This is a genomic window from Glutamicibacter halophytocola (assembly GCF_001302565.1).
Taxonomy (GTDB): domain Bacteria; phylum Actinomycetota; class Actinomycetes; order Actinomycetales; family Micrococcaceae; genus Glutamicibacter; species Glutamicibacter halophytocola.
This window is the reverse complement of the sequence record NZ_CP012750.1, coordinates 3030850-3143196: the sequence shown is the minus strand read 5'-3', so window position 1 is coordinate 3143196 and position 112347 is coordinate 3030850. Positions and strand designations below refer to the sequence as shown.

The 112347-nt window shown below is 61.0% G+C and carries 113 protein-coding genes, 1 tRNA gene and 1 riboswitch (2 of these 115 cut by a window edge); of the genes, 72 read left to right on the top strand and 42 right to left on the bottom strand.

The genetic code is table 11. From position 1 onward, the window contains the following. Together AOZ07_RS14565 and AOZ07_RS14560 are read right to left on the bottom strand one after the other, a co-directional pair. Positions 1-134: the 5' end (the start) of a GTP-binding protein gene (locus AOZ07_RS14565; protein ID WP_060702635.1), read on the bottom strand. The gene continues 943 nt to the left of window position 1, outside the view; only the first 134 of its 1077 coding nucleotides appear in the window; it begins with the start codon at positions 132-134; its stop codon lies off the left edge, out of view. Between the two features lie 103 nt (positions 135-237). Beyond that, positions 238-1095 carry a fumarylacetoacetate hydrolase family protein gene (locus AOZ07_RS14560; protein WP_060702634.1) on the bottom strand — a complete coding sequence of 286 codons (858 nt, stop codon included), beginning with the start codon at positions 1093-1095 and terminating at the stop codon, positions 238-240. A 215-nt stretch (positions 1096-1310) separates the two neighbouring features. On the opposite strand from AOZ07_RS14560, the gene AOZ07_RS14555 reads away from it, so the two are divergent. The 5 genes from AOZ07_RS14555 (at position 1311) to AOZ07_RS14535 (ending at position 5824) form a co-directional block, all read left to right on the top strand. Further along, a complete protein-coding gene (locus AOZ07_RS14555) occupies positions 1311-1952 on the top strand; it encodes an ABC transporter permease (RefSeq protein ID WP_060702633.1) in 642 nt (213 codons plus the stop codon). Between the two features lie 19 nt (positions 1953-1971). Then, positions 1972-3207, top strand: a complete 1236-nt coding sequence (locus AOZ07_RS14550; protein ID WP_060703495.1) for an ABC transporter ATP-binding protein — start codon at positions 1972-1974, stop codon at positions 3205-3207. Further along, positions 3204-3932 carry an ABC transporter permease gene (locus AOZ07_RS14545; protein ID WP_060702632.1) on the top strand — a complete coding sequence of 243 codons (729 nt, stop codon included), beginning with the start codon at positions 3204-3206 and terminating at the stop codon, positions 3930-3932. The genes AOZ07_RS14550 and AOZ07_RS14545 overlap by 4 nt, the downstream gene beginning before the upstream one ends. Next, entirely contained in the window at positions 3929-4906 is a 978-nt protein-coding gene (locus AOZ07_RS14540) for a glycine betaine ABC transporter substrate-binding protein (protein ID WP_060702631.1), read from the top strand. The genes AOZ07_RS14545 and AOZ07_RS14540 overlap by 4 nt, the downstream gene beginning before the upstream one ends. A gap of 369 nt (positions 4907-5275) precedes the next feature. Beyond that, positions 5276-5824 (top strand): YceI family protein, encoded by a 549-nt coding sequence (locus AOZ07_RS14535; protein ID WP_060702630.1) that lies wholly within the window; start codon positions 5276-5278, stop codon positions 5822-5824. Positions 5825-5937: 113 nt separating this feature from the next. Here the strand turns inward: AOZ07_RS14535 and AOZ07_RS14530 are convergent, their stop codons facing one another. Next, positions 5938-6390 (bottom strand): DUF4190 domain-containing protein, encoded by a 453-nt coding sequence (locus AOZ07_RS14530; RefSeq protein ID WP_060702629.1) that lies wholly within the window; start codon positions 6388-6390, stop codon positions 5938-5940. A 194-nt stretch (positions 6391-6584) separates the two neighbouring features. Between AOZ07_RS14530 and AOZ07_RS14525 the strand changes: the two genes are divergently transcribed. Continuing rightward, the gene (locus tag AOZ07_RS14525; RefSeq protein WP_075972511.1) at positions 6585-7238 is read left to right on the top strand and encodes a LysE family translocator; all 654 of its coding nucleotides are present in this window, start codon (positions 6585-6587) and stop codon (positions 7236-7238) included. Between the two features lie 68 nt (positions 7239-7306). Here the strand turns inward: AOZ07_RS14525 and AOZ07_RS14520 are convergent, their stop codons facing one another. Further along, a complete protein-coding gene (locus AOZ07_RS14520; RefSeq protein ID WP_060702627.1) occupies positions 7307-8476 on the bottom strand; it encodes an MFS transporter in 1170 nt (389 codons plus the stop codon). A 462-nt stretch (positions 8477-8938) separates the two neighbouring features. On the opposite strand from AOZ07_RS14520, the gene AOZ07_RS14515 reads away from it, so the two are divergent. Beyond that, positions 8939-9379 carry a helix-turn-helix domain-containing protein gene (locus AOZ07_RS14515; protein ID WP_060702626.1) on the top strand — a complete coding sequence of 147 codons (441 nt, stop codon included), beginning with the start codon at positions 8939-8941 and terminating at the stop codon, positions 9377-9379. A 46-nt stretch (positions 9380-9425) separates the two neighbouring features. Beyond that, complete coding sequence (locus AOZ07_RS14510; protein WP_060702625.1) at positions 9426-9992, top strand: PIN domain-containing protein; 567 nt, start codon at positions 9426-9428, stop codon at positions 9990-9992. An 81-nt stretch (positions 9993-10073) separates the two neighbouring features. Here the strand turns inward: AOZ07_RS14510 and AOZ07_RS14505 are convergent, their stop codons facing one another. Genes AOZ07_RS14505 through AOZ07_RS14495 form a run of 3 tightly spaced genes read right to left on the bottom strand, consistent with a single transcriptional unit; the run spans position 10074 to position 12936 of the window. Then, positions 10074-10706 (bottom strand): LutC/YkgG family protein, encoded by a 633-nt coding sequence (locus AOZ07_RS14505; RefSeq protein WP_060702624.1) that lies wholly within the window; start codon positions 10704-10706, stop codon positions 10074-10076. Beyond that, the gene (locus AOZ07_RS14500) at positions 10703-12154 is read right to left on the bottom strand and encodes a LutB/LldF family L-lactate oxidation iron-sulfur protein (protein WP_084793431.1); all 1452 of its coding nucleotides are present in this window, start codon (positions 12152-12154) and stop codon (positions 10703-10705) included. Before AOZ07_RS14500 ends, AOZ07_RS14505 begins: the two co-directional genes overlap by 4 nt. 17 nt (positions 12155-12171) lie before the next feature. Then, entirely contained in the window at positions 12172-12936 is a 765-nt protein-coding gene (locus AOZ07_RS14495; RefSeq protein WP_060702622.1) for a (Fe-S)-binding protein, read from the bottom strand. Positions 12937-13084: 148 nt separating this feature from the next. Here AOZ07_RS14495 and AOZ07_RS14490 point away from each other — a divergent pair, with 148 nt between their 5' ends. The 4 genes from AOZ07_RS14490 (at position 13085) to AOZ07_RS14475 (ending at position 17482) form a co-directional block, all read left to right on the top strand. Then, positions 13085-14761, top strand: coding sequence for an L-lactate permease (locus AOZ07_RS14490; RefSeq protein ID WP_060702621.1), 1677 nt, complete (start codon positions 13085-13087; stop codon positions 14759-14761). A 26-nt stretch (positions 14762-14787) separates the two neighbouring features. Next, complete coding sequence (locus AOZ07_RS14485) at positions 14788-15495, top strand: FadR/GntR family transcriptional regulator (RefSeq protein ID WP_060702620.1); 708 nt, start codon at positions 14788-14790, stop codon at positions 15493-15495. Positions 15496-15666: 171 nt separating this feature from the next. Continuing rightward, a complete protein-coding gene (locus AOZ07_RS14480; RefSeq protein WP_060702619.1) occupies positions 15667-16437 on the top strand; it encodes an SDR family oxidoreductase in 771 nt (256 codons plus the stop codon). Then, positions 16427-17482: an L-idonate 5-dehydrogenase gene (locus AOZ07_RS14475; RefSeq protein WP_060702618.1), complete on the top strand. Its 1056-nt coding sequence runs from the start codon at positions 16427-16429 to the stop codon at positions 17480-17482. Before AOZ07_RS14480 ends, AOZ07_RS14475 begins: the two co-directional genes overlap by 11 nt. Positions 17483-17558: 76 nt before the next feature. On the opposite strand, the gene AOZ07_RS14470 is transcribed toward AOZ07_RS14475, so the two are convergent. Then, the gene (locus AOZ07_RS14470) at positions 17559-18110 is read right to left on the bottom strand and encodes an OsmC family protein (RefSeq protein ID WP_084793283.1); all 552 of its coding nucleotides are present in this window, start codon (positions 18108-18110) and stop codon (positions 17559-17561) included. 29 nt (positions 18111-18139) lie between these two features. After that, positions 18140-18260: riboswitch (SAM riboswitch) on the bottom strand. A gap of 165 nt (positions 18261-18425) precedes the next feature. On the opposite strand from AOZ07_RS14470, the gene AOZ07_RS14465 reads away from it, so the two are divergent. After that, positions 18426-21614, top strand: coding sequence for a DEAD/DEAH box helicase (locus tag AOZ07_RS14465; protein WP_194943686.1), 3189 nt, complete (start codon positions 18426-18428; stop codon positions 21612-21614). 12 nt (positions 21615-21626) lie between these two features. On the opposite strand, the gene AOZ07_RS14460 is transcribed toward AOZ07_RS14465, so the two are convergent. From AOZ07_RS14460 to AOZ07_RS14450, 3 genes are all read right to left on the bottom strand, one after another. Next, positions 21627-22070: a MarR family winged helix-turn-helix transcriptional regulator gene (locus tag AOZ07_RS14460; protein WP_060702616.1), complete on the bottom strand. Its 444-nt coding sequence runs from the start codon at positions 22068-22070 to the stop codon at positions 21627-21629. A gap of 80 nt (positions 22071-22150) precedes the next feature. Continuing rightward, a complete protein-coding gene (locus tag AOZ07_RS14455) occupies positions 22151-23098 on the bottom strand; it encodes a 2-hydroxyacid dehydrogenase (protein WP_194943685.1) in 948 nt (315 codons plus the stop codon). A gap of 17 nt (positions 23099-23115) precedes the next feature. Beyond that, the gene (locus AOZ07_RS14450; RefSeq protein WP_060702615.1) at positions 23116-24393 is read right to left on the bottom strand and encodes an enolase C-terminal domain-like protein; all 1278 of its coding nucleotides are present in this window, start codon (positions 24391-24393) and stop codon (positions 23116-23118) included. Between the two features lie 103 nt (positions 24394-24496). On the opposite strand from AOZ07_RS14450, the gene AOZ07_RS14445 reads away from it, so the two are divergent. Beyond that, positions 24497-25432, top strand: coding sequence for a LysR family transcriptional regulator (locus AOZ07_RS14445; protein ID WP_060702614.1), 936 nt, complete (start codon positions 24497-24499; stop codon positions 25430-25432). A 378-nt stretch (positions 25433-25810) separates the two neighbouring features. Here AOZ07_RS14445 and AOZ07_RS14440 read toward each other — a convergent pair whose 3' ends face one another. The 6 genes from AOZ07_RS14440 to AOZ07_RS14415 form a co-directional block, all read right to left on the bottom strand. Continuing rightward, positions 25811-26746 carry an AEC family transporter gene (locus AOZ07_RS14440; RefSeq protein WP_060702613.1) on the bottom strand — a complete coding sequence of 312 codons (936 nt, stop codon included), beginning with the start codon at positions 26744-26746 and terminating at the stop codon, positions 25811-25813. Positions 26747-26833: 87 nt separating this feature from the next. Next, complete coding sequence (locus AOZ07_RS14435) at positions 26834-27772, bottom strand: AEC family transporter (RefSeq protein ID WP_060702612.1); 939 nt, start codon at positions 27770-27772, stop codon at positions 26834-26836. A 138-nt stretch (positions 27773-27910) separates the two neighbouring features. Next, the gene (locus tag AOZ07_RS14430; protein ID WP_060702611.1) at positions 27911-29236 is read right to left on the bottom strand and encodes an enolase C-terminal domain-like protein; all 1326 of its coding nucleotides are present in this window, start codon (positions 29234-29236) and stop codon (positions 27911-27913) included. Positions 29237-29240: 4 nt separating this feature from the next. Continuing rightward, complete coding sequence (locus tag AOZ07_RS14425) at positions 29241-30839, bottom strand: aldehyde dehydrogenase (NADP(+)) (RefSeq protein WP_060702610.1); 1599 nt, start codon at positions 30837-30839, stop codon at positions 29241-29243. A gap of 48 nt (positions 30840-30887) precedes the next feature. Next, entirely contained in the window at positions 30888-31826 is a 939-nt protein-coding gene (gene kdgD / locus AOZ07_RS14420) for a 5-dehydro-4-deoxyglucarate dehydratase (RefSeq protein ID WP_060702609.1), read from the bottom strand. Positions 31827-32030: 204 nt separating this feature from the next. Then, the gene (locus tag AOZ07_RS14415) at positions 32031-32918 is read right to left on the bottom strand and encodes a LysR family transcriptional regulator (protein ID WP_060702608.1); all 888 of its coding nucleotides are present in this window, start codon (positions 32916-32918) and stop codon (positions 32031-32033) included. A gap of 153 nt (positions 32919-33071) precedes the next feature. Here AOZ07_RS14415 and AOZ07_RS14410 point away from each other — a divergent pair, with 153 nt between their 5' ends. The 12 genes from AOZ07_RS14410 to AOZ07_RS14355 all read left to right on the top strand — a co-directional run bounded on the left by AOZ07_RS14410 (position 33072) and on the right by AOZ07_RS14355 (position 45343). Continuing rightward, the gene (locus tag AOZ07_RS14410; protein ID WP_060702607.1) at positions 33072-34073 is read left to right on the top strand and encodes a Bug family tripartite tricarboxylate transporter substrate binding protein; all 1002 of its coding nucleotides are present in this window, start codon (positions 33072-33074) and stop codon (positions 34071-34073) included. A gap of 51 nt (positions 34074-34124) precedes the next feature. After that, positions 34125-34676 (top strand): tripartite tricarboxylate transporter TctB family protein, encoded by a 552-nt coding sequence (locus AOZ07_RS14405; protein WP_060702606.1) that lies wholly within the window; start codon positions 34125-34127, stop codon positions 34674-34676. A gap of 23 nt (positions 34677-34699) precedes the next feature. After that, positions 34700-36229 (top strand): tripartite tricarboxylate transporter permease, encoded by a 1530-nt coding sequence (locus AOZ07_RS14400; RefSeq protein ID WP_060702605.1) that lies wholly within the window; start codon positions 34700-34702, stop codon positions 36227-36229. After that, positions 36226-36621 carry a universal stress protein gene (locus AOZ07_RS14395; protein WP_060702604.1) on the top strand — a complete coding sequence of 132 codons (396 nt, stop codon included), beginning with the start codon at positions 36226-36228 and terminating at the stop codon, positions 36619-36621. The genes AOZ07_RS14400 and AOZ07_RS14395 overlap by 4 nt, the downstream gene beginning before the upstream one ends. A gap of 472 nt (positions 36622-37093) precedes the next feature. Next, positions 37094-38455 carry a gluconate:H+ symporter gene (locus tag AOZ07_RS14390; RefSeq protein WP_060702603.1) on the top strand — a complete coding sequence of 454 codons (1362 nt, stop codon included), beginning with the start codon at positions 37094-37096 and terminating at the stop codon, positions 38453-38455. Positions 38456-38811: 356 nt separating this feature from the next. Further along, on the top strand, positions 38812-39483 hold the full coding sequence (locus tag AOZ07_RS14385; RefSeq protein WP_060702602.1) for a TetR/AcrR family transcriptional regulator: 672 nt from the start codon (positions 38812-38814) through the stop codon (positions 39481-39483). 13 nt (positions 39484-39496) lie between these two features. Further along, complete coding sequence (locus tag AOZ07_RS14380) at positions 39497-40240, top strand: SDR family oxidoreductase (RefSeq protein WP_060702601.1); 744 nt, start codon at positions 39497-39499, stop codon at positions 40238-40240. Positions 40241-40271: 31 nt separating this feature from the next. After that, the gene (locus AOZ07_RS14375) at positions 40272-41174 is read left to right on the top strand and encodes an SDR family oxidoreductase (protein ID WP_060702600.1); all 903 of its coding nucleotides are present in this window, start codon (positions 40272-40274) and stop codon (positions 41172-41174) included. A 67-nt stretch (positions 41175-41241) separates the two neighbouring features. Beyond that, positions 41242-41595 (top strand): nuclear transport factor 2 family protein, encoded by a 354-nt coding sequence (locus AOZ07_RS14370; protein WP_236995198.1) that lies wholly within the window; start codon positions 41242-41244, stop codon positions 41593-41595. Positions 41596-41893: 298 nt separating this feature from the next. Then, positions 41894-43027 (top strand): L-talarate/galactarate dehydratase, encoded by a 1134-nt coding sequence (locus AOZ07_RS14365; protein ID WP_060702599.1) that lies wholly within the window; start codon positions 41894-41896, stop codon positions 43025-43027. Between the two features lie 89 nt (positions 43028-43116). Beyond that, positions 43117-43836 carry a FadR/GntR family transcriptional regulator gene (locus AOZ07_RS14360; RefSeq protein WP_060702598.1) on the top strand — a complete coding sequence of 240 codons (720 nt, stop codon included), beginning with the start codon at positions 43117-43119 and terminating at the stop codon, positions 43834-43836. A gap of 34 nt (positions 43837-43870) precedes the next feature. After that, positions 43871-45343: a malate:quinone oxidoreductase gene (locus AOZ07_RS14355; RefSeq protein WP_060702597.1), complete on the top strand. Its 1473-nt coding sequence runs from the start codon at positions 43871-43873 to the stop codon at positions 45341-45343. 91 nt (positions 45344-45434) lie between these two features. Here the strand turns inward: AOZ07_RS14355 and AOZ07_RS14350 are convergent, their stop codons facing one another. Beyond that, the gene (locus AOZ07_RS14350; RefSeq protein ID WP_098945516.1) at positions 45435-46397 is read right to left on the bottom strand and encodes a 2-hydroxyacid dehydrogenase; all 963 of its coding nucleotides are present in this window, start codon (positions 46395-46397) and stop codon (positions 45435-45437) included. 275 nt (positions 46398-46672) lie between these two features. On the opposite strand from AOZ07_RS14350, the gene AOZ07_RS14345 reads away from it, so the two are divergent. From AOZ07_RS14345 to AOZ07_RS14275, 15 genes are all read left to right on the top strand, one after another. Further along, complete coding sequence (locus tag AOZ07_RS14345; RefSeq protein WP_060702596.1) at positions 46673-48259, top strand: ABC transporter substrate-binding protein; 1587 nt, start codon at positions 46673-46675, stop codon at positions 48257-48259. Between the two features lie 56 nt (positions 48260-48315). After that, complete coding sequence (locus AOZ07_RS14340; RefSeq protein WP_084793279.1) at positions 48316-49341, top strand: ABC transporter permease; 1026 nt, start codon at positions 48316-48318, stop codon at positions 49339-49341. 20 nt (positions 49342-49361) lie between these two features. Next, a complete protein-coding gene (locus AOZ07_RS14335; protein ID WP_084793278.1) occupies positions 49362-50363 on the top strand; it encodes an ABC transporter permease in 1002 nt (333 codons plus the stop codon). Further along, entirely contained in the window at positions 50360-51409 is a 1050-nt protein-coding gene (locus AOZ07_RS14330) for an ABC transporter ATP-binding protein (RefSeq protein ID WP_060702595.1), read from the top strand. The genes AOZ07_RS14335 and AOZ07_RS14330 overlap by 4 nt, the downstream gene beginning before the upstream one ends. Before the next feature lie 6 nt (positions 51410-51415). Then, positions 51416-52489, top strand: coding sequence for an ABC transporter ATP-binding protein (locus AOZ07_RS14325; RefSeq protein ID WP_060702594.1), 1074 nt, complete (start codon positions 51416-51418; stop codon positions 52487-52489). Position 52490: 1 nt separating this feature from the next. Next, complete coding sequence (locus tag AOZ07_RS14320; protein ID WP_060702593.1) at positions 52491-53210, top strand: sulfite exporter TauE/SafE family protein; 720 nt, start codon at positions 52491-52493, stop codon at positions 53208-53210. Between the two features lie 87 nt (positions 53211-53297). Next, the gene (locus AOZ07_RS14315; RefSeq protein ID WP_060702592.1) at positions 53298-54215 is read left to right on the top strand and encodes an N-acetylglucosamine kinase; all 918 of its coding nucleotides are present in this window, start codon (positions 53298-53300) and stop codon (positions 54213-54215) included. A 68-nt stretch (positions 54216-54283) separates the two neighbouring features. After that, the gene (locus AOZ07_RS14310) at positions 54284-54601 is read left to right on the top strand and encodes a non-heme iron oxygenase ferredoxin subunit (protein WP_060702591.1); all 318 of its coding nucleotides are present in this window, start codon (positions 54284-54286) and stop codon (positions 54599-54601) included. After that, positions 54602-55744 carry an NAD(P)/FAD-dependent oxidoreductase gene (locus AOZ07_RS14305; RefSeq protein ID WP_060702590.1) on the top strand — a complete coding sequence of 381 codons (1143 nt, stop codon included), beginning with the start codon at positions 54602-54604 and terminating at the stop codon, positions 55742-55744. Continuing rightward, entirely contained in the window at positions 55741-56997 is a 1257-nt protein-coding gene (locus AOZ07_RS14300) for an MFS transporter (protein ID WP_060702589.1), read from the top strand. Before AOZ07_RS14305 ends, AOZ07_RS14300 begins: the two co-directional genes overlap by 4 nt. A gap of 2 nt (positions 56998-56999) precedes the next feature. Beyond that, the gene (locus AOZ07_RS14295; RefSeq protein WP_060702588.1) at positions 57000-57512 is read left to right on the top strand and encodes a DedA family protein; all 513 of its coding nucleotides are present in this window, start codon (positions 57000-57002) and stop codon (positions 57510-57512) included. 54 nt (positions 57513-57566) lie between these two features. Continuing rightward, positions 57567-58055, top strand: coding sequence for an Lrp/AsnC family transcriptional regulator (locus AOZ07_RS14290; RefSeq protein WP_060702587.1), 489 nt, complete (start codon positions 57567-57569; stop codon positions 58053-58055). 201 nt (positions 58056-58256) lie between these two features. Further along, on the top strand, positions 58257-58502 hold the full coding sequence (locus AOZ07_RS14285; protein WP_060702586.1) for a hypothetical protein: 246 nt from the start codon (positions 58257-58259) through the stop codon (positions 58500-58502). Between the two features lie 266 nt (positions 58503-58768). After that, complete coding sequence (locus tag AOZ07_RS14280; RefSeq protein ID WP_060702585.1) at positions 58769-59140, top strand: hypothetical protein; 372 nt, start codon at positions 58769-58771, stop codon at positions 59138-59140. Positions 59141-59305: 165 nt separating this feature from the next. Then, positions 59306-59494, top strand: a complete 189-nt coding sequence (locus AOZ07_RS14275) for a hypothetical protein (RefSeq protein ID WP_060702584.1) — start codon at positions 59306-59308, stop codon at positions 59492-59494. On the opposite strand, the gene AOZ07_RS14270 is transcribed toward AOZ07_RS14275, so the two are convergent. Together AOZ07_RS14270 and AOZ07_RS14265 are read right to left on the bottom strand one after the other, a co-directional pair. Beyond that, positions 59491-59712, bottom strand: coding sequence for a LapA family protein (locus AOZ07_RS14270; RefSeq protein WP_060702583.1), 222 nt, complete (start codon positions 59710-59712; stop codon positions 59491-59493). The two genes, AOZ07_RS14275 and AOZ07_RS14270, sit on opposite strands and share 4 nt — an antisense overlap. Then, positions 59709-60362 (bottom strand): TetR/AcrR family transcriptional regulator, encoded by a 654-nt coding sequence (locus tag AOZ07_RS14265; protein ID WP_060702582.1) that lies wholly within the window; start codon positions 60360-60362, stop codon positions 59709-59711. Before AOZ07_RS14265 ends, AOZ07_RS14270 begins: the two co-directional genes overlap by 4 nt. A 106-nt stretch (positions 60363-60468) precedes the next feature. On the opposite strand from AOZ07_RS14265, the gene AOZ07_RS14260 reads away from it, so the two are divergent. The 5 genes from AOZ07_RS14260 (at position 60469) to AOZ07_RS14240 (ending at position 66031) form a co-directional block, all read left to right on the top strand. Further along, positions 60469-61890: a flavin monoamine oxidase family protein gene (locus tag AOZ07_RS14260; RefSeq protein ID WP_060702581.1), complete on the top strand. Its 1422-nt coding sequence runs from the start codon at positions 60469-60471 to the stop codon at positions 61888-61890. Positions 61891-61893: 3 nt separating this feature from the next. Beyond that, entirely contained in the window at positions 61894-62766 is an 873-nt protein-coding gene (locus AOZ07_RS14255; RefSeq protein WP_060702580.1) for a universal stress protein, read from the top strand. A 71-nt stretch (positions 62767-62837) separates the two neighbouring features. Next, positions 62838-64361 (top strand): APC family permease, encoded by a 1524-nt coding sequence (locus AOZ07_RS14250; RefSeq protein WP_060702579.1) that lies wholly within the window; start codon positions 62838-62840, stop codon positions 64359-64361. Between the two features lie 63 nt (positions 64362-64424). Next, positions 64425-64829 carry an arsenate-mycothiol transferase ArsC gene (locus tag AOZ07_RS14245; RefSeq protein ID WP_060702578.1) on the top strand — a complete coding sequence of 135 codons (405 nt, stop codon included), beginning with the start codon at positions 64425-64427 and terminating at the stop codon, positions 64827-64829. A gap of 62 nt (positions 64830-64891) precedes the next feature. Then, entirely contained in the window at positions 64892-66031 is a 1140-nt protein-coding gene (locus AOZ07_RS14240) for an MFS transporter (protein WP_236995336.1), read from the top strand. A gap of 14 nt (positions 66032-66045) precedes the next feature. Here AOZ07_RS14240 and AOZ07_RS14235 read toward each other — a convergent pair whose 3' ends face one another. Then, positions 66046-66534: an Lrp/AsnC family transcriptional regulator gene (locus AOZ07_RS14235; protein WP_060702576.1), complete on the bottom strand. Its 489-nt coding sequence runs from the start codon at positions 66532-66534 to the stop codon at positions 66046-66048. A gap of 226 nt (positions 66535-66760) precedes the next feature. Here AOZ07_RS14235 and AOZ07_RS14230 point away from each other — a divergent pair, with 226 nt between their 5' ends. Beyond that, entirely contained in the window at positions 66761-66967 is a 207-nt protein-coding gene (locus AOZ07_RS14230; protein ID WP_060702575.1) for a helix-turn-helix domain-containing protein, read from the top strand. Here AOZ07_RS14230 and AOZ07_RS14225 read toward each other — a convergent pair. Then, entirely contained in the window at positions 66964-67752 is a 789-nt protein-coding gene (locus tag AOZ07_RS14225) for a MerR family transcriptional regulator (protein WP_060702574.1), read from the bottom strand. The two genes, AOZ07_RS14230 and AOZ07_RS14225, sit on opposite strands and share 4 nt — an antisense overlap. Positions 67753-68240: 488 nt before the next feature. Between AOZ07_RS14225 and AOZ07_RS14220 the strand changes: the two genes are divergently transcribed. The 6 genes from AOZ07_RS14220 (at position 68241) to AOZ07_RS14195 (ending at position 73528) form a co-directional block, all read left to right on the top strand. Next, entirely contained in the window at positions 68241-69059 is an 819-nt protein-coding gene (locus AOZ07_RS14220; protein ID WP_194943684.1) for a hypothetical protein, read from the top strand. A 69-nt stretch (positions 69060-69128) separates the two neighbouring features. Continuing rightward, on the top strand, positions 69129-69782 hold the full coding sequence (locus AOZ07_RS14215) for a peptidyl-tRNA hydrolase (RefSeq protein WP_060702572.1): 654 nt from the start codon (positions 69129-69131) through the stop codon (positions 69780-69782). A gap of 102 nt (positions 69783-69884) precedes the next feature. Next, on the top strand, positions 69885-70826 hold the full coding sequence (gene hutG, locus AOZ07_RS14210) for a formimidoylglutamase (RefSeq protein ID WP_060703489.1): 942 nt from the start codon (positions 69885-69887) through the stop codon (positions 70824-70826). 133 nt (positions 70827-70959) lie between these two features. Beyond that, positions 70960-71904 (top strand): metal ABC transporter substrate-binding protein, encoded by a 945-nt coding sequence (locus AOZ07_RS14205; RefSeq protein ID WP_060702571.1) that lies wholly within the window; start codon positions 70960-70962, stop codon positions 71902-71904. Next, complete coding sequence (locus AOZ07_RS14200; RefSeq protein ID WP_060702570.1) at positions 71901-72656, top strand: metal ABC transporter ATP-binding protein; 756 nt, start codon at positions 71901-71903, stop codon at positions 72654-72656. Before AOZ07_RS14205 ends, AOZ07_RS14200 begins: the two co-directional genes overlap by 4 nt. After that, entirely contained in the window at positions 72653-73528 is an 876-nt protein-coding gene (locus AOZ07_RS14195; RefSeq protein WP_060702569.1) for a metal ABC transporter permease, read from the top strand. The genes AOZ07_RS14200 and AOZ07_RS14195 overlap by 4 nt, the downstream gene beginning before the upstream one ends. 89 nt (positions 73529-73617) lie before the next feature. Here AOZ07_RS14195 and AOZ07_RS14190 read toward each other — a convergent pair whose 3' ends face one another. Together AOZ07_RS14190 and AOZ07_RS14185 are read right to left on the bottom strand one after the other, a co-directional pair. After that, the gene (locus tag AOZ07_RS14190; RefSeq protein WP_060702568.1) at positions 73618-74568 is read right to left on the bottom strand and encodes an HNH endonuclease family protein; all 951 of its coding nucleotides are present in this window, start codon (positions 74566-74568) and stop codon (positions 73618-73620) included. Positions 74569-74787: 219 nt separating this feature from the next. Then, positions 74788-75465: a metal-dependent transcriptional regulator gene (locus tag AOZ07_RS14185; RefSeq protein ID WP_060703488.1), complete on the bottom strand. Its 678-nt coding sequence runs from the start codon at positions 75463-75465 to the stop codon at positions 74788-74790. A gap of 264 nt (positions 75466-75729) precedes the next feature. Between AOZ07_RS14185 and AOZ07_RS14180 the strand changes: the two genes are divergently transcribed. The 6 genes from AOZ07_RS14180 (at position 75730) to rbsD (ending at position 81663) form a co-directional block, all read left to right on the top strand. Next, entirely contained in the window at positions 75730-76764 is a 1035-nt protein-coding gene (locus AOZ07_RS14180; protein ID WP_060702567.1) for a LacI family DNA-binding transcriptional regulator, read from the top strand. Positions 76765-76782: 18 nt separating this feature from the next. Next, positions 76783-78297 (top strand): sugar ABC transporter ATP-binding protein, encoded by a 1515-nt coding sequence (locus AOZ07_RS14175; RefSeq protein WP_084793276.1) that lies wholly within the window; start codon positions 76783-76785, stop codon positions 78295-78297. Beyond that, positions 78298-79266, top strand: a complete 969-nt coding sequence (locus AOZ07_RS14170; RefSeq protein WP_060702566.1) for an ABC transporter permease — start codon at positions 78298-78300, stop codon at positions 79264-79266. Between the two features lie 40 nt (positions 79267-79306). Further along, positions 79307-80245, top strand: coding sequence for a substrate-binding domain-containing protein (locus tag AOZ07_RS14165; RefSeq protein WP_060702565.1), 939 nt, complete (start codon positions 79307-79309; stop codon positions 80243-80245). A gap of 75 nt (positions 80246-80320) precedes the next feature. Then, positions 80321-81244 (top strand): ribokinase, encoded by a 924-nt coding sequence (locus AOZ07_RS14160; RefSeq protein ID WP_060702564.1) that lies wholly within the window; start codon positions 80321-80323, stop codon positions 81242-81244. Between the two features lie 35 nt (positions 81245-81279). Continuing rightward, complete coding sequence (gene rbsD, locus AOZ07_RS14155) at positions 81280-81663, top strand: D-ribose pyranase (RefSeq protein WP_060702563.1); 384 nt, start codon at positions 81280-81282, stop codon at positions 81661-81663. Here rbsD and AOZ07_RS14150 read toward each other — a convergent pair. The 4 genes from AOZ07_RS14150 to AOZ07_RS14135 form a co-directional block, all read right to left on the bottom strand. Further along, complete coding sequence (locus AOZ07_RS14150; RefSeq protein ID WP_075972507.1) at positions 81596-82612, bottom strand: carbohydrate kinase family protein; 1017 nt, start codon at positions 82610-82612, stop codon at positions 81596-81598. The two genes, rbsD and AOZ07_RS14150, sit on opposite strands and share 68 nt — an antisense overlap. Positions 82613-82731: 119 nt before the next feature. After that, entirely contained in the window at positions 82732-83526 is a 795-nt protein-coding gene (locus AOZ07_RS14145) for an ATP-binding cassette domain-containing protein (RefSeq protein WP_060702562.1), read from the bottom strand. Then, positions 83523-84569: an ABC transporter permease gene (locus AOZ07_RS14140; RefSeq protein ID WP_060702561.1), complete on the bottom strand. Its 1047-nt coding sequence runs from the start codon at positions 84567-84569 to the stop codon at positions 83523-83525. The genes AOZ07_RS14145 and AOZ07_RS14140 overlap by 4 nt, the downstream gene beginning before the upstream one ends. Before the next feature lie 39 nt (positions 84570-84608). Continuing rightward, the gene (locus AOZ07_RS14135; protein ID WP_060702560.1) at positions 84609-85715 is read right to left on the bottom strand and encodes a substrate-binding domain-containing protein; all 1107 of its coding nucleotides are present in this window, start codon (positions 85713-85715) and stop codon (positions 84609-84611) included. A 156-nt stretch (positions 85716-85871) separates the two neighbouring features. Here AOZ07_RS14135 and AOZ07_RS14130 point away from each other — a divergent pair, with 156 nt between their 5' ends. From AOZ07_RS14130 to AOZ07_RS14115, 4 genes are all read left to right on the top strand, one after another. Further along, positions 85872-86870, top strand: a complete 999-nt coding sequence (locus tag AOZ07_RS14130) for a LacI family DNA-binding transcriptional regulator (protein WP_060703486.1) — start codon at positions 85872-85874, stop codon at positions 86868-86870. Between the two features lie 29 nt (positions 86871-86899). After that, positions 86900-87196: a putative quinol monooxygenase gene (locus AOZ07_RS14125; RefSeq protein WP_257720410.1), complete on the top strand. Its 297-nt coding sequence runs from the start codon at positions 86900-86902 to the stop codon at positions 87194-87196. 190 nt (positions 87197-87386) lie between these two features. Further along, on the top strand, positions 87387-90002 hold the full coding sequence (locus AOZ07_RS14120; RefSeq protein WP_075972506.1) for a GH32 C-terminal domain-containing protein: 2616 nt from the start codon (positions 87387-87389) through the stop codon (positions 90000-90002). Positions 90003-90112: 110 nt separating this feature from the next. Continuing rightward, positions 90113-90931 (top strand): oxygenase MpaB family protein, encoded by an 819-nt coding sequence (locus AOZ07_RS14115; protein ID WP_060702558.1) that lies wholly within the window; start codon positions 90113-90115, stop codon positions 90929-90931. On the opposite strand, the gene AOZ07_RS14110 is transcribed toward AOZ07_RS14115, so the two are convergent. After that, positions 90932-91411: a DUF6328 family protein gene (locus tag AOZ07_RS14110; RefSeq protein ID WP_060702557.1), complete on the bottom strand. Its 480-nt coding sequence runs from the start codon at positions 91409-91411 to the stop codon at positions 90932-90934. Between the two features lie 248 nt (positions 91412-91659). Here AOZ07_RS14110 and AOZ07_RS14105 point away from each other — a divergent pair, with 248 nt between their 5' ends. After that, positions 91660-91974: a hypothetical protein gene (locus AOZ07_RS14105; protein ID WP_194943683.1), complete on the top strand. Its 315-nt coding sequence runs from the start codon at positions 91660-91662 to the stop codon at positions 91972-91974. Between the two features lie 87 nt (positions 91975-92061). On the opposite strand, the gene panD is transcribed toward AOZ07_RS14105, so the two are convergent. The 3 genes from panD to AOZ07_RS18470 all read right to left on the bottom strand — a co-directional run bounded on the left by panD (position 92062) and on the right by AOZ07_RS18470 (position 94871). Continuing rightward, positions 92062-92484, bottom strand: a complete 423-nt coding sequence (panD, locus tag AOZ07_RS14100) for an aspartate 1-decarboxylase (protein ID WP_060702555.1) — start codon at positions 92482-92484, stop codon at positions 92062-92064. 213 nt (positions 92485-92697) lie between these two features. Then, the gene (gene hutH / locus AOZ07_RS14095; RefSeq protein WP_075972618.1) at positions 92698-94239 is read right to left on the bottom strand and encodes a histidine ammonia-lyase; all 1542 of its coding nucleotides are present in this window, start codon (positions 94237-94239) and stop codon (positions 92698-92700) included. 125 nt (positions 94240-94364) lie between these two features. Continuing rightward, entirely contained in the window at positions 94365-94871 is a 507-nt protein-coding gene (locus tag AOZ07_RS18470; protein WP_194943682.1) for a DUF3060 domain-containing protein, read from the bottom strand. Positions 94872-95286: 415 nt separating this feature from the next. On the opposite strand from AOZ07_RS18470, the gene AOZ07_RS14085 reads away from it, so the two are divergent. Together AOZ07_RS14085 and AOZ07_RS14080 are read left to right on the top strand one after the other, a co-directional pair. Further along, positions 95287-95514: a hypothetical protein gene (locus AOZ07_RS14085; RefSeq protein ID WP_060702553.1), complete on the top strand. Its 228-nt coding sequence runs from the start codon at positions 95287-95289 to the stop codon at positions 95512-95514. A 188-nt stretch (positions 95515-95702) separates the two neighbouring features. Continuing rightward, positions 95703-96212: a Dps family protein gene (locus tag AOZ07_RS14080; RefSeq protein ID WP_060702552.1), complete on the top strand. Its 510-nt coding sequence runs from the start codon at positions 95703-95705 to the stop codon at positions 96210-96212. A gap of 171 nt (positions 96213-96383) precedes the next feature. On the opposite strand, the gene AOZ07_RS14075 is transcribed toward AOZ07_RS14080, so the two are convergent. The 6 genes from AOZ07_RS14075 to cobA form a co-directional block, all read right to left on the bottom strand. After that, on the bottom strand, positions 96384-96770 hold the full coding sequence (locus AOZ07_RS14075) for a hypothetical protein (protein WP_060702551.1): 387 nt from the start codon (positions 96768-96770) through the stop codon (positions 96384-96386). A gap of 229 nt (positions 96771-96999) precedes the next feature. After that, a complete protein-coding gene (hutU, locus tag AOZ07_RS14070) occupies positions 97000-98670 on the bottom strand; it encodes a urocanate hydratase (protein WP_060702550.1) in 1671 nt (556 codons plus the stop codon). Between the two features lie 217 nt (positions 98671-98887). Further along, positions 98888-99679 carry an IclR family transcriptional regulator gene (locus AOZ07_RS14065; protein ID WP_060702549.1) on the bottom strand — a complete coding sequence of 264 codons (792 nt, stop codon included), beginning with the start codon at positions 99677-99679 and terminating at the stop codon, positions 98888-98890. Between the two features lie 43 nt (positions 99680-99722). After that, entirely contained in the window at positions 99723-100631 is a 909-nt protein-coding gene (locus AOZ07_RS14060) for a carbohydrate kinase family protein (RefSeq protein WP_060702548.1), read from the bottom strand. Positions 100632-100668: 37 nt separating this feature from the next. Next, a complete protein-coding gene (locus tag AOZ07_RS14055) occupies positions 100669-101769 on the bottom strand; it encodes a uroporphyrinogen-III synthase (protein WP_060702547.1) in 1101 nt (366 codons plus the stop codon). Next, the gene (gene cobA, locus AOZ07_RS14050) at positions 101769-102779 is read right to left on the bottom strand and encodes a uroporphyrinogen-III C-methyltransferase (protein ID WP_084793273.1); all 1011 of its coding nucleotides are present in this window, start codon (positions 102777-102779) and stop codon (positions 101769-101771) included. Before cobA ends, AOZ07_RS14055 begins: the two co-directional genes overlap by 1 nt. A gap of 289 nt (positions 102780-103068) precedes the next feature. On the opposite strand from cobA, the gene AOZ07_RS14045 reads away from it, so the two are divergent. After that, the gene (locus AOZ07_RS14045) at positions 103069-103743 is read left to right on the top strand and encodes an alpha-ketoglutarate-dependent dioxygenase AlkB family protein (RefSeq protein WP_060702546.1); all 675 of its coding nucleotides are present in this window, start codon (positions 103069-103071) and stop codon (positions 103741-103743) included. A 14-nt stretch (positions 103744-103757) separates the two neighbouring features. On the opposite strand, the gene AOZ07_RS14040 is transcribed toward AOZ07_RS14045, so the two are convergent. Beyond that, on the bottom strand, positions 103758-104705 hold the full coding sequence (locus AOZ07_RS14040) for an endonuclease/exonuclease/phosphatase family protein (protein WP_194943681.1): 948 nt from the start codon (positions 104703-104705) through the stop codon (positions 103758-103760). A 143-nt stretch (positions 104706-104848) separates the two neighbouring features. On the opposite strand from AOZ07_RS14040, the gene AOZ07_RS14035 reads away from it, so the two are divergent. Next, on the top strand, positions 104849-106075 hold the full coding sequence (locus tag AOZ07_RS14035; RefSeq protein WP_060702544.1) for an MFS transporter: 1227 nt from the start codon (positions 104849-104851) through the stop codon (positions 106073-106075). A gap of 3 nt (positions 106076-106078) precedes the next feature. Here AOZ07_RS14035 and AOZ07_RS14030 read toward each other — a convergent pair whose 3' ends face one another. Further along, on the bottom strand, positions 106079-106504 hold the full coding sequence (locus AOZ07_RS14030) for a VOC family protein (protein WP_060702543.1): 426 nt from the start codon (positions 106502-106504) through the stop codon (positions 106079-106081). A 192-nt stretch (positions 106505-106696) separates the two neighbouring features. Here AOZ07_RS14030 and AOZ07_RS14025 point away from each other — a divergent pair. Beyond that, positions 106697-106769: transfer RNA gene (locus tag AOZ07_RS14025), tRNA-Ala, on the top strand. Positions 106770-107074: 305 nt separating this feature from the next. On the opposite strand, the gene AOZ07_RS14020 is transcribed toward AOZ07_RS14025, so the two are convergent. Both AOZ07_RS14020 and AOZ07_RS14015 read right to left on the bottom strand, forming a co-directional pair. Further along, positions 107075-108505 carry a DUF222 domain-containing protein gene (locus tag AOZ07_RS14020; protein WP_194943680.1) on the bottom strand — a complete coding sequence of 477 codons (1431 nt, stop codon included), beginning with the start codon at positions 108503-108505 and terminating at the stop codon, positions 107075-107077. A gap of 232 nt (positions 108506-108737) precedes the next feature. Further along, positions 108738-109370 (bottom strand): GntR family transcriptional regulator, encoded by a 633-nt coding sequence (locus tag AOZ07_RS14015; protein WP_236995197.1) that lies wholly within the window; start codon positions 109368-109370, stop codon positions 108738-108740. A gap of 154 nt (positions 109371-109524) precedes the next feature. On the opposite strand from AOZ07_RS14015, the gene AOZ07_RS14010 reads away from it, so the two are divergent. The 3 genes in view from AOZ07_RS14010 to AOZ07_RS14000 are tightly spaced (at most 11 nt apart) and all read left to right on the top strand, a layout consistent with a single transcriptional unit that may run on beyond the window. Beyond that, entirely contained in the window at positions 109525-110742 is a 1218-nt protein-coding gene (locus AOZ07_RS14010; protein ID WP_060702540.1) for a sarcosine oxidase subunit beta family protein, read from the top strand. Between the two features lie 11 nt (positions 110743-110753). Continuing rightward, positions 110754-111053: a sarcosine oxidase subunit delta gene (locus tag AOZ07_RS14005; protein ID WP_058256911.1), complete on the top strand. Its 300-nt coding sequence runs from the start codon at positions 110754-110756 to the stop codon at positions 111051-111053. Next, positions 111050-112347, top strand: partial view of a sarcosine oxidase subunit alpha family protein gene (locus AOZ07_RS14000; RefSeq protein ID WP_060702539.1) — the 5' end (the start) only. Its footprint extends 1600 nt past the window's final position; the window shows 1298 of its 2898 coding nt (coding positions 1-1298); the start codon lies at positions 111050-111052; its stop codon lies off the right edge, out of view. The genes AOZ07_RS14005 and AOZ07_RS14000 overlap by 4 nt, the downstream gene beginning before the upstream one ends.

Below are 112347 nucleotides of genomic sequence, written 5' to 3'. Positions count from 1 at the left end.
ACGGTGCGCACCAGGCGGTTGCCTTCGACGAAGTCGTAGGAAAGCACCACGGCCTGCGGATGGTGGCCCAAGAGGTGCTTAAGCCCTGCGTCGCGGCAGGAAGTGTCGAGGGAAGAGAGAACTATGACTTTCACACCATTCAGCTTATATGAGAATGATTCTCAATAACAAGCGGAGAGGTGATCGCAAGGCAATGGGCCCACCAGTTCAACTGGCAGGCCCATTGCAGCTAAATGGCTAGTTCTGTGGTGCGTGGAACGTTGTCCGGGCCATTCCCAGACCCTCAATCCGGGTCTCCAGCACATCTCCGTGCTTGAGCCACGGGTGGCGCCCATTTTCGTCGCGTCGTCCCAGTGCTACACCTGCAGGGGTGCCGGTCAGGATGACATCACCGGGCTGCAGCTCGTTGAAGGTCGAGAGGTAGGAAACCAGCTCGCTCACGGAGAAGATCAAATCGTCGATCCGGGCCTCCTGGACTACCGTGCCGTTGACGGAACTGGTGATTTTTGCTGCTGGATCCAGTTCGTCAGGAGTCACCAGCCACGGACCAAGGGGAGTGGAGTGATCCCAGATCTTTCCCTGCAGCCACTCCTGCGTGCGCCCCTGGTATCCGCGCATGGAAACGTCGCTGGAAACGGCGTAGCCGGCAATATGTTCCGGGGCGGATTCCTCGCTGATTCGGCGGCCCGGTGCGCCGATGATGATGGCCAATTCAGCCTCGTAATCAACGCGATGGTCTTCTACCGGGATCTCCACCGCGTCGTTTGCGCCGCAGAGCGATGAAGCAAACTTGGCAAATACGGTGGGGTACTTGGGCAGTTCCTCGCCGACTTCTGCCGCATGCGACTTGTAGTTCAAGCCGATGCAATAGATCTTCGACGGCTGGGGAATCAAGGGGGCGTAGTCGGCTTCGCCCTCTGCAATGGACTCGCCGACTAGCGCGCGGGCGATGACTTCCTGCTGGGTTTCGGGATCGAGCCGAAGGAAACGCTGCACGGTGTCGAGATTGTCCAGATAGTAGGCCCTGCCATCGTCGATGAGAGCTGCCGTGGTATGGCCGGGTTCGCTGGCGAGGCGGAGCGTAGCAAGTTTCATGTTTCTATCTCACTACATTTCGGGTCGAATTCACACCCTGTTTCAGCTTCCCACAAGGATTGTTTTGCCCGGTAGAACATGGTGCGGGGCGCGGTGCCCAGCCCCGATAATCTTGGTGACCTGAATTACCCCCGGTAAGCTCAGGATATGAACGGGGCAGTTTTGCTGCCCTGAGATCTATCTGGATACGTAACTAAAGTGAAGTAGGTTTTAATGTGGGTGACTATTTTGGCGAGCGATATCGCCATATTTTCTTCGCCTCGTGGCAGCACTTTTCGCTGGTCGCTCAGTGCCTGATCCTGGCAACTGTCATTGCTGTTTTTATTGCCGTCCTGGTGTACCGCAATAAATCCCTCTCCGGCATCGCCAACTCCGTCAGCGCCATCGGGCTGACCATCCCGTCCTTCGCGTTGATTGGCTTGCTGATTGTTCCTTTTGGCTTCGGCGTTGCACCAGCGGTGATCGTGGTGACGTTCTTCGCTGCTCTGCCAATTCTGCGCAATGCCATCGTGGGCCTGAATAATATCGAACCGTCCATTGTCGAATCCGCCAAGGGCATCGGAATGAGCCGGCTGAAAACCCTCATCTCCGTGGAACTGCCCATCGCCTGGCCTGTCATCCTGACCGGCGTGCGAGTTTCGGCCCAGATGGTCATGGGCGTAGCCGCTGTCGTCTCCTATGCGCTGGGCCCGGGCCTCGGTGGCTTCATTTTCCAGGGCCTTTCCCGCCTTGGCGGAGCCAACTCCCTGGAATCTGTCGTGACCGGCGTGGCCGGCGTCGTGATTCTTGCGCTCATTCTTGACTTGATTTTGCTCGGCATCGGCCGACTGACTACCCCGCGAGGTATCCGTGTCTGAAAATAAGAATTCCGAAACCATGACCGCACAGGATGTCACTGGCGCGTCGATCATGCTCGAAGAAGTGACCAAGACGTACCCCGGGCAGAAGAAATCCGCAGTCGGCGGCCTTACCCTGGAGATCCCCGCCGGATCCATCGTGATGTTCGTTGGGCCCTCGGGCTGCGGCAAGACGACGACCCTGAAAATGATCAACCGGCTGATCGAGCCTACCAGCGGAAAAATCGTGATCAACGGGGAAGACGTCACCGGCATGAATGGCGACGAGCTGCGCCGGCGCATTGGCTACGTCATCCAGGCTGGAGGGCTCTTCCCGCATATGACCGTGGCAACCAATATCGCCATGGTTCCCAAGATGCTGGGGTGGTCCAAGGAAAAGATCGCGGCACGTGTCGATGAGCTGCTGGAGCTGGTATCGCTGGATCCCGAGCTGTATCGGGACCGCTTCCCGAAGGAGCTTTCCGGTGGCCAGCAGCAGCGCGTTGGCGTGGCCCGCGCCTTGGCGGCTGACCCTCCGGTATTGCTCATGGACGAGCCCTTCGGCGCGGTTGATCCGATCACCCGCCAGCGCTTGCAAGATGAGCTGCTCAACATCCAGTCCGAGGTCCAGAAGACCATTGTCTGCGTCACCCACGACTTTGACGAAGCGGTGAAGCTGGGGGACTGGATCGCCATCTTCAACGAAGGCGCGCAGCTGGAGCAATACGATTCTCCCGAAAGGATCCTGGCCAATCCGGCCAGCGAATTCGTGGAGAACTTCATTGGCTCCGGCGCAGGCTTGAAGCAGCTGACGCTGACCCGGGTCAACGAGGTGGACCTGGAAGAAGCGATCACGACATCGCCGGGCAAGCGGGCTTCCGATGTGCTCTCGCAAGTGCAAGGCGCCGGCCGCAAGTACGCGGTGGTCCTGGATTCACGCGGGCGTCCCTTGCGCCGGCTGGATCGCCGGCAGCTCTCGCGTGCGGAGATCATCGACGGCACCTATGACCAGAGCCTTCCGGTCGTTGGCGAGCAGGCAACGCTCAACGATGCCCTGGACACCATGCTGGTGGCCAGTTCCGAATCGGCGCTGGTCACCGGCCGGCGAGACGTGCTGCTGGGCACCATCACCGTCCAGACGGTGATGGAAGCCATCGCTGCGGCCAATGGCGCCCAAGACGGGGACCACTCGGCACCGGTCGGGTTGAACTCTGGAGCTATCAACATCGTGGACATCAATAGCGGGGCCGCCAATTCGGATGGTGAACCTGTATGAGCGCAGAAAAACGAACCCTTATATGGCAAATCGTGGCCATCGCCGCGGCCTTCGCGGTGCTCATGGTGTGGCTGCTGACCGCTGATCTGACCGAGACCGAACGCCAGACACTGGATCCGGCCACGATCTGGGGATACACCCTGGAGCACCTGAAGCTGACGGTGATTTCCACGGTGATCGTCTTGATCATCGCCATTCCCCTGGGCATTGTGCTGACCCGTCCGGGCTTGCGCCGTGCGGCGCCGGTTGTGCGGGCCATTGCCAACTTCGGCCAGGCAGCTCCGGCTATTGGCGTTGTCGTGCTGTTGGCGTTCTGGCTTGGATTCGGCGCCAAGACCGCGATCGTCTCGTTGGTGATCTATGCCATTCTGCCGGTGCTGTCCAATACCATCGTGGGCTTGCAACAGGTAGACCAGCGCATCGTCGAGGCCGGGCGAGGCATTGGCATGAGCTTGATGGCAGTGCTGTTCAAGGTGGAGCTGCCCTTGGCCGTGCCCGTGATGCTGTCCGGCATTCGCACCGCGCTGGTTCTCCTGGTGGGTACTGCCACTTTGGCGACCTTCATCAACGGTGGCGGATTGGGCATCCTGATCACCACCGGGGTGAACCTCAACCTCAACGTCGTACTGATTACCGGTTCGCTTCTGGTTGCGCTGCTGGCCTTGACCATCGATTGGCTGGGACGCGTCGTGGAACAGGTTGCACGGCCGAAGGGACTGTCATGAAAAACGCAATGAAACTGTCCCTGGTCTCGATCGCTGCGGTGATCGGTTTAGCCGGTTGCGGCCTGAGCCCGTCAACGGGTACCGTCCCCGCGGTGGGGCCCGGAAAAATCCAGCCGGTCGCTGATGGCCAGGAAAAGTCGAAGGTGACGGTGACTTCCAAGTCGTTCACCGAGCAGCTGCTCTTGGGCAAGATCACCGTGATCGCCTTGGAAGCCGCCGGCTACGACGTCACCGACTTGACCAACGTGCCAGGTTCCCAGCCCGCCCGGCAGCTATTGCTCTCCGGGGACGCTAGTGTGCTTTGGGAATACACCGGCACCGCTTGGCTGACATATCTTGGCCATGAAGAACCGGTCGATGGAGAACAGGCACAGTGGGAAGCGGTGAAAAAGGACGATATTCCCAATGGCATCGACTGGGGCGATCCGGCACCACTGAACAACACGTATGCCATGGCAATGAATGAAGAGACGGCAAAACACCTGGGAGTTACCAAGCTTTCAGAGCTGAAAGATGTGGATCCGAAGGATCTGACCTTCTGTGTCGATCCTGAATTCAATTCGCGCCGCGATGGCCTGACGCCAATGCTGGAGCACTATGGCATTGACCGCGGGGCTGAGGTTCCGGAGAGCAATATTGGCCTCTATGACGTTGGCGCTATCTATCAGGCAACAGCCGACGGTGCTTGCAACTTCGGCGAAGTGTTCACCACCGATGGCCGAATCAAGGCTTTGAACTTGACGGTATTGGAAGACGACAAGAAGTACTTCCCGAGCTACAACGCCGCTCCAGCTTTTAATGGCGAATTCTTGAAAGAGCATCCGGAAGTTGAAGGCATTATGGCCCAGATCGCTCCGCTGCTCACCGATGAAGTCCTGATGGAACTGAACTACCAGGTGGATGTCGTTGGCCGCGAGCCAGCAGACGTTGCCTTTGAATGGATGGTTGATCAAGGGCTGGTTTCCAAGCCTTGATATAGCGTTCGATAGTGGATGACCTCGCAAGCTGGGCTTCGACTTCTTTGGAAGTCGGGGTCCAGCTTTTGCCATTGAAGGTTCATCCAGGGTTGGTTTCCCCGGTTCAGCCGTGGTTGCAGAATGAATGGGCTGGGTTGCACCCAAATCGCCGCATTGAGCCAAGACCGGTCGAGTGCAAAAGTAGTTCAAAAAGAATTTTGTAGCCTAAAGATTGAGGTCAACATGCGAATTCTGGTCGCACGCGTGCGTGTTGGGGATTTTTTTTGAGAAAACTCATTGACGCTTCAACTTAATTGGTGCAATACTGGTGTCATCGAAACAAATTGAAACGTCAACTACTTGTTGGCGCAACGGAAGGATTTAGACATGACTGCAACTGCATTGACCGCTGGTACCTGGAACCTTGACGCATCGCACTCAGAGGTTGGCTTCTCGGTCCGCCACGCTGGCATCTCCAAGGTTCGCGGTAGTTTCACCGAATTCGATGCAACCCTGAACATCGCAGAGACCCTGGAAGCTTCCAGCGTTGAAGCATCCGTTCAGATCAGCTCGGTTAACACCAAGGATGCAAACCGCGACGGCCACCTCAAGGGCGCTGACTTCTTCGACGCCGAGCAGTTCCCAACCATGACCTTCAAGTCGACCGGCCTCAAGGGCGGTGCCGACGAGTTCATCTTGGTTGGCGACCTGACCATCCGTGGCGTATCCAAGGAAGTTGAATTCGAAGTTGAAGTTGGCGGCCAGGCTGTCGATGCTTTTGGTGCAACCCGCGCTGGCTTCTTCGCATCCACCACCATCTCCCGCAAGGAATTCGGCATCACCTGGAACGCAGCGCTGGAAGCCGGTGGCGTTCTGGTCAGCGACAAGGTCAAGATCGAGCTTGATGCTTCCTTCGTACTGCCTGCCGCAGCCTAAATAGCTTCCCGAGAACCGCCATGGGGTTGGCGGTATGAGGGCCGATACCGGCAAAGCCTCCGAACCAGTTATGGTTCGGAGGCTTTTGTCGTTAAGCGGATTTTCTAGTGAGCCTAGAAGCCGTTGTCGTAGGTGTCGTAGGACATTTCTGGCGCGAAGATTGCCAGAACCATCATGCCCACGAAGCCAAGAACCCAGAACAAGCCGATAATGGTGCCGATCCAGCCAGTCACCTTGCCCACGGTTGCCGCTGTATTAAACTCGCGCTCGGCCCGGTTGGCCTTGACGATTGCTATGGGACCCAAAATTACATTCAAGATAAAGATCGAAAGAATGCCAAGGATCATGGAGGTCTGGGCCAGCTGGCTTCCCTCGAACTGCGCCTGCGTTGGGTATCCGGGATAGCCAGCCTGGTAAGGCGTCTGCTGGTACGGAGACTGCTGGTACTGGGACTGTTGATACTGCGACTGCTGGTATTGCCCTTGCTGACCGAACCGCTGATTCTGGCCCTGGTTTGGCTGCCCCGCAGTGTACGGATTCTGCGGTTCGCCATTCGGAGTAGACATTGCCGCCTGCTTTCAAACTTGATGGTGAGTCTATTAAATCAATGCTTGGGTCAATTCTCGTACAAACTGGAGAAAATGTTCTGCTCGAGCCCCAGAAGCCCTTATCGAGAACAGCGACTGCCAACCGTGAAACTGGTTGATGCCATCGTCACCGTTTCGCCGATGTAGCAATTTCATTTCTAAACTGGTGCATTATGACTTGGGCTTCGTTCTGCGCATACCTTGGCGTTTGCGTGATGGTGACACTTTCACCTGGACCAGATACTTTCTTGGTGCTGCGCTATTCGCTGGTGCGGCAGATGCACGGAATAATTGCAGCGCTGGGAATGATGGTCGCCATTTTCGCTTGGGCTACCTTGGCGGGAGCTGGCGCGGCTTCGGTAATTCAGCGGTTTCCCATGGTTGAAACCGTTATCGCCATTCTCGGTGGGCTGTATCTGGCGTATCTGGGGCTCAGCGGCTTCCTGAAATCGCGAGCGGTTGCCAAGGCTGATAGCGCGATCGCTCGCACTGAAACTCGTGAGGGGCATCGTCGGGAAGTTCACTCATTGGGAAAGACCTTTGCCGCTGGCATGCTTTCTGCTGCATTAAATCCAAAGCTGGGCTTGCTTTTTCTTGCCATGATGCCAAGTTTCATCCCGAAGGATTCCAATACTTTCCTCTGGGGGATGGGGCTAGGTGCAATTTTCGCTTCGGTAGGCTTCGGCTACATGCTGATCTTGAGCACTGCTGCGTCCAAGGCAATGCACTGGTTCAAGCGACCAGAGATCGCTCTGCGTTTGGAGTGGACGGCTTGTGCGGCGCTGTTCCTGATGGGTGCCGGCGTGATCATCAGCGCGTTCAAGTAGGCTCCGCTCAAAGTGCAGCAAGGCGTTGCCCATTCATAGGCTGTTTGTGCTGCCAAGCCGCGGACAGATTAGTTGCCTGGGGTCTTCTTGCGCCATAGCGCATGAGTAGTGGTCGCAAGAACAGTTAATACGAGGCTGAAGACTAGGCCGTAACCGAAAATCTGCGCGTAATGTCCCTGTTCTGCGGTGGCGGCGCTGACATAGGTGGCCGCCGAGGCGCCGGCAAAGAGCGAAAACACGAAGAACGATACCGTGGTCGCCCGAGCATCCGGTGCGATGTCGGTGGCCCAGCCCTGCATCGAAGAGTGCATGATGGCATTCGTGGCTCCCAGGAGCAGGGCAGTGGCGGTATATGAACCGGCTGAAGGCCAGAGCGCGGATGGCAGGAAAGCTCCACAGAGCAGCAATCCGCCTCCACCGATCAGCCAGGTCCGCGAGATTCGCGCCACCAGCCGTCGCATCAACCGCGCGCCCAAAATTACTCCCACTGCAAAACCGCACCCCAAGACGCCCGCTACTCCAATGGAAGCACCCGAGCGCTGCAAGGCGGGTACAACGTAGGTCAGCAGACCCATCAGCAGCGCGCCTTCCAGAAAGACGATGGCGTACAAGGCCAAATTCATTGGACGCAATGCCGCTGCAAGGCTAAAACTGCTGCGCGAATGCTGTGGCTCTCGCAAACGACGCAAGGAATACAACGCAGCGACACTCCCTAGCGCTGGAAGCGCGAAGACCAGGCGCCAATCCAGATAGGTAGCGAGCGCTCCTGCCGAGAGCGTGGCCAAGGTGGTGCCCAAGGACGAATAGATCTGAAGATCCGATAGCCCGCGTGCCCGTTCAACACCGTGGCGAGTGTCGCCGAGCAAGGTCAGGAGCGTCGGATAGAGTGCGCCGAACATCAGTCCGGTGAGGCATCGTGCAATGAGCAGAGGTGCATAATCGCTGAACATGATGCTTGCCAGGGCGCCGGCACCGGCACCAATGAGCGCTGAACGCAGGACGAGAAGTCGTCCGAAGCGATCGCTGGCCAGTCCCCACAGCGGTTGCCCGATGGCGTAGAACAACGAGTAGGCGGTGACAAGCTGAACGGCTTGGGAGAAGTCCAAAGACGTGCCCAGCGAGAGTGCCAGCAGCATCGGCGGAGTGCCGTAGCGGTCAAAAAACGAAAGGAATCCGATGAAGCGCAGGGCGGAATCGGGAACCGAATGCGCCGGTACCTGTGGGTGCTGCTCAGCCATGGATGTCCTTCGGAAAATGCTTCAGCCTACCCACTCATGTAAGCAGACTCACCCCGAACGTGCTGTTATCGATGACGGCAGTACCCGGCGCATAAAGCAGGACTTGTGGGAGGTAGCGCGGGGCTGGGCCTTGAGTCAAACGCGGGCGACGATCAGATAATTTCGCTGCACCTCCGTGCTCCTGGATTCCGAGCCCAACGAAATGGCCGAGACCACCAAGTAGCGCCAGCCTGATAAATACTTTTGGCCGGTTCCTCGACCGCATACCTGCGTGCCTTCTGGGCGCGATGAAATATTGACGGACAGTGCTTAGCCGAACGCACCGGAGGGCGGACAAAGTACAGCGCGGTGTCATCGAGTTTTGCGATGCCTTGAATGGCGGTCTGGAACTACCACGACTACCCCTTTCACTTATAAGTGAAAAGTGATATTTTTGAGCTGTAGAGAACATGGGGGATCAAGATGAGTGCTGTGCTATCCAAGGCTGACGTCATGGTCAGTGCTGAGGAGCTCATATCGGTGCGGCACGAAGTTGATATCGCTCCAGCCGGCATCGCTGGGTTTGCCGCAATCATGGCTGACGGTGAAACACGCGAGCTATCTCCGGAACTTTCGAGGATCATCGCTCGAGTAATTCGCACACTTGCCCTAAATGGAAGTGTCACTGTGGGTTCCTTGCCCGACGAGCTTACTAGCAATACCGCTGCTGAAGTTATGGGGGTATCCCGGCCTACTCTGCTAAAAATGGCAAAAGCCGGAGATATCGATTCATTCAAGGTCGGTAGTCATACAAGGTTCAAGCGAGATGACGTTATGAATCTCAAGGCCAAACGCGAAGTTGCGCGAAAGGCCGCGATGATGGACCTTCTAGAGATTCGTGATGAAATCGAAAATCACAAGTAGCACTTTCTAGGAATCAGGCACGTCGGGCCATGGTAGGAATAGCGCCATGGCCCAACGTGTTTTTGTTGATGCGAATGTTCTCTTTAGCAGAACCCTGTATGACTGGCTCTTTCTGCTGCGGATTGAATCGCGCGGCCGACTTTTTCAGATACATACTTCGTGGGATGTCATTAATGAAGCGGGAACCCGTTTAAGAGATGATCATCCTGAGTGGGATGGCGAAGGAATCTCCTCATTGATGTCAAAGATCCAAGATATTTTTGACGAGATTATTGAGGTTTTCCCCGGGGGCAAAGTCGACGGTATGGCAGATTCCGGAGACTGGCATGTTCACCATGCGGCAGAAGCAAGCCGTGCAGATATTTTACTTACACAGGACTCTGGATTTTCTTCTGATCTGGCGCTTTATGATGTTTACTCCTGCGACGAGTTTTTTGTGGAGATCGAAAAATCTGATCCACAAGCCGTCCAAAAAGTTATCGAGTTCCAAGCTCCGTATTGGGCGAAACGTGACGGCAAGCAACTTCCGGAAGCATTGCGCGACGCTAACTGCCCTGAATTCGCTCAGATAGTGCTGAAACGTATTCGAAAAATGGCCGTGACCACCAAGTAGCGCCAGACCGATAAAAACTTGTGGCCGGTTCCCCGGCCCTTTCCAGGTGGGGGAACCGGCCACAATGCCTAGCGCGAGTTGCTACAGGCCGCGAACCATCAGCACATCCAAGGTGCGCGGTCCGTGCACCCCTTCAACACGTTCCAGCTCGATGTCGCTGGTTGCCGAAGGGCCGGAGATCCAGGTCAGAGGCCGGGTGATGGACAGGCGCGGCATGGCCTCGGGCAGCAGCTGCACGATCGTGGAGATCGGCACAATGCACACGTGGTGATCGGGAACCAGCGAAATAGCGCGGCGCCCCTGGTCGGGCTGGCCATCAAGGATGATCGTTCCCGATTCGGCAACGGAAACCGCCGAAGAAGTCACCACGGCACTGGTGGCATCCAATTCGGCGACGCTCAAGCGGGCGCCGGGAGCATCAACGCGCTGTTCCACGTTCTGGCCCAGCGCCGAAAGCCAGCTGGCATCCAGTCCCTGCGGGTAGACCACGCTGGAGGCATCCTTGAGCTTGGCGGCAACAAATTGTGGAATCTGCCCCGCCTCGATCACCTCAACGCCGGCCTTGTAGTCCACCAAGCGGTCCACCAGCAACTCGATGAGCTGCTCTTTGCCCAGCGTCGAAGCCGTGCGGTAGCTGCGGGGAACCTCTTCGGTCGCCGGGGTATCGGCTAGGGCTGAACGGATCCTGGTCAGGATTTCTTCTTTCGCGCTCACTTGGACTCCTTTTCGTCGCTCCACCAGTCGCGGAAGGACTTTTGCGGCGGGACCGGAATGTCGCGGCTCTGCGTCCACCCGGCAGCGATGCCCGGCAGCTTCTTGATCTTCTTGTCCTTGCCCGCAGCCAGCCGGCCCAGCGGCAGCGCCTTTTCGAGCAGGCCAAGGTTCTTTCCCTTGCCCAAGGCCCAGGAGCCGCCCTTCATCAGCAGGTCCATCTGGGTTGGCAGCTTGTGCTTGGCGCGCTTGGCATCCACATCTTCGCCACGCAGGTGCACGAGGATTTCCGGGATGTTGATCTTCACCGGGCAGGCTTCGTAGCAAGCACCGCACAGCGAGGAGGCGTAGGGAAGGGAGCCGTTTTCCTCGACCTCGATGCCGGTCAGCAGCGGGGAGAGGATCGCGCCGATCGGGCCCGGGTAGGTGGAGCCATAGGCATGGCCGCCGGTGCGCTCGTAGACCGGGCAGACGTTCATGCAGGCCGAGCAGCGAATGCAATTCAGCGCGGTGCGCCCGAAGCGGTCGGCCAGCGCGCGGGTGCGACCATTATCCAGCAGGACGATGTGCACGTTCTGCGGGCCATCGTCCTCGGTGACACCGGTCCACAAGGAGGTGTACGGATTCATGCGCTCGCCGGTGGATGAGCGGGGAAGCAGCTGCATGAAGACCTCGATGTCCTCCCAGTGCGGCAGGACCTTTTCGATGCCCATGACGGTGATCAGGGTTTCGGGCAGGGTCAGGCACATCCGGCCGTTGCCTTCGGATTCCACCACGCCCAGGGTGCCGGTATCGGCCAGGGCGAAGTTGGCTCCGGAGATCGCGACCTTGGCGGCCAGGAACTTCTTGCGCAGGTGGGAACGTGCCGCTTCGGCCAGCTTGGCCGGCTCATCGGTCAGGTTCGGATCCACCACCGGCATTTGGCTGAGGAAGATGTCGCGTACCTCGGTGCGGTTCTTGTGAATGGCAGGAACCAGGATGTGGCTTGGCTTGTCGTGGCCCAGCTGGACGATCAGCTCGGCGAGGTCGGTTTCGAAGGCATCGATGCCCTCGGTTTCCAGGTGCTCGTTCAGGCCGATCTCCTGGGTGGCCATGGACTTGACCTTGACCACCTCTGTCGACCCGGTGGCCTTGACCAGATCGGTGACGATTTTGTTCGCCTCGCCAGCGTCGCGGGCCCAGTGCACCACGCCTCCGCGGGCGGTGAAGTTCTTCTCGAACTCCAACAGGCGCTCTTCAAGGGTGGCCATGGAATTGTTCTTGATGGCGCTGCCGGCATCGCGCAGCGCCTCCCAGTCGGGAAGCTCGCCCACGACCTTCAAGCGCTTGTCGCGGATGGTGTGGGTGGCATGGCGCAGGTTCTTGCGCATCTGGGTGTTGCCCAGTTCGCGGTGCGCCGCCTGGGGGAAGGGCTCGGTCTCGAACAGGTTGCCCTGTCCTCCGGCGGGCATGCCGAGGAATACCTGGGTCACAGTGACACCGTCTCTTCCATGGTGCTGGCCAGGATGTCGGCCAGGTGCAGGGTTTTCGGCTTGGCGCCGGTGCGCGAGAGGCCGCCGCCGATGTGCATCAGGCAGGAGGCATCCCCGCCGGAGCAGGCCGAGGCGCCGGTGGAGCAGATGTTCTTGACCTTGTCTTCGAGCATGGCCGAGGAGACGTCTGCGTTCTTGATCGAGAAGGTGCCGCCGAAACCGCAGCACTGGTCTGCTTCGGGAAGCTCGTTGACGGTGATGCCGCCGACGGTCTTGAGCAGATCCAGCTGGCGGTCGCCCAGGCCCAGCGAGCGCATGCCGTGGCAGGAGGGATGGTAGGTGATGGTTTCGGGGAAGTAGCTGCCCAGCTGCTCGGCCGCGTTGCTGATGCCCAGAACGTCCACCAGCAGCTGGGTCAGCTCGTAGGTGCGGGCACCGACAGCAGTGGCCCGGTCCTTGAGTTCTGGCTTGCCCAGGCGCTGCGCCAAATAGGGGTGCTGGTGCTTGATGGAGGCGACGCAGGAGCCGGAGGGGGCGACCGCGACGTCGTAGTCGTCGGTGTCGAAGGCGTTGATGTGGTTTTCGACAACGGGCAGTGCTTCTGGCATGTAGCCGGAGTTCATGTGCATTTGCCCGCAGCAGGCTTGCGCCTTGGGGAAAATGACCTCGTGGCCCAAGCGTTCCAGGATTCTCACTGTCGACTTGGCCGTTTCCGGGTACATGGCGTCGACTATGCACGTGGCAAAGAGGGCGATTCGCATGATTAAAGACTCTTTCAAGTGTGGTCTGACCATACTATGCGATTATTTTCGCGATAGTCAAGACTTGTTGTGATGCCACTCACCCTTGTACCCTTGGTGGTCGGACCACATATGGTCAGACCAATACTCGAGCAAGGACGCCCACACCGTGTTTACTCCCTCAACTGAACCGATAGCAGGAAGTGTTGCGATCTCTGCGCTGATCGCACTGATTCCTCTTGTCACCTTTTTTGTGCTGCTGGCAGTGATCAAAACCAAGGCCCACTGGGCCGGGTTGGGATCGCTGGCAGTGGCCATCATCGTCGCCATTCTCGGCTGGAAGATGCCGGTGGCCATGGCCCTGAACTCCGGGGCCATGGGCATGGTCTTTGGCGCTTTCCCGATCGTCTGGATCGTGGTGATGGCCATCTTCCTCTACCAGGTCACCGTCAAGTCCGGACGCTTTGAAGACCTGCGCCGGGTCTTCGACGTGATCGGCGGCGGCGATGTGCGCATCCAGGCCGTCTTGATCGCGTTCTGCTTTGGCGGACTGCTCGAAGCGCTGGCAGGATTCGGCGCCCCGGTCGCCATTACCGCGACCATGCTGCTGGCCCTGGGCCTCTCGCCGCTGCGTGCGGCCTGCGCCGTGCTGATTGCCAATACGGCACCGGTGGCCTTTGGCGCCGTGGCTATTCCGATCACCACCGCGGGAGCCCTGACCGGCATTCCGGCCCATGAAATCGGCGCCGTGGTTGGCCACCAGTCGCCGCTGCTGGCATTGTTTGTCCCGACCATCCTGGTGCTGATCCTCGATGGCTGGCGCGGCGTGCGCCAGGTGCTTCCAGCTACCCTGGTCATCGGCATTTCCTTCGGCCTGGCCCAGTGGCTGTGCTCCACCTACTTCTCCTACGAGCTGACCGACATCGTCGCATCGCTGGTCGGCCTGGCAGCGGCCGTGATCCTGTTGCGCTTCTGGACCCCGAAGGGCGCCGACGAAGCTCGGGCCCGCGTGCTGACCGCCGAAGCCGCCGCCGTGCCGGTGCAGCAAGGCACCAAGCTGCACGGCGCGAACACCTGGATGGCGCTGTTCCCGTACCTGCTGGTGATCGTGGTCTTCGGCCTGGCCAAGCTCTGGAAGCTGGGCGTCGACATCCCTGCCTGGCTGGCCAGCACCGACATCAAGTTCGGCTGGCCCGGCCTGCACGGGCAGGTGGTGGATGCCAGCGGCAAGGCGGTTTCCTCGACCATGTACACCTTCTCCTGGCTGTCTTCGCCGGGCACCTTGCTGCTGATCACCGGCGTGATCGTCGCCTTTGTGTACTCGAAGTACACCGGCGGCGGAAAGTACGCCATGACCTTCGGCGAGGGCTTGTCGGAGATCGGCAAGACCATCTACAACATGCGCTTCGCCGCGCTGACCATCCTCTCGGTCCTGGGGCTGGCCTACGTGATGAACCTGTCCGGCCAGACCATCACCGTGGGAACCTGGCTGGCCGGTGCCGGAGGGTTCTTCGCCTTCCTCTCGCCAATCCTGGGCTGGATCGGCACCGCGGTGACCGGATCGGATACCTCGGCCAACGCGCTGTTCGCCAAGCTTCAGCAGACCGCCGGCGTGAATGCCGGGATCGATCCGCATCTGCTGGTGGCGGCCAATACCTCCGGCGGCGTCGTCGGCAAGCTGATTTCCCCGCAGAACCTGGCCATTGCCGCAACCAGCGTGAAGATGGAAGGCCAGGAATCGGTGATCCTCAAGAAGGTCGCCGGCTGGTCGGTGGGCATGCTGCTGGTGCTGTGCGTCCTGGTCTACCTGCAGTCCACCCCGGTGCTTTCATGGATGCTTCCATAGGGTGCTGAACGGCTAAAATAGTTCCGATGCCAATTAACCCAGCTCCGCGTGCGTACCAGATCGTGCTTCAGGCCATTGAGGAAGATCTGCGTACCGAGAAGTTGTCCGTGGGGGACCAGCTTCCTGGCGAACGTGCGCTCGCGGAGCAGCATGGGATTTCCCGCGCTTCGGTGCGCGATGCCATCCGCATCCTCGACGTGATGGGCATTATCAGGACCTCCACTGGATCTGGGCCGAACTCCGGCGCCGTGATCATCTCCAATCCCGCGGCGGGAATTTCCCAGGCGCTGCGCCTGCATCTGGCGGCCAAGGGCATCAACGTCCGCGAGATCGTTGAATCGCGCATCCTGCTGGAAACCTGGGCAGCCCAGATGACGCCGCGCGACCCCATCCATGCCCAGCAGGTCATAGATCGGACCGCGGTGCTGATCATGCGCATGGATGATGCGCAGCTCTCGCGCGAATCCTTCCACCGCATTGATGCCGAATTCCACGTTTTGCTCGCATCCATGGCGGGCAACGCGGTGGTCGAATCCATGATGGAATCCCTGCGCAACTCGATCAGTGACTATGTTGCCGCGTCCATCCCGGACGACGAAGCCTGGCAACCGGTGGTCAAGGTGCTGCGCCGCCAGCACAAGGCCATCCACCATGCCTTTGCCACCGGCCAGCGCGAGCGCGCAGCCCAGCTGCTCGAAGAGCACATCACCTGGTTCTACTCGCAGACCCGCTAGATCTGGTAGCAAGAGCACCAGTTAAATAAGTCGGACTTTATTACCCTTAGCTCCTCATATATCTGATATGTTTTCAGTAGGCGACGGGGCTGCATTTCGGATACGTCAGTTGGTTTACACCGGTGATGAGTTCCCGTCGATGTACCATCGACACTTCATGCGAGGGAATTCATGAGCCAACTTTTTGACCTGTCCGGACGACTGGCCCTGGTCACCGGGTCCTCCCGCGGCATCGGCCGCGAACTTGCCCGCGCCCTGGCAGATGCCGGCGCCACGATCATCCTGCATGGCCGCGATGAGCAGCGTCTGGCCGAAACCGCCGCCGAATTTGCCACCCGCTACGGTGCCGAAAAAATCCACAGCGCCTGCTTTGACGTCACCGACGACGCCGCCGTGCGCGAGAACATCGCAGCCATCGAAAAGAACATCGGCGCCATCCGTATTCTGGTGAACAACGCCGGCATCCAGCACCGCGTGCCGATGCTGGACCTCGACGTGGCCGACTGGCAGCGTGTGATTGATACCAACCTCACCAGCGCATTCCTGGTAGGCCGAGAAGCCGCCCGCGGCATGGTGGAACGCGGCGAAGGCAAGATCATCAACATCTGCTCGGTGCAAACCGACCTCGCCCGCCCCACCATCTCCGCCTACACCGCGGCCAAGGGCGGCCTGCGCAACCTCACCCGCGCGATGACCGCCGAATGGGCTGGCGCGGGCCTGCAGATCAACGGCATTGCACCGGGATACATCCACACCGAAATGACCCAGAACCTGGTGGACGACGAGAAGTTCAATTCCTGGATCCTGGGCCGTACCCCGGCTGCCCGCTGGGGCTCAGTCGAGGACTTGGCCGGTCCAGCGGTATGGCTGGCATCGGACGGATCCAACTACGTCAACGGGCAAACCATTTTCATCGACGGAGGCATGAGCGTTGTCGTCTAGCACCCTTTCCAACAAGACCCTGGGCGTCGTCGCCCATGCCGCTGGCGACCTGCGGATCGAGCAGATCGACCTGCCCGCACCCGCTGCGGATGAAGCACGAATCGCCATCGCCTATGGCGGCATTTGCGGTTCGGACCTGCACTATTGGAGCCACGGAGCGGCCGGGGAGTCCATCCTCAAGGCCCCGATGGTTCTCGGGCATGAGATCGTCGGCACCGTTATCCAGGCGGCCGCTGATGGCAGCGGCCCGGGCGCGGGAAGCAAAGTCGCGGTGCACCCGGCAACACCGGGAGACACCGGGGAACCCTATCCTTCTGACCGCCCGAACCTTTCACCCGGATGCACTTATTTGGGCTCGGCTGCCCGCTACCCGCATACCGAGGGCGCTTTTGCCCGCGAGGTGAATCTGCCTGCACGCATGCTGCGCGAACTGCCCGCTGGCCTCTCGCTGCGTGACGCTGCGCTGGCCGAGCCAGCCGCCGTGGCTTGGCATGCGGTCTCGCGTGCCGGCACCGTCTCCGGCAAAAAAGCTCTGGTCATTGGCGCTGGCCCGATCGGAGCGCTGGCCGTGGCGGTGCTCAAGCGCGCCGGTGCCAGCGAAATCATCGCGGTGGACATGCACGAGACGCCGTTGGGCATTGCCAAAGAACTCGGTGCCACCGCAACCCTGCGCGCCGATGACCAGGAAGCAATCGCCAAGGTCAACGCCGATGTGGTGATCGAGGCCAGCGGCAATTACCGCGGCCTGGCCTCTGCCATTCGCGGCGCGGTGCGTGGCGGACGCGTCGTCATGGTCGGCCTGCTGCCCTCCGGCGAGCAACCTGCCCTGATTTCGCTGGCCATCACCCGCGAGCTGGAACTTGTCGGCTCTTTCCGCTTCAACGACGAAATCGACCAGGTGATCGATGCGCTGGCCGACGGTTCCCTGCACATCGGCGCGGCCGTCACCCACGAGTTCCCGGTATCCGATGGCCTTGAAGCTTTTGAAACAGCCAAGGATTCCTCGAAGTCTGGCAAGGTCTTGCTGAACTTCCTGGAGCAGTAATCCCTCCCAGTGCAACGACGCGGTGGTGGCCTCTGATAACAAGGGCCGCCACCGCGTCTTTGCTATTAAGCAGGTGCTAGTTGGCCTCGGCAAGATGCAGCGAGGTGGCCACTGGCACCGGGTTGGCGAACAGATCGAGGACTGGGCAGTGGGCATCAACTGCTTGGCGCAATTCCTCGTAGCGCTCGACGGATTCTGGACCAGCTATCTGGACTTTCAAATCCACTGAAGAGAAACCGGGACGCACCGACGCGTCGATGCCGAATAGTCCGCGAACATCGAGCTGCCCATCAGCGGTAATCTGCACATCATCAACCTGGATGCCCAGGCTCTCGGCGTAGAGCCGATAGACCACGACCTGGCATGAGACCAAGGCTGCCAATGCGTATTCAACGGGACTGGCGGCGATGTCGTTACCGCCGAGCGCTGCTGGTTCATCGACGGTGAAGGTGTGCTTGCCGGCGCGAATATTGCTGGCGACCGAAGCAAAACCCTCGCCCTGGACAGTGAAGGTCAACTGGGCACTGTGTGGAGCGGAGGAGATCCGTTCGCCCCAACCGGCACCGGCTTCTTGCAGGCGTTGAGAGCGGTCTTCGGCCACGGATAGCTTGGCTGTTGCGTGAGGCATGGGGATTCATCCCCTTTCTGGCGCAGGGGCGCCATCGTTTACGATCCTGGATTTCAAGAAGCGTCGAATCGTCACCTGGGGCACCCCGCACAATGGCCTAAAGGGTTGCCGTCCACTCAGCCAGGGCTGTGATGAGTGGAACTCGTGATTCAGTGGTTCCTTTGTATCTTGTGGCAAGCGGATCGGTAAAGTATCCACTTAACGTTTCGTCATGGCGGTCCTGTCCCTTAGCGTCGATAGGATGGTGGGTAGCAATCCGCTCCAACGCACTACCCATGGATGGCGATGATGGAATTCCAGCTGACTCTTTCCTCAGTGAACTCATTAGTGTCCGAGGAAGAACTTCGCATCGGGCAATTCTTCTTCGAATCCGGAAAAGTCCAGGATGTTGAACGCCATCGTGAACGGGGGAACGCCCGAGTCACTGCGCTGGTTCGCAACAGCGAGGTCATGGTCGGGTTTCGGATCGGCAACGAGGGCATAGAATTCCACTCTTTCTGCACCGAACATCCATCTGAGTACTCCTGCCCGGAAGTCGCAGCACTGCTGCTGGAGATAGTCAGCGACGCCGAAGACCCGCTCTACGTCTCGGATCAGGCAGCCGACCCTTATGGCTGGCAACGCAATGCGGTTCCCCAATGGGAACGAAACCTGAATCGGTTGTTGCCCGTCGTTGAAGTAGAAACCGACATTGTCGAAGAGCCGCTGGGCCTGATTTTGAAGGTCGTCACAGAGCCACGGTACGGAGGAGAAGATGTCCTCACTCTCCAAGCGAGGCCGGCAAAGCAAGGAACCAAGAGCCCGTGGGTGCAGACCGGCATTAGCTGGAAATCGGTCGCCTTTGACGAGCACTTTTCCAGGGCGCAACGCCGCGCAGTCGTGGAATTGAACCGCCTGCGGGAACATGCCGAAAAGGTGAAGTACGGTCATTTCTGGGAAACCACAGACTGGATTTCCTTGATGGAACTTCCTGGCAAGGATCTCTTGGCCGCTTTCAAGGATCTCAAGGATGCAGGCGTTGCCATTATTAATGGCGGTTCTGCGTCCAAGCCGCCGGTGAACTTCAGTGAAAAACTGGCCCATGCATACGTGGATTTCCGTCAAGGGGAAAACGGCCTGACCGTCGAAGGCGTGCTTCATGGTCCTGAACCTGAACACACGCACCTGTTGCCCGTAGGAAATCCCCCTGCTTTTGTGGCTTTTTCCTCCCAGCCGTTGGCCAAATCCAAGACCTGGGGCCTGGCAGAATTTGCTGATCCGGTATCAGCAGAGCTCGCCACGTTTATTGCCTCCGGTGTCCAGTTCATTCCGTCTTCTGAAGTAGGCCGGTTTGAGCAAACCCATCTGGACAGGGTGCGCCAGCTGGCGCCATTGAAGAGCGCGGATGTTTCCTACGCCATCCCCGACCCTCCACGACCAGTGCTGCGACTGCGCGTTTCAAGCACTGTCGACAGCGTCAGCCTGCATTATTCATGGAAGTACGCAGCCAAGGCCCAACGCCAGCGAAGTGTTGAAAAGGAAATCATCGCTTCGATCAATGACAAATTGGGCGACGACTCTGCCTTGGGACAGGTGAAATCGAACGGGATCTACGAAGATCGAGAGCTGACGATGGATGAGTCCATCGACTTCTTGGTCTACACCTTGCCGTTACTGGAAGAACATCCCGATATCTTGATTGAAGCCCAGAACCAGCTTCCCAAGTATCGGATTATCGACTCTCCTGCGACGGTAGCCATCGATGCTGGTGAAAGCACTGGAGACTGGTTTGATCTGACAGTCGAGGTCACCATCGATGACATCAAGGTGCCATTTGCGCTACTGCTAGCTGCGCTCACGCTGCACTTGGATTATCTGGTTCTTGAGGACCTGACCGTCATTCCCATCGGCGGAGAAGACTTCGCCCAGCTGCGTCAGCTGATCGACGAGGCCGGTGAATTAGGCAAGGTCGAAGGCAATACAATTCGGGTCCACAAACTGAGCATCGACTGGTGGAAGGAACTGCTGGATCTGGGCATTATCGAAGCCCAGCATAACCAGTGGCTGCAGAACATGAATGAGCTCACCAGCGGCGAAGAGCTTAATCCCGTGGAACTGCCCGAGAGTTTCAAGGCCAACTTGCGCCCTTACCAGGAACAGGGGCTCGCGTGGCTTAACTTCCTGCGAACCCACTCGCTGGGAGGGGTTCTGGCAGATGACATGGGCCTGGGTAAAACCGTCCAATTGCTGGCGTGCCTCGAACAGGCACGCATCGAGAACCCGGGCCAAAAATTCCTGGTTCTGGCACCTACCTCGGTCGTAGGCAACTGGATCAATGAAGCACACCGGTTCACTCCCCATCTGAAGACGCGGGGGATTACCTCTACCGCCAAGAAGGCAGGGCAAACAGTCGCAGACCAGTTGGGCGATGCCCAGTTGATCGTGACCAGCTATGCGATCTTCCGGCTCTCCTATGAAGAGTTCGAAGCGGCAGGGTTCTCGGTCATGATCATGGATGAAGCCCAACAGCTGAAGAACCATGCCTCCAAGGGATATAAGCAGGCCCGGCAACTGCCTGTCCCCTGCAAATTTGTGGTCACAGGCACTCCGATGGAGAACAACCTGCTGGAGCTGTGGGCCCTGGTTTCGCTGGCAGCCCCTGGGCTGTTGGGCGCTCAGAACGCTTTCAAGGACAACTACCAAAAGCAGATATCCGACGGGGACAAGGAACGGCTTGAACGGCTCAAGAGCCGGCTGCGCCCCTTTGTCCTTCGGCGCACCAAGGAACAGGTTGTTCCCGAACTTCCTGCCAAGACGGAGCAAATCTTGGAGGTGGAACTGGAACCAAACCACCGCAAAGCCTACGACCGGCGTTTCCAGCGCGTGCGCCAAGAGGTGCTCGGCTTGGTTGACGACGTCGATTCGAACCGGTTCAAAATCCTCCAGTCGCTCACTTTGCTGCGTCAGCTGGCCCTGGACCCGTCACTGGTCGGAGAAGGGGACGGAGCGAGCGCGAAGCTCGAATTGCTGCGTGAAATGATTGGCGATGCCGTGGCAGAAGGACACAAGATCTTGATCTTCAGCCAGTTCACCAGCTTCCTTACCAAAGCGAAGGAGATAGCCGAAGAGCTGGGCATTGCTCATGGCTACCTGGACGGTTCGACAAGTGCCGCCAAGCGCAAGGAATTGATTGAGGGGTTCACAGATGGCCAGTTCCCGGTCTTCTTCATCTCGCTGAAGTCAGGCGGTTTTGGCATCAACCTCACGGCGGCGGACTACTGCATCTTGTTGGACCCTTGGTGGAATCCGGCTGCCGAGGCCCAGGCTATTGACCGCGCGCATCGCATCGGCCAGGAGAAGCCGGTCTATGTTTATCGCCTCGTCGCTAAGGACACCATCGAATCCAAGGTTCTGGCACTTCAAGCGAAGAAGACGCAGCTCTTTAATGATGTCCTTGGCGACGAAGCCCAAGCAGGGCAGCAGGCAGCCCTGAATGCAGATGACTTCTTGGCCCTGATGAGCTAACTGCCTTGCCGTCTAGGCAAGTTCGCCGAAGCTGATGTTCAATCGGTGCAGCAATTCACCGAAGTTCTGCAGCTCGCCCGGTTCCCATTCGGTGAGCTGCCGACGCAGTTCTTGACGCAAGGTGTTGCCGCTAGCCAGCCATTTCTCATGGGCCAGCGGGGTCGCGGAGACCAGCTGCGCCCGGCCATCGGAAGGGTCCTGGGTTCGGGTGACCAGTCCAAGGGCTTCCAGATGCTGAACCAAACGGGAAATGGTCGCCTTATCCAGGCGGAGTTTTTCTGCTAGGACGCCCTGCTGTTGGGCGTCATCACGGATGACCAGTGCCAATACCCGGTAGCCTGGTGCCTGCAGGTCCGGGTGTACGGCCTTCGCACGGCGAATGAGCATATCCCGGGCGTGCAGAAGTATGGCGGTGAACTCTTCTTCAACCGTTTGCAACAGCTTTTCATCTTGCATGGCTACTATTCTACGGAGCATCATCGACACGGACGCGTCTTGGTTGCTTCATTGCGACCTGCCGTTGACTTGGCGCGGCCCTAAAGCTGGTTGCTCAAGCTCCGGCCGTCGGCAAAAGCAGTGATGTTCTGAGCGATTTCACCCACCCTGGAACCGAAGGTATCCAGTGTATGTCCTGAGTTGTGCGGTGTGGCGATGACATTTGGCAGCTGGGCAAATCTGCGGACTGCTTCAGGCGCGACCACGCCGGAAGGCGCGTCCCACCAGACATCAAGCGCGGCGCCACCAATTGATTGATTGACCAGCGCTTCGAACAGCGCGTCCTGGTCGACTACCGGACCGCGCGACACGTTGACCAGCAGCGCGCCCGGGCGCATCTGGCGCAGCTGGCTTGCGCCGATCAGCCCGGTGGTTTCGGCCGTAAGAGGCACGCCGAGCACGACGACATCGCTGGCCGAGAGGAGCTCTGGCAACGCATCCATGGTCTTGGCCCATTCCAGCCCGGCAGGCAGTGCTCCACCGGGAGACCGGCGCACCGCGACGCTCCGCGCCCCCAGGGCGTTGCACAGTGCCAGCGCCTGTTCGCCGATACCGCCAAGGCCCACGAATCCGAAGGTCAGTCCCGAAAAAGTTGGATTCATTGGTGTCTGGGGAGCTGTCGCTACCGTACGCCAGATTCCAGCCTGCAGTTCCCGATTGGTCTCCAGCAGCCGGCGTTGGTGGACCATCGAGACCATCACTACATGTTCCGCGATGGAACGCTCATGATGGCCAGTGCGGGAAACGATAGTTCCGGCAGGCAAATGGGCTACCGCAACCCGGTCGGCACCGATACCGGTAATGTGCACATATCGCGCACCGCACCCCCGCGCCTGCTCAGGAGTGAGCCGCGCGCACACGAGCACATCGCAGGATGCCAGCAGGGCTTGCTGCCGTTCCGGTGAAAGTGCAGAGGCGAAATGCCAGTCGTGCTGCCCGGCTTGCTCCACGAAATCGTCGGCGAGCCGCTCCAAAATCGGATCGGTCACCACCACCTGCAGCCGAGCTACCAACGAGGCACCTGGAGCTCGTACTCCGGATTGATGGACTGCATGTAGCTGGTGTCATCTCGCTTGGTCAGACCCGCGTCGAGATACTGCTGGTGCATGCGTGCCAGGGCTGCTTCATCCAGCTCCACGCCCAGCCCCGGTGCGGTGGGGACCTTCACCTTGCCCTCGGCGATGGACAAGACACCGGGGACGATCACGTCATCTTCCGGCTTCTTCCATGGCCAGTGGGTATCGCAGGCATAGTCAATATTCTTGGTGGCGCTGGCCAGCTGGATCATCGCGGCGAAACTGATGCCCAGGTGCGAGTTCGAGTGCATGGACAGGCGCAAGTCGAAGGTCTGGGCAATGCCAGCCAACAGGCGCGAACGGTTCAGCCCGCCCCAGAAATGGTGATCCGAAAGAACAACATCCACTGCCTCGGCCTTGATCGCTGGGGGCAAGTCGTTGAAGGCGACAACGCACATGTTGGTCGCCAGCGGCAGATTCACCTGCTTGCGCACTTGGGCATTGTCCTCGATGGACAGGCAGGGGTCTTCCAGATATTCCAGGACCGGTTCCAGGCGCTGGCCGATGCGCACCGCAGTCTCGACGTTCCACACGCCATTGGGATCGATGCGCAGGAGGATGTCCGGGAATGCCTCGCGCAATGCTTCGATGGCAGCTGCCTCCTCATCGGGAGGGAAGACTCCGCCTTTGAGCTTCAGGGCTTTGAATCCGTATTGGTCGACCATCTTGCGAGCCTGCGCCACGATGCCGCTCGGGTCCAGCGCGGCGCCCCATTGATCGTCAGCGTAGCCAGGATGCCCGGCCCACTTGTAAAACAGGTAGCCGCTGAATTCCACCTCATCGCGGACCGCTCCGCCAAGCAGGGTGCTGACGGGAACACCGAGCACTTTGCCCTGGATGTCCAATGCGGCGACATCGAAAGCTGAAAGCACACGGTCTTCGAGCGACGTCGTGGTGACCATGCCACCAGTGCCGTGTCCGCCTTGGCCGCTGTCGTCGGCAAGCGATTCTGCAACGCGTTCGGCGATCTTGTTGATGTTGAATGCGTCCGTGCCGACCAGGAACTCGCCGGCTCGTTTCAGCCGAGCGACGTGCGTTTCATCCCCGTAGGTTTCGCCCAACCCGTAATGTCCAGCGTCCGTGCGAACCACGACGATGGCTCGCAGCGCATACGGCTCGTGCACCCCGACCGAATTAAGCAGTGGAGGATCGGCGAAAGCTACCGGGGTAACCTCTACCGACGTGATGAGTGCACGGGGAGTGGACATGAAAAAAGCTCCAATTCTAGATTGCGTTCTGAATCACAGTATGATGAAAGTTCGATACCTGTCCAAGCTAAAAAGTGCAAGATTCAATTCAAAAGGCGCATTGATGTTTTCTCTGGTGCAATTGGAATCCTTCATCGCGGTAGCCGAAGAGCTGCATTTCGGCGCAGCCGCTGAACGACTGAACATGACGCAGCCACCGCTGAGCCGGCAAATCCAGCTGCTTGAGCGTGAACTGCAAGCCAAATTATTCACCCGCACATCACGCACAGTGCAGCTGACTACCGCGGGAAAAGTGCTGCTGCCGAATGCCCGGCGCATCGTCGACATGAGCCGCAAGACAAGCATGGAAGTATCACGGGTGGCCACTGGGGACTTCGGAACCGTAGTCGTGGGCTACACAGCAGTCGCTGGGCAATCCGTCCTTCCAGAGTTCTTGGCTACTGCGGCCCGAGAACTGCCCGGGGTCTCCTTGGTGCTGCGCGAGGCCGTCTCCGTAGAGCAGCTGGATGGGCTGAGCAAGGGCACGCTGGACCTGGGACTGCTGCGACCGTTCACCAACCGCGCCGGCGTGGAAACGACCCTGGTGAAAAAAGACCGGTTGGTAGTCGCATTGCCCAAGGATCATTACCTGGTCACCGGCAAAGGGGTGCTGATCAAGGAACTGGAGGGCCTGCCGTTGATGATGTATTCAACATCGGAGGGGCGCTATTTCCACGAACTTGTGTTGAGACTCTTCGACTCGGTGGGAGCCAAGCCGACCATCACGCAAATCGCCAGCCAGATACCGGCGCTCATATCCCTGGTAGCGGTGGGGCTGGGGGTTTCACTTGTTCCTGCTGGATCGATGCAGTATTCACCGGATTCTGTAGCCTTTGAAGAATTGGTGGGACCTTCGGGACTTCAAGAAATGAATCAATCTGACATTGTTCTGGCCATGGAAGAGACCAACGCCAACCCCGCGGCTCGACGCCTGAAGGAAATTTACCTGGAGTCGATTCAGACCGTCGAAGGTCCGGCCATCAAGGGCAATCGAGGCTAAGCGCATGTTCGCCGTGAACCAGCTGGAAATCTTGTTGCGGTTGCGGAGGAACGGCACTTTGGAGATGCCGCAGTTCGGCTTGTCGATGAGCCAAGCAAATGTTGCCAGCTGACCGGATATGCCCGTGGTGCTGGATAGATGCCAACCAGCGCCCAAAATGGATGTTTAGCCGCCTAAGGATCAGGTGCTCCACATGCGGTAGGCCCCGCGGGAAACATATTGGCTTCACCGACTCGTGCGCTTGAAATCAGGCACATCGCAGTTGCTAATCCCAGTTGCACAGAGAATGAGGGGCTGTGTTTTTGGCTCGGTCTTGCTTGGAGCGAATGGCCTCGGCGCGCCTTTGGTCTCGCCCGAATCAGGAGAGGTCGATGGCCACTAGCCGAGGTGCAGCAGCAGTGCCGCGAATCCAAGCATTGCCGGGATCCCCAGCACTGTAGTCAACAGAACCGTATCCTTGGCGATGGTGATGCCAGACTCGTACCGGTCTGCATTAACAAAGATATTTTGTGCAGTGGGCAGCGCGGCCATGATGACGGCGATGTATTGTCCGGTGGAGTCAAGCCGGAATACCCAGGCGGCCAGCGCCCAGGCCAGCAGCGGATGCAACACCAGTTTGCTGAAGGTGGCAACCCATACCTCGGTCCTGCGCTGGGAGCTGCGCTGCAGCGGGCGGGACCCGACCAGGGACAAGCCGAAACCGAGCAGCATGGCCGGGATCGAAGCGCCAGCCAAGAGCTCAATCGGGGTCATGATGATCTGCGGTGGTTGCCACTGGTAGATCGAGCAGAGCAGGCCCAGAACCGAAGCGAGGATCATCGGATTGCTGATCGTGCGCCAAAGAACTCCGGTGAACTTCGTTCCGCCCTTGGCAGTGGCTTTTTCCATGAGCGACAGCGAGAGCGGGGTCATCACCGACATCTGGAAGAGCGCAATCGGAGCCGCCAGGGAAATGTCTCCCAGCGCATAGATGGCAATGGGAAGGCCCAGGTTGCCTGCATTGACCGTCGAGGCTGCCATCGCGCCAATGGTTCGTTCTCCAGGGGTGCGCTTGAATGCCAGCCGGGAGAAAATCCCGTAAGCCAGAAAAACAACCATGGCCGAAATCCCGGCAATAAACAGCTGCGGCCCCAGCGCCTGTTGGGGCTTGGCTGCGGAAATGGTGGTGAATAGCAGTGTCGGGGAAGCGATAAAAAACGTCAGCCGGTTCAGGATATAGCGTCCGTTGTCCCCGAAGAGATTCTTTTTCCCCGACCAGTAGCCGACACCGATAATGACCCAGATACCGAAGAATCCTTCGATGACGCCGTACATTATTCTCCTAGTGGTTGGAGGGCAACGCTTGAGCCAGCAGCCGTGAACTGGGCCAATGATCGCATGGCTATATATATGCTCACTCTTCTACGTCAGCAAGAACGTGGCTAGTAAAACCACCGGAAGGGTGAGCAGCGTGCTGGACAGGATTACTTCTCGTGGAACTACCGGGTTGAGCCGGAACTGCTGGGAAAAAAGCAGCACATTCTGAGCTGTCGGAAGGGCAGCCATGATAACTACACCTAGCAGATCCGTGCCTTGCAATCCGAACACCAGTTTAGCAAGCACGAACGCGACGACCGGCATGAACAGCACCTTGAGCCCTGCGCCAAGTAGAACTTCGCCGCGCAAGGCTTTATCCGCCAAGGGCTTCTGCCCGTACAGCGACATGCCGAATGCCATGAGCAGCAACGGGATGGAAGAGTCGCCGAGCATTTGCACGGGGGAGTGCAGCACCTCGGGCAATTTGAAGCTGAACCATGAGAAGAGCGCACCGATGAAGGTGGCAATGGTGACCGGATTGGCCACGGATTTGAGAATAGTGCGCCCCAGCGGGGTTGAATCGTTCGCGCCGTCGTGGCGCGATACCAGGGCGAACAGGCACATGTACAGGGGCGCAATGATCAGCAGCTGGGCTGCCAGCACCGATACCACCGGGGTGGTGCTTCCCACGGCGTACAAGGCCAGCGGCACGCCAATGTTCCCAGCATTAACGTAGCTGGTGGCCATGGCTCCGGCCGGAATGCGCTGCAGCGGTGTTTTGAAAAATACTTTGGCCAGCAGCGCAAACACGCCGCCGGTCACCACCGCGGTGATCAAGGCGATCGGGGTGAATACCCCAACGACCGCGTGCAGATCGGTGCCCGAAAGAAGGATGAACATCAGCGCGGGGTTGGTGATGTAGTAGATCAGCGGAGTTAAGCCCTTGGCGATGGCTTCGCGGTGCCGCGGCATATACCGTGCCGTGAAGAAGCCGATGCCAATCAGGATGATCACTACCGCAAAGCCCTGTAAGACTCCCTGCATCAGGCCTCCAAGCCGCAAACGCCCGACCGTGTTTCCGCACTGCGCTGCGGCACACCGAGGGGGACGGCCGATGCCATCGTCCGATTCAGGCATCCACCGCCCCCTGGGCAATGTGTGTTTTGTACTTGCTCTATTGCGCTAGCGCACCAGGGCAGGGCTCTTGGAATCAAAAGTCCAACCAGGAATCAGGTATTGCATGGAGACCGCGTCATCACGCGAACCCAAGCCATGTTCCTTGTACAGCTCGTGCGCCTCGTTGACCCGGTCCATGTTCAGCGTGACGCCCAGGCCGGCGGCTTCTGGAACCTTTACTTCACCGTCCACGATCTGTGGAGCGTTCTGCGTCAGATCCTGGCCGTCCTGCCAAATCCAGTGGGTATCCAAGGCGGTGATCTCGCCCGGAGCGGCGGCGCCTACCTGGGTGAACATGGCCAGCGAAATATCGAAGTGGTTATTCGAGTGCGAACCCCAGGTGAGGCCGAACTCGTTGCACAGCTGGGCCACACGCACCGAGCCGGACATGGTCCAGAAGTGCGGGTCGGCCAGCGGGATATCGACGGCGTTGGTGCGCACCGCGTGAGCCATTTCGCGCCAATCGGTGGCGATCATGTTGGTTGCGGTCTGCAGCCCGGTGGCCCGGCGGAATTCGCTCATGACCTCGCGGCCGGAGAATCGCCCTTCGGGGCCACACGGGTCCTCTGCGTAGGCGACAATGCCCTTCATGCGCTTGCCCAAGCGGATTGCGTCCTCAAGCAGCCAGCCGCCATTGGGGTCCAGGGTAATCCGGGCTTCGGGGAAGCGCTGCTTCAAGGCGGTGACCGCATCAACTTCCAGGTCGCCCGCTTGCACTCCGCCCTTGAGCTTGAAGTCCTTGAACCCGTAGCGGGCCTGTGCGGCTTCGGCCAGGCGAACCACGCCTTCAGGGGTCATGGCTTCTTCGCGGCGCACGCGTTCCCAGTCATCTGCACCCTGCGGTTCGCGCAGGTAAGGCAGGTCCGTGATATCCGGGTTGCCGACGTAGAAGAGGTAACCGAGCATCGGTACCGCCTCGCGCTGCTGGCCATCGCCTAGCAACTCGGCCACCGGCACGCCCAGGAATTGCCCGTGCAGGTCTAGGAGCGCGGATTCCAGGGCGGTGACGGCGTGCACTGTGGTGCGCAGATCAAAAGTCTGCGCGCCTCGACCGCCCGCATCGCGGTCAGCGAAACGGGAGGACACCTTGCGCAGCAGCGAACGGTAGGTCGCTACCGGAGCGCCGGAAATCAGCGCCCCTGCTTCTTCAATGGTTGAACGAATTGCTTCGCCGCCAGGCACCTCGCCGAGGCCGGTACGGCCGTCGGAATCGGTGACGATGGCGATGTTGCGGGTAAAGAACGGCCCATGGGCGCCGGAAAGGTTCAGCAGCATGGAGTCATGGCCGGCAACTGGGATGACCTTGACCGAAACAATGGTTGGGTTACTCATGCGCTTACTCTCCTGCGACGGTCATGGTGCCGTCGACCAGACGGTTCAGGTTCCACTCATTGGCCTGCGCGATTGGCTTGGGCAGCAGGGCCTCGGGGAAATTCTGGTAGGCGACCGGACGCAGGAAGCGCTCGATGGCCAGGGACCCGACCGAGGTGGTCTGCGGAGCGGAGGTTGCCGGGAACGGGCCGCCGTGGACCATCGCGTGGCCCACCTCGACACCCGTTGGCCAGCCGTTGAGCAGGATGCGTCCAACCTTCAGCTCCAGGGTCGGGATGATTCCCGCGGCCTGCGCGTAGTCGGCTTCGGTCAGCTGCAACGTAGCGGTCAACTGGCCTTCCAGCTTGGATAGCGCCGAGTCGAGTTCTTCCACCGACTCGTAGCGGATCACCAGCGAAGCGGCGCCGAAGATCTCGTCTTGCAGCACCGGGTTCTCGTTGAGCTGCTGGACACCGGAAGCGAAGACCCGTGGCGCAGGAGCGTTTTCGGTGGAGCCTTCGGTGCCCTGGCCAACCAGTTCAACACCTTCCTGGGCGCCAAGTGCCTCGACACCTGCGACCCACGAGGTGTAGATGCCCGCGGTCAACATGGTCTGCCCGCTGTGCGATGGCGCATTGCCGGAAATGGCTGCCACAAAGGCGTCGCCTGCCCCGCCAGCCGGAACAAAGACCAGTCCCGGTGCGGTGCACAGCTGGCCGGAGGAACCAGTCAGCGATCCCAGGTAGGCCTTGGCCTGCGCCTCGGGATCTGCCAGGGCGCCTTCAAAGAAGATCACCGGGTTGATCGAGGACATCTCGGCGTAGACCGGGATCGGCTCTGGGCGCTTGGCCGCGGTTTCCATCAGTGCCACGCCGCCGGAGCGCGATCCGGTGAAGCCTACGGCCTTGATCACCGGGTCGGAAACCAGTGCCTGGCCGATTGACGCGCCTGGGCCGTAGACCAGGGAGAAGACTCCTGGGTGCAGGTCGAATTCCTCGATGGCCTTGGTGATGGCCGAACCGACAATTTCACTGGTGCCCGGGTGGGCGTTGTGGGCCTTGAAAACTACTGGGCAGCCGGCCGCCAGTGCCGAGGCGGTATCGCCGCCGGCGGTGGAGAAAGCCAGCGGGAAGTTCGAGGCGCCGAAGACCGCAACCGGTCCCATCGGCACCTTGCGCTGGCGGATATCCACGCGCGGCAGCGGGCTGCGCTCTGGCAGGGCTGGATCGATGCGGGCGCCGTGGAAGTCGCCAGTGCGGACCACGTTTGCGAACAGGCGCAGCTGTCCGGCGGTGCGGGCGGTTTCGCCGTTGAGGCGGGCCTCGGGAAGGCCGGTTTCGGCCATGGCGCGGGCTACCAGCTCCTCGCGCACAGCTTCGATATTTGCTGCAATGGCGTCGAGGAAATCGGCGTGCTTGGCCGGTTCCAGGGCGCGGAACGAGGTGAAAGCCTCCGCGGCAGCGGCCGTGGCGATTTTCAGCTGGGCTTCGTCAATCAGGCTATAGGCAGGTTCCAACGGCTGGTTGGTTGCTGGGTTGTAGCCGTGAACTTCGCGTCCGTTGCCCGCAGTGCGCACGCCTGCGAGGATGGACTGGCCGGTCAGGTTCTGGGTGATGCTAGTCAAAGGAGCTCCCTGGTCAACAGATGAAAAGATTTGTCGTGGACTGCGCAGTTACAGGCTGGCGCCGGCAGGAACGATGCCTGCCGTCTTGATGAGGGTGGACAGATCCGCCAGGTCCTGCTCGGACATGTCCTGCAATGGGGTGCGCACCGAACCGCAGTCGCGGCCGATGGCCTTCATGCCGCCCTTGACGATGGACACACCGTAGCCCTTCACGCGGTCGCGGATATCCAGGTATGGAAGGACGAAGCGGTTGAGCTTCTCGTTCACTGCCACGCGGTCCAGGTTGCGCACGTCCTTGTAGAAGTCCAGCGCGAACTCTGGAACGAAGTTGTACATGGCCGAAGAGTAGGTGCTCATGCCCAGCTGCAGCAGCGGCAGGGCGAAGGTTTCCGCGGTGGGCAGGCCGCCCAGGTAGAACAGGCGGTCGCCGTTCTTGGCGTACATCCTGGTGTTGTGCTCGATGTCGCCGATGGCGTCCTTGAAGCCGATGAAGTTCTCGTGGTTCTCGGCCAGGCGCGCCACGGTGTCCGGCGAGTAGATGGCGTTGGCGCGGTTGTAGACGATGATGCCGACCTTGGTGGACTTGGCGATGGCCGAAACGTGCTGGTACAGGCCCTCCTGGTCATTTTCGGTCAGGTATGGAGGCAGGAGCAGCAGGCCCTCTGCGCCTACTTCCTCGGCGTTCTGCGCCTGCTCGATGGCCTGGCGGGTCGAGCCGCCGGCCGAAGCCAGCACAGGAACGCGGTCGCCGGCTTCCTCGACGGCCATGCGCACGACGTTCTTGGATTCCTCGGTGGTCAGCGAGAAGCCCTCGCCGGTGCCGCCGGCTGCAAAGAGGCCGGCGACGTTGAAGCTCGACTGCCAGTCCAGGTGCTTGCGGTAAGCGGCCTCGTCGACCTGCAGGTCTGCATCAAACGCGGTCACTGGGAAAGAAAGCAGTCCGTCCTTGAGCTTGTTGGCAAGTTCAGCTGGGGTGTACTTAGTCATGGCGAGTCCTTTGCTTGATCCGCAGGTCCAAAGACGGGTAGCGCGGAGGAGTATGTGATCGGAAGCGAATTCCTGTTGACTCAAGACTAGGAAAAGGATTTATGCCTGTCCAAGGCCTAATTTGTATTGATTGATACCTTCACGGCATAAGAGGTGCCGCATCTGGCTAATGCGTAGGTGACCTGCGCAAAATCGGCGAGATTTCTAGTTCAGTGGATCGGAGTTGATGATCTGCAGCATGCGCGCCAGGGCTGGGTTGCGCGATTCGCGATTCCAGATGGCATGCAGCTCCACGGGATGCTCCGTCGGGCTGATCAGCCGCAGGTAGGACACGCCCTGGACGCCGAGCACCTTGGCGCTTTCGGGCACAAAGGCAATGCCGCGCCCTGCGGCAACCAGCGAGATCATGGTCAGGATCTGGCTGACGGTATGGCGCACGTTCTTGTGCTCGATCTCGATCTGGCGGACCACCAGGTCGTAGAAGTAGCGGGCCTTGGTGGGCGAGTGCATGATCAGCGGCTCATCGGCCAGGTCCTCTGCGGTCAGGTCCCGCTGCAGCCGGGCCAGCCGGTGGCTGGAGGGCACCGCGACAAACAGCCCCTCGGAGAGCAGCAGGGTGGAACCGAAGAGCTTTTCGTCGAACGGCGGACGGGCCAGGCCCAGGTCCAGGTCGCCATCGAGCAAGGCGGTGACCTGTTCGCTGGTGACCAGTTCGGTCAACTCCAGGTGCACGTTGGGCATCTTGACCGCGATTTCTTCCAGCAATGAGCCGAGCATCGAGAAGCCGGTGGCAGCGGTGAAGCCGATGCGCAGGGCGCCAAGCTGGCCGCTGGCAATGCGCCGGGCGCTCTCCGGTGCCCGCTCGGCGGCAATGACCAGCCGCCGGGCCTCGGAAAGGAAGGCTTCGCCAGCGGCGGTGAGGGCGACGCGGCGATTGTCGCGCTCAAGCAGTTCAACGCCGACGATCCGTTCGAGCTTCTGGATCTGGCGGCTCAACGGGGGTTGGGTTATCTGCAGGCGCTCGGCGGCCCGGCCGAAATGCAGCTCTTCGGCGACAGCGACAAAGCTGCGAGCCTGATCTAGGGTAAACAAGTTTTACCTTCCGGGTATCATGCCATGCGGATAGGGTCTTGGACATGTATCGTAACTCGTTTCTACTCTTGTCTAGTACTCGTGTCAGTGAGGTGGTTCACACACCCCCATGACATGAACTACACCGCACTCGATTACCCAGGAGACATTCTCATGAAGACTCGCACTTTCCGCCGGACGCTGTTGTCCGTATCGGCAGCTGCCGTGGCCCTGTCCCTCACCGCCTGCGGCGGCAACGTTGGCGGCAGCTCCAGCGAAGGCGAATTCCCCAACGGACCGGTGACCTTTAATGTCGGTGCCGCCCCAGGCGGATCCACCGACCTCATTGCCCGCGCGCTGGCCGACGGAATGGCCGATGAGCTCGGCGTCGCAGTTCCGGCCGTGAACAAGCCCGGTGCCAATGGAGGCCTGGTCACCAAGGAAGTTGCCGAGATGACTCCGGACGGCCAGAACCTGGTCATGCTGAACGCCTCGCTGTTTACGATTACTCCACTGGCGGTTTCGGACGATGAAGCCATGAGCATTGACGATGTTGACGTGCTCGCCGGCCTCTCCCAGGACGATTACGTCATGATCGCCAGCAAGAAGTCCGGCATCAAATCCTTCGAGGACGTTGCCAAGAGCGAGAAGAAGCTGTCATTCGGCACCACCGGCGTAGGCACCGGCTCGCAGCTGGCACAGGAAGTCATCCTGGCCCAGGCCGATGCCGAGGGCACCACCGTTCCATTCGACTCGGGCTCGCCGGCCCTGACCGCGGTGATGGGCGACCAGGTCCAGATTTCCACCGTGCAGCTGGGCGAGGCCAAGCCGCAGATTGATGCCGGCACCGTGGTGCCGCTGGTGGTCTTCTCGACTGAGCGCAATGACTTCCTCCCGGACGTGCCAACCGCCACCGAACTCGGTTACGACGTTCCTGTCTCCCAGTTCCGCGCAGTCGGCGTGCCAAAGGGCCTGGATGATTCGGTCAAGGAGAAGCTGACCAGCGCCATCGAGGCTGCAACCCAGACCGACGCCTACAAGGAGTTCAACAAGAACAACTTGCTGACCCCGCATGAGATCTCGGGCGAGGAAGTCGTGTCCGAGTGGACCGAGCTGGCCGCGAAGTACAAGAAGCTGACCGAGGACGAGGGCATCTCCCTGGTGTCGGGCCAGTAGTCTCCGCACTGTTTCACGAGCACGCGCGAGAACAATTTAAGGTAGACACCCATGCGAAAGCACAAAGAAGCGCCTGAAGCGCCGGAGCCGGAAGCCGATACCGAGCTCGATGCCGCGACGCCGGAGGAACTGGCTGAACTCTGGGATGCCGAAGCGCCTCCCAAGTTAGGGCCAATCGCAAATGCGGCCTCGAGCCTGGTCGTTCTGGCCTTGGCCGTGGCAGGAGTCATCCTGTCCATCGGCTTGGATCTGGGAACTCCTCAGACACCAAAAGCCGGCATGTGGCCGTTCATCGTCAGCATCATTATTGGCGTCATGGCCTTGGTGCAGCTCCTGGTGGGGCGCAGGGGCGGCGAAGACGGCGAAAAATTCAGCAGCTACAGCTGGTTCCCGCTGATCGGGTTCGCCACGCTGATTCTGCTGGTAATCCTCATGCCAGTCATTGGCTTCGAAGTGCCAGCGCTGCTACTGAGCTTCGTATGGATGAGGTGGCTGGGCGGCGAACGCTGGCGCTCAGCCACGCTCTACTCGCTGATTGTCGTAGTGATTTTCTACCTCATCTTCATTGTCGCCTTGGGCACCAGCATTCCGCACTTGATCTAGCGACGGAAGAATAAGGACAAACTATGGACTTCTTTGGACCAGTCCTGGACGGTTTTGGAACCGTTCTGGATCCCACCAACCTTCTCTATTGCCTGGTCGGTGTTGTCATCGGCATGCTGGTCGGCGTGCTTCCGGGCCTGGGCCCAGCGGCAACAATCGCCATTCTGCTCCCGCTGACCTATGGTATTGAGCCGGTCACGGCCATCATCATGCTGGCCGGCATTTTCTACGGTGCCCAGTACGGTGGCACCATTACCTCGGTGCTGCTGCGGCTGCCGGGGGAGGCCAGCTCGGTAGTAACGGTCTTCGACGGCTATGTCATGGCCAAGCAGGGGCGCGCCGGGACTGCCCTGGGCATTGCAGCTATCGGCTCATTTGCCGGTGCGACGGTCTCCATCATCGGCCTGACCTTCTTGGCTCCGCTGGTGGCCAGCTTCGCGCTGGACTTCGGCCCGCCGGAATATGCGGCGCTGGCGCTGCTGGGCATCTTGCTGGTGGCCACGATCTCCGGATCCTCCAAGAACAAGGCCATCATTGCCGCCGCGGTGGGCCTGCTTCTTGCCACGGTCGGACGCGACATCTTCACCGGAGCCGAGCGCTTTACCTTCGGCAACCTGTCGCTGGCCGACGGCATTGACTTCGCGCCGCTGGCCATGGGCTTGTTCGGCATTGGCGAGATCCTCTACAACCTTGAAGACCGCCACCGTGCGGCCAGTGCGCCGGTCAAGGTCAAGCGCGTCTGGCCTTCGGGCAAGGACATCAAGCAGGCTGCCCCGGCGATGGGCCGCGGGTCGGTTCTCGGCTTCCTCCTGGGCATCCTTCCCGGCGGCGGTGCCACGATTTCGTCGCTGGTGTCCTACGCCGTGGAGAAGAAGACCGCCAAGGATCCATCCCGCTTCGGCCGTGGCGCCATTGAGGGCGTTGCCGGTCCGGAAACGGCTAACAACGCCGCGGCAACCAGCTCGTTCATCCCGCTGCTGACCTTGGGCATCCCCGCCAACGGAACCATGGCGATCATCTTCGGTGCACTGCTGATTCAAGGAATCACCCCGGGTCCGCAGCTGATCGGCGAAGATCCCGAACTGTTCTGGGGCGTTGTGAACTCCATGTACATCGGCAACATCCTCTTGCTCCTGATGTCCATCCCGCTGGTCGGTGTTTTCATCCGCATCCTGCGCATCCGAGCTGCGATTCTTGCCCCGATTACTGCGCTGATCACGATGCTGGGTGCCTACACCATCCGCAACTCGATCTTCGATGTGCTTATGGTCGTCGTCTTCGGAGCATTGGGCTACCTGATGAAGAAGTTCGGCTTTGAACCGGGCCCGCTGGTGCTGGCCTTCGTGCTGGGCAGCCTGCTGGAATCGAATCTGCGCCGCTCGCTGCTGGTGCTGGAAGGTGATCTGGGCGGCTTCCTGACTCGACCGATTTCGGCCACGCTGCTCGTGGTATTCGTTTTCGTTGCGCTCTGGCCGATCGCCAAGGGCGCCATCGTCAAGAACAAGAAGAAGCCGCTGGCGGCACAGATAGCGACCGAAAAGGAAAAAGTATGAGCATCATCGTCGGATACGTTCCCACCCCGGTAGGCAAGGCCGCCCTGGCCGCCGCCATCGCCGAGGCCAAGCTTCGCAATGAGGAGCTGCTGATCGTCAACTCCTCGCGTGAAGGCGCATTGGTGGACAAGAACACCGCGTCCATGGACGACTGGAACGAAGTGGATGCCGCGGTCGCCGCCGCCGGCATCGAAAGCCAGATCATCGAGTCCACGTACCGCGATGATCTGACCGAGGAGTTCCTGCGCATCGCCTCCGAGCAGGATGTCTCGCTGATCGTGATCGGGCTGCGCCACCGCACCCAGGTGGGCAAGTTCATCATGGGCTCGCACGCCCAGCGCATCCTGCTGCAGGCAGATCGTCCTGTGCTGGCAGTGAAGGCCTCTGCCTAGCCCTAGGCGCAGCTGAAAGGCCCGTTGCTGGGCACCAGAAACGGTGCCCAACAACGGGCCTTTGCCATGCCCAAAAGGAATGGTGCTGGCCTCCACGGTTCATCGAGCATCGGGGGAGCGGTCGGGCCATGGAGCTGTGGACCGGTGCACAACGGCGCACCAGGGGTGAACTATCTCACACTGGTTGCATGAAGCCGGTCATCCGCAGGGAAGCGCCAGGGGCGAATACGGCGTAAAACAACAGATAGTTCCGGGGATTGTGACCTGGAACCACTTTGCCGTGCGCGCGGGTCATGCTGGATGGGTATTACTGCATGCCTGTGCGGTCTTGGACGAGGCACTTGTGGCATGGATAACGTGATTGCTGGCACAAATCCGCAAGCGGTGTCTCGTGGGTCAACAAGACCGAGATAAGTGCCCGATTGCCAATTCAGGCACCACAAATTTTGCAAGAAGATCGGAGCGCCTACATATGCCTATGGTCATTGTTGGGCTGTCAGTCGTCGTACTGCTTGTCCTCATGATGAAGTTCAAGCTCAACGGGTTCATCTCCCTGCTGGTTGTATCAGCGCTGGTGGCCTTCTGGGCAGTTGCCACTGGCAACTTTTCCGTCGACGGGGAGAGTGCCGGACTGGCTCAGATCCCGGAAGTCATCAAGGACGGCATTGGCGGCCAGCTTGGCGGAACTGCTGTAGTGGTCGGCCTTGGCGCCATGATCGGCCGCGTCATGGGCGACGCCGGTGCCGCCCAGCGCATCGCCAACAAGATCCTGGGCGTCTTTGGCGCCAAGGGCGTGCAGTGGGCCATGATCGTCGCATCGATGCTGATCGGCGTGACCATGTTCTACGAGGTCGCCTTCGTGATCCTGGTTCCGGTGGCCTTCACCCTGGTGCGCGCCACCAAGGTGAACCTGCTGTGGGTGGGCCTGCCGATGTCCATCTCTTTGTCCACCATGCACTCGTTCCTGCCTCCTCACCCGGGTCCGACGGCTGTCGCCGGGCTGTATGACGCCTCGGTGGGCATGACCCTGGCCTACGGGCTGATGATTGCCGTTCCAGCTGGCGCCTTGATGGCAATGCTCTGGCCGCGCCTGCCATTCGTGCGCAAGCTTGACCCCAAAATTCCCGGCGGCCTGTTGTCCGACAAGGAATTCGAGGAAAAGGACCTGCCTTCGGGCTTCATGTCCTTCTTCGTGGCGCTGCTGCCTGTCATTCTGATCGCAGGTTCCGAGCTCATCCTCATGGCCATCGGCGAGGGCGACGACGCCTGGCATCACGTCTTGAAGATGTTCGGCTCTCCCGAGATCTCCCTGCTGATCGCGCTGATCGTTGCCACCATCGCCTTCGGGCCGGCGCAGGGCCGCACCATGGCGCAGGTGGGAAAGTCCATGAGCGAAGGCGCTCGTGCGATGGCCATGATCATTCTGGTAATCGGTGCCGGTGGCGCTTTCAAGCAGGTGCTGGTTTCCGCAGGCATTGCCGACTACATCGCCCATCACGCCAACAACTGGGATCTGAACCCGATCATCCTTGCCTGGCTGATCGCAGCCATCCTGCGCATCGCGCTGGGCTCGGCGACTGTTGCGGTATCCACCGCGGCAGGCATCGCGGCCCCGATTGTTGCAGCAACCGGTGCCTCGCCTGAGCTCATGGTGCTGGCTACAGCCTGTGGCTCCCTGGCCTTCAGCCACGTGAATGACCCGGGCTTCTGGATGTTCAAGGAATACTTCAGCCTGAACGTCGGCCAGGCCATCGCGGTGCGCACCACGTACACCACGGTACTGGCGGTTCTCGGCCTGCTCGGCGTGCTGTTGCTGAGCACATTCATCGGCTAGTCTCCAGCAGCCATGACAAAGACCCCAGGGCAGATGCCCTGGGGTCTTTGTCATGCATTCCTGAAGCGGATCCCTGTCGGTCGAACAATTGAAAGAGGGAGAGAGAGTCTAAGAGCCGCATCCCAAGCAGGGAAGGCAGCATCGAGTGCCAATTGGCCACCGCCCGCCGGAGCATCAAAGGCCATGCTGATGGCCTCATGTTCACCGCGGCACGGCGGGGACTGGTTGCGCTCCAGTGGAGGGGCGGCCGTGATCGGGCGCCGACCTGTTGCACCAGCAGTTCATATCAGTGATATGAAAAGTTCATTGCGTTGATACGAAAGCGGTGTTATCGTTGTTATGTGGAAACGAGAACAGTGATAATCAATAGTGCTGAACGGCTTCTGGCTGAATCGGCCACGGGCGACATCTCCACCCGGGCAGTCTGCGAAGCCGCCGGGGTAACCCAGCCGGTCCTGTATCGGCACTTCGGCGACAAGGACGGGCTGCTGGCGGCGGTGGCCGACCACGTATGGGAAAACTACCTGTCCGCCAAGCGCTCCACCAAGAACTCCGATGATGCACTGGAAGACCTGCGCCGCGGCTGGGATAACCACACGGCCTTCGCTCTGGAAAATCCCCATGCCTACCGGCTCGTATTCGGCACCGCGCTTGCGGCCCGGCCGGCAGCCATGGGGGAGGCCATGAAGCTCCTGGTTGGCATCACTTCCAGGCTCGCCGCAGAGGGCAGGCTGCTGCTGGGGCCGGAACAGGCGGCGCGGGTGATCATGGCGGCCAACAGCGGGCTGGCCCTCGGACTGATCCTGCGCGGCGACGCAGACCAGGATCCGAAGCAGGCCAGCTACCAGTCCAGGGAGGCCACCTTGCGCGGCATCCTCTCCGGGGCTGAAGCCTCCGCAAGCCCGGCAGCCCAGGCCGCCACCACGCTGCGGGCGCAACTGGCAGAGTCATCCGACTTCACGCCCGCAGAAGCCTATCTGCTCAATGAATGGCTTGACCGCTTCCAAGCCGGCAACAAGACCAAGTAAAGGACGTATTGCAATGAACTCCAAAGAAAACACTCCCCGCGTCGCACTGGTTACCGGTGGCTCCGGCGGCATCGGCAAGGCGGTAGTCGACAAGCTCGCCACCGAGGGCTTTGCGGTGGCCGTGCACTACGCGGGGAACCAGGCCAAGGCCGACGCGCTCGTCCAGGGCATCACCGCAGCCGGTGGCCGCGCTCTGGCAGTAGGCGGCGACGTTGCCGATGAAACCGCCATGAGCGCCTTGTTCGACCAGGTCGAGGCAGCCTTCGGAGGCATTGATGTCGTGGTGAATACTGCCGGCATCATGCGGTTGGGCCCCATTGCCGACTTCAACCTCGATGACTTCGACAAGATCATGCGCACCAATGTCCGCGGTACCTTCGTCGTCTCCCAGCAGGCAGCACGCCGGGTGCGCGAAGGCGGTGCCATCATCAATTTCTCCACTTCCGTGACCCGCACCCAGTTCCCGAACTATGGCGCCTATGTAGCCAGCAAGTCCGCAGTCGAAGGGTTGAGCATGATCCTGGCCCGCGAGCTGCGCGGGAAGAACATCACCGTGAACGCCGTAGCGCCCGGTCCAACCGCCACCGCGCTGTTCCTCGACGGCAAGAGCGAAGAAGTAATCGCCGGCCTGTCCAAAGCCGTTCCGCTCGAGCGCTTGGGCGACCCGGAAGACATTGCTGAATCCGTGGCCTTCCTCGCCGGCCCGGCCCGCTGGGTCAATGGCCAAACCATCTTCACCAATGGCGGACTGGCCTAGCAGGCAGCCACACGAAAGGGGGCAAACGCTCATGAGCGAACCCAAAGTCATTGTCATCACCGGGGCTTCCTCCGGATTTGGCAACCTCACGGCCCGTCGCCTGGCTCGCGCAGGCCACACGGTCTATGCGGGCATGCGAGCCATTACCGGGCGCAACGCCGACAAGGCCGCGCAGCTCGACCAGCTGGCGGCCTCCGAAGGCCTCAGCATCCAGGGCATCGAAATGGATGTCCAGGACCAAACCTCCATCGATGCCGCGGTTGCGGACATCCATGGGCAGCGCCAGCGCATCGATGTACTGATCCACAATGCCGGGCATATGGTGCTGGGGCCGGCCGAGGCGTTCACCCCGGAACAGATTGCAGCCCAGTACGACGTGAACGTGGTCTCCACCCAGCGCGTCAACCGCGCCGTACTGCCCATCATGCGTGCACAGCGCAGCGGCCTGGTGATCTGGATCGGTTCAAGCTCCACCCGAGGCGGGCACCCGCCATTCCTCGCCCCGTACTTCGCGGCGAAGGCCGGCATGGACGCGCTCGCCGAAAGCTACGCAGCGGAACTGGCCAAGTTCGGCGTGGAAACCAGCATTGTCGTGCCCGGAGCCTACACCTCGGGTACGAACCGCTTTGCCCACTCTGGTGCTCCCGATGATCACGCGCGTGCAAGCGAATACGACGAGCTGTATGGGCAGCTGCGTGAAAACATGGCTGGAAGCCTCGCCGCCATCTTCCCCGAAGTCCATGAGGCCGGGGAAGTGGCAGACGAGATCGCCAGCGTGATTGGCCTGCCGGATGGGCAGCGCCCCTTCCGTGTGCATGTCGATCCAAGCAAGGACGGCAGCGAAGTGGTGTCGGCGGTTTATGACCGCATCCGCGCCGAGTTCTATCGACGGATCGGCTTCGAGGAGCTGCTGGGCGAAAACAGCTCGCTCTAGCGCCATCGCGCTGCGGCCTGTCCTCTGGGATCTGGAAGGCAGGCCGCGGCAATTCATATTTTCAGGCATGTATTACTTCGGAAAGGCAATGGCCATGGACAAGCTTCCAGCACCAATCCAGCAATTCATCGATTCCACCAATGCAGCTGATAGCACCAAGTTTGCTGATGCTTTTGCTGAAGACGCCGTACTCGATGACTGGGGCAGCAAGTACCGAGGAAAGGTGGCAATTCGTTCCTGGGACAGCACCGATAACATCGGGGTGCAGAGCAAATTCGAGCTCGTGGACTTTTTTGAAGAGCAAGCCAACGTCTTCAACGTGACGCTGTCAGTCAGCGGAAATGGGCACAACGGCACCGGTCCGATGCGATTCATCGTGGACGATGGCCTGATCCGAAAGCTTGAAATCCTGCCTGATTAGAACTTCGCCAAGGGGCAAAAATCCAGCTGGCTGGCACCGAAAGGTGCCAGCCAGCTTTTTAATTGCCCGGAACCTGTTGCCTTGCTGGCGACATCACCGGCCGCTGGCCTCAGGCGCTTTCCGCTTCTGGCGCCTTTCCGGCCATCCCGGGCGGTTGCTGTCTGGTTCCTGCGCGCAGCCGTTGAAGATTCTTTTGACTTTTCCCTGAAAATTACTTGTTAGAGCAATGAACAACTTGTACTATAAGTTATGAATCAAGTGCATCGACGCACAGCACATTCCTTGAAGGGCTACTTCCATGAACTACACTCCTGACGCGATTCGCCACGTCAAGTTCTCCACCGCACGTCTTCCGCTGGCTACTCCGATCTCCGACGCCAAGGTCTTCACCGGACGCCAGAAGCCAATGACCGAAGTTGCCTTCCTGTTTGCTGAAATCACCACCGAGCAGGGCCATGAAGGCCTGGGCTTCTCCTACTCGAAGCGCGGCGGCGGGCCCGCCCAGTTCGCCCACGTCAAGGAAATTGGCGAGACCATCATTGGCGAGGACCCCAATGACATCGCCAAGCTCTACACCAAGCTGCTCTGGGCCGGCGCCTCGGTGGGCCGCTCGGGTGTCGCCACCCAGGCCCTGGCCGCTATCGACAACGCCCTCTACGACCTGAAGTCCAAGCGTGCAGGCCTGCCGCTGGCCAAATTCCTCGGCGCCCACCGCGACTCGGTGCGCACCTACAACACTTCCGGCGGCTTCCTGAATGCCTCCATCGAAGAGGTCAAGGACCGCGCCACCCAGTCCATCGAAGAAGGCATCGGCGGCATCAAGATCAAGGTCGGCCTGCCGGACTCCAAGGAAGACCTGCGCCGTGTCGCCGCCGTGCGCGAGCACATTGGCCCGGATGTGCCGCTGATGGTTGACGCAAACCAGCAGTGGGACCGCGCCACCGCGCTGCGCATGGGCCGCCGCCTTGAGGAATTCGACCTGGTCTGGATCGAAGAGCCGCTGGATGCCTACGACGCCGAGGGCCACGCGCAGCTGGCCGCCGCACTGGACACTCCGATCGCCACCGGTGAAATGCTGGCCTCCGTGGCCGAGCACGAGCGGTTGATCGAAGCCCGCGCCTGCGACATCATCCAGCCTGACGCACCGCGCGTTGGCGGCATCACCCAGTTCATGCGCCTGGCCACCCTGGCTGACCAGGCCGGGCTGGACCTGGCACCGCACTTCGCCATGGAAATCCACCTGCACCTGGCCGCCACCTACCCGCGCGAGCCATGGGTTGAGCACTTCGACTGGCTGGACCCGCTGTTCAACGAGCGCCTGGAGACCCAGGGCGGCCGCATGCTGCTGCCTAACCGTCCGGGACTTGGCTTCTCCCTCAGCGACCAGGCCCGCGCCTGGACCACCGAAACCGTGGAGTACGGCAAGGCATAAGCCCTGCCCGCATCCCCTTTTTCCCCCGGGAAGGAGCAAGCGCGGAAGCAACCTGCACCACGGATGCTTCCGCGCTTATTCTTATAGCTATGCAAAAAAGTAAGACGAACCGGACCGCGACCCTGGTCGAGTTCCTTCGCGAGCTGATCAGCACCGGACAGATCGCGCCCGGGGACAAGCTGCCCAGCGAAAATACGCTGATTGCCGAGCATGGCGTGTCGCGCACCGTGGTGCGCGAGGCCATCATGCGCCTGCAGGCCGAAGGGCTGATCCACACCCGCCGCGGTTCGGGAAGCTTTGCCCTGACCCCGCCGAGGGATGAAGCGGATGCGTCCGCCGGCAAGGTGCCCCGGACCCTGGAGGAACGCCGGCAGCTATTGGAATTCCGCATGGGCTTTGAATCCCAGGCTGCCTCGGCTGCGGCCCGCCACCTGCCCCAGGGAGCACTGGCCGACATGGATTTTGCGCTCGCGGCCTTCCGCGCCTCGGGCGGCAACGCCTCGCAGACCATGAGCTGCGACTACGAGTTCCACCTTGCCATTGCCCGCGCATCGTCCAACCCCTATCTTGTCCAGGCCATCGAGACTTTCGGCCCGGCCATGATCACCATGCCGCGCCAGCGTTTTGACGAGCCCGAAGGCCAGCTCACTCCGCGCCTGCGGCAGGTCGCCGAGGAGCATGAGTCCATCCGGGAGGCCATAGCCGCAGGCGACCAGCTGCTGGCTGCTTCGTGCATGCGCCTGCACTTGGCCAATTCCATCAAGCGACTCGAGCGGGAATCGGGAATCAGCCACAAGTCCTTCGGCTAGCATCCGCCGCCGTGCCTTTCAGGAGATAACAGCCATGGCTTCCACCCATGTCCCACGCCGCGTCGACGTGCTGGTCATCGGTGCCGGCATTATCGGCTCCACCACTTCTTCGCTGCTGGCCGAGCTCGAGCCGCAGTGGGATATCTTGGTGGTTGAGGCACTGGGCGCGGCAGGCCTGGAGAGCTCCCACGGCTGGAACAACGCCGGCACCGGCCATGCCGGGCTGTGCGAATTCAATTACACGCCGGCCGCCGCCGACGGCTCGGTGGACCCCGCCGCTGCCTTGCGCATCCACGAGCAATTCCTGGTATCGGCCCAGTACTGGGCCCGGCTGGCCGCCGATGGCCAGCTGGGGGAGCCCGAGGGCTTCATTCGCAGCGTGGACCACAACTCCTATGCGCATACCGCCGACTGGGCCTCCTACCTGGAAGCCAGGTACCGGGCCTTGAGTGCCCATCCATTGTTCGAGCACATGGAATTCAGCCGCGATCCGGAAACGCTGAAACGGTGGCTTCCGGCGATGTTTGAACAGCGCACCGATTTCAGCAGCATTGCGGCAACGCGCAGCACCCTGGGCACCGACGTGGACTATGGCACGCTCAGCCGGAGATTGCTGGATCACGCCCGGGCACAAGGGGCCGCGGTGCAGCTGGGCACTTCGGTGCGCAGGCTGCAGCACACCGCGGCCGGCCGCTGGAGGGCGGAATTGTCCACGGGCGAAACGCTGGACGCCGGTTTCGTGTTCACCGCTGCCGGCGGCGGCACCCTCCCCTTGCTGCAGCAGGCCGGCATTGCCGAAACCCGGAACATGGGCGGCTTCCCGATCAGCGGCCAATTCCTGCGCACCGCCAATCCGCGATTGGTGGCACGCCACCGGGCCAAAGCCTATAGCCATCCGGCGCCCGGGGCGCCCCCGCTGTCGGTGCCGCATCTGGATCTGCGGGTCATGGACGGCACCGAATACCTCGTGTTCGGTCCGTTTGGAGCCTTCTCGCCACGCTTCTTGAAGGCCGGGAAACTGTGGGACCTGCCCGGATCGGTGACCGTCCACAACCTGCGCACGCTGCTGGAGGCCGCGCAGAACGGCACCGGAATGCTGCGCTACTTCATCGGCGAACTGCTGCGCACTCCAGCCAGCCGGCTCAAGGAGCTGGAGAATTTCCTGCCAGAGGTGCATGCCGGGGACTGGGAACTGATCACGGCGGGCCAGCGGGTGCAACTGGCCAAGCGCATTGATGGACAAGGCCGCATTGCCGGGTTTGGCACCGAGGTGGTGCTCAGCGCGGACGGGACCCTGGCGGCGGTGCTTGGCGCATCCCCGGGCGCGTCGGCTTCGGTCTCGGTGGTGCTGGATCTGCTCGCCGCATCCTTCCCGCAGCACTTCGGGCGCTGGCTCGAAGCCTTGCGCGGGCAGCTGCCGCATCTGGGCGCAACGCTCAATGACGATCCGCAGGCGCTGGCCCATGTCCGGGCCCAGATTGCCCGGGGCCTGAAGCTGGACTGGTAGGCCCGGCTCCATCCCGCGAGAACGCCGCTGGACCCATCCGGGCAAGGGACGGGTCAAGCGGCGTTGCGGGGTTCCGCGAATTCCTGGCAGATCAGGAAATCGGGGTGATCAGCGCACGGTCCTTCAAGTAGGAGCGCAGGTTCTCGATGGTCAGCGAGGTCATGTCGGCCCGTGTTTCCACGGTGCCCGAGCCCAGATGCGGCAGCAGCACCACATTATCCAGCTCCAGCAGCTGGGACGGTACATGCGGTTCCCTTGCGAAGACATCCAGGCCGGCGCCGGCAATGGTTTTCTGCTGCAAGGCCGTGACCAGGGCAGCCTCGTCGATGACCGAGCCGCGGGCGATGTTGATGATGAAGCCGTTTTCGCCCAGGGCCGCCAGGACGCTGGCATCAACCAGGTTGGCAGAATCCGGGCCGCCGGCCGCGGCGACGATCAGCACGTCCACTGCTTCGGCCAGCTCCTTCGCCGAAGCGTGGTACTGGTATGCGGCACCCTCCTTCTGGCTGCGGGAGTGGTAGTGGATTTCCGTCTTGAAGCCCTCAAGCCGATCGGCAATCGCCTGGCCGATGCGGCCCAGGCCCAGGATGCCGACCTTGCGGCCGGTGGCGCGGGTGGCCAAAGGGAAGTTCTGGCCGCTGGCCCAGGTGCCGGCACGCACAAAACGCTCTGCGGCGCTCAGCCCGCGCAGGGTGTCGAGGTACAGGCCCATGGCGGTGTCGGCAACGCAGTCGGTCAGCACATCCGGGGTGTTGCTCAGGAGAATGCCGCGCTGGGCGGCCTGGCCGAAGTCGGTGGCGTCATAGCCCACGCCGAAGTTCACGATCGCTTCGAGGTTCGGCAGCTGCTTCATCAAATCGCTGTCCACTCCGATCTTGCCGGAGCAGACCGCCACGCGGATTCTTGTGCCGTGTTCCTCCAGCCAGGCATTGCGTTCTTCGGCTCCGGGCAGCACGGTGGCCTGGAATTCGTCGGCCAGGATGGCGGCAACTGCTGGGTTGACCGGTCCGACGCGCAGGATCTGGTCTCCGGTAATGGGGTTCTCGTAGCTCATACCTGCATCGTAGGGAGAACTCACTGATGCCGTCCAACATGCAGATTGCATAGATCAATACCCCTTCAGCATTGGTTCCCATTCTGGTGCCTAATGTAGGGAAAGTCACAGGCGCTTCACATCTCGCTGTGGATGCCATGCCGCGATGGCTGCCGCCTGCACCGGCCCCAACGCCTTGACCCGGCCATTGGGCGGGCTGAATATTTGTGGGACAGGCAAGGTGGCGCCGATCACATCCAGCTGCCGATCACACTCGCAACTCGAAGGAAACAATGATGTTCAACGCACAACGCATTTCGAGCCGGGCCCGCAAGCTTTCCCTGGCAGTGGCAGCAGGCGCACTGCTGGGCACCAGCGCGCTGTCCGGCTGCTCGGTGGCCAACTCCGGGGAAGCCGGTGGCGGCAGCGGCGCCCCGGCAGCGGCCGGCGACACCCTGCGCGTAGTCCTGCAGCAGGAGCCACCGACGCTCGAAGCCTGCGACGCCAACCTGACCTCCACCGGCATCGTGGACCGATCCACCATCACCGAGCCGCTGATCGAGCGCAACCCGACCTCGGGCGAGCTGGAGCCGAAGCTGGCCACCGAGTGGAGCAGCGATGACGACCAGACCTTCACCCTGAAGCTGCGCGAGGGCGTGAAGTTCCACGACGGATCGGACTTCACAGCCGAGGATGCCAAGGCCACCATCGACCGCGCGGTGAACTCCAAGATCGGCTGCGATGTCGAGGGCTACGTCTTCGGCGATGACGACCTGGACGCCAAGGTGGTCGACGACTACACCCTGTCGGTCAAGTCCAAGAAGAAGGACCCGATCCTCCCGCTGCGGCTGTCCTTCCTGGAAGTGGTTCCAGCCGAGACCTCCGCCACCGAGAAGGTCCGCGAGCCCATCGGCACCGGCCCTTACCAGCTGGATCAGTGGACGGCCGGCCAGTCCATCGACGTCTCGGCATTCGCCGACTACTGGGGCGAGCAGCCGGCCTTCAAGAAGGCCAACTACCAGTGGCGCTCGGAAGCCAGCGTGCGGGCCTCGATGGTCACCGCCGGCGAAGCAGACATCGCCACCGGCCTGAGCCCGGAGGACAACATCGGCGAATTGGGCGTCGCCTACCCGAACAATGAGACCGTGGCCCTGCGCATGCATGACAATGCCGCTCCGCTGAACGACATCCGCATCCGCCAGGCCGTGAATTACGCCATTGACCAGGAAACCATCACCAAGTCGCTGTACGGCGGCCGTGACAAGCCGGCCGCCCAGCTGGTTCCGGAAGGCGTGGTGGGCCACAACGGCAGCCTGCAGATCTGGCCATACGACCTGGACAAGGCCAAGGCCCTGGTGGAAGAAGCCAAGGCAGATGGCGTGGACACCTCCGCGCCGATCGAATTCGTGGTCCGCACCGCACAGTTCCCGCGCATCCAGGAGCTCTCCCAGGTGATCCAGCAGAACCTGAGCGACATCGGGCTGAAAGTGGATCTGAAGATGCTGGAAACCAGCCAGCAGCTCAAATACCAGGTGCGCCCGTTCCCAGAATCCGATAACGCCCTGATGGTCATGATCCAGCACGGCAACCAGGCCGGCGACGCGGCCTTCACCGTAGACCAGTACATGACCACCAAGGGAGCCCAGTCCGCCTTCGGCAACGAGGAAATGGACAAGCTGATCGCCAAGGCCGACCAGGCTACTGGCGAGGATCGGCAGAAGGACTTCGAGGAGGTCTTCAAGTACCAGAACGAGAAGCTGGTCCAGTTCGCGCACATCAGCCACCAGACCGGCATGCTGGGCATCTCGAAGTCGGTGAGCTACGAGCCGAACTCCTCCTCGGGCGACGAGCTGCGCCTGGCCGAAGCCACCCCTGCCAGCTAGCAGCAGCTGCTGCTGAGCCGGTATGACCACCACACCTAGGGAAAGCCCGTAGTTCCATGCTGACTTATCTTCGCAAGCGGATCATCTCCTCTGCGATTCCGCTGATTGTCGTGATCATCGGCGTTTTCGCACTGGCGCGCATGACCGGTGATCCATCCTCCCTGTATCTTCCGCTGAATGCCACGGACCAGATGCGCGCCGATTTCGCGGCGCGCAACGGCCTGGACCAGCCGATCTGGGCACAGATGCTCGATTACTTCGGCGGGATCCTGCATCTGGATTTCGGCACCTCGATGCGCACCGGCGAGGATGCGGCCTTCATGGCGCTGCGCGCCTTCCCGGCCACGCTGCAGCTGGCGGCGTTCACCATGGTCATCGCCATCCTGCTGGCGGTCATTGTCGGCTCGGCCGCCGCGCTGAAGCCCAACGGGGTGCTGGATCGCATCGCCTCGTTTGCCTCGATGATCGCCGCCTCGATCCCGGACTTCTGGCTGGCGATCGTGGGCATCTGGGTCTTCGCGATCACCCTGGGCTGGGTGCCGACCTCGGGGGTGCTCGGGGCCGGGGCATGGGTGCTGCCCATTGCCACGCTGGTGATGCGCCCGTTCGGCACGCTGGTGCAGGTGATCCGCGGGGCGATGGTCTCGGCCTTGTCCGAGCCGTACATCAAGCTGGCGCGGGCCAAGGGCGCGACCCAGTACCGGGTGGTCGGGCAGCATGCGCTGCGCAACGCGGCGGCTCCGGCGCTGACCGTGGCCGGCGACTTGACCGTGGGCCTGGTCAACGGCGCGGTGGTCGTGGAGTCGATCTTCGGCTGGCCGGGCATCGGCAAGCTGATGATCGATTCGATCCTGCAGCGCGACTTCGCGGTGCTGCAGGCCTGCGTCTTCCTCACCGCGGTGGCGATCTTCATCCTGAACATCATCATCGACGTGCTGTATGCGCTGCTTGACCCGCGGGTTCGCCCGTCGGCGGGCCGGCGCCGGCGCCGTGCGGCCCGGGCACAACTGCAGGCTGCCACTGCGGGCAATAACAGCGACGACAACGATCAGGCCGGTGTCGCGGCACCGGTGCGGGCCTAGCGGAAAAGGGGGAGCAGACCATGAGTGAAACCACCACCACCACTGCTGCCAGCGGCAGCGCACTGCCGTCCAAGGCAGAGGCGCGGCGCGCGCTGCGGGCGGGCAAGCCGTCCATGTTCAAGATGCTGCTGCGCGACAAGTTCGCCACCGTCGCGGCACTCTTCCTGTCCTTTGTTGTCCTCGTGGCCATTTTCGGCCCGATGCTGATGGGCTCCATTGCCGTGAAGCAGGACCTGATGTTCATGAACCGGGCCCCGTTCGACCCGGCCAACGGCTGGGAGTACATCCTGGGCTCGGATGCGCTGGGCCGCTCGATGCTGGCCCGCATCGTGGTCGCCACCCGCACCACGCTGCTGGTGGCGGTGCCGGCAGTGCTGGCAGCCATGGTCATCGGCTCGCTGTGGGGCGTGTGGGCCGGCTACCACCGGGGGCGGCGCGAGTCGATTTCGATGCGCATCGCCGACATCATCATGTCCTTCCCCTCCTTGCTGCTGGCCGTTGTGGTGCTCTTCGTCTTCTCCCCGTCGGCAGCGAATATCGTGCTGATCCTGGCCATTACCCGCATCCCGATCTACATGCGCACCGCCCGGGCCGAGTCGGCCGAGCTGCAGTCGCGCACCTTCGTGGACGCGGCCCGCACCTTTGGCACCAGGCCGGCCTCGATCATTGCCCGGCATGTGGTGCCGGTGGTCATTCCGACCCTGCTGACCCTGGCCACGCTGGAATTCTGCTTCGTGATGCTGGCCGAATCCTCGCTCTCCTTCCTGGGCATCGGGATCCAGCCGCCGGATGTGTCCTGGGGCCTGATGGTCGCCCAGGGCCGCCAGTACCTGCAGACCGCATGGTGGCTGTCGATCCTGCCGGGCCTGGCGATCGTGCTGACCGCGGTGGCAGCGAACGTGCTGGCCGCATGGATGCGCATTGCCACCGATCCGGCCCAGCGCTGGCGCCTGACGGTGGACAAGCAGGCAGTGAAATCGATGAAGAAGAGCAGCATCAAGGACGCGAGGCAGGGATCATGAGCCAGTCAACGATTGAGAAGAACACCACCGCGCAAGCAGTGCTGGAAGTATCGGGCCTGGACGTGGACATCCGCACCCCCAAGGGCGTGGTGCGCGTGGTCTCCCAGGTCGGCTTCACCGCACGGGCCGGACGCACCCTGGCCCTGCTGGGCGAGTCGGGCTGCGGCAAGTCCATGACCGCCAAGGCCGTGGCCGGGCTGCTGGACTCGGTGGCCCATGTGGCCGGCGGGCAGGCGATCCTCGAAGGCCGGGACCTGAACCAGATGAGCGAGAAGCAGCGCCGCGCCGTCGCCGGCCCGGTCCTTGGCATGGTGTTCCAGGACGCGCTGACCGCGCTGAACCCGGTCTACCCCATCGGCACCCAGCTGGGCGAGGCGTTCCGCATCCACCGCGGCCTGAACAAGAAGCAGGCCAAGGCCGAAGCCATCGAGCTGATGCGCCGGGTGGGCATTCCGGAACCCGAGACCCGCGTGAACTCCTACCCTCACCAATTCTCCGGCGGCATGCGCCAGCGCATCCTGATCGCCATGGCCGTTGCGCTCTCGCCGCGGCTGCTGATCGCCGATGAGCCGACCACCGCCCTGGACGTGACCGTCCAGGCGCAGATCATGGACCTGCTGGCCACCTTGCGCAAGGAAGCGCAGATGGCGGTGGTGCTGATCACCCACGACTTGGCGGTGGTGGCGGAACAGGCTGATGACCTCTGCGTAATGTATGCCGGCACCGTGGTCGAACAGGGCACGGTAGCCCAGGTCTTCGCCAGCCCGACCCACCCCTACACCAGGGGCCTGCTCGATTCGGTGCCCACCGATGCCCATCGCGGCAGCGGCTTGTCCTCGATCCCCGGCTCGCCCCCGGAACTGTCCAAGATTCCCGCCGGCTGCGTCTACCAGGAACGCTGCCCGCTGGCCGCCCAGATCTGCCGCGACGAGCGCCCCGCCTTGCGGGCTACCGGGCAGGGCCAGCAGGCCGCCTGCCACTTCCCCCTGAACGACTTGGCTGCCTCGGCGCAGAACCCTGCGTCGTCCATGCCCGAAGGAGCCTGAGCCACCATGAACAACATTAATCCTGCTGCGCCAGCGATCGACACCGTCCTGGAAGTCAAGGACCTCTCCAAGACCTACCAGGTGGCCGGCGGGCGCGCGCTCAAGGCCCTGGACGGCATCAATTTGGAGGTCGGGCGCGGACAGACCCTGGGCCTGGTGGGCGAGTCGGGCTGCGGCAAGTCCACCCTGGCCCGCACCTTGATGATGCTCGAGACCCCCGATTCGGGCACGATCTCCTTCGACGGGCAGGACCCCTTCGGGCTCAAGGGCCGCGAGCTGCTGCGCTGGCGCCGGCGGGTGCAAATGGTCTTCCAGGACCCTTTCGCGTCGCTGAATGCGCGGATGACCGCCGGGCAGATCATCACCGAGCCCTTTGCCACGCACAAGGACCTCTACCCCGGATCGGCAGCGCGCAATGCGCGGCTGGGGGAACTGATGGACCTGGTCGGCCTGCGCCGCACCGATGCGTCCAAGTCCCCGCAGGAGTTCTCCGGCGGCCAGCGCCAGCGCATCGGCATTGCCCGCGCCCTGGCACTGAATCCCGATCTGATCATCCTCGACGAGCCGGTATCCGCGCTGGACCTTTCGGTGCAGGCGCAGGTGCTGAACCTGCTCAACGAATTGCAGCAGCGCCTGGGGGTGTCCTACATCTTCATCTCCCATGACCTGTCGGTAGTCCGCCACGTCACCGACCGCGTTGCGGTGATGTACCTGGGGCGCATCATCGAGACCGGCAGCACCGAGCAGGTCTTCGACTCGCCGATGCACCCCTACACGGCCTCGCTCATGTCCGCCTCGCCAAAACTGGATCCCGCGCAGCGGCCTGCCGAGCGGATCGTGCTGGCCGGCGAGCTCCCCTCGCCGCTGGACCCGCCCTCGGGATGCCGCTTCCGCACCCGCTGCTGGAAGGCGCAACCGATCTGCTCGGCGCAGCGGCCCGGCGACCAGGTGCGCGACGAGAGCGGATCGATCAGCCTGGGCATGCCCGGCAGGGCCCCGGAACCCGGCGTGCACAGCGCGCAATGCCATTTCCCGGTCACCAGCGCCCGGGAAGCTGGCCTCGTTCCGGCCGGAGCGTAGCGTGGCCCCCGCCGAGTATGCGATCTTGGCGGTGACGCTCTTTGCCGCGGCCGGACTGCAGGGATCCATTGGATTTGGCGCAGGCCTGGTCGCGGCCCCGGTGGTGGGGATGCTGCAGCCCACGCTGCTTCCGGCCTTTGTCATCTGCCTTGGCGCGGTGATCGGATTGCTCTCGGTGGTGCGGGAGAGGACCGCCATCGATATCCGGGGCGCCGGCTGGGCCATGGCCGGAAGGATTCCGGGCAGCCTGATGGGGACCTGGCTGGTGGTCATGCTGCCGCTGGACATGTTGACCTGGGCCGTGGCGCTGAGCGTGCTCGCGGCTGTTGCCGCATCGTTCATCGGGTGGAAGCCCGTGGCGCATCGGCGGTCGCTGCTGGCTGCCGGCGCGCTGTCCGGGATCATGGGCACCGCGACAGCTGCCGGGGGCGCGCCGATGGCCATCGTCCTCCAAGGCCAGGAACCGGCCCGGGTGCGCGGCACGCTGAGCGCGTTTTTCCTGGCTGGCTCCGTCATTTCGGTGCTCATGCTGGCCATCGCCGGCCAGGTGCGCGCCGAGGTGCTGATCACCTTGGCCGCAATGTGCCCCGCGGTGATTCTCGGCTTCCTGCTCTCCGGGTGGCTCAACCGCTCCATCGACGCCGCCCGGCAGCGGATGCTGGCACTGGGTTTCTCGATCGTCGGCTCGGTGCTGCTGATAGCCCGGCTGCTGCTGTTCTAGCGGCGGGAAACGATATTCTGGGATCCCGCAGCTGGTCCCGATCCCGTTGGCACGCCGGCTGAGCCCACAACGATGCGGAGCGAGAGCATGCAATTGCCGATCATGGCGCTGGACGGCGGCCAAACAAGCATCAAGATCCGCGCAGTGGATCGCGCCGGCACCGGCCGCGAGCTCAGCAGCCCGGGGGTGCGCACCGATGAGCCGCTGATCGCCCAGGTCGCTGGCGCCCTGCACCGCGCCATGGAGGAGACCGGAACCATCCCGCAGATCATCGCCGTCGGGCTCTCGGGGCTCACCCGCGCCCAGCATGACGCCAGGGCGCTGCACGATGCCCTGGGCGTCGACGGGGTGCAGCGGGTGATCCTCGCCCATGATTCGCTCACCTCCTATCTCGGTGCGCTTGGCAGCGGGCCCGGAGTGGTTACCGCGGCCGGAACCGGCGTCGTCACCCTGGGCGTGGGAGCCGACTCGGTGGCCCGGGTCGATGGCTGGGGCCATATTATGGGGGACGCGGGCAGCGGGTATTGGATTGGCCGCCGAGCTCTGGACGCCGTGATGCGCTCCCATGACGGCAGGGGAGCCAAGACCCTTTTGAGCCGCGCAGTGCAGGAAAAATGGCCGGACCTGGACGAAGCCTATATCCAGTTGCAGTCCTCGCCCGATGCGGTCTCCGAGGTGGCATCTTTGGCCCAGGCGGTCGCCGATTGCGCGGGAAACGACCCCCTGGCCGCGCAGATCAGCCAGGACGCCGCCCATGAGCTGGCCTTCAGCGCAGTGACGGCAGCACAACGGGTGGGCTCATCTGGCCATGGCCCGTTCCGCGTGGCCGCAATTGGCGGAGTGTTCCGCAACGGCCTGCTGCGTGGCGAGTTTTCCCGCCGGCTGCAGGCGCTGGACCCGGACCTGGAACTGGTTCCCGCAGCTGGCAACGGCCTGGACGGGGCACAGGTCCTCGCCTCGTTGACCAGCGATCATCCGCTGTGGCAGCTGGTCTCCGCCAGCTAGCTGGCAATGCGCTGGGCGTGGATCAATGACAAGATAGGAACGATGATGTCAAGCGTTAAGGAGTTATCTTGAGCTACCGAGTCGGTTCCACGGATCTAGTGCCCGAGGGAGAGTCCCTGCTGGTCAGCGCCAGCGATAGCGGAGCTGCCGAGGACATTGCGATCTTCCATGCCGAAGACGGCAACTTCTATGCGCTGCAAGACGAATGCACCCACGAGGTCGCCTCGCTGTCCGACGGCTGGATTGAAGGCTGCTCGGTGGAGTGCCCCATCCACTCCTCGACCTTCGACCTGAAAACAGGGCGGGTCCAGTGCATGCCGGCCACCGTGGATGCGCGCACCTACACCGTAAACGTGGTTGACGGTGTCCTGGAGCTCGACATCTAAATGTCTTCAGTGCATATCATCGGCGGCGGAGTCGCGGGCTATACGCTGGCCAGGGAACTGGTGCGGCACAACTACGCCGGAACCGTCACCATCAGCGACCCCCAGGGCTTGCCCTATGACCGGCCGCCACTGAGCAAAACGCTGCAGGCCGAGCCCTTCGCCCCAGCTGTCTGGTACGCCGAGCACGGCATTAGCCTCTTGCCGGAAATGGTAGAGGATCTGCCGCTTCCCGACTCGGAAGATGACTGGGTAGTCCTTGCCACCGGCACCACCCCGGTACTGCTGCAGGTCCCAGGCGCCCAGCACGCCCGCACCCTGCACACCGCGGCCGATGCCGCCGCGCTGGCGCAGGTGCTGGACTCCTCGATGTTCGGCCTGCAAGTCCTGGTGATCGGAGCGGGACTGATCGGGGCGGAATTCGCCTCCACCGCCAAGATGCTCGGGGCGCAGGTCACCCTCGTGTCGAATACCGAGGCGCCGCTGGCCTCGGTCCTGGGCCAAGACCTGGCCCAGCAGCTGCATGCGGACCATGCCCAGCGCGGCATCAGGACGATCACCGGCGCCGTGGCCAGCATCGAAGCAGACCACGCAGTGGTTGATGGCGAACGCCTGGACGCCGAGCTGATCGTCAGCGCCATCGGCGTGCAGCCTGAAACCTCGTTGGCCGCCGCCCTCGGGCTGGGCATAGATGATGGCATCGTGGTGGACGGCGAACAGCGTTCGCCCAGCCATCGGCAGGTGCTGGCCATCGGCGACGCGGCGCGCGTGCAGGGCGCTCGCCGGGCGGTGCACTGGGAAGCGGCCATGGAAGATGCCGCCCAAGCCGCCGCCACCATCATGAAGGCTGCACCGGTGCAGCGCTCGGTGCCATGGTTCTGGACCGACCGCCACGAAATGCATGTGGAAACGGTGGGGGAGTTCAGCCAGGCAGCCACCACGATCATTCGGCGCAATCGCCGAGGCAAGATCCAGACGGTGTTTGGCCTGGACCATGGCGGCACGCTGGTTGCCGCCAGCATGGTCGACGGCGGGCTCATGGCCAAGGCCGTCAAGCGCCTGATCGCACGAGGCATCACACCGAGCATTGAACAATTGGAAGACCCGAGCGTGGGTCCCCGTGAATTAGGGCGGAGCGAACGATGAGCACAGCCGAACCCGCGAAGATGCCACTGGCCTTGCAGGTGCCCACCCGGCGGGTCAGCCGCGGATGGATTGCCGCGGTGGTCACCGTTCACATCGGCATCAACGTCGGCTTTTTTGCGCCGATCCAGGTGCTGCTCGGCCTGCACGCTGAGCAGCTTGATGCCAGCCAGAAGGGTGCCATCCTTTCCTTGGTGACCGGTGTCGGCGCGGCAGTCTCCCTGGTGGCGAATCCGCTCTTTGGCGCGCTCAGCGATCGCAGCACCTCGAAGTTCGGGCGCCGCATCCCGTGGGTTTTCTGCGGAACCATCTGCGGTGCGCTGGCCCTGTTGCTGATGTCGACCGCGCACACCGTGGGCCTGCTGGTGCTGGGCTGGGCACTGATGCAGGCGGCCGGAAATGCGGCGGTAGCAGCCATCTTCGCCGCGATCCCGGACCGGGTCCCGGTGGAACAGCGCGGCGTGGTCGGCGGGCTGGTGGCGCTCGGCCAGACCTGCGGTTCACTGATTGGCGCGGTGATCGGCATGGTTGCCGCGGGCAACCTGGTCTTCGGATATGCGCTGGTTGCCTTGGCTGTAGCCATCTGCGCCGTGCCGTTTGTGCTGATGCGCCAGGATACGCCACTGCCCAAGGGGACGCTGGAGCCGCTGAGCGCCTTGCAGTTCCTGCAGAGCTTCTGGATCGATCCGGTCAAGCACAAGGACTTCGGGTGGGCTTGGCTGACCCGATTCCTCCTGTATCTGGGCAGCCAGCTGTGCTTGGTGTACCTGTTGTACTTCCTGCAAGACGCCATCGGGCATCCCAATCCCGCCCAAGGCGTGCTGGTGCTGACGGCGATCTACGCCTTCTGCGTGATTTTCTCCTCGGTCATCTCTGGCAAGCTGTCGGATCGCGATGGCCGGCGCAAGAAGTACGTCATGATGTCATCGGTGATCGTCGCCTGCGCCGCCGGAGTCATGGCCTTGTCCACGACATTCGCCATGGCCATCATCGCTGCCGTGCTTTTGGGCATCGGATTCGGCGCCTATCTCGCCGTGGACTTTGCGCTGCTGACGCAGGTATTGCCTACCGCAGATTCACGAGGCAAGGATCTGGGCATGATCAACATCGCTAATTCGCTGCCCCAGGTGGTCGCCCCGCTGGTGGCATGGCTGGCTGTGACATGGCTGGGCGGGTACCCGACGCTGTTTCTGTGCTCGGTTGTCGTGAGCTTGCTTGGCGCGGTGCTGGTCCGCAAGATCAAGAGCGTTCCATAACCATGGCGCAGACGGTTTCCTGGCTGATCAACGACGCGCCTTTTGGCGTGACGTTCATTGCCTTTTTCCTCGGCGCCTTGGCCCGGGGGAATGCCACTTACTGGGTAGGCCGGGGGATCGCCAAGGGTGTCGAGCGGACCCGCTTCCAGAGGCATCTGCAGGGCGCCGTTTACCGCAGGGCGCAGAAGTTCATTGGCCGTTGGGGCGTGTTTGCGGTGCCGCTGAGTTTCCTCACCATCGGAATCCAAAGCGCGGTCAATGCCTCTGCTGGCATCAGCCGAATGCCACTGCGGCGGTACCTGCCGGCGGTGGCGCTGGGAGCGCTGCTGTGGTCCTTGATCTACACCACCGTGGGCATGGCCGTGTTCTACGCCTGGCTGGCACTGGATTGGCCATGGGTTGTGGCAGGGCTGCTCGCCGTGGGTGCTGTGGTTCTTGCCGTGCTACGAATGAGAATTCGAAAGCAAGCGGCCAGGGGCAACCCGGAGCCGGAGAATTCCGAAATCAATTGCTGAACGGTCGTATGATGATTTCAGCGATCCTCGATACCAGAGAGCAGGTGCGGCGCCATGTCGTTGAATCTATCGAAGCGCGAGAACCGCACCGTGCAACTCGATGAGATCGACCGCAGGCTGTTGGCGTTGCTCAGCAAGAATTCTCGACGGACCAATAATTCACTGGCCGAAGAGCTGGGGATTGCCGCGTCCACCTGTCTGGCACGCCTGAACGCCTTGCGTGATTCCGGCGTGATTTCCCGGTTCACCATCGAGGTGGATCCACAGGTTCTGGGGCGCGAGCTCGAAGCGCTGATCTTCGTCAAGATCCGGCCTGGCGCACGCCACCTCATGGCAAATTTCGCCAATGAGATGAAAACCAAGCCGGGAGTGCAGCAGCTGTTTTTTCTCGGTGGCGCTGATGATTTCGTCTTGCATGTGGCAGTCCGCAACTCCGCCGATGTCCGGCAGTTCGTCCTTGATAACCTCTCTGCGAATCCTGCAGTCGCAACAACTCAAACGTCTCTGGTCTTCGAGCACGGCCAGGGCCAGGGTGAATTCTAGGCTCAGTGACAGATGGCTTTGAAGCCGATTTTTATCGTAGGAGTCAGCGATACCCGCGGGCATTCTTCGAAGAAATATGCTAAACTTGATGTTCTTCTCTTAGCAATGCTGTGAACCCTTGGCCGTTGAATCGTATTCTCCGGCAAAACCAATAGGGCAGAGCGCAGCAGGGACTATACAGATGGGGAGGTCGAGAAGACGATGAATTTGGAAACTACGATTCTTACCGCAGTGGTGACCCTGATTGTTTTGGCAATCGTCAGCGTCATGATGGTGATCCGCTACAAGCGAGACCACCAAGCAGAAATTCGCCAAGCCTTGGTAGTCAAGGCCCGCAAGTACGGTGTCGCTTCACCGGAAGATCTGTCGAACCAGGATCTGAGTATTCAGATCCGCGAGGCCAAGCGCCAGCAAAAGAACAAGAACAACGATTTGAAAACTGCCTAGGCGTTTTCAAGTGCAGTGAAATGACCCCGGGGCGAATTTTTTTGCCCCGGGGTTTTGCTATGCCCAAATTCGAATGCTTGAGCAGGAGATTTTTTGCTTTTGGCTATGCTCCCCGTCACCTGAAAGGTCGATTTTGCCCCAGAATCATGCGGATTGCATCACAAAAGCGTGTGTGGTTCTCGACAAAAGGGTTCCGGCGATAAAACGTTTCAGAAATGATTGTAAGTGCTGGAAATACGTGATGGATTTTAATGAGGAGCAAAGCAATGGCAACGATCCCACTCGGTGAAGATATTCTCTTGGCGCGCCATGGCGCCAACATCGTGAAGCTTCGCCAGGATCGTAAGAACCGGGAAACCATTGCCTTCCTGCGCGATGGCCAGACCGATTCTGCTTCGAACCTCTTGGCTGTCTCCGCTGGGGTGCTGACCCCTGCCGCGAGCTTCAGCCAGGGCGCTGCAAAGTACCTCAACGACGAAGCTGAAGTCAGCCGCGGTGAAGTGCGCTCCCTGATCAAGATCTCCTTGGGCTTCAGCGCCGTCATGGGGATCGTCTTTGGTGGCCTGGTCTTGGCCCTGTACAAGGTGGGCGGCAATGAAGCGCTCCAGTCATTGGCCTACATGGGTGGCGTCCAGTAGCTGCCTGCTGCACCTTCCGATAGCGAGAATCCAAGGCTCCTTGGGTGCTCGCTATTTTTCTCTCTGCTCCCATAGAACTTTCGCGACGGCGCGCTATCAATAACTCTCGTTTTTCCTCGGGCTCGGGCATAGGATGGCGGCAACCGGAAGAACTAGGAGCGGGCCATGCGTTTTGTTTTGGAAGTCAATTTTGATACTGAGAACATGCAGCTCAAGCCGATGGAGGAGCTCCAGCGCATCTTGAGCGACTGGTCGCAGCGCGTGGCCATGTACCCGCTGGAACCCGGCGCCCAAGAGGATGTCTACGACTCGCAGAATGAAGAAGTCGGGGAATGGGCCATCTTGGGCGACTAGTCCCGTCGTTTTGAGAACCAGCCAATGGCGTAGCCTGCCGCCAGGGTCACCAGCAGGACCAGCCAGAGCGGCGCAGCTGTGTGGATGAGGAAGAACTCCACGCGCACGTAGGTCAGATTCTGCAGGATGAAAACCAGCGCAACGACCACCAGGGCGACGGCCGCCCACTGCCGCGGATTCAATGCGATGCGCCGTGGCTTGCGATCCTCTTCACTCATGATGCGCTGCCGGTGCCCAGCAGGCCGGCAATCATGGCCGATAGTCCTCGCTGGAAAGAATCGTCGCTGGTATTGATCTGCGTTTTTCGTTGCGCCGCCACAGCCTGGGTGAAGTGCGGGGTGAGGTCCGTGTGGTTCGTCGTATCAAAAATATCGTGCGGTGCCGCGGTGTCCATTGCGGAGCCGAAGATGAATGATTCCAAGGCAACGATGGTCGGAATGATCTCGTTTTCAGCCAGGCCGTAGTCTTTCAGCGCCTCGGCGACCCGCTCGTACATGCCGAGGGTGCGCGGGGAATCCGAGACCGGAAGCACCGCGATGATCGGGATCAAGGGGATGTGGCGGGCGAACACATCGCGGTAGCTCGTCGCCCAATGCACCAGGGCTTCCTTGAGCGGTTCGGCATCAAAAATTGTGGTGTCGATATCGGTCATGACCAATTCCTGGATCCACTGCATCAAATCATGTTTTGAGTCCACGTGGTTGTACAGGGCCGACGGCGAGACCCCCAGTGACTTGGCCAGACGCTGCATGGTCAGGGACTCGTACCCGCTGTCGGAAACCAGTTCTAGCGCGTTCGCGGTGATGCGTTCGCGAGTGAGTACCGCTTTGCGCGGTCTGCCAGCGCGCCGGGTGCCCGATTCGGTCATGCGTTTCACTTCCTGACGTGGGTTGCTTCACAAGTCGATGTTCTTCCCCTATGCTATATGACAAGTAAATGAACTGAATTCATTTTATTGTTTGAGGGAGCTGTTCATGGAACATCTGGAACGCGACGTAGTAGTCATTGGTGCCGGCCCATCGGGGCTGACCGCAGCCTACGAACTGAGCAAGGCGGGCAAGACCGTCGCCGTACTCGAAGCCCGCGACCGCGTGGGCGGCCGCACCTGGACCGAGCAGATGGATGGCGCTACCATCGAAATCGGAGGCCAGTGGATCAGCCCGGACCAGACGGGCCTCTATTCGCTGATCGAAGAGCTGGGCATTGAGACCTTCGAACGCTACAAGCAGGGCAAGAGCGTCTACCGCACCGAAGCGGGCGAAGCGATCGTCTATGAGGGCGAGGACTTCCCTGTGGCTGAATCCACCGTGGCGGAAATGAACAAGCTGATCGAGCTGATGAACCAGCTGGCCGCGCAGATGGACCCGGACAAGCCATGGGAGCACCCGCGCGCTGCCGAACTGGACACCATTTCCTTCTACCACTTCCTGCGCCAGAACTCGAACGACGAGCTGGCTTGCAATAACGTGGGGCTGTTCATTGCCGGCGGCATGCTCACCAAGCCGGCCCACGCCTTCTCCGCGCTGCAAGCAGTGCTGATGGCCTCCTCGGCAGGATCCTTCGACAACCTGGTTGATGAAGACTTCATCCTTGACCGCCGCATGAAGAGCACTATGCAGGGTGTTTCCAAAGCCGTTGCGGCCCGGCTGCCAGAAGACACGCTGTTCCTGGAGAACCCGGTGCTGAAGCTGGAGTGGAGCGATGAAGGCGTCGTGGCCCATGGGGCAGACGTCACTGTGAAGGCCAAGAAGGCCGTGCTGGCAGTGCCGCCGAACCTGTACAGCCGCATCTCCTACTTCCCGCCGCTGCCCCGTTGGCAGCAGGTCACCCATCAGCACCAGTCCATGGGACTGGTCATCAAGGTGCACGCAGTCTACGACACCCCATTCTGGCGTGAAGAAGGCCTGTCCGGCACCTGCTTTGGCCCGAATCATCTGGTCCAGGAACTCTACGACAACACTTTCGACGGTGAAGAGACCGGCACCCTGGTTGGCTTCATCTCCGACGTAGAGGCAGACAAGGTCTGGTCGCTCGACTCGGACGAAGAGCGCAAGGAAGTTGTCCTGAAGGCCATGGCCGAGTTTCTGGGCGAGAAGACCTTGGATCCAAAGGTCTTCTACCTCTCCGACTTCGGCTCCGAAGAGTGGACCCGCGGCGCTTACGCCACCAGCTACGACCTGGGTGGCTTGCACCGTTTCGGCCCGACCCAGAACGACAATGTCGGCCCGATCTACTTCAGCTCCTCGGACTTGGCAGGAGAAGGCTTCCAGCACGTGGATGGCGCGGTGCGCATGGGCCGCCGCAATGCCGCGCGCATCCTGGCCGAACTGGACGGGACCAACTACGACGAGTCCTACGATGGCGTCGCAAGCCTGACCGAAAAAGCTCACGCCTAGACCATGAAGCTGCTAGTAGGTTATACCGCCGACGAACGCGGCGCCGAGGCCATTGAATTGGCCAGCGCAGTGGTGGCCGGAACTGTGGAAGCATCCTTGCAGATCGCAATTGTGCTCCCGGCCGCCACGCCCTTCAGCGCCATCTACCCGGGAGGGGACCATGGATATGAATCCATCCTCTCCGCCCAAGTGGACGCCTGGGCAGCCGGCGCGCTGGCGCTGGTCCCTGCCGGGATCCAGGCCTCCGTGGTGGCCCGATCGGTGCCATCCATAGCCGAGGGCCTGATTGACCTCGGCCAGGAATTCGGCGCTCACGGCATTGTGCTGGGCGGACGAAAACGCCATGTGGGCGGCTTCTTCATGCCCGGCCACATCGCCAATGCGTTGCTGCATTCCTCCCCGCTGCCGGTGTTCATGTCGTCGCCGGCCTCGCTTCAGTCTCTGCGCAGCGCTAGTGGACAGGTCACCCGGCTGACCTGCTTCGTGGGCGACCGCCCCGGCGCCCGCGCGGTTATCGATCTCTCAGCACGCATCGCAGAGGCCCGCAACGCCAAACTGCGCGTGGCCACCTTGGTGGCCCACAAGGAGCTCGCAGGAACCGCGGAGCAGCTGGATGCGCATGCGCAGAATATCCGTCAGTATCTGGGTGGAGTCACTGCTGATCTGGGCATCGATGCGCAGATCGAGGTGGTTTCCGGCAGCAGCATCGACGATGCCGCAGCCCAGCTGCCATGGCAGCCCGGAGACCTTGCACTGCTGGGGTCCGCTCGGCTGGCGGCGCACCGCAGGCTGTTCATCGGCCCCAAGGCACAGCGCATCCTGGGCAAACTGAATGTGCCCATTGGTGTCATTCCCACTCTGGATACCACACGGTAGAAAGACCGATAAACGCTCGCTGATTTAAGCGGTTCAACGTAGAGCCGCGCCACCGCAAAGGTAGTTTTCAAATGTCACAAGAATTGAGGCAGGATAACCCTCCCGAACAAAGTGTTTCGGGACTGCATGAAAAGGGTCTGTCCAAAGGCACCGTTGGTGTCATGGGACTTGTTGTCATCGGCATCTCCTGCATTGCGCCGGCTTACACGTTGACTGCGGGCCTGGGAGCCACCGTAGCCGAGGTGGGCACCGGCCTGCCTGCCATCTTGATCGCCGGCTTCATTCCGATGCTGCTTGTGGCCCTGGGGTACCGTGAACTGAACAATGCCATGCCGGACTCCGGCACCTCCTTCACCTGGGCCACCCGCGCCTTTGGGCCGATGATCGGCTGGATGGGCGGCTGGGGGCTGATCGCCGCGACGGTGATCGTGCTCTCCAACCTGGCTGCCGTAGCGGTGGACTTCTTCTACATCCTCCTCGCCCAGCTCACCGGGCAGGACTGGATCGCAGAGCTGACCGCCAACCTGTGGATCAACATCCCGACCACCTTGGTGTTCATCGCCATCGCGGCCTATATTTCCTACCGCGGAATGAACGCCACCAAGGTATTCCAGTACGTGCTGGTGGGCTTCCAAGTAGGCGTACTGCTGCTGTTCGCCATCATGGCCTTCAGCTCGAACCACCCCTTTGACCAGACCCCCATTACCCTGGCGATGTTCAACCCGGCAGGCATCGAGAGCTTCTCGGCCTTCGCCGCGGGCATCTCGCTGTCAATTTTCGTTTTCTGGGGCTGGGATGTCACCTTGACCATGAACGAGGAGACCACCGACCCAAAGAAGGTCCCGGGCCGCGGCGCGACATGGACGGTACTGATCATCATCGCCCTGTACCTGGCGGTGGCCACCGGTGTGCTCTACTGGGCAGGAGTGGGAACCACCGGCCTTGGCGCCGGAAACCCTGATAACCAGGAATCCATCTTCGCGGTGCTCTCCGGCCCGGTCATGGGTCCGCTGGCCCTGCTGATGTCCTTGGCTATCCTGTCTTCCTCGGCCGCCTCGCTGCAGTCGACCATGGTCTCCCCGGCCCGCACCCTACTGGCCATGGGCTACTACAAAGCGCTGCCATCGAGCTTCGCGAAGATCTCTCCTCGCTTCATGTCCCCAACGGTGGCCACAGTGGCCTCCGCCGTGGCAGCAGCGGCCTTCTACGTGATAACTCGCCTGATCTCCGAGAACGCGCTGTGGGACACCATCACTGCGCTGGGCCTGATGATCTGCTTCTACTACGGGCTGACTGCCTTGGCCTGCGTCTGGTACTTCCGCGGGGAACTTTTTGCCAGTCCAAGGAATATCATCTTCAAGTTCCTGGCGCCGCTGATTGGCGGAGTGGTCCTTCTGGTGATGTTCTTTGCCACTGCCTTTGAATCCATGAATCCGGACTACGGATCCGGCTCGAATATCGGGGGAGTGGGAATGGTGTTCATCCTGGGTGTCGGCGTGCTCCTGCTGGGCGTGGTGGTGATGATCTACATGAGGATCACCCAGCCAGCCTTCTTCAAGGGTGAAACCATCAAGACCTATAAATTGCTCAAGTAATGATCCGATGATTCATGAGTAGTGAACCACCCGCGAGTCCATCGCGGGTGGTTCAATAGGTTCATGGCTAACTCGGTACTTTTCATTTGCTCACGCAATGCCGGCAAATCGCAGATGGCTGCCGCATTGATGGACTACATTTCTGCTGGAAAGATCACCAGCTATTCCGCCGGAACCAATCCAGGCACGGGGATCAACCAGGAATCGGTGGCCTCGTTGGCACAGACCGGGGCAGACATGTCCCATGGCGAGCCCAAGGGCATTGATCCGAAAGTGGTTGAGATGGTCGACCGCGTCGTCATTCTCGGCACCGATGCCCATCCGCAACTGGACCCGTCGGTCGCCGTCGAACGCTGGGTCACCTATGAGCCCAGCGAAGACGGGATCACCGGAGCCGAGCGCATGAATATCATCAGGGATGAGATCGCTGAGCGAGTTCGCGGGCTCTTCCACGAGATGGAGAAGTAGAAATTTCACGACGAGTCCTGCGCACCGGTGCCACACCGTGGTGGCTGCCGGGCGTTTGCTTGGTGCTGACCGGGTGGTGCGCCAACCAGTACGTTTCCCTGATCAACTGGTACCAGCAATTTCGTGACCTGAGCGAAGTCGAGGCCATGCTGGTCATGGGCAGCTATCTCGTGGGCATGATTCCGGCGCTGGCCTTCGGCGGCCCGCTGGCGGATCGCTTCGGGCGCAAGCTCTTTTCACTGATCGCTTTGAGCAGTTCCATTTTCGGATCCTTGATTATGGCTGCTGGAGCGTTGAACGTTGCCGGGCTTTATGCGGGCCGCGTCTTCAGCGGGCTCGGAATGGGCCTGGCCATGGTGGCCATCACCAGCTGGGTCAAAGTGCTCAGCCCTGGTCCAGCTGGCGCTACCCGTGCGGCACTATGCACATCCCTCGGATTCGCGGTGGGGCCGATCGTTTCCGGCGCCATCGTCGGTTTTAGCGCACACCCCGAGATTGCGTATCTGGTTCATGCGCTCACCACTATTGCCTGGCTGGTTTTGCTTGTTGCGGCCTCCGAGGAACCCCAGATTCAACTACAGGAGGCCACCGCTACCGGCAGTGAAACAACGCTGGAAAACCGGCGCCGGTTCAACCGCGTGGTTTTGCCTTCCGCTCCGTGGGTATTTGGCATGGCCGCCACCGGTTTCGCGGTAGTCCCGGCATTAAGCGACGGCGCTGGAGGATCCAGCCTGCTCTACTCCACCGTTGCGGTCGCCGTGACCATGGGGATGGGGACCATCATCCAGCCGTTCGTTCGGCGGTACAACGATGTCCGCAAGATTTCATTGCTGATTGCTGGCTTGGTGACGGCGCTGGCCGCCCTGCTGCTGATGATTGCCGTCTCGTTGACCGGCTCCGAGCTGCTGGGAGTCGTTGCTTTTATCGTCTCGGGGTCAGCCAATGGCATTCTGCTGGTGGCAGGGCTGAGCCAGGTGCTGGATCTGGCCGGTTCGGCGGATGTCGGTAAACTGACCGGGCGCTTTTACATGGTCTGTTTTGTTGGCTTTACGTTCCCGACGCTATTTGCCTCGTGGCGCCTTATTGCCGACCCGGTGCTGTTCATCGCTATCCTGGCGTTGCTGTGCCTGGCATCAATCGCACTGGTCTATCGTTCCCGCGGTCACCTGCCGAGAGCCGGGCTGGAGGAGGTCAGCAGGTAACTGCTGGCTTTGAGTTAGTGCTGGTCTTTGCTCAGTTTCTTCAACAGTTCGGTCGTGCGGTAGGGAATAACATCACGCAAGATCATCGAGGTGGACGTACGGGTAATGCCGGGGCAGAGGCGGATTTCCTCGCTGACGCGGTACAGGTCATCGGGGTCCGTAGCGGAGACCCGAATCAAAAGGTCAGTATCGCCCGCTGGAGCAACGCATTCGAGGACTTCGGGAATCTGGCGTAATGCGGCAATGGCATCATTGAGCGCAGCCTGGTTCAGTTCGGCACTCACAAAGGCGCTGACACCGCGACCCATGGATGCAGGCAAGATGCGGGCGGTGTTCGGACGCAACGCTCCGGAGTGGGCCAAGCGCTCCAAGCGGGTTTGAACGGTGCCGCGGGCCAGGCCAAGTTGCTGCGCGAGCATCATGATGGGCACACGGGGGTCGGCATCGAGTGCCAGGAGGATACGCCGGTCGGTTTCATCGAGCTGATACGTATCCGAATTCATGTGCTGGTCTCCTGTGACAGGTTGTGGTGCGCGTGCGTAAGTACCTCCTACAGATTTTAGTCAATATGACCAGTTCCCCCCAAATGTGTTGCGCTAACTGACCGATATTGTTGCAGGCGAGCCAGAAGCAGCCGCTCCGCCAACTGCTATGGCGCGAATCCATGCCGCTTGTCCACAAAGTAGTGCTTGGCCCTCATTCGAAGGCCAAGCACAGTACCCTGTTCCTATGAGGTTTTTGCGTTTGGAAGATGTGGCAGAGGAGCTGAATGTAAAGCTTCCTCAAGTTCGCGCCCTGGTCAAAAGCGGGGAACTGCCAGCCATCCAAATTGGTGGACGGGGCATGTGGCGCGTGGAGCGCGTTGAACTGGAAAACTACATCCAGCAACGCTACGCCCAGACACGCGAAGAGATTGCCAACGACTCGCAATCCTAGAGGTCCGCAGCTTTCTGGACATAGGCCTTCAATGCGTCGCGGACTAGTTCCGCATGGCCGCCGTAATTCTCGGCAAACCGCTCATCTGCGACATACATCTCCGATAATGAACTGACATAGGCGCGGCGCTGTTCCAGATCAGCGGAATCCAGTGGCGTTCCTGGAACCGAACGAAGCCACTGAACATGTCGCGCGGCCAAGCTTTGCGCATCATCGCTATCGGCACGCACGTTCTGCTCTCCGGCGCGGATCCACGCTTCGTTCAATTCGCGGACTTGCTGGAAGAAGCCGGCTTGTTCCTCTGCACTCTTGCTGCGCCACCACTGGTTGGAGTCGTTGTAGGCTTTGGCGCCCCAACGCTGGGTGACTTCTTCCTTGTATTGTTCGTTGAAGCCGTCAAAGCTGGTTTCGGGTTTCATTTCTTCTCCGTTTTCCAATGCTGAAATCGTGCGTTCCAGCGTCGTGATCTGGCGATCGATGATTCTGCGCTGTGCTTGTAGTTGCTGGACATGTTCGGCCAGCGCTTCTCGTTCGTCGCGTTGGTCATCCAGAATTTCGGTGATGCTCTCCAGCTTCAGGCCCATGTCCCTGAGCAGCAGGATCCGTTGCAACCGCACCAGCTGGTTTTGGGTGTAGAAGCGGTAGCCGTTCTGGGCAACATGGTCCGGTACCAGCAACCCGATGTGGTCGTAGTGGCGCAAGGTGCGGCTACTGATTCCAGCGACCCGCGAAAGGTAGGAAATCGAGTATTCCGCGGGTACTGGACCCACCGTTGAATTGTTCATGTTCCTCAAGCTACAGGTTGACGCTACGTCAATGTCAAGGCGTCGAAAATTGCGATGCTGGTTCAAAATGTGATTCAGGCCTCATGGCAAAATGCTGGATATTTTGAGGCTATTTTTCGGTTGATTGATCATATTGACCAGTAGATGCATTGCCGTTTGCGCAGGATGAAGTCTCTGGTGTTCAATGAAAACAGATGACGCTGGAAAGGCTACCGCCTGATCCAGCAATGACCTATCGCGAGTGCAGGCCACCCGAATCTGCATCGCTGAAATGTTTTGGCCATCCATGCCAAAGCGTGGTGAAAACAAAATTCTGATGGCTCGTGAGCATCCCACCTAAGTGGACGCTCGCGAGCCATTTGCGTCTGCGTGGCCATTTCTGGTTCGTTCATGTAGTGGACATCGATTTCATGGACATGCCCCGTGCCTTTAGCGCGGCGCCGGCTCTGCTCTGGAACAATGAGCGCGTAGGAACACGAAGGAGCACTGTGAGTTCAATGAGGCGCGTCTGGCAAAACTGGTGGATGCAAATTGCCGGCGGCATATTAACTGTGGTCATAGTTGTGATGCCCTGGTTGTGGATCGGGGAAGAAGACCGCTCGATTTTGCCGCTCGCTGGCAACGATGCACTTGGCTTGATTGTTGTCTCCAGCTTGTCCGCGCTATTGGGCAGTTGGCTAGTGCGTCGCGTGGGCCGCGGGAGAACTGGGTTCACGGTTGTGACCGCCGTGGGAATATTCCTGGGGATGCTCGGATTAGGGGCACAGGGAATATATGCCATGAATCCTTCGGCTTTCGGCGGGAAACTTACGCAAGCCTCGGTAACTCAACTATGGGTCTTCGGATCCTTGCTGGTCCTGAGCCTGGCCTGGTATTTTTTGAGCGCAAAGTTGCGTCTTCCTGTGGCGGCGCTCTTTTATGCCACTATGACGGTCAGCGTGAGCTACTGGCTGCAGATCGTCGCCTCGCTCATTGCCGGAGCGCAGTCCTACTACGTATACCTCTGGTATGCCGGGCCGTTGATCTTGGGGCTGATCCTTGGATTTGTCGGATTCCTGCGCGCCATCAACCTGGTCTTTTGGGTGGTGGCCCTGGCTTTCCAATGGGTGATGCCAGCCGTGGTGGAAAGTTCGGCCAAAGCAATACAGTCCGAAGCCCAAATAGGCCCGGCAGCGAGCGCCTTCAGCAAGGAATTCAGTGCATTAATAGTCGAGCTCGACTGGCAAACTCCGCTGATTGTCAGCCTCGCAACCGCCATGCTTACCAGTGTTGTTATCGTGATTGTCCGCAAGGTGCGCCGGCGTTGACCTTGGCATTGAAGTGCAGCTCCGGCAATCTGGCAGTCTTCAGCCCACGTCGCAATCTAGAATGAGTTCATGGATGAACTGCGCGAACGCGATCCCGAAGAACTAGTCCAGCCCATTATCCTGCGCATCGATAAAGAGGATCCTTCAACCGAAGACGAAGGATTATCTGCAGTTTCCCGCGCTGCGGTCATCGCCTATCTGCAAGATCCCCACAACTCGGACTGGCAGCAATGGGCGTCCCAGGCTTTCGCCAAATCAGTTCGCCGCGCCAATCCGAAGATGTTCGCCAAGGTCTTGGAAATGTACCCCGACCAGATGGTCAGCGAGGTGGGCAAAGCCCAGGCCGTCGGCTTGCCGCCGCTGCCCGCGGCAAATCTCCCCAAGCTCGTCGCCAAATTGCAGGTCTCTGGGACCGAACTTCCCAAGAGCGATGAGGTACTGAGTTCCACGGTGAATATCGCGGTTAATGATTCGCTGCAGATGTCCACCGGCAAGGCCGCAGCACAGTGCGCCCACGCGCTTTTTGCCTGGCTGGCTGAATCTGATGGCCAGGGGATCGAGGAGTGGCTCAAGGTTCATGCGCCCGTGGGAATTCGGCACTTATCGCGCCAGGATTTTGAGGCCCTCTCTGAACGAGCCAGCGGCCCGGTGATTCAAGACGCTGGCCGTACAGAAATTGAGCCAGGGTCCACGACGGCTTTCGTCTTCATTCAAGAACACTAGACAACCAAGTTGGTGCTGTCCGGAATGCCGGACAGTACCAACTTGTTTCTGCTAGACCGCGTTGGTCTGATCTGCTGTGCTGGTCTTATGGGCGAAAAAGGCATGACAATAGAGATTCAGACAGACCAAAAAGCGCAGCGGTGGTCGGGCCGGGTAGACGGTTCTGCTGTGCAGCACCTGCGCTGGCATCAACAGATTGCTGCGCAAAATTCCCAGAATCTGAACGATGCTGTGGCACTGATTGGTTTCCGCTCGGATGCCGGAGTGCAACGCAATCAGGGCCGCATTGGCGCTTCTGATGGACCAGCAGCGTTGCGCGCCGCGCTGAGCCCCATGGCCATCCATAAGCAGCGAGCAATGGTGGACCTCGGAGATGTCGTCGTTGAAGGCGACGAGCTGGAATCAGGGCAGGAGAGCTTGGCCAATGCGGTGGCGCAAACACTGGGCACCGGAGCGTTGCCCATCGTGCTAGGCGGTGGACATGAGACCGCTTATGGCACCGGCCTCGGATTATTGCAGCACCTGGCAGATGATCATTCCACGAGGATCGGCATCCTGAATCTGGATGCGCACTTCGACCTGCGGGATGAGGGGCAGCGAACCAGCGGCACGCCATTTCTGGATCTGCATCAAGAAATGCAGGAGCAAGGCCTTGAATTCCACTACGCAGTGCTTGGAATCTCGCGTCCCGGCAATACCGCGGCGCTCTTCGCCAGGGCAGACGAGCTCGGCGTTCCCTACTTGCTGGACGAGCGCTGCGAGCCAGAGCAGATCAGTCGATTTGTCGCTGCTTTCCTTGAGCGCATCGACGTTCTGTACCTGACTATTGACTTGGACGTATTGCCAGCAAGCGTGGCGCCTGGCGTGAGTGCCCCCGCAGGTTTCGGAGTTCCCTTCGAGCGAATCCTGGCGGCATGCCGTCAGGTTGTCGCCAGCGGGAAACTTGCGGTTGCCGATGTTGTCGAGCTGAATCCCCGCTACGATGTCGACTCTCGTACAGCACGCAGCGCTGCCCGTTTGATCTATGAAATTGCCCTGGGGTAATTTCGACACAGATTGATTGTTTGACCCCTCAAACATTATCCTATGAGTGAGCGAAGATCTTCGCTCCTGTTGTCTTGCAAAGAGGCAGAGGCAATGGAGCGAAGCTCAGGATATGAGGGCAAGAGTGAAAAAGATGACCGGTCGACGCAGGGCAGCGAGCTGGCTGGCCATGCTTGTTGCGCCCTTGCTCCTTTTTGTCACCGGATGCGCGCCGGCCAAAAGCCAGGATGCTATCGGAACCGGGCCGGCCGACTCGCGTCCTGTGGTGTTGACGACCTTCACTGTCTTGCAAGATATCGCCCAGAATGTCGCTGGCGAGCACCTGCGGGTGGAATCAATCACCCGACTCGGAGCAGAAATCCATGGCTACGAACCGACGCCGGATGATCTGCGCAGGGCCTCCCATGCAGATCTGATTCTGGACAACGGCCTGAACCTTGAAGCGTGGTTTGCGCAGTTTGTCCAAGAGAACTCCGCCCCGCACATCACGGTCAGCGAAGGCATCGAACCCATTGGCATCGTCCAGGGCGAGGGAGCGGGGAAGCCGAATCCCCATGCCTGGATGAGCCCGGTCAACGTACAGCGATACGTTCAAACCATTGCGCAGGCCTTTAGCGAGCTGGATCCAGCCAACGCGTCGGCCTATCGGGAGAATGCCAAGTCCTACCAGGCGAAACTGCAGAAAGTGCAAGACGACTTGGCTGCCGAACTCCAGGGCATACCGCAACGGGAACGTGTGCTGGTGACCTGCGAAGGCGCCTTCAGCTATCTGGCGAGAGATGCCGGACTGAAAGAAAAATACCTCTGGGCAGTCAATTCGGAATCTCAAGCCACGCCGCGCAAAGTCGCCTCGGCGATTGACTATGTTCGAGACAACCATGTCCCTGCGGTCTTTTGCGAGTCCACCGTCTCCGATGCCGCCATGCAAAGAGTTGTGGAGTCCACCGATGCGCGTTTTGGCGGAACGCTGTATGTGGACTCACTCTCCGAGCCTGGTGGACCAGTGCCTAGCTACCTGGAACTGATTACCCATGACACCCAGCAAATCGCCCGAGCATTGAAAGGCCAAGCATCATGAATACCCAGTGCAACGCCGATCTGGCCATCAATGTCACCGATGCTACCGTGCATTACGGCCAAGTCCAGGCGCTAGATCACGCCTCGCTGCAATTGGCGCAGGGAACTGTCTGCGGACTGGTGGGAATGAATGGTTCCGGAAAATCAACGCTATTCAAAACCATCATGGGACAGATCAAGCCCGATACCGGAAGCGTCAAAATCAGTGGAACCGATCCGCAGCAAGCACGCAAAAGCGGAAAGCTTGCCTATGTCCCGCAAAGCGAGGCAGTTGACTGGAACTTCCCGATATCTGTTCGCGATGTCGTGATGACAGGCCGCTATGGCCAGATGGGATGGACCCGACGTGCTAAGAAAAAAGATCATGCGGCAGTGAATGAAGCCCTGGAACGCGTAGAGCTCACGGACTTTGCCAACCGGCAAATCGGGCAGCTTTCGGGCGGGCAGAAGAAGCGTGCTTTTGTGGCTCGCTGCATCGCCCAAGGAGCAAGCATCATGCTGCTGGATGAACCATTTGCCGGAGTGGACAAGCGCAGCGAAGCGACCATCACCAAGCTGCTGCGAGAGGTGGCAGATGAGGGTGGCAGCGTGCTGATTTCCACCCATGACCTGCATGCCCTTCCAGACCTGGCCGATGAGGCGGTCCTGTTGATGCGCAAGGTCTTGATGCATGGGCGGCCCGAGGTCGTCCTGCGTGCAGAAAACTTGGCTTTGGCCTTCGGCCTGGACCCGATGAAACGAGATGCATCATGAACCTCATTGAATTGCTGGCGGAGCCGCTGAGCTACACATTCATGATCCGTGCCTTATCAGTAACGATTATTGCTTCGGTGCTCTGCGCGCTGCTCTCCTGCTGGCTGGTGCTCATCGGCTGGTCGCTGATGGGAGATGCCGTCTCCCATGCGGTGCTGCCCGGCGTCGTATTGGCCTATATTGTCGGGGCTCCTTTTGCCCTGGGCGCACTCATCTTCGGGTTTTTGGCCGTGGCGCTGATTGGGGGAGTGCGAGATACCACCAAGCTGAAGGAAGACGCCGCCATTGGAATTGTTTTCACCACGTTGTTTTCCTTCGGGCTGGTACTCATTTCGGTTACTCCCAGCCATATCGACTTGAACCACATCATCTTTGGCAACCTGCTGGGAGTCTCCTCGGCAGACTTGTGGCAGGTATTGATTCTTGGAGCCGTGACTTTCGCCATCTTGATCCTCAAGCGCAAGGACTTCACTCTCTATGCCTTTGACCAGACGCACGCCCACGCGCTGGGAATGAGCCCGCGGTTGATCGGTGCGATTCTCCTGGGGCTGCTGGCCATGACCTCGGTCGTTGCATTGCAGGCCGTGGGAGTGATCCTCGTGGTGGCGATGCTGATCATCCCTGGAGCTACTGCCTTCCTGCTGACCGACAAGTTTTCAAAGATGCTGGTCATCGCCCCGGCACTCGCGGCTTGCGCTGGAATTCTCGGGGTGTATGCCAGCTACTTCCTTGACGCATCCACGGGAGGCATGGTCGTCCTTGCTCAAGCGCTGATCTTCGCTGCCGTCTATCTTTTCAGTCCCCGCCAAGGGCTGATCGCCACGAAGCTCGCAGCCAAGGAGCGGCGGAAGTCTTTGGCCGCTGTTCGCTAAAGCCACAAGGGGTTGTTACTGATGTGCCGCCCCGGGGCCAGAAATGGGATGGCGGAAGTCTGCGACTTCCGCCATCCCATGATGATGTTCTAGGCACGCCAGCGGAGTTTGCCATTGGCGTCGTATTTGCAGGTGTAGACCTTGCCGGACTTGGCCTTTCCGTGCCTTCCTTTATCGGCCTTCTTGCAGTAGGAACCGGGATGAACGGTGCCCTTCACGGTCGAAGCCGACTTCTTGGGCGCCGCCTTCTTCTGGTTTCCGGCGGGCTTGATTGCCGTAACCTTCGCGCCCTTCTGGTTGCGGCAGGTATTGAGAACCTTGGTCATCGCGTTCTTTTCGGCTTTGGTTACCGACAGCGCGTATTTTTTCTTGACGCTGATCTGGGTGGCGACGTACTGGCAGCGGAAGCTCTTATTCCTGGGCAGCCATTCGGCAGCGTTTTTATCTCCCTTCTGGCGGTTGGCAGAAGCGTCGGCAGCGATGAGATTCAGTGGGTCATTGGCCAGAGCCTGGCGCTGGGCCTGTGACAGTTTCTGTGCCCCTGAGATCCAGGAATTTTTCAGAGCGACAACGTGATCGATGTCGACGCTGCCGGACTTGACCTTCCAGTTGATCTTCTTGCCGGTGTATTTGTCGTGCAAGGTGCCTGAAGCAACGGTGCACTTTTTGCGATCCTTGAACTTCACCTTGGACATGTCCCGGGACAGTGTGTCCTGGCGTTCGTCGCACTTGTCGCGGTCAAAATCTTTCCAGCCGTTGCCGAATTTCTTGTTTCGGTTATAGCCCGTGGCTGGTGCTTTGCCTTTGACCGGAAGAGCCTTGAGCATGTTCAAGGCCTTGGGTCCGTTGAGCTTGGCACCAGGGTTGACCTTCTTGGTCGTGGTCGAGGCTAGATCAATGATGAGGTCTTGATCGGTGGCCGATGGGGCCTGGAAGGTTTCAGAAATCGAAGCCGTTGAGGCGGACTGCCCGGATGGAACGCTGCAGCCGGTCAGTACCAGAATCGCTGCGAAAAGCAGCGCAAAGATTTTCCGTGGCAATGGGGGATTCTTTCGTGCAAGAAGGGATGCAAGTGATGGCCCAAACTTACTCGTGGGGCTCTCAATTCGAGAAACTTGAACCTTCCAGCAAGTACGGTTGCTATTCACTCTAATCCACAATCCGACAAATAAGCGTCGGTCTTGTCCAAAGTACTGCTAGGCGCCGAGAGGCTCGCATTGAAATGCAGGAAAGCCGCTCGTGGTTATGGAAGATGCCAGTTATTTTCCGGCAGAGACCCAGACAGCGTTGATAGCCCGGGAGCCGAGACTCAGGGCTGTCTTTTTTCCAGCGACGCGCACATTGATCGTTTCCGAGAAATCCTCGGCAGCGCTCACGCTGAGTTCAACGCCCACGCGAATGCCTTGATCGGAAAAATACTGCAATAGCTGCGAGTCATCGTCAGCGATTCGTTCGACGATGACTTTGCTTCCATCGGCAGCATCGCTCAAATTGATAGCCGGGGGAATGCTGATGCGTCCCTCGGCGGTCGGGATGGGATCCCCATGGGGATCGCGTGTGGGGTGCTCGAGAAGATTGTCGATGCGCTGGACCATGAAGTCGGAGACCGCATGTTCCAGATTTTCTGCTTCATCGTGCACCTGGTCCCAGCGATACCCGAGCATCTGGACCAAGAAGGTTTCGATCAGCCGGTGTCTGCGGACCATGGTCATGGCATAGTCCCGGCCCAGGGCAGTAAGCGTCACTGCGCCGTATGGTGCATGGTCCAGCAAGCCCTGTTGGCGCAATTTGCTCAGCGCCCCCGAAACCGTGGAAAGCTTCATCCCCGCTTTCGTCGCAATGACGCTAGCGGTCACGGGCTCGTTGGACCACTCATTCAGTCCGTAGATGATCTTGAGATAGTTTTGCGCACTATCTGAGAGCTGATTAACCGACACGCCTTCCATCTTAGCGACCTGAAGCAGGGTGGTGTTGAAGCGGCCGGGGATCCACCGGATGGCTGCCAACTTTAAATCTGAATTATTGGGTTCACTGTCCGGCATTCTGTACGAACTATCATGTCAAACCGCAAAATCAGTAGATGAATTAATGAGCGATAGTGGAGTGGCCGTTTTGCGGTGTTGACAATATTTTCAAGGTAGTGAAAACTGTGTAATCGATTCCATGGAATCGATTACACGTAAGCAAAGGGGCTTATCGGGATGAATGCCGTCACCATCAAAGACGTGGCACTAGCCGCCGGAGTATCTTCGGCTACGGCCTCGCGCGTGCTTTCCGGGCACTCCGCCACCTCGGCCGAATCCCGCGAGAAAGTCGAAGCAGCCGCCAAGAATCTCGGCTTTGTTCCCAACGCCCAGGCCCGCTCGCTTCGCTCCACCAAAACCGACACCATCGCCTTGCTGATTTCCGATGTCCGCAACCCGTACTTCTCGGACCTCGCGCACGCCGTAGAGCAGCAAGCCCACGAAGCCGGCATGATGACTTTCATCGGCAACGCCAACGAAGATACCCAGCAGCAGGACCAGTTCCTCGCCGCGATGCTCTCGCGCCGAGTTGACGGGTTGCTTGTAGTGCCGCAAGGCCTGGACGAAGACGCCGACCACCCCAGCGAAATGATGCAGCGAATCATTTCTTCCGGAACGCCGATGGTTTTTGTCGACAGAACCCTGCCTCAACTGGAGATCCCGTCAATCTCGGCATCCAGCGCCAGCGCCCTGGATGAAGCCATTGGCAAGCTCAAAGCCCTGGGCCATCGACATATCGCATTCCTTGGAGGACCTGCTCATGCCTCCACCGCGCGCGAACGCCACCGCGCCTTTGACGCGGCCCTGGTGTCCAACGGGCTGGAGACAGATCAGAAGCTGCACTTCGCCGGCGACTTCCAAGCCGCCTCCGGCGCCCAAGGCGCCCGCTGGCTGCTAGCGCATGAACTGCGGCCAACCGCAGTGATCATTGCCGATGCGCCGATGGCCATTGGCGCACTGACCGTCTGGCGGGAAGCAGGAATCCGGGTGGGCCCCGAACTGTCGGTCATCGCCTTTGACGAGGTGGATGCGATGCTCATGCACCACCCGCCGATTGCCACCATCAGCCACGACCTGCGCGCAATGGGCCGCGCAGCTGTCACCGCATTGCAATCCGTGATGGCCGGCAACGAGCCGGAACCCCAAGAATTTATCAGCCAATTCACCGCCAGGGCATCCCTTGCCCAAGCCCCGGAAGCAGCCGGTGCCTAGGTGATGGAAGGAACAAGAATGAGTAACGACGCTCTGCTGGTCCTGGACAAGGTCTGCAAGTCCTTCGGCCCCGTGCAGGTCATCGAAGACGTCACCGTTGAAGTGCATGCAGGAAAAGTCTCGGTGCTGCTTGGCGAAAACGGCGCCGGAAAGTCCACCCTGATCAAAATGATCGCGGGCGTGCACGAACCAGATGCCGGGCAAATCCTGTTCAACGGACAGCCAGTAAGGATCCGTGACACCAAGACCTCCGAAGCACTGGGCATCGCCACCATCCACCAGGAGCTGAACCTCGTCCCGTCGATGACCATCGCCGAGAACATCACCCTGGGGCGTGCGCCGCGCAAATTCGGCATCATCAACCGCCGCGCAATGCGCAAGATCGCCCGTGACGCCCTGGCCAAGCTGGAACTCGACCTGGACGTGAACACTCCGGTCGGAGAACTGGGCTTGGCCCAGCAGCAGCTGGTGGAGATCGCCAAGGCCTTGAGCCTGGATGCCCGCGTACTGATCTTGGATGAACCCACGGCCGCGTTGACCACCACCGAGATCGAGCACCTGTTCAAGGTAGTCAACCAGCTGAAAGACCAGGGCGTCGGGATGGTGTTCATCAGCCATCACCTCGATGAGATCGCTGCCATCGGCGACTTCGTGAACGTGCTGCGTGACGGAAAATTCATCGCCACCGTCCCGGCAGACACCGATGAAAGCGAACTGGTCCGGCTCATGGTCGGCCGGGACATCGATGCCCAGTTCCCGCGCGTGGCCACCGAACCAGGCGAACAGCCACTGCTGAGCGTTCAAAACCTCAGCGATGACCAGCTCAAGGACATCTCCTTGGAAGTCCGCCCCGGAGAAGTCGTGGCACTGGCCGGCCTGATGGGGGCCGGGCGGACCGAATTGATCCGCGCCATAGCCGGAGCCGACAAGTACAGCTCGGGAACCGTCAAGGTCGCCGGCAAGAAGCTAGCCAGCTTTGATGTCGCGGCCGCCACCCGCGCGGGGATCGGCCACGTGCCCGAAGACCGCAAAACCCAAGGCCTGGTGCTGGATGCGTCGGTGGCAGAGAACATCGGCTACGCCACCATGGCCGCCACCGCCAAGAACGGGCTGGTGGACCGCAAGGGACAGAAAGCCCGCGCGCAAAAGGTTGCCGAACGCCTGCGCATCCGCATGAGCAGCATCGATGCACCGATCCGCTCCCTGTCCGGAGGCAACCAGCAAAAGGCGGTATTCGGACGCTGGTTCACCGCAGGAGCCAAGGTGCTGCTGCTCGATGAGCCGACCCGAGGCGTGGATGTCGGCGCCAAGGTGGAAATCTACGAACTGATCAATGAGATCACCGCCTCCGGAGGCTGCGTCCTGATGGCCTCCAGCGAACTGCCCGAGGTACTGGGCATGTCAGACCGCGTCGTGGTGATGAGCCAGGGGCGCATCGCCGGGGAACTGGCCACACAAGAAGCAACCCAGGACGCCATCATGGCCCTGGCCATCAGCAATGTGCATCGTGAAGAAGAAATGGGAATCAAGTAAATGAGCAGCGTAGCTACTGCCCCGAAGAAGGGCTTCGACTTCAAGGCATTCCTGGCCAATAACGGCGCTCTGGTGGGCCTGGTCATCCTCTGCTTGGCGCTATTTATCGCCACGCCGCGCTTTTTGACCGGGCCGAACCTGTTGAATATCGGCATCCAGGTCTCCACCATCGCGGTGATGGCCTTCGGCATGACCTTTGTGATCGTGGCAGCCGGCATCGACCTTTCGGTAGGATCGGTCGCCGCCCTCTCCGCGATGGGCTCCTCCTACGCCGTCACCACCGCGGGACTGCCCGATGGGCTATCGATCCCGGTCGGCCTGGCTGTCGGCGCCCTCTCGGGCTGGGTGACCGGTGCGATGAGCGCCTACGGCAAGCTGCCGACCTTCATCGCCTCGCTGGCCATGCTCACCGTGGTGCGCGGCCTGACCCTGGTCATCTCCGACGGCCGCCCGATTTCCACCAGCGCTTCGGTGTCCTGGCTCGGCGATGACCTGGGCCCCATCCCGGTGCCCATCATCATCCTGCTGCTTTCCGGCCTGCTCGCGGCCTTCGTCCTGAACCGCACCGTCATCGGCAAGAACGCCTTCGCGGTGGGCGGGAACACCGAGGCCGCGCGCCTCTCGGGCATCCCGGTCAAAAAAGTTCTGGTCACCGTCTTCGTGATCTCCGGGCTCTTTGCAGCGCTGTCGGGCATGATTCTGGCTGGGCGCCTGGATTCGGCCCAGCCAACCCTGGCCTCCGGCTATGAACTGGATGCCATCGCCGCCGTAGTCATCGGCGGAGCCTCGCTCTCCGGCGGTGTCGGGCGCATCTCCGGCACCCTGATCGGTGCACTGGTCCTGGCCGTGATCCGCAATGGCCTGAACCTGCTCTCGGTTTCCGCCTTCTGGCAGCAGGTCGTTATCGGCGCGGTCATCGCGATCGCTGTCGGCTTCGACGTGCTGCGCCGCAAGAACGTCAAGCACTGATTTCCCTCACCAACCACCCCTGTTCAAAGGAGAACATCCCATGAAAAAACTGATCCGCACCACCGCCGCCATCACCTTGTCCCTGGGACTTGCCGCTTCGCTGGCAGCCTGCAACCGCGGCGAAACCGCCGCCGACGGGGCATCGGTGACCCTGGCCGTGTCAACCTTGAACAACCCGTTCTTCGTCGACCTGCGCGACGGCGCCCAGAAAGAGGCAGACGCCCAGGGCATCGACCTGTCGGTCGTTGACGCGCAGAACGACTCCGCCACCCAGGCCAACCAGCTGGCTACCGCAGCAACCAACGGTTCGGCCGGCGTGATCATCAACGCAGTGGACACCGAAACCGCGGAAGCCGGCCTGGCCCCCGTGGTGAAGGCCGAGCTGCCGATTGTGGCCGTGGACCGCGCGGTGGGCGACACCAAGATCGCCTCCTTCGTCGCCTCGGACAACGTGGCCGGTGGCGAGCAGGCAGCCAAGGCGCTGGCCGAATCCATCGATGGCAAGGGCAAGATCATCGTGCTGGAAGGCGTGCCCGGCGCTTCGGCGACCAACGAGCGCGGTGAAGGCTTCACCAAGGGCCTGGCAGAGTTCAAGACCATCGAGGTGGTGTCCAAGCAGACCGCGAACTTCGACCGTGCCGAAGCCCTGGACGTAGTCACCAACCTGATGCAGTCCAACCCTGACGCCGTGGGCGTTTTGGCCATGAACGATGAAATGGCCCTGGGCGCCATCCAGGCCCTGGGCGACAAGGCCGGCAAGGACGTGAAGGTCGTCGGCTTCGACGGCACCGATGACGGCTTCAAGGCAGTAGAAGCTGGCACCATGGTGGCCACCATCGCGCAGAACCCAGCAGAACTGGGCAAGCAGTCGGTGCAGATCCTGTCCAAGTCCATCAAGGGCGAAGAAGTCGAAGCCAACGTGCAGGTTGCCGTGGACACCGTCGATGAGAAGAACATCGCCGAGTACGCAGGCGAGTAATCTTCATTTAGCAGTATCAATTCAAGGTACCGGCATCTACTGGCCGCCGGGCGAAGAGCAGCAGAAGGAATAACCATGCAGCAGGACATCCAGGTCACCATCGTGGGCTCAAGCAATGTGGACATCACCGCGTTGATGGCACGTCTGCCCGGACCCGGGGAAACCGTGCTGGCAGATTCATACCAGCTCTCGCCCGGCGGCAAGGGGGCCAACCAGGCGCTGGCCGCGCAGCTGGCCGGGGCGGCCACCGAATTCATCGGTGCCGTAGGCAAGGATTCGCATTCCGAGGTCGCGCTGGGGCAGCTGGATGGGGCAGGCGTCAAGCTTGACCGCGTGGCTCGCAGCTCCCAGCCGACCGGGGTAGCCATCATCCAGGTGGACTCCGGTGCGGAGAACTCGATTGCGGTGGTTTCGGGAGCCAATTCCACGGTGACCGATCAAGCGGTCAAGGCCGCCGGAGCCATCGACGGAATTCTCGTGCTGCAGGGTGAAATCCCTGCCTCGGGCATCAAGGCCGCCATGAATGCGGCCACCGATCGGATCGTGCTGAACCTGGCGCCGGTGATCGAGCTGGATCGCGACTACCTGCTCAAGGCCAACCCGCTGGTGGTCAATGAGCATGAAGCCGAAGCGGTGCTACATCAGCTGAACCCGCATCTTGGGCTTCGGTTCAATGGCCGCTATGAGCGACTTGCAGCGATGCTCATCGAGGAGGGAATCACGAGCGTGGTCATTACCCTCGGCGCGTCGGGGTGCCTGGTGGCGGACAAATTCCCTGCAGAAAATGGCGGGGCCCAAGTGCGCCCGTTGCCAGCAGCCAAAGTCAAAGCCGTGGATACCACCGGTGCCGGCGATGCCTTTACCGGCGCCTTGGCTGCACGACTGGCCAACGGCGAGGACCTGGTTCAGGCAGCCGAATTCGCCGGCAAGTTCGCCGCGCTGACAGTGCAGGCCCACGGAGCCCAGGCATCCTACCCGCGATCCCTTGAGAACCTCTAAAGAACCAACCGGGCAAGACCAAGAAGGAAGCCTTCGTGCTGAAATCCGAAATTCTCAACGCGCCATTGCTTGGCGCGCTGGCCACCTGTGGCCACACCGATACCGTGGTCATCGCCGACTGCGGCCTGCCCATTCCTGAAGGGCCGGTAGTGATCGACCTGGCCTTGGTGCAGGGGCTGCCCAGCTTCGAGCAGGTGCTTGATGTGCTGGCCCGCAATATGGTGATCGAGCACAGCACCTTGGCCGCCGAAGCCAAGGACGGCCCGGTCCTTCAACTGTGCACAAGCAGGGGACTGGAACCCGGGTTCATTTCCCACGACGAACTCAAAGCAGAACTGCCGGCAGCCAAGATCATCGTCCGCACCGGCGAATCGACCCCCTATGCCAACGTGATCCTGCACTGCGGGGTGGCCTTCTAGGCTGGCCGAGGTAGCTTGCAGCCAAGTGCTGTTCCTCCAGCAATGCCGTCAACTCTTCAAGGGTTGGCGGCATTGCACCAGAACGGCGAACCGCCAGCGCCCCACCGGCCACCGCCCGTCGCCCCAGATGCTCCAGCTCGGCAGTCGACAGCTCGGCGCTCCCGTGGGCCAGCAGGCCGTGGAGCAGCGATGACATGAACGAGTCGCCGGCGCCGATGGTATCGGCCACTTCACTGCGCACCGCCTTAATCCTCACCTGGTCGCTGCGCGTGGCCAGCAGCGCCCCGTCGGCACCGAGCGTGAGCACAACCAAGATGGGGCCAAGCTCCAGAATCGCCTCGGACACCTGCTCCAATTCAAGCTGCGGGTATAGCCACTGGGCGTCCTCATCGCTGAGCTTCACCACATCGCACAAGGCCGCCATGCGCTTAAAAGTTTCCAGTGCCTTGCCATGTTCTCCCACCAATGCCGGCCGGATATTCGGATCATAGGTGAGCAGGGCTTGCCCCTTGGCCTGGGCCAGCAGGGAAGCCACAGCCTCGGCGCCAGGCTCCAGGAACGTGGCAATGGATCCCGTGTGCACGATCTTTGGCATGGGGTCCAGTTCATGGGGCGCGAGATCCCAGGTGATATCAAATTCGTAGCGGGCCGAACCATCGGCGGCCAGCACCGCGGTGGCCGAAGCGGTGCGTTCCAGGTTCAAGCATCCGGGCAGCAGCTTGACGTTGGCGGTGCCCAGATGGGCCTGGATCTTTGCGCCGAACTCGTCATCACCCAGCGCGGTGAGCAGCCCGGCATCCACCCCGAGCCGGCCCAATCCGAAGGCCACATTGGCAGGGGAGCCGCCGGGGTGGGCGATGCTTCCCTGCTCGGTCGCGACAATATCGATCAGGGCTTCGCCGATGACCAGGATCTCGTGGGAATCAGTGTGCGGGCTGGAAGCATTCATCAGGGATCTCTTTACTGTACGAAGTGTCGTGAGGAAGAAAATGGCGGAGAAATGGGCACTGGGCACGGTGTGTGGTTCCGTGCGCAGTGCCCATGAACAGTGCTGGGCGCCAGCTGGCCTTAGGCGGTGGCGGCACCAGTCATGATGGCTACCGCATCGGTCATGCTGTGCGACTGCGGGGTGATGGTCGCAGCGCACTTGCCCAGACGCTGGATGTGGATCCGGTCGGCCACGTCGAAAACGTGCGGCATGTTGTGGCTGATCAAGATCACCGGCAGGCCCCGCTCGCGCAGGTCGCGCACCAGCTGCAGCACCTGGTTCGATTCGCGCACGCCCAGTGCTGCGGTCGGCTCATCGAGCACCACTACCTTGGAGCCGAAGGCCGCTGCGCGGGCCACGGCCACCGCCTGGCGCTGGCCGCCGGAGAGGTTCTCCACCGGAACGGTCACATCCTGCAGGGTCGAGATGCCCAGACGGGTCAGCTCCTCGCGGGCCTGCTGGCGCATGCCTTTGCTGTCAAGCATCCGCAATACGCTGCCCAGCAGCCCCGGTTTGCGGATTTCGCGGCCCAGGAACAGATTGGAAGCCACATCCAAGGCGGGGGAGACCGCCAGGTTCTGGTACACGGTTTCAATGCCATGGGCCCGGGCATCCTGCGGGCGCTTGAAGGAGACCTGCTGGCCGGAAACGTGAAGCTCGCCGGAATCCGGGATCTCGGCGCCGGTCAGGCATTTGATCAAGGTGGACTTGCCGGCGCCGTTGTCGCCGATCACCGCCAGCACCTCGCCGGGGTACAGGTCCAGGCTCACGCCATCCAGGCCAACGACGCGGCCGAAGGTCTTCACCAGATTGCGGGCCCGCAGGATCGGTTCGCGGGTTTCTGCCTTGGCAGCAGCTGAATCAGTCATGGTCATGACTTTGCCTTTCGAATCCACTGGTCCACGGACACAGCTACGATGATCAGAATGCCTACTGCCAGGGTCTGGTACAGCACGTCCAGCCCGGCCAGCGACAGGCCATTGCGGAAGACACCGACAATCAGTGCGCCGAGCAAAGTGCCCCAGACTGAGCCGCGACCGCCAAAGAGGCTGGTTCCGCCGATCACCACTGCGGTGATCGAGTCCAGGTTCAGGTCCAAGCCCGCATTCGGGCTGGCCGAGTTGGTGCGGCCGATCTGCAGCCAGGCGCAGATGGCGAGCACCGCGCCGGCGGCAAGGTAAACGCTCATCAGCACGCGGTTGACCGGAATACCGGCCAAGCGGGCCGCTTCCTTGTCATCGCCCACCGCGTAGACGTGGCGTCCCCAGGCGGTCCTGCCCAGGATGTAGGCGATCACCAGGTACAGGGCCAGCATCACGATCACGCCGGCGGAAATACGCACCGAACCGATCGGGAAGGTGGTGCCGGTCCAGGTCAGCAGGCCCGGCATATCGCTGCCCCGCACGGTGGCGCCGTGCGAATACAGCAAGGTCAAGGCCAGGTACACATTGAGCGTACCGAGGGTGACGATGAACGGCGGCAGCTTGAGCCTGGTGACCAGGAAGCCGTTGATTGCACCTGTCGCAAGACCAGCCAGCAAACCGATCAGCAGGGCCACAAGGGCCGGAATTCCCTGATTTACAGCCGTCTGCGCCATGACCATCGACGCCAAGATCATGCCGGCACCCACCGACAAATCAATGCCGGCGGTGAGAATGACCAGGGTCTGGGCAATGGCGATGGTGCCGACCACCGAGACCTGCTGGGTAATCAACGACAGATTTTCCACGCGCAGGAAGCGCTCGTTGAGCAGCCCGAAGACGATCACCGAAATAATCAGCACGAGCGCCGGGCTCAATGCGGGATAGCGGTGCAGTGTTTGGCGCACCTTGCCCAGCGTCGTTTGGCGGTCAAGGAATTCTTCGGCGAGGTCGACCTTCCCGGAGTTCGGGGGACTGTCGGTATGTTGCTGTGTCACGATAAATCCTGATCTATTGGTAGGTGCAATCCTCGGGGGCTACTTGCCCCAGCAGATCTTTGAAGCTTCTGCCGCGTCGATGCTATCCACACCGCTCATCTTTTCTTCGGTCACCAGCTTGCTGCCGGTGTTGAAGAAGTCCAGGCCTTCGGTGGTCTCTGGCTTCTCGCCGGTCTCGGCCAACTTGGTGATGGCTTCGACGCCCAGCTCGGCCATCTTCACCGGGTACTGCTGCGCGGTTGCGTCGATGATTCCCTGCTTCACATTGGAGACACCTGAGCAGCCGCCATCGATGGAGACCACGAGGGTATCCTTCTCCTTGCCGGCGGCTTTCAGGGCCTCGTAGGCGCCGGCAGCAGCTGGCTCATTGATGGTGTAAACGACGTTGATATCCGGGTTGCCGGCCAGCAGGGTTTCCATGGCGGTGCGGCCGCCGTCTTCGGCGCCCTGGGAAGCCTGGTTGCCGGCGATTTCGTAGTCGCCGCCCTTGCCTCCGGTGTATTTGCCGGACTTGGCTTCGTCGCCATTGACCTTGTCATCAGCGGTGTCGATGCCCATGCCCGTGAGGAATCCCTGGTCACGGGTGTAGTCAACGGAAACGATCTTGTCGTCGAAAAGGTCGACCATGCCGATGACGGCCTTTTTGCCGTCCAGCTTTTCGGCGGTCCACTGGCCGATCTGCTCACCGGCGGCAAAGTTGTCGGTGGCGAAGGTGATATCGGCGGCATCGGCAGGATCCGGAGGGGTGTCCATGGCGATGACGTAGAGGCCGGCATCGCGGGCCTTCTTCAGTGCGTCAACCACCGATGGTCCGTTGGGGGTGATGAGAATGCCTTTGTCGCCGTCGGAGATGGCGTTTTCGATGGCCTGGATTTGAGTGGCTTCATCGCCATCGGATTTGCCGGCGGCCAGCTTCAGGTCCACACCGCTGGTCTCCGCTGCCTTCTTGGCACCGTCTTGCATGGAAACGAAGAACGGGTTGGTGGTGGTCTTCACGATCAGCGAGACACCGACATTGCCGTCGCCCGATGCGCCTGCGGATGAATCGCCCGAGCAGGCCGAGAGCGACAGGGCGGCGAGCCCCAAGACTGCTCCTGCTGCCAGCATGCGGGTGGTGCGGGTTCGACGAGTGCTGAAATTTGCCATGTGGTGCTCCTTTGCGAGTGGGCTTCTCTACTGCCCTGACAACGTGATCATGTAGAATGTAAGCTGGATCACAAGCGGTAGTCAATAGAAAGAAGAAAGAATTTGACAACGATGTCAGAACTCAATGTCGGCGGCGGTGCCAAATCCCGCCCAACTATGCGACATGTGGCAGCTTTGGCCGGCGTTGGCATTAAAACTGTTTCACGCGTCATGAACGAGGAACCTGGGGTCTCGGAGTCAACGAGGCAAAAAGTCCTGCTGGCCTCGAAGCAGCTGAATTATGAATTGGATGTCACAGCAGGAAGCCTGCGTCGCTCAAGCAGGCGGACCCAAACTGTGGGCTTGCTGCTTCCCAGCGTCTCCAACCCGTTCAGCGCCGAAATCCACCGGGCCATGGAAGATGCGCTGAGCCTCAAAGGCGTAGCGGTTTTCGCCGCCAGCCTGGACGATGAACCCGAGAGGGAAGAATCCATGGTCCGCGCGTTCCTCGGGCGCCGCGTTGACGGCATGGTGCTCACGCCAATTGCCAGTAACCAGGCCCATGTAATTCCGGAGCACTCCAGGGATTTGCCGGTGGTCTTCATTGACCGCGAACCGGTGGGGCTCAAGGCGGACGCGGTGGTCACGGACAATGCGGTCGGTGGCGCCAAAGCGGCTCAGCACCTGTACGAAGTTGGCCATCGGAAGATCGGCTATCTCGGTGACCGCACGGACATTCAAACCGCTCGCGAGCGCCGGCGGGGATTCATAGATGCGCTGAGCGAGCTCGGCATTTCGACCGCCAGCATTCCCGTCCGGGAAAACCTGCACGATGTCGAAAGCGCCAGGCTCGCCGCCATTGAAATCCTCACCTCGGAGAACCCGCCTACGGCCCTGTTCTCCAGCCAGAACCTCGTCACCTTCGGGTGCATGCGAGCCTTGCGCGAACTGGGACTGAACCACACGGTGGCCCTGGTGGGATTCGATGACTTCACGCTCTCGGACATGGTGGATCCCGGCATCACGGTGATTGCCCAGCATCCAGAGAAAATTGGCGCGCTGGCGGCCGAACGGCTCATGGCCAGGATCGAAGGCGATGCCCAGCCGCCCCAAACCTACATCGTTGAAACCACCATGATCATTCGCGGCTCCGGGGAAATCCCGCCCGCAGCCTAAGCGCCTCACCCACTATGGAAGGAAAATCCGTGGACCAGAAGACCCTCTATGCAGAATTCACCGTCAAGGAAGGCAGTGAAGAACGCGTGGCAGAAATGATGAATGACCTCGCGCAAAAGGTGCGCGAAGAACCGGGGAACATCCTCTTCCTTCCCTATGTGCGCGAAGAGCGGCCTCGCGAATACTTCGTCTTCGAGATCTACGCCGATGAGCAAGCCTTCCAGGAGCACATCACCGCCGACTACGGAGCGGTCTTCAACGCCGAACTCGCTGAGCATATTGAGTCCGATGCCTCGGAGCTGACGTGGCTTCGCCCAGTTGAATAATTCGCCGTAGCTGCACAAAGCGGCCTCGCTGGCACTGCCCGGCGGGGCCAATTGCCATGCCTAAAACCCTGTCTGATCTGTAAAAATAATACTTTTTCGGGACTCTTGAATTGTCTGCTGGACTTCGCCTACAGTCCTTGCTGTCGACAACGTTGTCCACAACGTCGCCCTTCAATCAGAGAGTCCAGCAATGCCTCCATGTACTGCGCGAACCAAAAAATCAATCGCCCTGGCCACGGCCGCCAGCTTGTGCTTGGGCGTAGGACTAGCTGGCGCCCTGCCAGCTGCTGCCGCCGAACTAGGCGACGAACCCTACCGCCCCGGCATCCACTTCACCCCGGAAAAGAACTGGATGAACGACCCCAACGGAATGGTCTATTACAAGGGCGTCTACCACCTGTTCTTCCAGCACAATCCCCAGGGCAACGTCTGGGGCAACATGTCATGGGGGCACGCCACGTCCAAGGACCTGGTGCATTGGGAACAGCAGCCGCTGGCCATTGCCGGCGATGCAGAAGAGGACATTTTCTCGGGCAGCGTTGTCGTGGACACGCACAACACCTCGGGACTCGGCACAGCCAAGAACCCGCCACTGATCGCCATATACACCAGCGCGTATAAGGAGGGTGCCGAATACGCCGGACTGCAAGCCCAATCCTTGGCCTACAGCCTGGATGACGGGCAGACCTGGACCAAATACAAGAACAACCCGGTGCTCAACCGCAACTCGGCAAACTTCCGGGACCCCAAGGTCTTCTGGTACTCCGGCGATGATGGTGGAGGCTACTGGGTCATGACCGCTGTGGAGGCAGCAGATCACAAGGCCGTGCTCTACAAGTCCAAGAACCTCAAGGACTGGACCAAGCTCAGCGAATTCGGACCGGCCAACGCCACCGGCGGCATTTGGGAATGCCCTGACCTGTTCCCGCTGGCGGTCGACGGCGACCCCGAGAACGTCAAATGGGTCATGGTCATCAACATGAACCCCGGAGGAGTCTCGGGCGGCTCCGCAGGACAGTACTTCGTTGGCGACTTCGACGGAACCACCTTCACCTCCGAAACAACCAAGCCAGCACCCACCATGCCGGAAGGCAAGCTGCTGGCTGGATTCAACGACGGAACGTACAACGGCTGGACCGTCACCAATGATCCGGCCAGCGGCGAAGGAGGACCGTTCGGTGCCAAGCCGGCAGGCGGCACGATTCCAGGGCAACAGAAAGTCACCGGCTACCAGGGCGCCGGGCTGGTCAACTCCTTCCTCGGCTTCGACCAGCCGACCGGCACCATGCTGTCGGACCCTTTCACCGTTGAACAGGATTATCTGAACTTCCTGGTCGGCGGCGGAAAACATCCCCGTGTCAGCGACAAGCGCGACAACAAGGCCCCGGCAGGCGAGCTGCTTTTTGACGGGTTTGAGGTTCCCGAAGGCTCCGACCTCTCGGACTATGGCTGGACCGGCACCGGTTCCCTGGTCCCCGAAAACCTGCCCTTCGCCGGTGGCGGCAATATGGCCATTGGAAGCCATATCATCAACACCTACGAAGTGGGAGCTGGCGGCGATGACCAAATGGGCACCGCCAGCTCGCCTGAATTCGCCATTACCAAGAAGCGCATCGGCATGCTCATTGGCGGCGGGCACCGGCGCAATGATCCAAGCCAGAAGCTTGAAGTCCAGCTTCTGGTCAATGGCGCCGTGGTCGAGTCCCTGGCAGGCGACAATGCAGGGGCCATGAACTGGAAGTCGTTTGATACCGAGGCGTATAACGGGCAGAACGCCCGGATTCGCGTCGTCGATCAAGCCACCGGCGGGTGGGGACACCTGACCTTGGACCACATCGTGCAGACCGACGAAGAAGTAGTGCCACGCTCGGATGAAACGACAGTCAACCTCGTGGTCGATCACCAGACGGTTCGCACGATTACCGGATCCAACAGCGAGAGCCTGGACTTCGCCTCATGGAACGTGAAGGAATTTGCCGGCAAGCAAGCCCAAATCGAGATAGTCGATAACAACCGCGAAGGATGGGGGCACATCCTGGCCGATGAGTTCACCCAGTCCGATACCGCTGCGCAATCTTCGCTGGAAAGCTATGACTGGCTGGACTACGGGCGCGATTACTACGCGTCGGTTTCCTTCGCCAACATGCCCCAGGACCAGCGGATCATGCTCGGATGGATGAACAACTGGGACTATGCCAACGACATTCCGACTTCTCCATGGCGCAGCGCCATGTCGCTGCCTCGAAAGGTGGAGTTGACCCAGACCGCGCAGGGGCCTCGCCTCACCCAGGCGCCGGTGGAACAGGTCGGCAAGCTGGGCGGCAAGCCACAGTACATGGAACACAACAAATCCATCAGCGAGGGAACCCGCACGCTGCCGCAGGCGGCCTCCGGCTCCATTGCACGGGTGGACCTGGTTCTCGACCCGGGCACCGCCAAGACCTCGGGCATTACGGTCCACGGCGATGCCACCAGCTCCACGGTGATCGGCTATGACGCCGAAAGCAAGAAGGCCTACGTTGACCGCCGCAACTCGGGCAATACCGGATTCCATCCCGGCTTCGCCTCGGTTGAGCAGATGCCAGTGAAGCTGAACAGCAATGGCGAGGTGGTACTGCGGGTCTATCTGGACCGTTCGTCGGTTGAGGTATTCGCCCAGGACGGCCAGCGCACGTTGACCGATCAGGTCTTCCCGAACCAGGGGGCTGACCGGCTTGGAGTCTTCGCCCATGGCGGCACCGCGAAGCTGAAGTCGCTGAAGGTCACCGAGCTCGAGCCATCGATGTTCACCTCGGCAACCCGGTAGGAGATGCACCTCGGACAACACGGTGGATGCGGCCACAGAGCATAGTGCGTGGCGGCATCCATCGCGCTGTTTTATGCGCAGGCACAGGCTCACCGCCTAAGATCGAAGCCATGAGCAGGCACGTTCGAAAAACTGGTGAACCGAGCGCATTCTCGCGCGTTGCCCCAGAAGGCGGCCTGCTCCTCGGGGCCGGGCGGGCGATCTTGATGCAACTGGCCCATCCGCAAATTGGCGAAGCCATCGCCCAGCACTCCGACTTCGCCAGCAATCCCTTGAGCCGGCTCATGCACACGCTCGGCTACATCTATGCCTTGAGCAACGGCACCGCGGAACAACAGCGCACCATGATCGCCTACGTCAACGACGCGCATCGAAGCGTCCGCGGAACGCGCAATGAAGCAGAAGGAACCCCAGCCTATTCGGCGTTGGATCCGCGATTGCAATTATGGGTTGCCGCCACGCTTTTCGACTCGGCCCGTGTCATTGCCCGGCAGGTACTGGCTGGCGATGCCGCCCACGACGAAGAGCTCTACCAGCAGTACTTGTTGCTGGGCGAGGCCTTGCAGATGCCCAAGGATTTGTGGCCAGCTACGATCCAGGATTTCGACCTGTACCTGGAGCAGGCGCTGGCAGCTCTCAGCACCACCGGCCGGACCCGGCAACTTGCCGAAGACCTTTTTGCCGCGCGCAATGCGCCGTGGTGGATCCGCGCCTGCTTGCCCCTGATGCGGGATGTCACCATCGCCCAGCTGCCAGCGCTGGTGCGCGATCAATTCGGGTATGAACTAAGCAAGAAGGTCCATCGGCGCAACGCGGTGGCCATTGCCGCGGCCCGGATGGCGAGCCGGGTCCTGCCTACCGCTATCAGGCATCTTCCGATGAAGATCATGCTTCGCCACGTCGACCGGATGACCCCGGGCCAGCACTGATCAGCCAGCGTCCCGCGCGCGGGCCGGAAGCAGAATGCGCGGCAATGCCAAGAGCAGGAACAAGGTTGCTAGCACCAGTCCGCCACCGATCCACGCGCCAAGCTGCCAGCCGAACAGCACCTGCAGGACAAACCACACACAACCCGAGACCAGCAGGCCAACGCCGACGCCCACTATTTTCAGCACGATGTGCCCAAGGGCCACCGTCTGCTCTTTGAGCCGCTGGCCAAAGAAGTATCGGTGGACTGCTACCGGGGTGATCAGCAGCAAAATCAGCAGCGTGGCAGCAACCAACAAGACGATGTAGATCGTTTCATCGGATCGGCTGAGCATCTCGAAGCGCGCCTGAAACGGCAGCACCACCAAGAACGCAGCGAGAATCTGCACGCCGGTTTGCATGACCCGCATTTCCTGGAGCAATTCGTTCCACTGCCGATGCGCGGCACCATCACTGGTATCCGGGTGGGACCGTGTGTTCATGGGAGAACTCCTGGAGCAATCTTGGCTGGAAAGCGGCTATTGGCTGATGCCTCGAACTATGCCAACCCTGAGCACATCTGGCAACAACTGCCTGGGCCTGCTCGTCCATACTGTCGGCACTGCCCGCTACATTGGGCACATCGGGCTAGGAGAGGACAGAGGCGATGGCCATGGCGCAAGAAAACAGTTCTGGGGGCAGTCTTCCCGACTGGATCCATTCCGCGGAAGGCTTTGAGGATGTGTGGTCCATGCCCAATCGCGGTCTCGCCTGGTGCGATTGCGGGGATGACCATGAGCTGACCGAAGACTTTGTTTTCAAGACCTTGATTGAAATTGGCCTGGAGCCTTCACGCATGCTGACCCATGAAGAACTCACGGAGCTCACTGCGGCCGTGTGGATGCATGACGAGGCCTGCCGGTTCTTCGAGCTCGCAGTAGAAGAGGCTGCCAAGGCGATCCATGGCGGAGTCGACGAGATCTACCCGCTGCGCCATAACCTGGAGATCGTCGGGTACTTCTCGAAAACCTGGCAAGGATGCCCCGAAGAGGACTGCCGCAGGTGAAACGCGGGAGCGCTGAACCTGCGCAACGGCTTGACCGCCATCGAAAAACCTTGCAGCCAAGCCGCCCGGAGTGGCCAGCGCTGTCAGCTAGCTGCTGCGCAGCTGGGCAAATGGCGGAGTCTGCACGCCGTCGACGACTGCCTCGGCAGGGTCATCGCCCAGGTGGATGATGCGGTTATCGGCATCAACGTGAACCACACTGGGAACGTAGCTGCGGGCTTCGGCATCCTCCATCTGCGCATAGCTGATCAAAATGACCAGGTCACCCGGGTGGACCAAGTGCGCTGCGGCGCCGTTGATGCCGATCACGCCGCTGCCGGGTTCGCCAGCGATGGTGTAGGTTTCCAGGCGGGCGCCATTGGTGATGTCGACGATGCTGACCAGTTCACCGGGCAGGATGTCCGAGGCGGCAAGCAGGTCGGAGTCCACCGTCACCGAACCGACGTAGTGCAGATCCGCTTGCGTTACAGTGGCCCGGTGGATCTTGGATTTGAACATGGTGCGTTGCATGGAATCAGACGTCCTTGGATGATGCGTAGTCTTTCGAACATCAAGTCTACGCTTTGACCTTGTGGCCAGGACAACGCGGCGAGTGCCATCAGGCCTGCGGCCGCCAGCTGGCATCCCGGTGTCCATAGGCGGTAGTTAAAAAGTGCGTCCCCGAAGAACCGGTAGGTTCTTCGGGGACGCTTGACGACGCCTTGCGGCGACCTGCGCTACAGGTTATGCAGGCAGGTGAGCTTCGAGGGCCTTATGCACCGAGCCATTGGCCAGCAGGTCATAGGCTGCTTCCAGTTCTGCGGAAAGGAAGCGGTCCTGGCCGGGTCCTGCAACCTTGCTGCGCAATACTTCAAGCACCGCACCGGTCGCTGGGCCAGGCTTCAATGGGGCACGCAGGTCCAGTGCGCGGCCGGCAATCAGCATTTCCACTGCGAGGATGCGGCGGAGGTTCGCTACCGAGGTGCGCAGCTTGCGCGCGGCATGCCAGCCCAGAGAAACGTGGTCTTCCTGCATGGCCGAGGATGGGATGGAGTCAACGCTGGCAGGAACTGCCAGCCGCTTGTTTTCTGCCACCAAGCCGGCCTGGGTGTACTGGGCGATCATCATGCCGGAGTCCACACCCGGATCGTCGGCCAGGAATGCCGGCAGGTCGCGGGAGCGGGCTGGGTCGAGCATGCGGTCGGTGCGGCGCTCGGCGATGGAGCCGAGGTCGGCCACGGCGATGGCAAGGAAGTCCAGCACGTAGGCTACCGGTGCGCCGTGGAAGTTGCCGTTGGAAGTCACTTCGCCGCTGGGCAGCACCACAGGGTTGTCAATGGCAGCAGCCAGCTCGCGGGTGGCGACCAGGCGGGCATGAGCAATGGTGTCGCGGGCGGCACCGGTGACCTGCGGCGAGCAACGCAGCGAGTAGGCATCCTGCACTCGGCCGTCTCCCTCGCGATGCGAGGCAACAATTGGCGAGTCGGCCAGGAAGGCGAACATGTTCTGGGCGCTGCGGCCCTGGCCTGGGTGCGGGCGCAGTGGTTCGTGCAGTTCTGCGCGGAATACCTGATCGGTGCCCAGCTGGGCTTCAACGCTCATGGCGGCGGTGGCATCGGCGATGTCCAGCAGCTCATCGAGGTCCGCCAATGCCATGATCAGCTGGCCGAGCATGCCGTCGGTGCCGTTGACCAGAGCCAGGCCTTCCTTTTCTGCCAGTTCGACAGGGGTCAATCCGGCCTCGGCGAACAGTTCCGGTACCGGGCGGATGTTGCCGTGGGCATCGGTGGCTTCGCCCTCGCCCATCAGCACCAATGCGCAGTGCGACAGCGGAGCCAAGTCACCGGAGCAGCCCAGTGAACCATATTCGCGGACTACCGGAGTGATGCCTGCATTGAGCATGCCGACCATGGTCTCAAGGACGACCGGGCGAACGCCCGTGCGGCCGGAAGCCAAGGTCTTTGCACGCAAGAACATCAATGCGCGGACCACTTCGCGCTCTACCGGCTCACCCATGCCAGCAGCGTGGGAACGGATGAGGGAGCGCTGCAGCTTGGCGCGATCCTCGGGTGCGATGTGGCGGGTAGCCAACGCGCCAAAGCCGGTTGAAATGCCATAAACCGGGGTATCAGCGGATGCCAGTGCATCGATATGTGCTCGGACGGAAGCCAGTTCCTCAAGTACTTGCGGAGAAATGCTGATGTGGGCTTCGTGGCGGGCAACAGCGATAACGTCGTCTGCGGTCGTGCCACTTAGGCCAAGTGTTATTTGAGGAGCGGAAGCCATGGCAATCAAATCCAATCGTTGCGGTACAAGGAAGTCTCTAGCTTCCATTGTTCGGCAGTTGAGATTAGCTGGTGGCCGATAACTGGGTGATGTGTCCGAAATACCGGACGCGCTCGACAGGCGATTCAGTAGCCTAGATCCACGCCGGAAAGGGCATCCGGGCCAAGACGGTTCGACTGGCCGGAGTCGTGGGCTGAAGCGTTGTCGTTCCGCCACGCTACCAAGTTGCCAACCCCGCTGGCACCGACGTCCTCAATATTATTCACTGCCACGATATTGCCGTTTCCGGATATGGACAGATCCTTAATGCGGCCGCCGACGACCATGTTTCCAGTGCCTGTGATTTCCACCTGTTGGCAATTGCCGATGAGCTTGACCATCTCGCCATCCGAGTCGAGAGTCATTTTTCCGGTGCACTTTTTCTCGATGGCTTTGGCTTCTATGATTTCGAAGGCCTGAGAGAAGGAATCCCCACCAGTCTCCTTCGGAACTGTGCCACTGCCTGTTGCTTCACCATCAGGATTCTTGGCGCTCGGGGTGACAGTCCCCTCAATGGGTGGAGTGTTTTCGGCGGGCGCAGTCGTGGGTGAACTTGACGGACTCTGCCCATCATTCGAGGGTTCAATACTCACGCACCCGGCGAGGGTCGCAGCCAGGAGCCCGGTCGCAAGGGATAGTCCACAGACTTTGGCGAGGTGAGAATACATGTCCATCCTGTCGTGTCGGCAAATTGTCCCCAGATTCGCATGAACCTATTGGCTATTGTCCTGCAGTGCGGTCGCTAATGCACGGTCACCAGAAACTACTGCTGGAACAGACCACCAAGATGACCAGGAATTCACGCATATTCTGAGGTCAGAAGACACTAGAGTTGCGCATGAATCAGGCCTACTCTGTATCTATCGACAATACCGTGTGCGTATGCGCGCACGTTTAGGAGGCAATGTGGGAACACGCGTCAGAGAATTCGCCGGCTAGCAGTAGACATGGACAAGTCGCTGCAGCCTGGTCGGTTCATTTGTTTATGAAAGATCACTGGAGTGAAAGATGCCTAAGAAATCTCTTGGATTAGGTCTCGTTGTTGGTGGCGGAATTATCGTCGCCTTGTTTCTCATGTTCATACTCATCACACCGGCTGCTGATGCGCAGGCCATGACACCCATGTGGCTCGGAATCATCTGGGGCGGTCTTGCCATGTGTTGGGGATTCTTCAGGCTGATTGTCGGACCGTCGTCGTTGGACCACCCGCACGGTGGAACTGACGCAGGGTCATAGGGAATGCTGGCGAGCACTTGGTGCTCGCCAGCATTGTGCAACCTTGGCATCTCATGTCCGAACCCTGAATGCCTTCTCAAAGAAGCGAGATAGATTCGGAATCGGGTCTGTCCAGAAGTATCGTGCGGTGAAGGGCATCGGAATTCTTTCGGTGCCGACAACGTCAACTTCAATGCAAGGGAGATGCCGTGACGGACATCAAGAAGACCACCGCGAAGAAAACGACGAAAGAAAACGCAGAGCACGGATTTGTGGCTTCCGAGTCACTCCGAGATGCCCTGCAATTAGTGCTCATCCAGCTATTGGACCTCCAGTTGGTAGGCAAGCAGATTCATTGGAATGTCGTAGGTCCGAATTTTCGAGATCTGCACCAGAACTTGGACGAGGTCGTCGGCATTGCCCGCAAGGGGTCTGACGAAATTGCCGAACGCATGCGCGCATTGCACGCTACTCCAGACGGGCTAGCTTCCACGATCACCAAGTACACAAAATTGGAGCAACCTGTCACTGGGGAAATTCTGACCAAGGACGCTGTCGACATGGTTGTGAAAGCGGTTCAGACCACCGTAGGCGTCATCCGCGACGTGCATGATCCGGTCGATGAAGAAGATCCCACAACGGCTGACATCTTGCATCAGTATATTGCTGACCTTGAGCAACAGACATGGTTCATCAGTGCTGAAACCCGTCGTCCGTAGAGGACGGGCAACCGCATTTGGTGTAAATGACCTACGCTGAACGCAGAGAAATCGCTGTTCCCCATGTTCAAGGGGAACAGCGATTTCTTTGCGTGGATCTTTTCTGCAAGAAATAGTTCTGTAGAACCAGAGAGCATTGCTCTGCAAAGCCAATAGCTTCGGAGTTGTAGACTAGAACCCTTCGCTTTGGCCCAGGTTGCCGAATTCCTGCACTGCATCGTCGTTGCTGTCGCCGTAGGACTCGCCCACATTGCTGTCGCTGTACGATTGCTCTTCGTTGTCGCTGTTGGGCTGGCTGTCGTTGTCGTCGCCGAAGGAGTCTTGGCTGGACTGTCCTTCGTTGTTACCGCCGTATGACTGTTCTTCGTTCTCGTCGCCGAAGGAGTCTTGGCTGGACTGTCCTTCGTTGTTACCGCCGTACGATTGCTCTTCGTTGCTGTCGCTGTACGACTGTCCTTCGTTGTACTGCTGCTCATCCGATGAGCCGTACCCGGCGTTTTCCTCGGACTGGACGTTCTCGAAATTGCCGAACTGCTCGTTTGAATCCTGCTCAGACATAATGTCCTCCGTGGGTCGGTCGTTTCTGACGTGTTCCACGCTAAGCACGCGAAAAATGGCCTACAAGGCTTAACTGGAAGCTCTGAGGCATTCGCCATTTCACGTTAATGCAACGTTCACTACACCCATGTCAGGGGCAATTTTCAATCACTAAAGGACGGTTAAAGCAAGAGGTCCGCGCGTCTTGCCAGCTGATCAGCAGGCAAGGCGCGCGAACCGCCTAATGGACTTATTTGCCCTGCATTGGAATGCGCACCGAACGCTCCGCTGCCACTTCCTCTGCACGTTCGTAGCCTGCATCCACGTGGCGGATGACGCCCATGCCTGGGTCGTTGGTCAACAGCGCCTCGAGCTTGGCTGCTGCCATCTCGGAGCCATCGGCCAGCGAAACCTGGCCAGCGTGGATCGAGCGGCCCATGCCTACGCCGCCGCCGTGGTGGATCGAAACCCACGAAGCGCCGGAGCTGGTGGCGGTCAGGGCGTTGAGCAGTGGCCAGTCGGCGACTGCATCCGAGCCGTCCTTCATGGATTCGGTTTCGCGGTACGGCGAAGCTACCGAACCGGAGTCGAGGTGGTCGCGGCCGATCACGATCGGTGCGGACACCTTGCCTTCGGCAACCAGCTTGTTGAAGAGCAGGCCGGCCTTGTGGCGCTCGCCGTAGCCCAACCAGCAGATGCGTGCCGGCAGGCCCTCGAACTCGACCTTCTCAGCGGCTGCATCCAGCCAGCGGTGCAGGTGCTCGTTCTCCGGGAACAGTTCCTTCAGCGCCTCGTCGGTAACGCGGATGTCCTCCGGGTCGCCGGAGAGCGCAACCCAGCGGAATGGGCCCAGGCCCTCGCAGAACAGCGGGCGGATGTAGGCAGGAACGAAGCCCGGGAATTCGAAGGCGCGGTTGTAGCCGCCCTTGCGGGCCTCGTCGCGGATCGAGTTTCCGTAGTCGAAGACCTCTGCGCCGGCATCCTGGAACTCGACCATAGCCTGGACCTGGGCTGCCATTGAAGCCTGGGCCTTCTTGGTGAAGCCGATAGGATCTGCCTTGGCTTCGGCGTCCCACTGTTCCATGGTGTATTCGGTCGGCAGGTAGCTCAGCGGATCGTGGGCCGAAGTCTGGTCGGTGACGATGTCGATGGCGAACTCGCCGGCCTGGTGGCGCTTGAGCAGTGCCGGGAAGATCTCGGCGGCGTTGCCGACGTAGCCCACGGAGAGCGGACGGCCTTCGGCCTTAGCGGCCAATACCTTTTCCAGCGCCTTGTCCAAATCCAGCTCCACCTCGTCCAGGTAGCGCTTGGAAACGCGGCGGCGCAGGCGGGACTCGTCCACGTCGATGATCAGCACCGCACCGCCATTCAAGGTGACCGATAGCGGCTGCGCGCCGCCCATGCCGCCGCAACCGCCGGTCAGGGTCAGGGTTCCGGCCAAGGTGCCGTTGAAACGCTTCTTGGCAACTGCCGCAAAGGTCTCGTAGGTGCCCTGCAGGATGCCCTGGGTGCCGATGTAGATCCATGAACCAGCGGTCATCTGGCCGTACATCATCAGGCCTTCGGCCTCCAGCTTGCGGAAGTGCTCCCAGTTGGCCCAGTCGCCGACCAGATTGGAGTTCGCAATAAGGACTCGCGGAGCCCACTTGTTGGTCTTGAAGACGCCGACCGGCTTGCCCGACTGAACGAGCAGGGTTTCATTGTCTTCCAGGTCCTTGAGGGTTTCAACGATGGCATCAAATGCTTCCCAGGAGCGGGCAGCCTTGCCGGTGCCGCCGTACACCACAAGATCCTCGGGGCGCTCTGCCACCTCGGGGTCGAGGTTGTTCATCAGCATGCGCAGTGGGGCTTCGGTGGCCCAGGACTTGGCGGTCAGTTCGGTGCCGCGTGGCGCGCGGACAACTCGTGGTTCGTGGCTCATGAAGATTCCTAACGATGTAATCTAGCTAACTACTTACATCATTGGCCATCGAGCAGCCGCTGAGTACCTCGCAATCACCGGACTTGTCTGGGATTTCAGATCCATGGGTTGAGCGTGGTGCTGCGTGGCGCCGCATCCCACGGCGATCCTGCGCGGCAGGCTGCCGGGAGGTGCCGCACTGGCAATCCGGCATCATCATGTTTCGACGCCGTTTTCTCTAGCCGGCCATCGAGGGGCCCGCCGGACGCTTTCCCTGAATTCGCGTGGTGATCAGTGCCGCGGTCGAACGGATCTGCTTGAGCAGCTTGTCCCACTGTTCCTCGGGCACCCGGTCTGCCAGGAAGGTAACTGCCACGGCGGCCACCGGCCAGTTGCCGGCATCCCGGATTTCCACCGCGAGCGAGTGGAAGTCCGGGGTGACATCCCCTCGTTCCACTGCGTAGCCGCGCTGCGAGCACTGCTCCAGCTCGCGGCGCAATTGCGCGTAGCCGGTGATCGAAGAGCGTTCCACGCGATCCGAGAAATTGGCCGCGCTGGGATACAGCGCGCGCACCTGGGATTTGGGCAAGGCCGCCAAGATGGCCCTTCCCGAAGCAGTCAGATGCGAAGGCAAGCGCACCCCTACATCGGTGACCAGCGACGGGCGGCCTTTGGCGCGTTCTTCCACGATGTACAAGACATCGGATCCATGCAGGATTGCCAGATGCGCGCTCTCGCCGACCTTGTCCACCAGCTGGGCGATGAGCGGTGCGCCAAGCCGGGCCAGCGGTTCCTGCCGGGTGTAGGCGCTGGAAAGCTCAAAAGCCGCGATCCCCAAGCCATAGGACTTGTCCTCCGGATAATGGGTGACAAATCCACGCTCGTTCATGACCGCGAGCAGCTGGTAAACGCTGGAGCGGGGCAAATCGAGCAGGGTGGCAATCATGGCTGCCGGAGTAGGAGCCTTCCTGCTGGCCAGCAGCTGGAGGATCCTCAGGGTGTTATCCGATGCCGGGACCTTGCTACCCATGTGGCCTCCTTGGCACAGTTCGGATCATGTTCTGCGACAAATTCTAGCGCCCGGCCCCGGCCATGAACTCGTTGAGCTCGCTCAGCGTTGGCGGGTTGGCACCGGTGCGGGCAACGGTCATCCCTGCGCAAGCGGCCGCGATCTGCAATGCCGTCTCCAGCTCGGCGCGATCCAGCGTGCTGCCATCACGCAGGTTCTGGGCCAGCGGGCCATCAACGATTCCATGCAGCAGCCCTGCCATGAACGCATCCCCGGCACCCACGGTGTCAGCGGTGGGCACCGAAAGCGAGGGGACCACGACTTCGCAATTCCGGGTGCGCGCTTCGGCGCCGCGGGCGCCAAAGGTCATCACGGCCAGGGAAGCTCCAAGGTCCAGCAGATGCTCCAGCACGCGGTCGGTATCCCACCCGGGGTACAGCCACATTGAATCCTCGTCGCTGAGCTTGACCACATGGGACAAGGAGCTCAGCTTCTCGATATGGCTGACGGCTTTGGCCCGGTCCCCAACCAGGGCTGGACGCAGGTTCGGGTCGTAGCTGCGCAGCTGGTGGGGCGGCGCGGAGAGGAACAGGTCGATCAGCTTCTGCGCGCTGGGGGAGCGGAAGGCGGCGATGGACCCGGTGTGCAGCAGCGACGCCTCGCTCGCGGCCAGCTTGCCCAAGCTGCAGTTCAACTCGAATTCGTAGCTGGCATTGGCGGACTCATCGAGCACCACGGTGGCCGTGGAGGTTGGCGCTTCCGACTGCGATCCTTCAGCCAGCTCGACTCCCGAGCCCTGCAGGTGATCGGCGATCAGCTGCCCATGCTCATCTGTGCCAAGATCCGTGGCCAGCGTGACCTCATGGCCCAGCCGGCCCAGGCCCACCGCGACATTCAGCGGAGAACCTCCGGGATGGGCCACGGAGTTGACGATGTCCACCAATGCCTCGCCGGCAACCTGAATTGAAACCATGGTTTCGATCCTACGTAACCCGGGCAGAAAATGCTCGCTAGACGTTCAGCCGGTACCCGCGCTTGATCACCGTGCTGATGATTTCCGGCTGGGGCAAGGCCCGGCGCAGCCGGCTCAGCGTCATATCCAACGCGTGCCGCGAGCTGACCTCGGGCAGGGCGGCGCTGAGCTCATCGCGCGAGAGCACGCTGCCGCCGGCCTCGATCAGCGCGCGCACCAGCTCGGCCTGCCCCGGAGTCAGCTCGCAATTCTGGTCCTGGATGGACAGGGTGCGCCCGCGCAGCTGCACCTGGCCATGCACGGTTTGCGCCTGCAAGGTGCCCAGCGAACCCAGATGCTCAACCAGCTGGCCGATCATCGCGCCCATGCGGTGGCGTTCGGGAACCAGCGGATTGATGCCGGCTTCTTCCAGCGGGGAAGCGGTCACTGGCCCAACGGTGGCCACGGCCACGCGCTCGGCCAAGGAACGCTGCAGGGCGGGGAGCCGATTGCGCGCATTGGCGGCGGCAAATAGCGCGTGCACGCTCGGTGCGCTGGTGAAGGTCACCGCGTCGAAGTGCGCCGCGCACAAGCCCTCCACCAAAGCCGAAATCCCGGTGTCGCTGCTGGTGTCCTGCCAGCGGTAGGGCTCGACCTTGATCACCCGCCGCGCCCCGAATTCGCGCATCTGCTGCGGCATCCCATGATCCGAGTCGGCGTGCAGCTGCAGGGCCACGGTGGCTGAAGCAAGCTTGCCCTTGAGCATCTCAAGCAGCGAAGAGCTGCGCCCGTCCTTGGCCACGCCGGCCGGCTCCAGGCCCAGCGCCCGCACCGACCCATGGGCCTTGGACCCGCGCACATAGAGGTCGGACTGGCTGAAGGCGGAGATCAACTCGTCGCCGATCCCGGCCGCCTCGGCGGTATCGAGCCAACGCCGCAGCCCGTAGGCGGTGGTGATCACCACAACCTGCGGCCGGGCCTCGATCAGCTTGTGGGTCTGCGCCAGCAGCTGCTGCTCGTCATCCAGCGGGGCCAGGCGCAGCAGCGGGGTGTGGGTAACCTCAGCGCCACGCCGTTCAAAGGCTTCGATCAATTCGGCTGAACGCCGATCGCTGGTTACGGCGATGCGGAATCCAGCCAAGGGTTTCGCGATATTCATCAGGCTCTCTCCAAAGCAGGTTCGGTACTGGCGGCCGGCACCGCATCGAGCAAGGACTGCGGCAATTGCGCCACCTCGCCGATGACGATCACGGCCGGATTCGAGTGCGCGCGGGCCACCTCGGCCAGGGAGGAGAGTGGCGCATGGCTGGTGCGCTGGATATCGGTGGTGCCCGACTGCACGATGGCGCAGGGCATGTCCTTGGCCATTCCCACCCGAAGCAGCCCCGAGACGGTCTGCTCGATGGTTCCCATGCCCATCAGGATCACGATCGTGCCGCCCAGCTTGGCCAACTGCTCCAGCTGCTGCTCGCCGAGCGGATCGTGCCCGGAGACCACGGTGAACATGGTGTTCACCCCGCGGGCTGTCACCGGAATGCCCGCGGCTGCCGGCACGGTGATGCAGGAGCTCAACCCTGGAATCACGCTGACCGGGATCTTGGCCGCGGCGGCTGCGGCGACTTCTTCAAAGCCGCGGCCGAAAACAAAGGGGTCCCCGCCCTTGAGCCGGACAACCTTGGCACCGGCCTGCGCCGCCTCGATCATCCGCGCTTCGATCTGGCGCTGGGTGAGCTTGTGGTGGCCGGGCAGCTTGCCCGCGTCGATGATGGTGGCCTGCGGCGCCAGGACCGCAAGATGCTCGCTGGGACCGAGCCGATCGGCGAAGACCACCTCGGCCTCGGCCAGGGCGCGCACCCCGCGAAGGGTCATCAGGTCCAAGGCGCCTGGTCCGCCGCCGAGCAAGGTGATCGAGCCGGTGGCAGCGGACGGGGCAGCCCGCAGCACCGGGACCTTGGCCGCGGCGGCCACCTGGTCAAAGCGCTCGGGACGGTGATCGCAAATCACCAGCAGGCCCGCCTGTTCCAGCTGCCCCAGCGCCTGCTGCGCATCCTCGGCAAACAGGAGGCTGCAGCCTTCGGCACTGAAGCGGTCGGCGGTGGTTTTGCTGGCGGATCGGCTGCCTGCGATCAGCACCATGCACTGGGAAAGCTCGAGGTCTATGCCGATCATGATTGCTTCGACCCTTGCTGGATTTTCCTGAATGACATGGGGTGCTCCTTGGAATAAGTGGGTGCTACCCAGCGTAGGGCTCCAGCTTTTCCCGTAGGTATCGCAAATGTTTCAGGTGTAATAAATCGAATAAAGGTTAACCTTCTGGAAATGTTCGAGTCGGCGGGATGAAACACTAGGTCATTAATGTCAGTAGTGTTGCAAGGCACTGGGCCGGCAACCTGCAAAATTCAGTGAGCGAATACGCAGGAGCTTGCCGACCGATGCCTGCAACGGGCACGCTGGGTGCATGGAATCGCTTTTTGATGACAGTGCCTTGGCCCGCGCCGGGGGAATAGTGCGACCCGGGGTGTGGCATCTGCCCGGCTGGCTCAGCCCCGCCGCGCAGGATTGGATCGTTGCACGCTTTTTCCAGTGGGGACACGGACCCGTCCCGCCCCACCGCACGCACATCAATGGCCATCCCATGAGTGTGCAATCGCTGAGTTTGGGCTGGCATTGGAGCCCAAACCGCTATTCAAAAACCGCCGACGACCTCGGCGGCGCACCGGTGGCGCCGATGGAACAATGGCTGGTGCGACTGGGCCAGAACGCCGTGGCCGAAGCCACCGGCGATGCCCAGCGCGCCGCAGCCTATCTTCCCGATGCCGCCATCGTGAATTTCTACGACCACCAGGCCACCATGGGCATGCACCAAGATGCCGACGAGCGGATTAACGCGCCGGTGGTTTCGCTGTCCATCGGCGACTCGGCAACCTTCCGCCTGGGCAACACCGAGAACCGGAACCGGCCATGGCAAGACCTGCGCCTGGCCTCCGGGGACCTGCTCATCTTTGATGGCCCGGCGCGCTTTGCCTATCACGGGGTGACCAGGATCCACCCTTCAACGGCCCCTGCCGGGTGCCATCTGGGTGCTGGGCGCATCAACATCACCCTGCGCCAAACCGGGCTGCAGGCCATTTAGGGTTGCCAGCTGGGCTAATGCGCGTTGTCCAGATCGATGGTGGCTTGCAGGGCGTAGTGATCCGAATCGCCGATCGGCAGGCGCTTCAGATCGGCCGAGGCCACTCCGCGCAGCATCATGTGGTCGATCCCGAGCACCGGGAAGGGGGAGCGCGGCCAGGTCATCGCCAGCCCCCAATCGCTGTAGGCCGCCTCGTCCAAGGCATCCAGGACCGGGGCAAAGTGCCGGTCCGTGCTGGTGGCGTTGAAGTCGCCGGCGGCAATGATCTTCGCTGAATCATCGGCCTGGACATAGCTGGCCAGCGAGGCGAGCATGGCATCGCGTTCATGATGTCCGGTAGGCCGGGCCGAAGCGGCATGCACCGCGTACAGCCGCACGTCGCCATGCTCGGTGCTGACATCAACACGCAAGGCGCGATTCCAGCCCAGCCCCAGATCCAGCGGCTGCGCATTCTTCAATGGGTAGGCGCTCCATACGCCCACGGTGCTGACCATGTACCGGTAGGGGTGGGTTTCGGACAGCTCCTGGCTGATCTGCTCTTCCTGTCCCTGCCCGATCTCCTGCAGAGTGATGACCTGCGCCCCGGAAGCGGCCAGTTCCCGGGCCGCTTGCAGCCCAGCCGACTCGTGGACATTTTGCGTGGCCACTTCTAGCGAGGCTTGCGGCGCGTACTTTGCATGCGGAATGAAGCTGCTGCCAAAAAGCACCGACCACACCACCACGGGAACCAGCAGTCCGATGAAGCTGGCTCGTCCGCGCACCACCAGGGCGATGACTAGCAATACGGGGATCCCCAAGCCTGCCCAGGGCGCAAGGTTGTCCACGACCAGGCCAAGGCCCAGAAGGTCGGGGACCTGCTGATGGAATACCATCAGCCCTGCCAGCGCTAAGCAAAGCAGGACAAAGAAGACCCTCGCGATAATCAGCGGGGCCGAAAGGCGTTGGTGCGATGCATGAGACATAGGACTTAAACAGTGGCACAAAATACTGTGGGAATCGTAATTTTCTGCTGGAGAAGTGCCCCGGCGATTCGCCATAGTCACTACGATGGAAATAGCGCGCCGAGGATGCCGCGATCATGCACCTGCCTAGAATTGAGAACTGAATGACTGCCTACCTATCCGGCGGAAAACTACTATTGGCGATCCTCGCTCTGGCCATGGGCGGCTTTGGCATCGGCGTTACCGAATTTTCGATGATGGGCCTGCTCCAAGAAGGCGCCCTCGACCTCGATGTCAGCAACTCGCAGATGGGCCTGATGATCAGCGCCTACGCCATCGGCGTGGTGGTCGGCGCTCCGGTGCTCACCGCCGTGGCCGCCAAGATCCCGCGCAAGCGCGCGGTGCAGCTGCTAATCCTCTTCTTTACCCTCGCGAACCTTTCCTCGGCGTTCGCGCCCGACTACAACACCATGTTGATTACCCGCTTCCTTGCCGGGTTGCCTCACGGCGCCTACTTCGGACTGGCCGGCGTGCTGGCCGGAAGCCTGGTTCCTGGAACCATGCGCGGCCGCGCCATTGCCTGGGTGATGCTCGGCCTTTCGGTCGCCAACGTCATTGGCGTGCCGCTGGTTACGACGCTGGGACAGCAGGCTGGTTGGCGTTCGATGTTCTACATCGTTGCGTTCATCGGGCTGATTACCGCGGTACTGATCACGTTGTTTATTCCGTGGCGCAAAGCTGAACCAGGTGCCAGCATCCGACGCGAGCTGACGGCGCTGAAAAGCCCGCAGGTTTGGCTGGCCATGGCCACCGGCATCGTGGGCTTCGGCGGCTTCTTTGCGGTGTATTCCTACATCTCGCCAACGCTGACCGAAGAATCGGGACTCAAGATCACCTTGGTACCGATCGCCCTGGCGCTCTACGGGCTGGGCATGGTGGTCGGCTCGCTGATTGGTGGGCGCATCGCGGACTGGTCGGTCTTTGGCGCCATCAAGCTTTCCAGCGTTCTGATGGCAGCCACCATGCTGGTATTCGCGGCGGTGGCCAGCTGGATCATCCCGACGATGATCATGGTGTTCGTGCTGGGAGCCGTCGGTTCGCTATTGATCCCGAGCCTGCAGACACTGCTCATGGACTCGGCGCCGCACGCCCAGTCGCTGGCTGCTTCGCTGAACCACTCGGCCTTGAATGTCGCTAACGCCTTGGGTGCAGCTTTGGGGGCTGTGGTGATTTCAGCAGGTTTCGGCTACCGCGCCCCATCCATGGTGGGCGCAGGCCTGGCGGTCCTGGGCCTGCTGATCGCCATGATCACCCAGGCGCGAGCCAAGAAGGTTGGCCTGCTCGTGGGCCGCGATGCAATTGCAGCCCACGAGCACACCGTCGTCGACTAGCTGCTAGCCCTGTACGGCGGAGATGTTGAACATCCACACTACGCCGAACTTGTCGCGAAGCTGGCCGAAGGAGTCGCCCCACGGCGCCTTCTCCAACGGCACCTCGACGGTTGCGCCGGCCGTCAGCGCTTCCCACCACTTGGTTAGAACTGCGTTGTCGGCTTCATCGGTGGCATCGCTGCTCAGGGCGACAGCGCCATTGCTGGTGACGGTCATTTCTGGCGTGCTGTCCGAGGCCATCAGGTGGATGCCGCGTTCCAGGAACAGCGATGAGTGCATGATCAGGTCTGCGGTGGCAGGATTGCCGTCGTTCATGCCTTCCTGGAAGGTCATCATCGATAGCTCGCCGCCGAGTGCAGCATTGTAGAATTCCATGGCTTCGCGGGCATCACCGGCGAAGCGAAGGTATGGGGTCAATCCAATGGCCATGGGGTCGCGCCTTTCACTCAAGATTTAGTGGAACCGATCGGCCCCGAATCCATTCTTACCACCGCCGGCGGACAAATAGAATAGTGCGGATGTGATCAGCGTCTCGGATAGTCGATTTGGTATTTCCCCAACTCCTCCGGTAGAGTTTTATCTCGGTTCAGCGGTAGAAATACCGGCGAGACCAGCTCTTTTGGGGGTATGGCGCAGTTGGTAGCGCGTCTGCATGGCATGCAGAAGGTCAGGGGTTCGAATCCCCTTACCTCCACAAAATCGAATAAAAACCTCCCGGTCATTGGCCGGGAGGTTTTTGTTTTCTTCAGAAACTGATCCCTGTGCATCAGGGGCAGGCTGGTTATTGATTTGGATTGCCAGGACTTATGCTTTTTTGGCATGCGGAATCTTCTTAGCCTCTGTGGCTGGAGGTAATCTGCCATGAAGTTCGAATATGTAAGTTCTTCACGATGCGGCCAGCAAGAGTACGCGAAAGGTTTCCAGCCGTGGCAGACCGTACCCGGGCGTCTATTGCTACAAACCGTGTCTTGTTCCCTTGTGGGTAGTTCATCAGCGCCATCAGGCGGAAATATCCTCGATATCCGGTGGTTTTTCATCGCCGTTGCGCGGACCGCTCCCCGTGTCCGGTGGCCGGTTGAGCCATTCTTCGAAAGAGCGCACCCAGTCAGCTTCACTCATGCACTGCGGATAGGGTTTATGCGCAAACCCCGTCGCCGGCGGCGCCGTGGATCGATACACCGTTCCCATTCCGGTGTTGATCAACATGGAATGCGGCCCGTGCTTGATGACAATTTCCTGCCAGCCAGGGGTTTCTTTTGCCTGATTGCACAGCTTGCACCGGCCATCGGAATTAGTCACACACGTATGCCCACCTAAATAGGCCTGGGTGACATGATCAATCTCTTCAATTAATCCATCGCAGAATGGCGTGCGGCAATGCCGGTCGCGCATCTTGATGAACTTCTTCATTTTCTCAGGGAAGATCCGCGCTTTGGAGTCCATCGCGATCAAGTCTTTATCCCCTGGAGCCGTATATAACCTGATTAGTTCAATGGTGGCTTCCATGGTCTCGACAAAGGCGGGGGACCGGGTGGCGGCCATCTCGGCCAGGGTCATATTGTTCAGGATCTCCTGGCCCGCAACTAGTTCACGAGCGTACTGTGGCGCAATGGCGCCATAACCTTCAAGGTTGGCAGGATCCCGGTCGCCGAGGAACAGGGTTTTATCGGTCATGACCAATCCCAGAGTGAAAGTGACCGGTATTTTTGCTTCCGGGTGGGTGCAGAAACTTGCGAAGTAGTCCGCTTCGATCTGCGCCCTCGTGCGGGGATCGCCTTTTGCTTTGAGGCTGCGAGCTTTGGCCTTCATCTCGTTTTTCATCGCTAGTCCGGCGGTGATGGGGATGTTCCCGTTGACGCGCATCATCCCTGTCTCGGCATTCGGCGTGAACTTGATGAAGCGCTGTTCCTCTGCGCTCTTCTGTTCCTTGCACTGCTGATCCGAGGCATAGGCGAGGGTGAAGTCTTTGACCGTGTCACTGATTTTCTTGTTCCCGAGATTCTCAAGCATTTTCGGGTTCTTCGCGTACAGGTCATCAAATTCAGCGCGACGTTCCGCTTTGACGGAGCGCAACGGGGTGAGGATGGCTCGCATTTGATCTTCGGTGAATTCACCACGGCTGTAGGCTGCGGCCAGATGAGGAGTGCTTTCAAAGAGGATCCGGCAGCTCTCCAAGTATGTACCGTAGCCATGGGAGTCGGTACGCCGGGCAAGGGCAATAGCCGCGGCAGCCCCGCGGCTCAGCTGCTTGAGTGCCTTGCTGCGGGAGTTGCTCTCGGCGTTGGTGCGGACCAGATCAATTTCCAGTTGATGTGAGAGAGCTGCCTGATGGTAGCGCAGGGACGAGATCGTGGATTCGATGTCGGCGATGGCGGTGGCGCACTCGTTTTTGCTGCCGTGTTCTTCAAGTGATGCCAGATCAGTCTCCAACGCTGTGACCACGGCGGTGAATCTGCCGTGGTCCGGTGGGTTGGGCCGGTCCCAGGAAGGGACTATTGTTTCGGACATATTCTAATTTTACGCTGCTAAATCGAAGATGTCTTCGATAATTTGACTACAGGTGGATAACTTTTAGGGCACGGCAATATTGCAGGTCAGAAGTTGATTAGTCGTGTTTCGGGGCAGAGTGGCCGGGGGTGCGAGTCCGTGATTTGGTGCGGAGCTAGAGCACTGCGCGGACCGAAGATTCGAAACTTGCGATGTGGTCGCGAGCCAGGGTGCTGGCAGTTTCAGGGGAGTGATCGAGGACCGCTTTGAGCAGTGCCTGGTGCTCGGAGATATGCGCGTCGATGCTCGGCAGGCGATCGAGGGTGAGGCACCAGATGCGTGTGGCGAGGTTATCGAGACGGATGAGGGTCTCTTCCAGGTGGTGGTTGGCGGCTGCCTGGTAGATCAGGCGGTGCACGGCCAGGTCGTTTTCCATGAGGCTGCGCCGGGTCTCCTCGCCGGTGAGGTGGGAAATGGTGTGGAGGGTCTGCTCGATTTCACCGCGGACGTGACCGCCACCCAGGGCGGCGGCCCGATCGGCCGCAAGAGGCTCGAGGGCGAGGCGCACTTCGGTAATGGCAGCGAGCTCGGTGATATCCACGCGCGTGGCGAAGGTTCCCCGGCGCGGGTAGGAGTGGACCAGGTGGTCGACCTCGAGCCGCTTGAGCGCTTCGCGCAGCGGGGTGCGGCCGATGTTGAGCTCTTGGACCAGCTGGGCCTCGTTGATCGGCTCGCCCGGGGCGATATCCATCATGATCAGGCGATCGCGCAGTATCTGGTAGGCGCGATCTGAGAGGGATTCGCTCATGGGGGCTCCTCCTGCGGTGCGTAGCATCAAAGTAATTTTCGCGTACCCATTGACCGGGTTTCGCTTTCTATCATACAGTGAATCGCAGATTGATATATCAGTTGTCGGCAATTCATACATTGCACGCGGTACTGTCGAAGATTGGAGATTCACTGTGGCTGATCTGCTGCCTGAACACCCGGAGTTCCTGTGGGCGAATCCGGACCCCAAGAAGTCCTACGACGTTGTGATCGTCGGCGGTGGCGGCCACGGCCTGGCTACCGCGTACTTCCTCGCGAAAAACCATGGCATCACCAATGTCGCAGTCCTGGAAAAGGGGTGGCTGGCCGGCGGGAACATGGCCCGCAACACCACCATCATCCGCTCGAACTACCTGTGGGATGAATCGGCCGGCATCTACGAGAAGTCGCTGAAGCTCTGGGAGCAGCTGCCCGAGGACCTGGAATACGACTTCCTGTTCTCCCAGCGCGGCGTGATGAACCTGGCCCACACCCTGGGAGATGTGCGCGAATCGGTGCGCCGCGTGGAGGCGAACAAGCTCAACGGCGTGGACGCCGAATGGCTCGACCCCTCCCAGGTCAAGGAAGCCTGCCCGATCATCAACACCAGCGACAACATCCGCTACCCGGTCATGGGCGCCACCTGGCAGCCACGCGCCGGCATCGCCAAGCACGACCATGTGGCCTGGGCCTTCGCCCGCAAGGCCAACGAGATGGGCGTGGACATCATCCAGAACTGCGAAGTCACCGGCTTCATCAAGGACGGCGAGAAGGTCACCGGCGTGAAGACCACGCGCGGGACCATCAACGCCGGCAAGGTCGCATTGGCAGGTGCCGGGCACTCCTCGGTGCTGGCCGAAATGGCCGGATTCGAACTGCCGATCCAGTCCCACCCGCTCCAGGCCCTGGTCTCCGAGCTGTTCGAGCCGGTCCACCCGACGGTGGTCATGTCCAACCACATCCACGTCTACGTCTCCCAGGCCCACAAGGGCGAACTGGTGATGGGCGCCGGGATCGACAGCTACAACGGCTACGGCCAGCGCGGCGCCTTCCACGTGATCGAAGAGCAGATGGCCGCGGCCGTGGAGCTCTTCCCGATCTTTGCCCGGGCGCACGTGCTGCGCACCTGGGGCGGCATCGTGGATACCACCCTGGATGCCTCGCCGATCATCTCCAAGACCCCGATCCAGAACCTGTACGTGAACTGCGGCTGGGGCACCGGCGGGTTCAAGGGCACCCCGGGCGCCGGCTTCACCCTGGCGCACACCATCGCCCACGACGAGGCGCACCCGCTCAATGCCCCGTTCAGCCTGGAGCGCTTCGAAACCGGCCACCTGATCGACGAACACGGCGCCGCAGCCGTCGCACACTAGGAGCAGCCATCATGATGCTAATCGACTGCCCGCACTGCGGGCCACGCAACGAAAACGAATTCAGCTACGGCGGCGAAGCCCACGTGGCCTACCCGGAAAATCCGGCGGAACTCACCGACAAGGAATGGTCCCGCTACCTGTTCTACCGGGGCAATAAAAAAGGCATTTTCGCCGAGCGCTGGGTCCACGCCGGCGGCTGCCGCAAGTGGTTCAACGCCCTGCGCGACACCGTCAGCTACGAATTCCTGGCCGTATACGGCGCCGGCGAGGCACAACCGCAGATCGACACACTTCAAGGAGGCACCCGATGAGCAAGCCGCAGCGACTACCTGTTGAACTGCGCTCACGCGCCCGGATCGACAGCGATCAGCCTCTGGCCCTGAGCATCGACGGGCAGCAGCTTTCCGCTTTCCGCGGAGACACCGTCGCCAGCGCCATGCTGGCCAACCAGATCCGCCAGTGCGGCCCCTCGCTCTACCTCAAGCGCCCGCGCGGGATCCTTGCCGCCGGCGTGGAAGAGCCCAACGCGCTGATCACCGTGGCCGCCCGCCACGAGGGCGAGGTCAACGAGTCCATGCTGCCTGCCACCACCGTCTCGGTGGCCGAGGGCACTTCGGCCAGCCTGCTCTCCGGGCTGGGCGTGCTGGATCCAGGCACCGACTCGGTGTACTACGACCACGTGCATGTGCACACCGATGTCCTGGTCGTTGGCGCAGGCCCGGCCGGCTTGGCCGCGGCCCGCGAAGCCTCGCGCTCCGGCGCCCGGGTGATGCTGCTCGATGAGCGGCCCGAGGCCGGCGGCACCCTGCTGGATACCGCCGGCGAGCAGATCGACGGCGTGGATTCCACCGCCTGGATCGAATCGGTGGTCGGAGAACTGGCACAGGCCGGGGAAACCACCCACCTGCAGCGCACCACGGTCTTCGGCTCCTACGATGCCAACTACCTGGTCGCCGTCCAGCGCCGCACCGGGCACCACGACGGCCCTGCGGCCCCGGGCGTCTCCCGCGAACGCATCTGGCACATCCGTGCCGGCCAGGTGGTGCTGGCTACCGGCGCCCACGAGCGTCCGGTGGTCTTCGAGAACAACGACCGCCCGGGCATCATGCTCGCCGGGGCCGTGCGCAGCTACCTGAACCGCTACGGCGTGCGCGCCGGGCAGAAGATCGCCGTATTCACCACCAATGACTCGGCCTACGAGCTGGTCGGCGAACTGGCTGCCTCCGGTTCGGTGGTCGCGGTGATCGATGCGCGCCAAAGCATTTCCGCCGTGGCCGCCCAGGCCGTGGCCGACGGCGTCCAGGTGATCTCCGGATCCGCCGTGGTGGACACCGAAGCCAACGAGTCCGGGGAGCTTTCAGCGATTTTCGTGGCCGAGCTGGACGAGCAGCGCGAGCTGGGCGAAGTGTCCCGGATCGAGGCCGACGTGCTGGCCGTGGCCGGCGGCTTCAACCCGGTGGTGCACCTGCACTCCCAGCGCCAGGGCAAGCTGAACTGGGACACCGCCATCCACGCCTTCGTGCCCGCTGATGCGGTCGCCAACCAGCACCTGGCCGGCGCGCTGACCGGGCGGCTGGATACCGCCAGCGCCCTGTCCACCGGTGC

Bases quoted from the DNA above. Each gene is read 5' to 3' on its own strand.
- AOZ07_RS14535 (WP_060702630.1), top strand. From the start codon at position 5,276: ATGACTGCAACTGCATTGACCGCTGGTACCTGGAACCTTGACGCATCG.
- AOZ07_RS14045 (WP_060702546.1), top strand. From the start codon at position 103,069: ATGGAATCGCTTTTTGATGACAGTGCCTTGGCCCGCGCCGGGGGAATA.
- AOZ07_RS14450 (WP_060702615.1), bottom strand. From the start codon at position 24,393: ATGTCCACTCCCCGTGCACTCATCACGTCGGTAGAGGTTACCCCGGTA.
- AOZ07_RS14300 (WP_060702589.1), top strand. From the start codon at position 55,741: ATGAGCACAGCCGAACCCGCGAAGATGCCACTGGCCTTGCAGGTGCCC.
- AOZ07_RS14445 (WP_060702614.1), top strand. From the start codon at position 24,497: ATGTTTTCTCTGGTGCAATTGGAATCCTTCATCGCGGTAGCCGAAGAG.
- AOZ07_RS14275 (WP_060702584.1), top strand. From the start codon at position 59,306: ATGCGTTTTGTTTTGGAAGTCAATTTTGATACTGAGAACATGCAGCTC.
- AOZ07_RS14345 (WP_060702596.1), top strand. From the start codon at position 46,673: ATGTTCAACGCACAACGCATTTCGAGCCGGGCCCGCAAGCTTTCCCTG.
- AOZ07_RS14335 (WP_084793278.1), top strand. From the start codon at position 49,362: ATGAGTGAAACCACCACCACCACTGCTGCCAGCGGCAGCGCACTGCCG.
- AOZ07_RS14355 (WP_060702597.1), top strand. From the start codon at position 43,871: ATGGCTTCCACCCATGTCCCACGCCGCGTCGACGTGCTGGTCATCGGT.
- AOZ07_RS14030 (WP_060702543.1), bottom strand. From the start codon at position 106,504: ATGGCCATTGGATTGACCCCATACCTTCGCTTCGCCGGTGATGCCCGC.
- AOZ07_RS14120 (WP_075972506.1), top strand. From the start codon at position 87,387: ATGCCTCCATGTACTGCGCGAACCAAAAAATCAATCGCCCTGGCCACG.
- AOZ07_RS14260 (WP_060702581.1), top strand. From the start codon at position 60,469: ATGGAACATCTGGAACGCGACGTAGTAGTCATTGGTGCCGGCCCATCG.
- AOZ07_RS14435 (WP_060702612.1), bottom strand. From the start codon at position 27,772: ATGCAGGGAGTCTTACAGGGCTTTGCGGTAGTGATCATCCTGATTGGC.
- AOZ07_RS14360 (WP_060702598.1), top strand. From the start codon at position 43,117: ATGCAAAAAAGTAAGACGAACCGGACCGCGACCCTGGTCGAGTTCCTT.
- AOZ07_RS14510 (WP_060702625.1), top strand. From the start codon at position 9,426: ATGGCCCAACGTGTTTTTGTTGATGCGAATGTTCTCTTTAGCAGAACC.
- AOZ07_RS14340 (WP_084793279.1), top strand. From the start codon at position 48,316: ATGCTGACTTATCTTCGCAAGCGGATCATCTCCTCTGCGATTCCGCTG.
- AOZ07_RS14145 (WP_060702562.1), bottom strand. From the start codon at position 83,526: ATGACCATGACTGATTCAGCTGCTGCCAAGGCAGAAACCCGCGAACCG.
- AOZ07_RS14380 (WP_060702601.1), top strand. From the start codon at position 39,497: ATGAACTCCAAAGAAAACACTCCCCGCGTCGCACTGGTTACCGGTGGC.
- AOZ07_RS14545 (WP_060702632.1), top strand. From the start codon at position 3,204: ATGAGCGCAGAAAAACGAACCCTTATATGGCAAATCGTGGCCATCGCC.
- AOZ07_RS14500 (WP_084793431.1), bottom strand. From the start codon at position 12,154: ATGCCCGCCGGAGGACAGGGCAACCTGTTCGAGACCGAGCCCTTCCCC.
- AOZ07_RS14215 (WP_060702572.1), top strand. From the start codon at position 69,129: ATGGATGAACTGCGCGAACGCGATCCCGAAGAACTAGTCCAGCCCATT.
- AOZ07_RS14035 (WP_060702544.1), top strand. From the start codon at position 104,849: ATGACTGCCTACCTATCCGGCGGAAAACTACTATTGGCGATCCTCGCT.
- AOZ07_RS14440 (WP_060702613.1), bottom strand. From the start codon at position 26,746: ATGTACGGCGTCATCGAAGGATTCTTCGGTATCTGGGTCATTATCGGT.
- hutH (WP_075972618.1), bottom strand. From the start codon at position 94,239: ATGGCTTCCGCTCCTCAAATAACACTTGGCCTAAGTGGCACGACCGCA.
- AOZ07_RS14225 (WP_060702574.1), bottom strand. From the start codon at position 67,752: ATGAACAATTCAACGGTGGGTCCAGTACCCGCGGAATACTCGATTTCC.
- AOZ07_RS14270 (WP_060702583.1), bottom strand. From the start codon at position 59,712: ATGAGTGAAGAGGATCGCAAGCCACGGCGCATCGCATTGAATCCGCGG.
- AOZ07_RS14265 (WP_060702582.1), bottom strand. From the start codon at position 60,362: ATGACCGAATCGGGCACCCGGCGCGCTGGCAGACCGCGCAAAGCGGTA.
- AOZ07_RS14305 (WP_060702590.1), top strand. From the start codon at position 54,602: ATGTCTTCAGTGCATATCATCGGCGGCGGAGTCGCGGGCTATACGCTG.
- AOZ07_RS14395 (WP_060702604.1), top strand. From the start codon at position 36,226: ATGAGCATCATCGTCGGATACGTTCCCACCCCGGTAGGCAAGGCCGCC.
- AOZ07_RS14135 (WP_060702560.1), bottom strand. From the start codon at position 85,715: ATGGCAAATTTCAGCACTCGTCGAACCCGCACCACCCGCATGCTGGCA.
- AOZ07_RS14530 (WP_060702629.1), bottom strand. From the start codon at position 6,390: ATGTCTACTCCGAATGGCGAACCGCAGAATCCGTACACTGCGGGGCAG.
- AOZ07_RS14400 (WP_060702605.1), top strand. From the start codon at position 34,700: ATGGACTTCTTTGGACCAGTCCTGGACGGTTTTGGAACCGTTCTGGAT.
- hutU (WP_060702550.1), bottom strand. From the start codon at position 98,670: ATGAGCCACGAACCACGAGTTGTCCGCGCGCCACGCGGCACCGAACTG.
- AOZ07_RS14285 (WP_060702586.1), top strand. From the start codon at position 58,257: ATGAATTTGGAAACTACGATTCTTACCGCAGTGGTGACCCTGATTGTT.
- AOZ07_RS14495 (WP_060702622.1), bottom strand. From the start codon at position 12,936: ATGCGAATCGCCCTCTTTGCCACGTGCATAGTCGACGCCATGTACCCG.
- AOZ07_RS14485 (WP_060702620.1), top strand. From the start codon at position 14,788: ATGCCAATTAACCCAGCTCCGCGTGCGTACCAGATCGTGCTTCAGGCC.
- AOZ07_RS14180 (WP_060702567.1), top strand. From the start codon at position 75,730: ATGAATGCCGTCACCATCAAAGACGTGGCACTAGCCGCCGGAGTATCT.
- AOZ07_RS14170 (WP_060702566.1), top strand. From the start codon at position 78,298: ATGAGCAGCGTAGCTACTGCCCCGAAGAAGGGCTTCGACTTCAAGGCA.
- AOZ07_RS14230 (WP_060702575.1), top strand. From the start codon at position 66,761: ATGAGGTTTTTGCGTTTGGAAGATGTGGCAGAGGAGCTGAATGTAAAG.
- AOZ07_RS14255 (WP_060702580.1), top strand. From the start codon at position 61,894: ATGAAGCTGCTAGTAGGTTATACCGCCGACGAACGCGGCGCCGAGGCC.
- AOZ07_RS14525 (WP_075972511.1), top strand. From the start codon at position 6,585: ATGACTTGGGCTTCGTTCTGCGCATACCTTGGCGTTTGCGTGATGGTG.
- AOZ07_RS14560 (WP_060702634.1), bottom strand. From the start codon at position 1,095: ATGAAACTTGCTACGCTCCGCCTCGCCAGCGAACCCGGCCATACCACG.
- AOZ07_RS14520 (WP_060702627.1), bottom strand. From the start codon at position 8,476: ATGGCTGAGCAGCACCCACAGGTACCGGCGCATTCGGTTCCCGATTCC.
- AOZ07_RS14295 (WP_060702588.1), top strand. From the start codon at position 57,000: ATGGCGCAGACGGTTTCCTGGCTGATCAACGACGCGCCTTTTGGCGTG.
- AOZ07_RS14065 (WP_060702549.1), bottom strand. From the start codon at position 99,679: ATGGGTAGCAAGGTCCCGGCATCGGATAACACCCTGAGGATCCTCCAG.
- panD (WP_060702555.1), bottom strand. From the start codon at position 92,484: ATGCAACGCACCATGTTCAAATCCAAGATCCACCGGGCCACTGTAACG.
- AOZ07_RS14405 (WP_060702606.1), top strand. From the start codon at position 34,125: ATGCGAAAGCACAAAGAAGCGCCTGAAGCGCCGGAGCCGGAAGCCGAT.
- AOZ07_RS14480 (WP_060702619.1), top strand. From the start codon at position 15,667: ATGAGCCAACTTTTTGACCTGTCCGGACGACTGGCCCTGGTCACCGGG.
- AOZ07_RS14175 (WP_084793276.1), top strand. From the start codon at position 76,783: ATGAGTAACGACGCTCTGCTGGTCCTGGACAAGGTCTGCAAGTCCTTC.
- AOZ07_RS14205 (WP_060702571.1), top strand. From the start codon at position 70,960: ATGACCGGTCGACGCAGGGCAGCGAGCTGGCTGGCCATGCTTGTTGCG.
- AOZ07_RS14115 (WP_060702558.1), top strand. From the start codon at position 90,113: ATGAGCAGGCACGTTCGAAAAACTGGTGAACCGAGCGCATTCTCGCGC.
- AOZ07_RS14245 (WP_060702578.1), top strand. From the start codon at position 64,425: ATGGCTAACTCGGTACTTTTCATTTGCTCACGCAATGCCGGCAAATCG.
- AOZ07_RS14085 (WP_060702553.1), top strand. From the start codon at position 95,287: ATGCCTAAGAAATCTCTTGGATTAGGTCTCGTTGTTGGTGGCGGAATT.
- AOZ07_RS14280 (WP_060702585.1), top strand. From the start codon at position 58,769: ATGGCAACGATCCCACTCGGTGAAGATATTCTCTTGGCGCGCCATGGC.
- AOZ07_RS14375 (WP_060702600.1), top strand. From the start codon at position 40,272: ATGAGCGAACCCAAAGTCATTGTCATCACCGGGGCTTCCTCCGGATTT.
- AOZ07_RS14005 (WP_058256911.1), top strand. From the start codon at position 110,754: ATGATGCTAATCGACTGCCCGCACTGCGGGCCACGCAACGAAAACGAA.
- AOZ07_RS14150 (WP_075972507.1), bottom strand. From the start codon at position 82,612: ATGAATGCTTCCAGCCCGCACACTGATTCCCACGAGATCCTGGTCATC.
- AOZ07_RS14350 (WP_098945516.1), bottom strand. From the start codon at position 46,397: ATGAGCTACGAGAACCCCATTACCGGAGACCAGATCCTGCGCGTCGGA.
- AOZ07_RS14040 (WP_194943681.1), bottom strand. From the start codon at position 104,705: ATGTCTCATGCATCGCACCAACGCCTTTCGGCCCCGCTGATTATCGCG.
- AOZ07_RS14470 (WP_084793283.1), bottom strand. From the start codon at position 18,110: ATGCCTCACGCAACAGCCAAGCTATCCGTGGCCGAAGACCGCTCTCAA.
- AOZ07_RS14195 (WP_060702569.1), top strand. From the start codon at position 72,653: ATGAACCTCATTGAATTGCTGGCGGAGCCGCTGAGCTACACATTCATG.
- AOZ07_RS14075 (WP_060702551.1), bottom strand. From the start codon at position 96,770: ATGTCTGAGCAGGATTCAAACGAGCAGTTCGGCAATTTCGAGAACGTC.
- AOZ07_RS14060 (WP_060702548.1), bottom strand. From the start codon at position 100,631: ATGGTTTCAATTCAGGTTGCCGGCGAGGCATTGGTGGACATCGTCAAC.
- AOZ07_RS14200 (WP_060702570.1), top strand. From the start codon at position 71,901: ATGAATACCCAGTGCAACGCCGATCTGGCCATCAATGTCACCGATGCT.
- AOZ07_RS14410 (WP_060702607.1), top strand. From the start codon at position 33,072: ATGAAGACTCGCACTTTCCGCCGGACGCTGTTGTCCGTATCGGCAGCT.
- AOZ07_RS14550 (WP_060703495.1), top strand. From the start codon at position 1,972: ATGACCGCACAGGATGTCACTGGCGCGTCGATCATGCTCGAAGAAGTG.
- AOZ07_RS14315 (WP_060702592.1), top strand. From the start codon at position 53,298: ATGCAATTGCCGATCATGGCGCTGGACGGCGGCCAAACAAGCATCAAG.
- AOZ07_RS14110 (WP_060702557.1), bottom strand. From the start codon at position 91,411: ATGAACACACGGTCCCACCCGGATACCAGTGATGGTGCCGCGCATCGG.
- AOZ07_RS14460 (WP_060702616.1), bottom strand. From the start codon at position 22,070: ATGCAAGATGAAAAGCTGTTGCAAACGGTTGAAGAAGAGTTCACCGCC.
- AOZ07_RS14015 (WP_236995197.1), bottom strand. From the start codon at position 109,370: ATGAGCGAATCCCTCTCAGATCGCGCCTACCAGATACTGCGCGATCGC.
- AOZ07_RS14365 (WP_060702599.1), top strand. From the start codon at position 41,894: ATGAACTACACTCCTGACGCGATTCGCCACGTCAAGTTCTCCACCGCA.
- AOZ07_RS14430 (WP_060702611.1), bottom strand. From the start codon at position 29,236: ATGAGTAACCCAACCATTGTTTCGGTCAAGGTCATCCCAGTTGCCGGC.
- AOZ07_RS14515 (WP_060702626.1), top strand. From the start codon at position 8,939: ATGAGTGCTGTGCTATCCAAGGCTGACGTCATGGTCAGTGCTGAGGAG.
- AOZ07_RS14250 (WP_060702579.1), top strand. From the start codon at position 62,838: ATGTCACAAGAATTGAGGCAGGATAACCCTCCCGAACAAAGTGTTTCG.
- hutG (WP_060703489.1), top strand. From the start codon at position 69,885: ATGACAATAGAGATTCAGACAGACCAAAAAGCGCAGCGGTGGTCGGGC.
- AOZ07_RS14130 (WP_060703486.1), top strand. From the start codon at position 85,872: ATGCGACATGTGGCAGCTTTGGCCGGCGTTGGCATTAAAACTGTTTCA.
- kdgD (WP_060702609.1), bottom strand. From the start codon at position 31,826: ATGACTAAGTACACCCCAGCTGAACTTGCCAACAAGCTCAAGGACGGA.
- AOZ07_RS14160 (WP_060702564.1), top strand. From the start codon at position 80,321: ATGCAGCAGGACATCCAGGTCACCATCGTGGGCTCAAGCAATGTGGAC.
- AOZ07_RS14290 (WP_060702587.1), top strand. From the start codon at position 57,567: ATGTCGTTGAATCTATCGAAGCGCGAGAACCGCACCGTGCAACTCGAT.
- AOZ07_RS14370 (WP_236995198.1), top strand. From the start codon at position 41,242: ATGTATTACTTCGGAAAGGCAATGGCCATGGACAAGCTTCCAGCACCA.
- AOZ07_RS14105 (WP_194943683.1), top strand. From the start codon at position 91,660: ATGCCCAATCGCGGTCTCGCCTGGTGCGATTGCGGGGATGACCATGAG.
- AOZ07_RS14325 (WP_060702594.1), top strand. From the start codon at position 51,416: ATGAACAACATTAATCCTGCTGCGCCAGCGATCGACACCGTCCTGGAA.
- AOZ07_RS14390 (WP_060702603.1), top strand. From the start codon at position 37,094: ATGCCTATGGTCATTGTTGGGCTGTCAGTCGTCGTACTGCTTGTCCTC.
- cobA (WP_084793273.1), bottom strand. From the start codon at position 102,779: ATGATCGGCATAGACCTCGAGCTTTCCCAGTGCATGGTGCTGATCGCA.
- AOZ07_RS14165 (WP_060702565.1), top strand. From the start codon at position 79,307: ATGAAAAAACTGATCCGCACCACCGCCGCCATCACCTTGTCCCTGGGA.
- AOZ07_RS14055 (WP_060702547.1), bottom strand. From the start codon at position 101,769: ATGAATATCGCGAAACCCTTGGCTGGATTCCGCATCGCCGTAACCAGC.
- AOZ07_RS14235 (WP_060702576.1), bottom strand. From the start codon at position 66,534: ATGAATTCGGATACGTATCAGCTCGATGAAACCGACCGGCGTATCCTC.
- AOZ07_RS14330 (WP_060702595.1), top strand. From the start codon at position 50,360: ATGAGCCAGTCAACGATTGAGAAGAACACCACCGCGCAAGCAGTGCTG.
- AOZ07_RS14540 (WP_060702631.1), top strand. From the start codon at position 3,929: ATGAAAAACGCAATGAAACTGTCCCTGGTCTCGATCGCTGCGGTGATC.